We start from the raw sequence: 111,292 nt of genomic DNA, 5'->3' as shown, positions 1-111,292 counted from the left end.
TCGCAGAGAAACGCGTCTTCCCGGCCATCAACATCAACCGTTCCGGCACACGCCGCGAAGAGTTGCTGACGGCCGACGACGAGTTGCAGCGCATGTGGATCCTGCGCAAGCTGCTGCATCCTATGGATGAAGTCGCCGCCATCGAGTTCTTGATCGACAAGCTGAAACAGACCAAGACCAACGATGAGTTCTTCCTGTCGATGAAGCGCAAGTAACACCCTGCGCTGAACCGACCGTAGAAAAATGGTGTCCTTCCGGACACCATTTTTTTTGCCCTTTTCCGTAGACCTCTCCCGTAGACAAGGAGCGTCATGCACACGTTTGGCAATCGCCGTGATATCGATGGGCTGCGGGCCCTGGCCGTGGTCCCGGTGCTGTTGTTTCACTTCGGTCTTGGACTGAGCGGCGGCTTCGTCGGCGTCGATGTGTTCTTCGTCATCTCCGGGTACCTGATCACGTCCATCATTTTCCGTGAGATCAGCGCTGGGCGATTCGGCTTCGTTGATTTCTGGGCCCGTCGCGCGCGGCGTATCGTCCCCGCCGTAACCGTTGTCGTGCTGGCCACGTTGGCGTTCGGCTGGATATTGCTGACCCCCAAGGACTACGCCGAGCTGGGCCGGGAAGTGCGGTATCAGTCGATGTTCATGTCCAACCTGCTGTTCATGCGGCAGGACGGCTACTTCGATTCCGCGTCAGATTTCAAACCGCTGCTTCACACCTGGTCGCTGGCGGTGGAGGAGCAGTACTACATTTTCTTCCCGCTGCTGATGGTGCTGGCGACGCGGTACGTGCGGCACTGGCGCTGGTTGCTGCTCGGCCTGCTGGTGCTGTCGTTCGGGCTGAACATCTGGGCGATCAAGCACAAGCCCGAGGCCGCGTTCTTTCTGCTGCCGATGCGTGCATGGGAGCTGCTGTGCGGTGCGATGCTGGCCGTCGCGCCTGCGCCTAAACGCCCACTGCCGAGCGGGGTGTACCAGACGATCAGCCTGAGCGGCTTTGCGGCGGTCGTACTGGCGATGCTGAGCTTTGACAAAACCACTCAATTTCCCGGCTGGGCAGCGCTGCTGCCGGTGCTGGGCACCACGGCGATGATCTGGGCCAACGGTCATCCTGCGTCTTGGGTCGGGCGTTTGCTGAGCATCAAACCGCTGGTGGCAATCGGGCTTATCTCCTACTCGCTGTACCTCTGGCATTGGCCTATCCACGTCTACGCCAACGCGATTTCCGCCGACGGCATTTCCGACCTCGAAGCGATCGGCTGGATCCTTCTGGCCGGCGCGCTGGCCTGGCTGAGCTGGCGCTTCGTCGAGCTCCCGTTCCGTGAGCGCCGCTTACTGGCCGGCCGCAAGCCGGTGCTGATTGGCGGCCTGCTGACCCTGGCCGTGCTGGCGCTGGTAGGGCAGGCGGTGCGCTCCAGTGATGGCGTGCCGCAACGGATGTCGGGTCAGGCGCTTGCCTATGCGCAGTCTCAGGAATGGAACGCCGGTCAGATGGACTGCTTCCTGCTCGGATCAAAGCACAGCAAGGGTCTGGACAAGCTCTGTCGAGCGGGTGGCAGTGCCGACGCCGCGCCGTCCCATCTCATCTGGGGCGACAGTCATGCAGCGGCTTTGTGGCCTGGCGTCAGAATCGCGGCCGAGCGAGCGCACATGCCTGTCTGGCTGGCGAGCATGAGTGGATGCCCGCCCCTTGTTAGCACCGCAACCAGTAAGCGCTGTCAGGATTTCAATGCGCTGAACGTCGAGCGCGTTCGAATGCAGCAAATTCCCGATGTCACCTTGGCCGCGCGCTGGAGCCTGTACATCTACGGGCTGGAAGACGGCAACAAGAGCAACGTGCTGCTGAAACGGGAATCCATTGCTCAAAACGAAGCGTATTTTGCCGATGCGTTGAAAGCGCAGGTCGCCGAATTGCGTGCAGCCGGCGCTCAGGTCTGGTTGTTCAAGGAAGTGCCGCAGCAGCGCAAGGGCACCATCGAGAGATTGAGCAGCCTGGCGCGGGTCGGGCGTTCGGCGGCAGAGGTTGGGCGGCCGGCGACGGAGCTCGATGCGCGACAGGCGTTCATCAATCAGCTGTTCGCCACCCTCAGCCAAGCGGATGCGGGCGTTCACCTGATTGACCCGAAACCACTGCTGTGTGAGGGCGGCCTGTGCCGTGCCGAAGTTGACGGGCGTTCGCTGTACAAGGACGAGGATCACCTGTCGGATCTGGGCGGCGAGAAGATGCAGCCGCTGTTCGCGCCGGTATTCCGCGCAACACCGCGCATTTGAGTTGGACACAGGCTGCCGTCTGCGGTCAGAGCAGGTAGGATGTGCATCTATTTGGTGAGTGGCCGGGTTAATGAAATTCAAGGATCTACGGGATTTCGTGCAGCAGCTTGAGCAGCGCGGAGAGTTGAAACGCATTCAGGTGCCTATTTCCCCTGTACTGGAAATGACCGAAATCTGCGACCGGACCCTGCGCGCCAAGGGGCCAGCGCTGCTGTTCGAAAAGCCGACGGGTTTCGACATTCCGGTGCTCGGCAATCTGTTTGGCACGCCTGAGCGGGTGGCCATGGGCATGGGCGCCGAATCGGTGTCCGAGCTGCGGGAAATTGGCAAGCTGCTGGCCTTTCTCAAGGAGCCCGAGCCGCCCAAGGGCCTGAAAGACGCCTGGTCCAAGCTGCCCATCTTCAGAAAAGTCATCGCCATGGCGCCGAAAGTCGTCAAGGACGCCCCGTGTCAGGAGATCGTGATCGAAGGCGACGACGTCGACCTCGGCATGCTGCCGGTACAGACCTGCTGGCCCGGCGATGTGGGCCCGCTGATCACATGGGGCCTGACGGTCACTCGCGGGCCTAACAAGGAACGGCAGAATCTGGGCATCTACCGCCAGCAGGTGATCGGCCGCAACAAGGTGATCATGCGCTGGCTTAGCCACCGCGGCGGCGCGCTGGATTTCAAGGACTGGTGCGACAAACACCCGGGTCAACCATTCCCGGTCTCGGTGGCCTTGGGCGCAGATCCCGCTACCATCCTCGGCGCCGTGACGCCGGTGCCTGACAGCCTGTCCGAATACGCATTCGCCGGCCTGCTGCGTGGCAACCGTACCGAATTGATCAAGTGCCGTGGCAACGACCTCCAGGTCCCGGCCAGTGCGGAGATTGTCCTCGAAGGCGTGATTCATCCCGGCGAAATGGCCGATGAGGGTCCGTACGGCGACCACACCGGCTACTACAACGAGGTCGACAGCTTCCCCGTCTTCACGGTCGAGCGCATCACCCACCGCATCAAGCCGATTTACCACAGCACTTACACAGGTCGGCCGCCTGACGAGCCCGCCATTCTGGGCGTCGCGCTGAATGAAGTGTTCGTGCCGATTCTGCAGAAGCAGTTCCCCGAGATCGTCGACTTCTACCTGCCGCCCGAGGGTTGCTCGTACCGCATGGCGGTTGTGACGATCAAGAAACAGTATCCCGGCCATGCCAAGCGTGTGATGTTGGGTGTCTGGTCGTTTTTGCGACAGTTTATGTACACCAAGTTCGTTATCGTCACCGACGACGACATCAATGCCCGTGACTGGAATGACGTCATCTGGGCGATCACCACGCGCATGGACCCCAAGCGCGACACGGTGATGATCGACAACACGCCAATCGACTACCTCGATTTCGCCTCGCCGGTCTCCGGCCTGGGTTCGAAAATGGGGCTCGATGCCACGCATAAATGGCCGGGCGAAACCACCCGTGAATGGGGTCGCGCTATCGTCAAGGACGAAGCGGTGACCCGCCGGATCGATGAAATCTGGACTCAGCTGGGAATTGATTGATGCGTGTAACCTTGCAGCCTTCGGGCGCAGTCATCGAGACATTGCCGGGCGAGCGGATCCTCGACGCCGCTCAGCGCCTGGGCTACGAATGTCCTCAGAGCTGTCGCAACGGCAATTGCCACATCTGTTCCGCGCTGCTGGTTGAAGGCAGCGTCGAGCAGGCCGGAGAAATCCGCAACCACGGCGAAATCTATACGTGCCTGGCGGTGCCGCAGGAAGACTGCGTCGTGCTGTGGGACAGTGTGCTGGCGCTCGGCGAGTTGCCGGTGCGCACGTTCGCCTGCCAGGTCAGCGAATGTGTGGAAGTCGGCGGCGATGTCTGGCGCGTGATGCTCCGTGCGCCTGCGGGCAAACCGCCGCGTTATCACGCTGGTCAGTACCTTATGATCCATCGGGACGATGGCGAGAAATCGGCATTCTCCATGGCCTCGGCGCCGGAGAGCGGGCGAGATCTGGAATTTCACGTGCTCGCCCGCGAGGCCAGTGCGCAAAATCTGATCAAGCAGTTGCAGCGCGATGGCATGGCGCGAGTTGACCTGCCCTTTGGTGATACTCACTTGGGCGAACTGCCCGATGGCCCGCTGGTATTGATCGCGGCAGGCACCGGTATGGGGCAGATGCACAGCCTGATCGAGCATTGCCGCTCAAAAGGCTTTCCATATCCGGTGCATGTGTATTGGGGAATGCGCCGTCCGGAAGATTTCTATCAGCTCAGGCATTGGGATGAATGGCAGACGCTGCCCAACCTTTTCCTGCACAGGGTCGTCAGTGATCTGTGCGGTTGGGAAGGGCGCTGCGGCATGCTGCACGAGGCGGTCTGCGAGGACTTCAGCGATCTGAAGTCGCTTTATGTGTACGCCAGCGGTTCACCGGCGATGGTCTATTCGACCCTTGATGCGCTGGTGCTGGCTGGCATGGATGCGCATCAGATGCGTGCCGATGTTTTCGCTTACGCGCCGAGGCCCTGAAGCGCAGCCACTCGCCGAGCTGGATGTGGACAGCGTATTGCATGACTGTTTGTCAGATATCGGTTTTTCCGGCGTGACCCATGCGCCGGTGGCCGAGTCACAACGTCACACTGCCTGCGATGCCGTCTGATTGTTCATTCGTTGTTGCCAGACCCGTTTCATGAGTGTTCAGCGTTGCACCGGCGTCAGCCTTGCCGGTGGGGGGAACCAGATGGGGAATCAAATTAATATCCTGGCGGGAGCTGTCCATGACGGCCTGGGGTTGTCCTACCCGCCGGTCATCGATCTTGGGCCGAAGCTCACCCGAGAACAGCTGCTTGCCTCCATCCACGCCACGATGAGCCGTCACCAGGGCGGCCCGATCTGGTTGTTCGCGTACGGATCATTGATCTGGCGGCCCGAGTGCAGCGCCGTCGAGCGTCAGCGCGGTCGGGTCCACGGTTATCATCGCGGCCTCTATCTCTGGTCCCATGAACATCGCGGCACCCCCGAGCAGCCGGGGCTGGTCTTCGGTTTGGATCGAGGCGGCTCCTGCAGCGGATTCGCCTACCGATTGCCCGAAGACAATATTGACGAATCGCTGCTGGCGTTGTGGCAGAGAGAAATGCCGTTCCCGTCCTACCGCCCACACTGGCTCAACTGCCGACTTGAAGACGGCACCAAGGTGCAGGCTTTGGGATTTGTGCTGGAGCGGCATTTGCCCAGTTACGCCGGCAACCTGCCCGACAGCGTGCTTACCCAAGTGCTGGCCAATGCCAGCGGGCGATACGGGACCACGTGGGAATACGTCGAACAAACCATCCACGCACTGCGCACCCACGCCATGCCGGACCTGAGCCTGGAGGCGCGGTTCAAGCGGTGTAAGCCGGTGTTGTTGGCGATATAGCATCTGGTCACGATCTTTCGATCAGGTTTACGCGCGAGACGGCTAGACTGCATCGAAACCGATTGAGGAGTTAATCATGAGTGCTCGGCTTTCTCCGCTTGTGTCGGAGTTCGACTCAGAAGAGCAGGCTGCGCGCTACGACGCTTGGCTCCGTGCCAAGGTGCAGGCTTCGGTAGATGACCCACGACCTAACGTCCCGCATGATGAAGTCATGGCAAAACTGAAGGCGAGACTGGCCGCCAAGCGCGACAAGCGTAGCGATGATCGTTGATTGGCGCCCGGAGGCAGTCGCCGATCTGTGGGAGATACTTGAGTATATTGATGAGCGAAATCCACAAGCGGCGGAAGAGCTTTATGCTGAAATTGAGAGAGCTACTTCAGCACTGCCCGAGCATCCTTACCTCTACCGCTTAGGTCGCGTGCTCAATACCCGCGAAATCATTGTCCATCCGAATTACCTGGTATTTACCGACTAACGGATCGTATCGAGATCCTGAGCGTCCTTCACGCTCGCCAGCAATTCCCTTGAACAGACGTGGCTTGATCAGCGCACTGACCAAGCCTTTTCCGTTTGAGACTTAAGCCATTTCTTCTCGCGACTGGCTCGCCACCCGCGTATGGCGCAGCGTCGGCACAAGGAACGCTATCGCGAGGATGCAAGCGGACACCAGCAGCACGAAGCCGCCGTCCCAGCCGAAGTGGTCGACTGTGTAGCCCATCAGGGCGCTGGCGGCGACCGAACCACCGAGATACCCGAACAGGCCAGTGAATCCCGCTGCCGTGCCGGCTGCTTTCTTCGGTGCCAGCTCAAGGGCCTGCAAGCCGACCAGCATGACCGGGCCGTAGATCAGGAAGCCGATCGACACCAGCGCAATCATGTCGACGGTGGGGTTGCCGGGCGGGTTGAGCCAGTAGACCAGCGTCGCAACGGTCACCATCGCCATGAACACAATCCCGGTCAGGCCACGGTTGCCACGGAAGATCTTGTCGGACATCCAGCCGCACAGCAGCGTGCCCGGAATACCTGCCCATTCATAGAAGAAGTAGGCCCACGACGTTTTGTCGACGTCGAAGTGCTTGGCTTCTTTCAAGTAAGTTGGCGCCCAGTCCAGCACGCCGTAACGCAGCAGGTAAACGAACACGTTGGCCAGCGCGATGTACCAGAGCATTTTGTTGCGCAGGACGTATTTGACGAAGATCTCTTTGGCGGTGAATTCCTCTTCGTGGCTCGCGTCGTAGCCTTCCGGGTAGTCGTTCTTGTATTCTTCGACCGGCGGCAAGCCCACGGACTGCGGGGTATCACGCATGGTGACGAAGGCGAAGAGAGCGACAAACAGGGCAACCGCCGCAGGCACATAAAATGCGGCGTGCCAGTCGTTGGTCCAGCCGAGTCCGAGCAGGAAAAGCGGGCCGATCAAGCCGCCGCCGACGTTGTGCGCCACGTTCCACACCGACACGACGCCGCCACGTTCCTTCTGCGACCACCAGTGCACCATCGTGCGTCCGCTCGGCGGCCAGCCCATGCCCTGGGCCCATCCGTTGATGAACAGCAGAATGAACATGATCGTCACGCTGGACGTCGCCCAGGGCGCGAATCCGAACACGAACATTACCAGCGCGGAAATCACCAATCCGAAAGGCAGGAAGTAACGCGGGTTAGAGCGATCCGACACCAGCCCCATGAGGAACTTCGAAAGGCCGTACGCAATGGCGATCGCCGAGATCGCCAGCCCCAGTTGACCGCGGGTATATCCCTCATCGATCAGGTAGGGCATGGCCAGCGAGAAGTTCTTGCGCAGCAAATAGTAGCCGGCGTAGCCGAAGAAGATGCCGGCGAAAATCTGCCAGCGAAGGCGGCGGTAGGTGGAGTCGACACGCTCCGCAGGCAGCGGAGCCTGATGCGCGGCAGGACGGAAAAAGGCAAACATCGGGACACTCCATTTATTTTTTTGTTATGCGAATCCGAATATTACATTTTCGTTACAGAAAATAGGAAGGCTTCTCATCGGATAAAAAGGGCGTAAATGCGGGGCGGGAGGGAATTCCTTTGCGAACATCGCGTTTGTGCAGTGCTGCGCGCAGGTGGGTTTCAATGCGTGGGACAGGTAAAGTGCGCGCTCATGGGCTCACGATTGGCAAACCGACATGCAGTCACCCCCGCTTGGGATTCGGAATCAAAAGATCATCATTCTGTGCCGCGATGTCGGCGGATACCTTGGCCGGCTCAGCCACTTTCTCGGCAAGTCGAACGACGTGGTGTTCATTGACCTGACCCAAGGCGGGAAGGAGCTGTCCTGGCTTCCGGGAAAGATGCGGCGATGGCTAAAGAAGTACCTGATCATTCGGCGTGTCAACGCTACGATCCGGGCAGCAGGGGATGTCGACGCATTGCTGGTGGTGAACCCGAGTCAGCTGGATCAGGGGCTGGTCTTGCGGGCACAGTCCGCCGCGCAGCTGACCATTGCGTATCTGTCAGACGGAATCGCACGGCTGTCCATGCCGCTCGATCAACTGGCGACCTTTGACAAGGTCTACACCTTTGACAGTGCTGATGCCCGCGAGTATCAGCTGCGCAAGCTCTACAACTACATCTACGAAGAGCACGCCGATTTCAAAACGACGTCCGACTTCAAGGCGTTCGTCGTGATGGGCGGCAAGCACCGCGTTGATGTGCTTGGCCGAGTGGCTCAAGCGTTTGAACAGCTGGGCTACACCAGCACCTGCAAATTTCTGGTGCAGAGCAAACCAGTGCCCGGAGCCAGTCCATTACTGACCTTCTTTCGCCAGCGCATGGACATTGATGAAACGGCCGAATACGTCAGGCGTTCGGAAATCCTGATCGACATCGTCCGGCCTGGCCACGCGGGTTTGAGCTTCCGTTTTTTTGAGGCGCTGCTCTACCGCAAGAAAATGATCACCAACAATCCATCGGTGGCGGATTACGACTTCTACGATCCGCGCAACATCCTGATCATCGACAGCGAGCACCCCGTGATCCCTGACGCGTTCATTAACGGGGAATACGTGGACCCGCCCGAAGAAGTCGTGCAGCGGTACAGCATGGCCAGTTGGGCGAACGAGGTGTTCAGTCCGCCCCCGGCTAGGCAGCGTCAGTTAACCGTTACCGAGCCTTAAGCATTCGGCAGGGTTGCTTTGGCGCTCGGCGATGCCTTGCGCAGGAACGGGTGCTCGATGCACCAGTACGTTGCGACGCTGATGCTGCTGGTGAGCAGGATGATCAACGGTAAGTACAGCGCGTAGCTGAGCGGGTCCGGCATGGCGAAGTCGTACGCGCCCAGCAGGCTGAACACGCTGTAGATGACGATGCCGTGCAGCAGGTAAATGCTGAAGCTCGCTTCGCCCAGAATCTTCAACCCTCGAATCTCCAGCACCCCGTGCAAGCTGTTGCCGAGTACGAACAGCGCAAATGGAATGCCGAGGATCAGCATTTGCAGCGTTGAGTACGATTTGAGCTTCAAGCAGATCAGCAGTATCGCGACCGCTACCAACGTGCAGCGCACGCCCGAGAAGTCGATTTTCCACCGGCGCATCCGGTCTTCAAAGACCGCCACCGCGATGCCGACAGCAAACAGTTTGATGAACCGGTTGTGAAAATGATGGTGGTACTCGCCCCACAGGCACGCCAGCGCAATCAGCGCGACCACGACGGCCATGCCGGGGAGCTTGCGTCGAAGCAGGCAATACAGCACCGGCAGCGACAGGTAGAAGACCGCTTCATAGAGCAGCGTCCACTGCACCGAGGCGTTGATACGCACGGTGTCCGGAAAACCACTGAGGGGGCTGCCGATGAAAATCACCCATCGCCCGAGCGCCTTGATCGTGTCCATGACCGGCACACTGATGCCTGCGGACTGGTACAGCGCGATGGCCGTAATCAGCGCGACGCTGAAGAGGTACATCGGGAAGATTCGTCGTACCCGTGACGACAGAATCTGACGCCATTTTGGCTCGCTGCGGTAGATCTTCGCGGTAAACAAATAGCCCGTGATCATGAAGAACAACGACACCGGTACCGTGCCCATGTTGTTCAGCACGCGGCTGTCCGTGGTTTCCCAAACGCCGTTGACGTGCCAGTAATAACTGACCATGAAGTGGTGAACAATGACTGCGGTTGCGAGCACGCCTCGCAGCCCGTCCAGCGACGAAACGCGATGGAGCGCGTCTCTGGAGAGGATCGGCAGTCGCCGGGTGGCGAAGCAAAATATCGCGATCGACAGCGCGTACAACGTGATCAAAAGCAGAGTGACGGTCATCAACACGGGTCCGCAGTTCGTATGGGAGTCGATACCGAATGACTCGTGTTCGGTATGTATCGGCCGTGAAATATACGGAACACATCAGGCGCCGTCGCGGGTTGTTTAGCGGCGTGTTGATTTTGGGACCGATCCTACGCAGCCCTGGGAAGTCATTAGCTATTGCCGCCGGAGACAAGCGCACAAAATGCGCGCCAGCCTTTTGCACCCGCGCAGGAGGCAGACTGGAAGAAGCGCGCAGGTGATGGCAGTGATGAGCAAGTGGGTTTTATGGCTGATGTTCGCTGTATGTATCGGCGCCCGTGCAGATGAGCAGAGTGTGGAGTTTGATTACCGCAGGGCGCCTGCCTGGCCGTATTCGCTTTCAAAATCGGGAATATCCGGGTGGGTCGTCTACGACCTAGTGGCGCACCATGATGGACGGGTTTCCGAGCCTGAGGTGCTGGACAGCTCGCATCCTCTGTTTTCCCTCGCCGTCGTAAAGGTGGTGCCAACGTGGTGCGTAAAACCCTGGGTCGTCAGTGAGCAGCGTCCGGCAGTCATTTCGCTGCGTCAGGAGCATTACTTCGTCCACCCGCGTGAAGGAAATGCCGCCGTGCCTTGGCTGCATCGGAGTCTGCGCCACCTGTCCTGCGCGAAATTCAACAAACGCTTCGAAGACTTCCAGCAGAACTCGTCTGATCTTGAACAGGTGGAGATGAGCGTGTTCCGGCACACCTACAGCGTGCTCGCGAGGGTGGCGACTTACAGAAAGCTGTCCGACGAGGACAGGTTCGCGCTGGGGGATGCGCTGGCAGATGCAGTTCCGGAGGTCATTCAGCGCTGCCGGGCGACTCCGGAACTGCGTTACAAGGACGTGTTGCCTGATCAAGTGAGGAGGATGCTGTGAGCCGTGCAGAGAACTGCGCAAAGTGAGCTCCGTTTCTTCAGAACAGGTGGATCCCGATACGCGCTACCTGACGCTAACCACCACCTTGCCCACCGCTTTCCTCTGCGCCAGCGATTCAATCGCTTCCCCGGCCCGCTCCAGCGGGTAAATCTTCGACACCAGCGGCTTCAACTTGCCTTCGCTGAACCAGGTGAACAGTTGCTGGAAATTCGCCGCATTGTCTTGCGGCTGGCGTTGGGCAAATGAGCCCCAAAACACGCCTACAACCGAGGCACCTTTCAACAGCGCGAGATTGACCGGCAGTTCGGGAATACGACCACTGGCGAAGCCGACGACCAGCAATCGGCCGTTCCAGGCGATGCCGCGAACGGCTTGATCAAAAAGGTCACCGCCCACAGGGTCATAGATCACATCGACGCCATTGCCGTTGGTGAGGCGTTTGATTTCATCCTTCAGATTGCTTTCGCTGTAATTGATCAACTCGTCGGCGCCGGCGGTTTTGGCGACCTCAAGCTTGTCTGCGCTGCTGGCGGCGGCGATCACGCGAGCGCCCATGGCTTTGCCGATCTCAACCGCGGCGAGGCCGACGCCCCCCGATGCGCCGAGGACGAGGAGCGTTTCGCCTGCCTGCAGATTGGCGCGCTGTTTAAGGGCGTGCATGGAGGTGCCGTACGTCATGCTGAAAGCAGCAGCGGTGGTGAAGTCCATCGTTTCGGGGATGGGCAGGACGTTGTAACCGGCCACGGCGATCTGTTCGGCGAAGCTGCCCCAGCCGGTCAGCGCCATCACTCGGTCACCGACACGAACATGGCTGACCTTTTCGCCGACAGCCGTCACGACGCCCGACGCTTCACCTCCGGGCGAAAACGGAAAAGGCGGCTTGAACTGGTATTTGCCTTCGATAATCAGCGTGTCCGGGAAGTTGACCCCGGCAGTGTGCACGTCCAGAAGAATCTCGTTTTTCTTCGGCTCCGGGCTGGGGATTTCCTCCAACACCAGATCTGCAGCGGGACCGAAGGCTTTACACAGCACGGCTTTCATCGAGGGCTATTCCTTTTTCGGGGATGGCCGATAAGTACAGGTAGCGAGGTTGTGGGGTCAATGAGCATGGCCCGGCCTGATAGGCGTGCATAAGCTGAAGTAAGCTATGCGGCAAAACGGATTGAGGAGCGGACTGTGAAAGCGTGGATTGTTATGTTGATGGCATTGTCGATGCCTGTTGTAGCGCTGGCCGAAGAGGGTGGCGAGAAAGAAGATCCGAACAAGGTTTCCTACGTGGCGTTGACGCCACCCTTCGTGGGCAACTACGCGCTGGACGGTAGCCCGAAGCTGCACGTCTACAAGGCCGACGTCGCCTTGCGCGTGACCGGCGCCGAAGCGCAGAAACTGGTGAAGCAGAACGAGCCGCTGATTCGCAACCAGTTGGTGGCGTTGTTCACTCAGCAAACGGTCGACAGCATGGGCAACGTCGATGCCAAGGAAAAACTGCGTCAGGAAGCGCTGAAGCAGACCCAGCAGGTACTGACCCAGGAAACCGGCAAGCCCGTCGTTGATGACCTGCTGTTCAACAACTTCATTGCCCAATAACGCCGCGTTCTGAACTCAGCGCAGGCCCAGTACGGCGGCCCATTGTTCGTCCGTCACTGGCATGACGGACAAGCGGCTGCCTTTCTGCACCAGTGGCAATTGCTCAAGGGCAGCTTGCTGCTTCAGAAATCCCAGTCCCAGCACCTTCGGAAACTCCTCGACGAAAGCCACATCAAGGGCGCTCCAGGGATTTTTCTCCTCGGTGGCTTTGGCATCGAAGTAGTGGCTTTTCTCGTCCATCGCGGTGGGATCGGGGTACGCGGACTTAACGATTTCTCCAATGCCGGCGATCCCGGGCTCGGGGCAGCTGGAATGGTAGAAAAAGAACTGATCACCCACGGCCATCGCGCGTAGAAAGTTCCGCGCCTGATAGTTGCGGACACCGTCCCAGCGTGTCTGACCGAGCTTTTTAAGCCCGCTGATCGAGAGCTCGTCGGGCTCGGATTTCATCAGCCAATAGGCCATTTACAAGGCTCCTGAACAGGTGTTGGGAAAGTTGTCCTACGTTTTGATGACAACCCGACAGTCGGCTGGCGTCAGTATTTGCGTGTTGCGTCACGTTGCCGCAGAATGCCGGCATTTTAAGGGCTGCACGATCTGGCAGCCTGTTTAAACGTTATCGATTTTAGATTCTGATTCGTTACAAAGGGGACGATGAATGCGACGCAAGCCGGATGTACTGTGGGTTTTGGCAATTTTGTTCGGCTTGGGAATCGTCACCACCGGTTACGCGCAAAGTCTGTGGGCCGCCAAGGCAGACGCGCCGGTTGAAATCACTCAGCAACAGCAGCCACTGTCCCGCCGCTAAACCGCTTTCGCAGCGCGCTTTCCTCTCAGGAGCGCGCCTTGCTGACAATTCACCCCGCCACATACCAGCGCTTATCCGTCACCGTTCCTGCCAACGGAACATCCCAACTGGCGACCGCCAGCTTCGCGACTTTCTGACACTCATGGGCCAGTCCCAGCAGCACCGGTTTGCGCCAGGTTTTACGACGCGCGCGATAAGCCAGGCTGCGGTCATAAAAGCCGCCACCCATGCCAAGACGTCCGCCTTGCGGATCGAATCCCACGAGTGGCATCAACACCAGGTCCAGTGTCCAGATCTTGCGCTGCCGCTTGGCATTGATGCGCGGCTCCGGGATACGGAACCGGTTCGGCTTGAACTTCTCCCCTGGATGCAAGCGCTGGAACACCATTTTCGTTCGCGGCCAGGCGCTCAGCACTGGCAGGTAGGTGGCCTTGCCGCGTTTTTGAGCGGCACGAAGCAGCAGGCGCGGGTCGATCTCACCGTCCATCGGAAGATAGAGAGAAACGTGCCGGGCGCGGCGAAACAGAGGGTTTTGCGCAAGTTGACGGTACACACCCTGCGCCGCCTGTCGCTGTTCTGCCGGGCTGAGCGCGCGACGATTATGGCGAAGCAGCCGACGCAACTGTGGGCGAGTGAGGCTTGAAGGATCTGGGAGGGGAGCGGCGCCGGATGAGGTCATGCTGGCGGGTCCGTAAGGCTTTGGAAGGTGATGTCGTGTAATCAGGCAGATTCACGATGCCCACCGCCAGACGGGACGCCTGGCGATGGGTAGAAGGTTCGAGACTCCCCGACGAACCGCTGTCGGTGTAGCCCTTGAACCCGAAAGTTCAAGGTGGAGATTGCAGGAGGTTTTAAGGCTTTCCGTCGAGCGGACATGCACACCAACCCCAACGTGCAACCCCCGTGGTTGTGCGTATCGGCTCAGGGACATGACCGACTGGCAAGCACTCCAGGGAGCGGTCGCAAGTATACCGAATCATGTCCGAACAATCAGCCTTGTGCTTTATCCGAATCCGTGGCAAGGACCAGGTCTACTCGGTCCAGCAAATCGCGAACCTGCTCGCTATTGGCACCATTTGTCTGGGCCTTTGCGGGTGGCAGTTCCTGTTTGTGCAGAAGGTCATGGGTAATGTTCAGTGCGGCCATCACCGCAATACGGTCGGCGCCGATGACTTTGCCGCTGCTGCGGATCTCGCGCATTTTGCCGTCCAGATAACGCGCGGCGCTGACCAGATTGGTGCGCTCCTCCTGCGGGCAGATGATCGAATATTCTTTGTCGAGGATTTGCACGGTGATGCTGTTGCCATTACTCATGAGTCTTGCTCCAGGGCCTTGAGGCGCGAAATCATGGACTCGACCTTTTGCCGGGCGATTTCGTTTTTTTCAATGAGTTGAGCGCGTTCCTCGCGCCAGGATTTTTCCTGAGCTAATAGGAGTCCGTTTTGACTTTTTAGTTGCTCGACACGATTGATCAATAACTCCAGTCGAGCCATCAGCGCTTGCAGGTCGTTGTCTTCCATTGTTTTCCACTGATTACTTTCAGATGAGTGGTGCAGGCGCTGGCGTCTGGATTCGCCCCGGACATCGCCTGATAGCTTGGGCGCGTCTGCCGGTGCTACGATACAAGGCCTTCATTCTAGACATTGCGCCGCCTGGCGCCTAGTTGCCCATGCCTATTCAGAATTCCCCGTACAACGGCTTCGCCACCCTGCTTACCAGCAGTGGTCATCACGTATCGCCTGCCGAATTGCACGGCCTTTTGCTCGGTCGCAGTTGCGCCGGCGCAGGCTTTGATGCTGAGGAGTGGCTGACCGACGCTCACCTGCTGCTGGAAACAGAGCCTGACGACAAAGTGCGCCAGGCCCTGATCGGCCTGCAGGCAATGGTCAAAAGCGAACTGACCGGCGACGACATGACCGTCGTGTTGCTGTTGCCCGGCGATGATGAGCCTCTGGCTACGCGCACCGCCGCCATGGCCCAGTGGTGCCAGGGTTTCCTCAGCGGCTTTGCCCGGGTCGGTGGTCAGTCGCTGAGCGATGATGCCAGGGACGTGCTGCAAGATCTGGCTGCCATCGCTCAGGTCCACGATGCGCTCGACGAGTCCGAAGACGGCGAGAGCGACTACATGGAAGTGATGGAATACCTGCGCGTTGCGCCGTTGCTGCTGTTCACCGAGTTCAACCAGAAAACCGACGACGAAGACGAAGCCAAGCCGTCTTTGCACTGACAGCGCGTCATCGCTGCTTCGGCCATGCCGCCCTGCGCGGCGGTGGCCGAAGCGCACCTCCCGGAGTACCGCACTTGCCCATGATTCATATCCCGAAAGCCGAATATGCCCGCCGCCGCAAGGCGTTGATGGAGCAGATGGAGCCCAACAGCATCGCCATTCTGCCAGCGGCGGCTGTGGCCATTCGGAACCGGGACGTTGAACATGTGTACCGCCAGGACAGCGACTTTCAGTACCTGAGCGGCTTCCCCGAGCCCGAAGCGGTGATCGTGCTGATCCCCGGCCGCGAGTACGGTGAGTACGTCCTGTTCTGTCGCGAGCGCAATCCCGAGCGCGAGCTGTGGGACGGCCTGCGCGCGGGTCAGGACGGCGCGATGCGCGAGTATGGCGCCGACGATGCCTTCCCGATTACCGACATCGACGACATCCTTCCCGGCCTCATCGAAGGTCGCGATCGGGTGTATTCGTCCATGGGCAGCAATCCTGAATTCGACCGACATGTGATGGAGTGGATCAATGTCATCCGTTCCAAGGCGCATCTGGGTGCGCAGCCGCCGAAAGAATTCGTTGCGCTGGATCACCTGCTGCACGACATGCGCCTGTATAAATCGGCGGCCGAAGTGAAGGTCATGCGCGAGGCTGCGCAAATCTCGGCCCGGGCCCACGTGCGGGCGATGCAAGCCAGTCGCGCCGGGCTCTACGAGTTCAGCCTGGAAGCGGAGCTTGATTATGAATTTCGCAAGGGCGGCGCGAAGATGCCGGCCTATGGATCCATCGTCGCGTCGGGGCGCAACGCCTGCATCCTGCACTATCAGGAGAACGACGCGCCGCTTAAAGACGGCGACCTGGTGCTGATCGATGCCGGTTGCGAGATCGACTGCTACGCCAGTGACATCACCCGTACCTTCCCGGTCAGCGGCAAATTCTCCGCCGAACAGAAAGCGATTTACGAGGTGGTGCTCAAATCCCAAGAAGCGGCGTTTGCGGCGATCAAACCCGGCAATCACTGGAATCAGGCCCACGAGGCGACGGTTCGGGTTATCACCGAAGGCTTGGTTGAACTCGGGCTGCTGCGAGGCGCGGTGGATGAACTGATTGCCGCCGAAGCGTACAAAGCTTTCTACATGCATCGTGCCGGACACTGGCTGGGCATGGACGTGCACGACGTCGGCGAATACAAGGTCGGCGGCGAGTGGCGTGTGCTGGAGGCCGGGATGGCACTGACGGTCGAGCCCGGCATTTATGTGTCCCCGGACAATCAGACCGTTGCCAAGAAGTGGCGCGGGATTGGCGTGCGAATCGAGGATGACGTCGTGGTGACCAAAAAAGGCTGTGAAATCCTGACGGGCGACGTGCCAAAAACCGTTGCCGACATTGAGGCCCTGATGGCCGCTGCGCGAACCCAAGCCGCATGAGCCGCTTTAATCTGGCCATCGTCGGCGGCGGGCTGGTCGGCGCAAGCCTCGCTCTCGCCCTGCAAGCCGGGGCAAAGGCGCGGGGCTGGAAAATTGTCCTGATCGAGCCGTTTGCGCCTGGCGACACGTACCAGCCCAGCTACGACGCGCGCTCTTCGGCGCTGTCTTTCGGCGCGCGGCAGATCTACGAGCGCCTGGGCCTGTGGCAGCAGATCAGCCGCCGCGCCGAACCGATTCTCAAAATTCACGTTTCCGACAAAGGCCGGTTCGGCGCTGCGCACCTGTCTTCGATGGAGGAAGGCGTTCCGGCGCTGGGCTATGTGGTTGAGAACGCCTGGCTGGGCCAATGCCTGTGGCAGGCGCTGGACAAGGACGTGATCAGCTGGCGGGTGCCGGCTGAGGTCACGCACATGCAGGCGCTGCCCGATGGCTACCAACTGACCCTGAACGACGAAACTCAGCTCACTTGCGATCTGGCGGTGCTGGCCGACGGCGGCCGCTCCAGCCTGCGCGAGCAGTTGGGCATTGCCGTGCGGAACACGCCGTACGATCAGAGCGCCCTCATTGCCAACATCACGCCGGGAGATCCACACGGTGGTGAGGCCTTCGAGCGGTTTACCGAAAATGGCCCCATGGCGTTGTTGCCGCTTCCGGACAACCGCTGCGCACTGGTCTGGACGCGCACCGGCAATGACGTTCAACGGCTGATGGCGCTGGACGACCGACGCTTTCTGGAAGAACTGCAGGGCGTCTTTGGCTACCGTTTGGGTGCGCTGAAACAAGTGGGTGCGCGGCATAGCTATCCGCTGGCGTTGATCGAGGCCGAAGAGCAGATCCGCTCCCATCTGGTGGTGCTCGGCAACGCGGCCCACAGTCTTCATCCAATTGCGGGGCAGGGCTTCAACCTGTCGCTGCGTGATGCGGCCTCCCTGGCCGAATCACTGCTCGCCAGCGAAGCACCGCTGGGCGAGCTGTCGACGCTGCAGGCCTACCGCGAGCGCCAGCGCGTTGATCAAAAACTGACCGTCGGCTTTTCGGATCAAGTCACCCGGCTGTTCAGCAGTCAGCAATCCCTCGTCACGGCAGGCCGCAACCTGGGCCTCCTGGGCCTGGATCTGCTGCCGTCCGCCAAGAGCTGGTTCGCCCGTCAGGCCATGGGCCTGGGAACGCGAAGCGATGTCTGAACACTCCATTCATCCGTGGCCTTCGCCACAACCGAGAACGATTTAAAGCATGGAAACGCGCGCAGATCTGCTGATTGTCGGGGCCGGAATGGTGGGGAGCGCGCTTGCACTGGCGCTGCGCGACAGTGGGCTGAACATCCTCGTGGTGGATGGTGGTCCTCTGACGGTCAAGCCGTTCGTGGCCGACGCGCCATTCGAGGCGCGGGTCAGCGCGCTGTCCATCGCCAGTCAGCGCATTCTCGAGCGGCTAGGCGTCTGGGACGGCATCGTTGCGCGGCGAGTCAGCCCCTACAGCGACATGCACGTGTGGGATGGCAGCGGCACGGGCAAGGTGCATTTTTCTGCCTCCAGCGTTCACGCCGAAGTGCTTGGGCATATCGTTGAAAACCGCGTGGTGCAGGATGCGCTGGTCGAACGCTTGCATGACAGCAACATCGGTTTGTTGGCCGATGCGCGTCTGGAGCAGATGCGTCACTCCGGCGATGACTGGCTGCTGACCCTGTCCGACGGCCGCACATTGCGCGCGCCGCTGGTAGTCGCGGCCGATGGCGCCAACTCGACCGTGCGGCGCATGACGGGCACCGCGACGCGGGAATGGGACTACCTGCATCACGCCATTGTGACGAGCGTGCGCACGGCGGACTCCCACCGCAAAACCGCCTGGCAGCGCTTTACTGACGACGGCCCGCTGGCCTTTTTGCCGCTGGACCGAGAGGGTGAGCATTGGTGCTCCATCGTCTGGTCGGTGACACCGGAGCAATCCGAGCGGTTGATGAAGCTCGATGACGAACGCTTCTGCCGTGAGCTGGAGAATGCGTTCGAAGGCTGTCTCGGGCAGGTGATCTCGGCTGATTCGCGGGTTTGCGTCCCGCTGCGGCAACGCCATGCCAAGCGCTATGTGGCGCCGGGCCTTGCGCTGATCGGCGACGCCGCACACACCATCCATCCATTGGCGGGGCAGGGCGTCAACCTGGGCTTTCTCGACGCGGCGGTGCTCGCCGAAGTGCTGCGCGGTGCGGTCGGGCGCGGAGAGCGTCTGGCCGATGAGCGTGTGTTGAGCCGTTACGAGCGTCGGCGCATGCCGCATAACCTGGCGTTGATGGCGGCGATGGAAGGCTTCGAGCGGCTGTTCCAGGCCGATGCGCTGCCGGTTCGTTTGCTGCGCAATGCCGGGCTGAAGATGGTCGATCATTCGGCAGAAGCCAAAGCATTGTTCGTGCGTCAGGCGTTGGGGCTGACCGGGGACCTCCCCAAGTTGGCGAAGCTCTGACGGCACAGCACTTTCTGTCCGCGCGCTCCACTGTGGGACCGGCTTTAGCCGGGAAAGCGCCGTTCGTTACGCCGGGAATCTGATGGCGTTCAAGCTGGCCTCTTCCCGGCTGAAGCCGGTCCCACTGAAACCGCGCGCGTTCAGAGGGTTCACCGCCGGCACTCCGCAACATCCGGTAACGGCTCAATCCTGACTTCGGTTGAGATGGTAGATGCGATTCACTACCATTTCGCCTCGTTTTTCCCCTCTCTCGAATCAGGAGAACCTGCATGCAGGCGAGCAAGCGTCTTTTGGCTGCCCTGGCATTAACCGTGCTCGGCAGCACCGCCCAGGCCGCAGATGAAGTGGTGGTGTATTCCTCCCGAATCGATGAGCTGATCAAACCGGTGTTCGATGCCTACACCGCCAAGACCGGTGTGAAGGTCAAGTTCATCACCGACAAGGAAGCCCCGCTGATGCAGCGCATCAAGGCCGAGGGCCAGAACGCAACGGCTGACCTGCTGCTCACTGTCGACGCAGGCAACCTCTGGCAAGCGGAACAGATGGGTATCCTGCAGCCGTTCACTTCGCCGGTCATCGACGCGAATATTCCCCCGCAATACCGCTCTTCCACCCACAGCTGGACCGGCCTGAGCCTGCGCGCGCGGACCATCGCCTACTCCACCGATCGCGTCAAACCGGAAGAACTCACCACCTACGAAGCGCTGGCCGACAAACAGTGGGAAGGGCGTCTTTGCCTGCGCACCGCCAAGAAGGTCTACAACCAGTCGCTGACCGCCACGCTGATCGAAACCCACGGCGCCGAGGCGTCTGAAAAGATTCTCAAGGGCTGGGTGAACAACCTCTCGACCGACGTGTTTTCCGATGACATCGCGGTGCTGGAAGCCATCAATGCCGGCCAATGCGACGTCGGCATCGTCAATACTTACTACTACGGTCGCTTGCACAAGGACAATCCGGACCTTGCCGTGCGCCTGTTCTGGCCCAATCAGTCGGATCGCGGCGTGCACGTCAATCTTTCCGGCATTGGCCTGACCAAGTACGCGCCCCATGCCGACGCCGCCAAGGCGTTGGTGGAATGGATGACGGGCCCCGAAGCCCAGACGATATTCGCCGGCACCAACCAGGAGTTCCCGGCCAACCCGAAAGTCGCACCGTCCGAAGAAGTGGCGAGCTGGGGCGCATTCAAGGCGGACACAATCCCGGTTGAAGTGGCCGGTCGGCGGCAGGCCGAAGCGATTCGCATGATGGACCGTGCTGGCTGGAACTGATCTCTCGCAAAAGAAGCCCGGATTAACGCCGGTTTTGCATTTTGGTGAAGATCCTGTGGGAGTGAGCTTGCTCACGAAGACGGCATTTCAATCGCTGGAGATCTAGCGGATGTGCCGGCCTCTTCGCGAGCAAGGTGGAGCGCCACCCCGGTCGCTCCCCCCGAGGGCTTCGGCAACCCGCAACCCTCCATGAGTAACCCCTTTGGCCCATTCCCGCCAGCGTCGCTGGTACCCCCTGGTTTTCACCATCGCCGCGCTGGTGCTGCTGCCGTTGAGCGTGCTGATGTTCTCCTGGCAAACCGTCGATCAGCAGATCTGGTCCCACCTCTGGGAAACCCAGATGCCACGGTTGCTTGGCAACACCCTGACGCTGGTGCTCGGCGTCGGGCTGGGCGTTACGGTCTTGGGCGTGAGTCTCGCGTGGCTGACGGCGCTGTGTGAGTTCCCGGGGCGGCGCTGGCTCGACTGGGCGCTGATGCTGCCGTTTGCCATCCCGGCGTATGTGCTGGCGTTTGTCTTTGTGGGATTGCTGGATTTCGCAGGGCCGGTGCAGACGCTGTTGCGCGAGTGGTTCGGTTCCGGTCTGCGTCTGCCGCGAGTGCGGTCAACCGGTGGCGTGATCATCGTGCTGGTGCTGGTGTTTTATCCCTACGTGTACCTGTTGGCGCGTACGGCATTTCTCGCCCAGGGCAAAGGCCTGATGGAGGCCGCCCGCATTTTGGGGCAGTCGCCGTGGCAAGCGTTCTGGCGCGTGGCACTGCCCATGGCGAGGCCGGCAATCGGTGCCGGTGTCGCGTTGGCGTTGATGGAAACCCTGGCTGATTTCGGCGCGGTGTCGGTGTTCAACTTCGACACCTTCACCACCGCGATCTACAAAACCTGGTACGGCTTCTTTAGCCTGTCGAGCGCCGCGCAACTGGCGAGCCTGCTGCTGCTGGCCGTCATGGTCCTGTTGTACGGCGAGCATCGCGCACGGGGGGCGAGCCGGCCGAGCAACGAGCGTCCGAGGGTCAAGGCGCTGTATCACCTGCACGGCATCAAAGCCGCCGCCGCCAGCACATGGTGTGGACTGGTGTTCGCCTGCGCGTTCGTGGTGCCGCTGTTGCAGTTGATTGTCTGGGTCTGGCAGCGCGGGCGTTTCGACCTCGACGAGCGCTACGCGGGGTTGATCCTGCATACGCTTTACTTGGGCGGCATCGCTGCGCTGGTCACGGTGTGCGTCGCGATGATCCTCGTGTTTGCCCGGCGTCTCGCCCCCACCCGCGCCATCCGCTCGGGCGTCAGCCTCGCCAACATCGGCTACGCGCTGCCCGGCTCTGTGCTGGCGGTGTCGATCATGTTGGCGTTCAGTTATCTCGACCGGGAACTGGTCGTGCCCTTATCCACCTGGATGGGCGGTGCTGGCCGGCCGCTTTTGCTGGGCAGCCTGGGCGCGCTCGTGCTTGCGTACCTGGTGCGCTTCATTGCGGTCGCCTACGGGCCGCTCGAGAACAGCCTGTCGCGCATTCGCCCTTCATTGCCCGAAGCCGCTCGCAGTCTGGGGGTCAGCGGGCCACGATTGTTTTTCAGGATTTATCTGCCGCTGCTCATACCCGGCACGTTGAGCGCTGCGCTGCTGGTCTTCGTCGACGTCCTCAAGGAAATGCCCGCCACGCTGCTCATGCGCCCGTTTGGCTGGGACACGCTGGCCGTGCGCATCTTCGAAATGACCAGTGAAGGCGAGTGGGCGCGTGCGGCTCTGCCTGCACTGACGTTGGTACTGGTCGGGCTGCTCCCGGTCATCGGTTTGATCAGACGTTCGGCTAAGCCGATTGGTTAGGTGCGGGGTCCCAACCTTGCGGCTACAATGCGCCGCAATCGACTCGGTCTGTCAGACAATTCCACAAATTAGCAACGGCTCCAAACCCCAATTCACGGGGGATTTGCGGGATTGCCAGTGACCGCGTCTTCGCCACGCCCGGAAGGAGAAACCCATGGGACAGCGTACGCCCCTCTTTGACCTGCACCTCGCGCTCGGCGCGAAGCTGGTCGATTTTGGTGGTTGGGACATGCCCTTGCACTACGGATCGCAGGTCGAGGAGCACCATCAGGTGCGCCGGGATTGCGGGATTTTCGACGTGTCGCACATGCATGTGCTCGATGTATCCGGCAGCCAGGCCAAGCCTTGGCTGCAACATCTGCTGGCCAACGACGTCGGCAGGTTGCAACAGACCGGGCAGGCGCTTTACAGCGCGATGCTCGACACCCACGGCGGTATCGTCGACGACATGATCGTCTACCTGACCGACGAGGGTTATCGACTGGTGGTCAACGCCGCCACCGGCGACAAGGATCTGGCCTGGATGAACGCCAACCTTGCCGGCTACGACGTGCGCGTCAGGCATCGCTCGGAGCTGGCCATGCTCGCCATTCAGGGGCCAAACGCCCGGCAGAAGATCGGCGAACTGGTCAATCAGGAACGCACCGCGCTCATCCACACCCTCAGACCCTTCGAAGGCCAGCAGGAAGGCGGCTGGTTCATTGCCCGCACAGGTTATACCGGTGAAGACGGCCTGGAGATCATCCTGCCCGCCACCGAAGCCTGCAGTTTTTTCAACGACATGGTCGGTGCCGGCATCTCGCCTATCGGTCTGGGCGCCCGCGATACGCTGCGGCTGGAAGCGGGCATGAATCTGTACGGTCAGGAAATCGACGAGCAGGTTTCGCCGCTGGTTTCCAACATGGCCTGGACGGTGGCGTGGACGCCTGAAGACCGAACGTTCATCGGGCGTGCAGCACTCGAAGCAGAGCGCGCGCGAGGCATCTCCTCAAGACTTGTAGGGCTGGTCCTCGAAGAGCGGGGCGTTTTACGCGCTCATCAGGTCGTCCGAATAGCGGAAGTTGGCGAAGGAGAGATCACCAGTGGTAGTTTCTCTCCTACGCTAAGCAAGTCGATCGCGCTGGCGCGAGTGCCGATGGCCACCGCTGACCGTGCCGAGGTGGAAATCCGGGGCAAGTGGTACCCGGTTCGAGTGGTTCGACCCGCATTCGTGCGTCACGGCAAGGCCCTGATATAACCCTGATTTGAAAGCCATCCCTGGCGGGTTTTTCCGCTGACCTGATGAAGTAGAGAGGATAAGAACATGAGCACTATTCCCGCCGAACTGCGTTTTGCCGAGAGCCACGAGTGGGCGAAGCAAGAGGGTGATCTGATCGTTGTCGGTATTTCCGATCATGCGCAGGAAGCGCTGGGTGACGTGGTGTTCGTCGAGCTGCCTGAGGTGGGTAAGGTTTTCGCGGCGCCAGGTGATCAGGCCGGTGTCGTCGAGTCGGTAAAGGCTGCGTCTGACATCTACTCGCCCGTGGCGGGCGAAGTGGTCGAGGTCAACGAGGCGCTGGCTGATGGCCCAGAGGCATTGAACGAAGCGCCATACGCGTCGTGGATCTTCAAGGTCAAGCCAGCCAATACCGCGGACCTGGGCAAGCTGCTTGATGCAGCCGGCTACAAGGCACTGATCGGCGAATAAGCCCATCGGTCAGGCACAAAAAAGCCGCTCAAGTGAGCGGCTTTTTATTGGGAGCTAGATTGGCGTTATGCCGCCAACCCGTCTCGACAGGTCTGACTTATTGCTCGGCAACCAGGTTCTTCGCCAGGATGGCGTTCGCCAGGTCCATGTCCGATGCCTTGAGGGCCGGGTTGTCCTTGCGCACCTGATCCATGGCGGCTTCCAGGTATGGGCCACGGATTTCGCCGTTGCTGGCGACGAAGCTGCCAGCGTCATCTTGTGCAGCGACGATCAGCTTGTGGTGCCGGAAGGTGAGGTAGGTGGAACCGGTTGTGGCACCAGACGAAAGCACGTCCCGCAGAAAACCGTCGGCCATTGCTGAACCGACCGGCAGGGAAAGCAAAGCTAACGTGGCTACAGCAAGTTTAAGACGCATGACGGGTACTCCGATGTTGGTTTGTTCTGAAACGATTTGATACGCCATCTCCCGTTCTAGTTCCCCATGCGCAGGGCTTCATAGCGCAACGACCTGCCAAGTCGTCTCGTCCGGGCGTTGATCAACGTTCGGAGGGTCATGGTTGATGACGGTGGGAAGTTGATCGGGCAGAGTACGGTGACTGCAATCTGCGCGGCTTCTGTGTTTGATCGGAACAACAGCTGGCGCAGCCCATCGAGATTCAAGCCGCAAAAACAATAGGAGGGCGTCATGGCTGTTCTGGAAAGTTTTCGTCTCGACGGCAGGGTGGCGCTGATCACCGGCTCCAGCGCAGGCATCGGTCTGGCGATTGCCCGGGGTCTGGCCGAAGCAGGCGCCACGGTCGTGCTCAACGGCCGCAACGCCGAGACGCTGCAATCGTCCGCTCAAGCCCTGATCGCGGAGGGGCATGCAGTTCACACTCAGAGTTTTGATGTGACGGACAGCAAGGCGGTCGCCGTTGCGGTTCAGGAAATCGAAGAACGCGTCGGGCCGCTGGAAATCCTGGTCAACAACGCCGGCATCCAACGGCGCGGGCCGCTGGCGGAGTTCGCCGAGGCGGACTGGCACGAGCTGATGCGTACCAACCTGGACAGCGCCTTCTTCGTGGGTCAGGCCGTCGCGCGCTGCATGATCCCCCGTGGGCGCGGGCGCATCATCAACATCTGTTCGGTGCAGAGCGAGCTGGGCCGGCCGGGTATTGCGCCGTATACCGCGAGCAAGGGCGCGCTGAAGATGCTGACCAAAGGCATGGCGATCGACTGGGGCCCGTTCGGTCTCAACATCAACGGGATCGGGCCGGGCTACTTCAAGACCGAGCTCAACGCTGCGCTGGTGGCCAACACCGAATTCAGCGACTGGCTGGTGCAACGCACGCCGAGCCGTCGTTGGGGCGAAGTGTCGGAGCTGGCGGGCGCGGCGGTGTTTCTCGCCTCGGACGCGGCCAGCTTCGTCAACGGCCACATCCTTTACGTCGACGGTGCCATCACGGCATCGCTGTAATCCGGAGAATGACCATGCAAGCGATTGTCTGCCATGCCGCGAAAGACCTGCGTGTCGAGCCCGGTAACGAAGCGTTGTCGTTGTCTGCCGGCCAGTTGCGCGTTCGCGTTGCTCGCGGCGGTATCTGCGGCTCGGATCTTCACTACTACCAGCACGGCGGATTCGGTGCCGTTCGGCTGAAAGAGCCGATGGTCCTCGGCCATGAAATTTCGGCAGTCATCGAGGAAGTCGGCGACGCCCAGAGCGCTTTCAGCGTCGGGCAACGGATTTCCGTGTCGCCGTCACGGCCGTGCGGAGACTGCAAATACTGTCACGAAGGCCTGCTCAACCATTGCCTGAACATGCGTTTTTACGGCAGCGCGATGCCGTTTCCGCACATTCAGGGCGCCTTCCGGGAGCACTTGGTGATCGAATCGAACCAGGCCCATGTGCTGGCGCCGACCACGACGCTGGCTGAAGGCGCCATGGCCGAGCCCGTGTCGGTCGGGCTTCACGCGATCCAGCGCGCCGGCGGCGTGTTCGGCAAGCGCGTCCTGGTGACCGGCTGCGGCCCGATAGGCAACTTGCTAATCGGCAGCCTGCGCGCGGCGGGTGCGTTGCAGATTATTGCCGCAGATCTGAGCGACAGCGCGTTGGCCTGCGCGCGCCGCATGGGTGCCAGCGAAACCCACAATCTGCGCGACGAGCCCGAAGCACTGGCGCGCTATACCGCCGACAAGGGTTATTTCGACGTGATGTTCGAGGCCTCCGGCAGTGCGCAAGCCCTGCGCGATGGCCTGACCTGCATGCGACCGCGTGGGGTTGTGGTGACAGTCGGGCTCGGTGGCGATGTGGCAATTCCGCTGAACCTAGTGGTGGGCAAGGAAATCGACCTGCGCGGTACCTTTCGCTTCCATCCCGAATTCGCCCAGGCGGTGGACTTGCTCAATCGCAAGGTGATCGACGTGACCCCGGTGATCTCTCACACCCTCGCGTTTCAGGACGCGGTCCAGGCGTTCGAGCTGGCCGGGGACAAGCAGCAAGCGATGAAAGTCGTGCTGGATTTCGGGGTGCCGGACCAGTAACTAACGCTGCTCGCTTTGCGGTGTCACGCGTAGCACCTCTTCAACCGTCGTCAGCCCCGCTGCGACCTTTTGCGCGCCGGACAACCGCAGGCTGCGCATGCCGTCCTTGAAGCCCTGGCGACGCAACGCCGTCAGGTCCAGGTCCGCCGTGATCAGCGACTTCACGGCGTCGGACATCAGCATGATCTCGTACACCCCCGCACGCCCGCGATAACCCGTGTCACGGCATTCCGCGCAACCCACTGCCCGGTGCGCGCCGCTTGGCACGGGCGCCTGCCAAGGCCGCGTCAGGGTTTGCCAGTCGACCTCATCCATTTCGATCGGCGCCTTGCAGTGCGGGCACAGCGTCCGTACCAGACGTTGCGCCATCACGCCGAGGATCGTCGCCTTGAGCAGGTAATGCGGGACGCCCAGCTCCAGCAGACGGCTGATGGCGCTGGGCGCGTCGTTGGTGTGCAGCGTCGACAGCACCAAGTGACCGGTCAACGCCGCCTGAATCGCCATTTCTGCGGTTTCCAGGTCGCGAATCTCGCCGATCATGATGATGTCCGGGTCTTGCCGCATCAGCGCGCGTACGCCGCTGGCAAAGGTCAGGTCGATGTTGTGCTGCACCTGCATCTGGTTGAACGCCGGCTCCACCATCTCGATCGGGTCCTCGATGGTGCAGAGGTTCACTTCCGAAGTCGCCAGCATCTTCAGGGTCGTGTACAGCGTGGTGGTCTTGCCGGAACCGGTCGGGCCGGTCACCAGAATGATGCCGTTGGGCTGGCGGGTCATGCCCTCCCAGCGACGCAGGTCATCGCCGGAGAATCCGAGCTGGTCGAAGTCCTTGAGCAGCACCTCCGGGTCAAAAATCCGCATGACCATTTTTTCGCCGAAGGCCGTGGGCAGCGTCGACAGCCGCAGCTCCACTTCGCCACCGTCAGGCGTCTTGGTCTTCACCCGGCCGTCCTGTGGCTTGCGCTTCTCGGCCACGTTCATCCGGCCAAGGCTTTTCAGACGGCTGGTGACAGCCATCGCCACTTGCGGCGGGAATTGATACACGTTGTGCAGCACGCCGTCGATGCGGAAACGGACGGTACCGGCTTCACGGCGGGGCTCGATGTGAATATCGCTCGCCCGCTGCTGGTACGCGTACTGGAACAGCCAGTCGACGATATTGACGATGTGCGCGTCGTTGGCGTCCGGCTCCTGATCGCTGGCGCCGAGCTTGAGCAACTGTTCGAAGTTGCCCATGTTGCTGATTTTCTGATCGCTGGCGCTTGCGCCGCTGACCGATTTCGCCAGCCGATAAAACTCGACGGCCAGTTTCTGCACGTCGACAGGATTGGCGACGACGCGCTTGATCGGCATCTTCAGTACGTGGGTCAGGTCGGCTTCCCACGCACTCACGTAAGGCTGCGCGCTGGCGATGGTCACCGCATCGCGATCGACGTCCACCGCGAGAATCTTGTGGCGCTGGGCGAAGGCATAGGACATCAGCGGGGTCACGGCGGCGACGTTGATCTTCAGAGGGTCGATGCGCAGGTACGGCTGGCCGGCTTGCTCAGCCAGCCAGGCGGTCAGGGTTTCGAGGTCGAGTTTCTTGCCGGGCCGCTTGTGGTTGTCGAACTGCTGGGTGGCGATGAGTTCGAGCGGGTGGGCGTGGAGATTCTGCGCGGCTCGGCGCAGCGTGAGCGCATATTCGGCGTTGTCCTGATCGAGGTATCCCTGGGCGACGAGGTCACGCAGTACTTCGTTCAGATCCAGCCAGCGGTCCTGAGATGATGAGGCGAGGACGGACATGCGGGCTCCTTGGTACGAGACGGCTTACTTCGGTGTTGAGCAAGAGTAGTCCCAAGCGTGCCAGTTGTTGCGCCCTGCCGGTAGCGAAGCGTTGCCAATATTTTCGGAGCACTCAACTGGCGGCGAGTGAGACGGCCTCGGTTACGACGTGCAAATCGCCCATGGGTTCAAGTTCGACCGAGCAAACGCTGACGAGGTTGCGCATTTTTTCACCAATCACCTGAGCGCGGTGCCACGTCATGCCACCCACCTCGACGCTCACCATCAGCATGCCTTCCTGCTGCAGCACGCTGACCTGTTGGGGAATCAGGTACTGCATCGCGAACAGGTTGAGCAGCCGGCAGAGTACGTCAGCTTCCGCTTCGGCAAGGATTTGGTATCGCGACAGGCAGTGAGCGTTGCTGACCGACCAGACGTCGTGGCGAAACGGAGCAGGGCTGACGGTTTCGAAATGTGGCATGGGATACCTCCTTACAATCTCGTCGTTGCAATGGCGTTGAATGGCAGAAAGTTTTACACGCCGAAAAAGAAATTACTGGTCGAAGACGGGCTGTATTAGTCTTATCGAGACTTGTCTATGTTCAGTGGCCTTATTTCGGGAATTGATTATGCGGATTGAGCTGGATGCCTACGATCGGAAGATTCTGGCGCTCCTGCAGGAGGATGCGTCGCTGTCCAGCGCGCAGATCGCCGAGCAGGTCGGCCTGTCGCAGTCGCCTTGCTGGCGGCGCATTCAGAGGCTAAAGGATGAAGGCGTGATTCGGCGGCAGGTGACACTGCTGGATCGCAAGAAAATCGGCCTGAACACGCAGATATTTGCCGAGGTAAAACTCAACGCCCACGGTCGCTCCAATTTCACCGAATTCACCGAAGCGATCCGAGGCTTTCCCGAAGTGCTGGAGTGTTATGTGCTGATGGGGTCGGTAGACTTTTTGCTGCGCATCGTCACGCCGGACATCGAAGCGTACGAGCGATTCTTCTTCGAAAAGCTCTCGCTGGTGCCCGGGATTCAGGAAGTGAATTCGACAGTGGCGCTGTCGGAAATCAAATCGACGACGAGCTTGCCGATCAACAGATAGGGTGCCAATCCCGCGCTGCGTGCATTTAGTGGGACCGGCTTCAGCCGGGAATGCGTCGGTGGACACACTGCAAAATTGAGAGTGATGCCACTGGACGCTTCCCGGCTGAAGCCGGTCCTACTGACACACGCGCGCCTTTCGTAGGACTGGCTTTAGCCGGGAAAGCGTCGGTAGGCACACTGCGAAATTGAGGGTGCTATTACTGACCTCTTCCCGGCTGAAGCCGGTCCTACCAAAACAGCGTCAGCCGGTCCTACTGCCAGCGTCTTACAACTTCAACAATGTCTTCCACGCCCGGCTTTGCAGGACGGTGATGGTTTGCTGGACGCGGGCATCGAGGATTTCATCGGTGATGTCCAGATGCGCCAGTTGTTCGAGCTTGTTCAGCTCGCCGTACAAGCGATCCAGCTCAGGCAGGTCGAGGGCCTGGCGGGCGTAATGCAGCCACACCTGAATGCGCTCGATGCGTGGCAACTGCTCCGCCAGGTCTTCCGGCTGCTGCTGGTAGCGCGGCAGGTTCAGCGCGGTCGCCTCATCACCGAGGAAACGCGGTACCCAACTGCTGAGCATTGCGTGGCCCTGACGATTGCCACGGTTGTTGCGCTCGACCGTCCAGCTGCGCGCCATCAACCAGCGCGACGTGGTCAGCGAGAACAGGCCCCAACGGGTGTCCTGCAGCTCTTCGATGAACTGCTCATGGGCAGCGGCGCGTACATCGCCATCTTCCTGGCCGGCGAGCACCAGCGTGCGCCAGTCTTCCAGCAAGGCGTCCAGCGCGGCACGCAGGTCATGGGTCGTGGCACGCGGAGCGGCTTGACCGAGGCTGCCGGCCAGAGCGCGCAGTTCAGCGAGCACTTCGACCCACTCCTGCAACAGGCTCCAGTGACCGTTGAAACGGTATTGCTCGGCCAGACGCTGGCTGCTGCCGAGCAGGAACCAGGCGATGGCGCTGAACGCGTCGTCTACCGAGAGTTCGCCATGCAGCTCGGGCGTTGGCAATTTGATGGAGTAGCTGCTGGCGTCGAACAGACGATAGCCACGTTCGGCCTTGCTGATATCGCAGGGCATCAGCGGCAGTTTCTCGGCCAGTTCTGCGGCCAGTTCCAGCAACGCGGCAGGATCGCCTTCGCGCAATTCCAGTTCCAGCTCGCAGATTTCTTCCTGCTGCTTGCCGGCCACCACTTTGCCCAGGTCCAGCGCTGCCTCGATCACCACCTTGGACTTGCCACGGCCCCAAGCGATTTCCGCTTTTTCGCGGACGAAATCAGTGGTGAACACCGGTTTGATGGTTTTCTTGTCCAGATCCGCCAGTTGCTCGGGCCAGCATTCGCCGTCGAGCTTCTTCAGGTCCAGCTTGGCTTTGGGCACATCCCAGTTGTATTCGTTACGCTCGGACAGGCCTGCGACACTCTGGCCGCGAGTCTTGAGGGTCTGAATGATGGCGTCGCCGTCGCGGCGCAGGCGCAGCGCAACTTTGGCATGGGCCAGCTCACGCTCGGGGGTGTCGAAGTACTGATTGAACAGCTCCAACCGCTCCCAGCCACCCTTGTTGCGTTTCTTCAGCAACGGGTGCTCGCGCAGGGCTATGAGGGTTTCGCGGCTGACGCGGAGTTTGATTTCGGTTTCTTTCTGCATGGCCGGAGAATCCAAACGCTCTATCGCTGATAACAGGGGTCGCAGCCGGAATCGACACAGCTGCGTGGGCCGTGCAGTGTACAGGACATCAACCGTGACAGTTTATTCATGCGGGGCAATCGACCTATGATGGTCCGCGTGTCGCACCCCATCACCGGAGTCGCCTATGCCGTTGCCGTCCATGAAAGACCAGTTCGCTGCCCTGATCGCCGCGCCGTCTGTGAGCTGTACGCAGCCTGCGCTCGACCAGTCCAATCGCGCCGTCATTGATCTGCTGGCAAGCTGGTTGGGCGACCTGGGTTTTGCCTGCGACATCCAGCAGGTGAGCCCCGGCAAGTTCAATCTGCTGGCCACTTTCGGCACCGGCCCCGGCGGGTTGGTGCTGGCGGGCCACAGCGATACGGTTCCTTACGACGATGCTTTGTGGAAGACCGATCCACTGAAGCTGACCGAAGTTGACGGCAACTGGGTAGGACTGGGCAGCTGCGACATGAAGGGCTTCTTCGCCTTGGCCATCGAAGCGCTGCAGCCACTGCTCGATCAGCCGTTCAAGCAGCCGCTGATCATCCTCGCGACCTGCGACGAAGAAAGCTCAATGGCCGGAGCCAAGGCATTGGCGGCGGCGGGCGGTGTGCTGGGACGCGCAGCAGTTATTGGCGAGCCGACCCGTCTCAAGCCGGTCCGCCTGCACAAAGGCGTGATGATGGAGCGCATAGAGATTCTCGGCCGCAGCGGTCACTCCTCGGACCCGAGCCTGGGGCGCAGCGCCCTTGAAGCCATGTACGACGCCATTGGTGAACTTAAAGGCCTGCGCCGACAGTGGCAGGAGCAATACCGCAATCCGCAGTTCAGCGTTCCGCAACCGACCCTGAACTTCGGCTGCATCCATGGCGGCGACAACCCGAACCGGATCTGCGGGCAGTGCTCGCTGGAGTTCGACCTGCGCCCGCTGCCGGGCATGGACCCTGAAGTGCTGCGTGCCGCGATTCGGCAGAAGCTGCAGCCCGTCGCCGAGCTGCATCAGGTGCAGATCGACTATGCGCCGCTGTTTTCGGAAGTGTCCCCCTTTGAACAAAGCGCCGATGCGGAACTGGTGCGAATCGCAGAGCGTCTGACCGGTCATACGGCCGAAGCGGTGGCATTTGGCACCGAAGCGCCTTATCTTCAGCGCCTTGGTTGCGAAACCATCGTGATGGGGCCCGGGGACATTGCCTGTGCGCACCAGCCCGGTGAATATCTTGAAATGTCACGTTTGCAGCCTACAGTGCGTCTGTTACGTCAATTGATCGAACATTACTGCCTGGCTACCCCTTGAGTGCGCCCACGTGCTGCTGGAGTCAGGCCCTGTCTAAGAATGATCCGAAAAGGAGAGTACGCGTGTTGCGATGCCTGTTCCGACGATAAAGCTCATGCCGTCTTGAGTGTTTCTACCCTTCGTCCATCCACTACAGGCTCCTTTCGGATATGCCCGATTACGTCAATTGGCTCCGCCACGCGTCTCCTTACATCAATGCCCACCGGGATTGCACCTTCGTCGTCATGCTTCCGGGCGATGGCGTCGAGCACCCGAACTTCGGCAACATCGTCCACGACCTTGTGTTGCTGCACAGCCTTGGCGTGCGCCTCGTACTGGTTTACGGCTCCCGCCCGCAGATCGAGAGCCGCCTGCAAGCGCGCGGCCTGACGCCGCATTTCCATCACGACATGCGCGTGACCGATTTCGCCACGCTCGAATGCGTGATCGACGCCGTTGGCGCCCTGCGCATTGCCATCGAAGCGCGTCTGTCGATGGACATGGCTGCTTCGCCGATGCAGGGCTCGCGGTTGCGTGTGACGGGCGGCAACTTTGTCACGGCGCGTCCGATCGGCGTCCTTGAAGGCGTCGATTTCCAGCACACCGGCGAAGTACGCCGCATCGACCGCAAGGGCATCAGCCGGCTGCTCGACGAACGCTCTATCGTGCTGCTGTCGCCGTTGGGGTATTCGCCCACTGGCGAGATCTTCAACCTGGCCTGTGAAGACGTTGCGACGCGCGCGGCCATTGATCTGGGTGCGGAAAAGCTGCTGCTGTTTGGCGCCGAGTCAGGCTTGCTGGACGAACAGGGCCGATTGGTCCGTGAGTTGCGTCCGCAACAGGTTCCCGCGCACCTTCAGCGCCTGGGCAGCAACTACCAGGCGGAGCTGCTGGATGCGGCGGCTCAGGCCTGTCGCGGCGGTGTGGCGCGCAGTCACATTGTCAGCTACGCCGAAGACGGCGCGCTGCTCTCCGAGCTATTTACACGCACGGGCGGCGGCACACTGGTGGCGCAGGAGCAATTCGAACTGGTGCGCGAAGCGTCGATTGGCGACGTTGGCGGGCTGATGGACCTCATCACGCCGCTGGAAGAGCAGGGGATTCTCGTGCGTCGTTCGCGGGAAGTGCTGGAGCGTGAAATCGAGCAGTTCAGCGTGGTCGAGCGCGAGGGCCTGATCATCGCCTGCGCAGCGCTGTATCCGATTGCCGATTCCGAAGCGGGTGAGCTGGCGTGTCTGGCAGTGAACCCCGAGTATCGCCACGGTGGGCGCGGCGATGAGCTGCTTGAGCGCATTGAAGAACGCGCCCGGGCGCTGGGGCTGAAAACCCTGTTCGTTCTTACGACGCGTACTGCGCACTGGTTCCAGGAGCGCGGTTTCGAGGCCAGCAGCGTTGACCGCCTGCCGAGCGCCCGTGCGTCGCTGTACAACTATCAGCGTAATTCGAAGATTTTCGAGAAGGCTATCTAAGCGAAGCGCGTCAGGACTTCGAGCCTGCCGCGTATTTTCGGTTCGATAGAACCCCTGTGGGAGCGAGCTTGCTCGCGAAGGGGCCAGGTCAGGCGATACATCTCTCTCGCCTGAGCCACCGCTTTCGCGAGCAAGGTGGAGCTCCACCCCGGTCGTCCCACCATTTCGTGCGCTGGCAGACACATCTGCGGTGTTGTTTGATGAGAGCGAGCTCCCGCCGTTTACAACGGGCCTGGCGTCAGTTGCTGATCGCCAGAATGCTCGCCTGATACGCACCCACAAACGTATCGAAATCCACTTTCTCTTCGGTTTGTTCCAGCTCCGCCTGCTGAGCCAGGGACTCGCGCGCCTTGCTTTCGAAGTGCGTCTGGTCCTCGGCACTCAGCGGATTGCTGCGGAAATGATCAGCGTGAACCTGCGACTGGCGCAGCGAGAAAGCCGTGAAGCCTTCCTTGTGCTCGGTCATCGCCGCCAGCACTTGTGCCGAAGGCGTCAGAGAGGCGTCCGCCACTTTTGCCCGCTGGACGTCCAGCGACTTGACGTGCTCATCCGTGCCCTGGCTGGCATCGAGCAGCTCACAGATCGGCCTGATCGTGTCCAGCATCTCGTTGGCCCAGACTTTCAGGTCGATCGTCGTGTCGTTGCGGTTCAGTTGCAGGCCGGGACGACGACCTTCCTTGACCACGGTCAGGAAGTTCGTGCTGGCGTTGCCGCATTCATTGCTCGCCAGCTGCGGGCTGTCGTGCAGCGCACAATACAGAATGAACGCATCAATGAAGCGCGATTGCTGAAGGTCGATGCCCACCGGCAGGAACGGGTTGATGTCCAGGCAGCGGACTTCCACGTACTGCACGCCGCGCGCGACCAGCGCCTGAATCGGGCGCTCACCGGAGTAGGTGACGCGTTTCGGGCGGATCGTCGAGTAATACTCGTTCTCGATCTGCAGCACGTTGGTGTTCAGCTGAATCCACTCACCATCCTTGTGCGTGCCGATTTCGACGTAAGGCGCGTAGGGCGTTGCCACCGCACGACGCAGGCTGTCGGTGTAGGTCAGCAGATCGTTGTAGCAAGGCGTCAGGTCCGCCTGGGCATTGCTCTGATAACCCAGATCGCTCATCCGCAGGCTGGTAGCGTAAGGCAGGTACAGCGTTTCGGCGTCGAACTGCTCAAGCTGATGCGAACGGCCGCGCAGGAAGCTGGCGTCCAGTGCCGGCGAAGCGCCGAACAGGTACATCAGCAGCCAGCTGTAACGGCGGAAGTTGCGGATCAGGCCGATGTAGCTCTCGGATTGGAAATCACGGTCATCGCCTTCGAATTTCGCGTCCTGCTTAAGCACGGGCCAGATGGCTTCAGGCAGCGAGAAGTTGTAATGAATGCCGGCGATGCACTGCATGGTCTTGCCGTAACGCAAGGCAAGGCCCTGACGGTACACGTACTTGAGCTTGCCGATGTTGGACGTGCCGTAATAGGCGATCGGGATATCTGCCTCAGCCGGCAGCGGGCACGGCATCGAAGGGCTCCAGATGTACTCGCTGCCCAGTTTGCTGTACGCGAAGCGGTGAATCTTGTCCAGGCTTTCCAGCGTATCAGCCGGGTTGGCCAGGGCCGGAGTGATGAACTCCAGCAGCGACTCGGAGTAATCGGTGGTGATTTGCTCGTTGGTCAGCGCCGCGCCCAGTGCTTCCGGGTGCGGAGTTTGCGCCAGACGGCCTTCGCCCGTAACGCGCAGGCATTCACGCTCGATGCCGTGCAAGCACTTCTCCAGAAGGGAGAGGTTGGAGTGCTCGCCAAGCAGAGTCAGGCGGCGGTTGAGAAGTTCGCTCAAGTTGGAATCCTTCACGCGTCAGTCGGCCCTATATGGGGGCGATATGGCGGTCTACAAGGGTGAAGAAAGGAACTGGCGTTTTCGCCTCGTCGATGGCCCTAACGCCGATGCCCGTCGCTGATCGTTCCTACACGGAAATCAGAAAATTTCGACACTGCTGAACAGTGCCGAAATTAACTCATAACGCTATCGGACAGCTAGACGATCGCGAACGTGCCCTGCGCTTTGGCAACCAGCTTGTCGTTCTGGCGAACGTCGGCTTCGACCACCAGCGTTCGGCGTCCGGCATGCAGCACCGTGCTGGTGCAGATGACTTCGCCCTCGGCCACGGCGCGCATGTAATTGATTTTGCATTCCACGGTAACGCTTTGCTTGTCGAAGCCGTGGGCGCTGGAGCAGGCCAGGCCCATGGTGATGTCGACCAGGCTGAACAGCGCGCCGCCATGCATGACGTTGCCGCGATTGCGCAGGTGTGGCTCCAGCGGCAACGCCACCACGGCAACGCCTTCGTCCAGTTTCACTACCCGGCAGCCGAGCGTCTTGAAATAGGCGCTCTGAGTCAGTTCGTCAGGGATATCCATCAGCGCTTCTTCAGTTGCTTGGCGTTGGCGAACAGCGACGCCATCGGGTTATTGCTCGGCGCCGGGGTCGAGGCTTCCTTGCGAGGGGTATTGCTTTGCTGCTGACGCGGCGCTGCTCCCGGACGGGCACCGCGAGCGCCATCGACTTTCTCGCCCGGCGTGTCGCTCATGCGCATCGACAGACCGACGCGCTTGCGCGGGATGTCCACTTCCATCACCTTGACCTTCACCACGTCGCCGGCTTTGACCGCCTCGCGAGGGTCCTTGATGAACTTCTCCGAAAGCGCGGAGATGTGCACCAAACCGTCCTGATGCACGCCGATGTCAACGAACGCGCCGAAATTGGTGACGTTGGTGACCACGCCTTCCAGGATCATGCCCGGCTGAAGATCCTTCAAGTCTTCAACGCCGTCCTGGAACTCAGCGGTCTTGAACCCCGGACGTGGATCGCGGCCCGGTTTTTCCAGCTCTTGAAGGATGTCGGTGACGGTCGGCAGGCCGAAGGTTTCGTCGGTGAATGTCTTCGGGTCGAGACGCTTCAGGAAGGCAGCGTCGCCGATCAGCGAACGGATGTCGCGATCGGTCTGGGCGGCGATGCGCTGCACCAACGGATACGCCTCAGGGTGAACGGCTGACGAATCCAGCGGGTTGTCACCGTTCATAACCCGCAGAAAGCCTGCGGCCTGTTCGAAGGTCTTCTCGCCCAGACGCGGGACTTTCTTCAATGCCGCACGGGTCTTGAACGCGCCGTTCTGGTCGCGATGGGCAACGATGTTCTGCGCCAGGGTGGTGTTCAAGCCGGAAATCCGCGCCAGCAGGGCGACGGATGCGGTGTTCACGTCCACACCCACGGCGTTCACACAGTCTTCCACCACCGCGTCGAGACCGCGGGCCAGCTTGAGCTGCGACACGTCATGCTGGTATTGGCCGACGCCGATGGACTTCGGGTCGATTTTCACCAGTTCGGCGAGGGGGTCCTGCAAGCGGCGTGCGATGGACACGGCGCCACGGATCGAAACGTCGAGGTCCGGGAATTCCTTGGCGGCGAGCTCCGAGGCCGAGTACACCGAGGCGCCGGCTTCAGAGACCATGACTTTGGTCATCTTCAAGCCTGGATACTTTTTGATCAGATCGCCGGCCAGCTTGTCAGTTTCGCGGCTGGCGGTACCGTTGCCGATCGCGATCAGGTCAACCGAATGCTTGGCGCACAGGGCCGCGAGCACGGCGATGGTCTGATCCCACTGGTTTTTCGGTACATGGGGGTAGACCGTGGCGTAGTCCAGCAGCTTGCCGGTGCTGTCGACCACGGCGACCTTGCAACCCGTGCGCAGGCCCGGATCGAGGCCCAGCGTGGCGCGTGGTCCCGCCGGTGCGGCCAGCAACAGGTCGTGCAGGTTGTGAGCGAATACGTTGATCGCTTCGGTTTCGGCACCTTCGCGCAGCTCGCCGAGCAGGTCGGTTTCGAGACTGGAGTACAGCTTGACCTTCCAGGTCCAGCGCACGACTTCCGCCAGCCACTTGTCCGCAGGACGGTTCTGATTCTGCAGGCCGAAGCGCTCGCTGATCATCATTTCGCACGGGTGCAGGGTGCCGGGCAGCTCTTCGCCGACTTTCAGCGCCGAGCTCAGTACGCCCTCGTTGCGACCCCGGAAGATCGCCAGCGCACGGTGCGACGGCATGCTCTTGAGCGGCTCGTCGTGTTCGAAGTAATCGCGGAACTTGGCGCCTTCGTCTTCCTTACCCGGCACTACACGGGCACTGATCACGGCTTCGTGCTTGAGGAAGCTGCGCAGCTTCTCCAGCAGCGTCGCGTCTTCGGCGAAGCGCTCCATCAGAATGTATTTGGCGCCTTCGAGCACGGCCTTGACGTCGGCGAAGCCTTTTTCGGCATCGACGAAGCGCGAAGCTTCGGTTTCCGGGGTCAGGGTTGGATCATTGAAGATGCCGTCGGCCAGCTCACCCAGGCCGGCTTCCAGTGCGATCTGGCCTTTGGTGCGGCGCTTCTGCTTGTACGGCAGGTACAAGTCTTCAAGGCGGGTCTTGGTGTCGGCGAGCTTGATCTCGCGCGCCAGTTCAGGGGTCAGCTTGCCTTGCTCTTCGATGCTGGCAAGGATGCTGATGCGGCGCTCGTCGAGTTCGCGCAGGTAGCGCAGGCGCTCTTCCAGATGACGCAGTTGCGTGTCATCGAGGCTGCCAGTGACTTCCTTGCGGTAACGAGCGATGAAAGGCACCGTTGAGCCTTCATCCAGTAGCGCGACGGCCGCTTCGACCTGTTGCGGGCGGACGCCGAGTTCCTCGGCGATGCGGCTGTTGATACTGTCCATAAAACCACCTGGCAAATGTGTGTGCATTAAATCAGCGGCTGGCGAACCGCCTTGAACGAGCGTTGCCTGACCTTGAAGGCGGCGCATTATACCCAGTGAGCCCTGAATAGGGGATCGGCCCGTCGATACGCCGGTTTCAGCCCGCGCAGCCGCGGCGAATCGCCCTCAAGTGACTGAGCGAGAGCACCCATGTGGATTCAGGAAAAATCTGCTAACAATGCACACGGTGCGCATAACTGCAGCTACGCCATAATGCGCGCCGAGATCAAAGGAGCTTCCAATGAGCAGCACTGCACAAACGGCTGAAGGCGAGAAAATCCTCATCGTTGACGATGACCCGGGCTTAAGCAGCCTGCTAGAACGCTTTTTCAACAGCAAGGGCTACCGCGCCCGGGCTGTGCCCAACGTGGAGCAAATGGATCGGCTGCTGGCGCGCGAAGTGTTCCACCTCGTGGTGCTGGACCTGATGCTGCCGGGCGAAGACGGCCTGTCCGCCTGCCGCCGTCTGCGCGCCGCGAACAATCAAGTCCCCATCATCATGCTGACCGCCAAGGGCGACGAGCTCAGCCGCATCAAGGGCCTCGAGCTCGGCGCCGATGATTACCTCGCAAAACCTTTCAATCCTGACGAACTGATGGCCCGCGTCCGCGCGGTGCTACGTCGTCAATCCGCACCCGTACCCGGCGCACCCGCCACGGAAGACGAAACCGTCACTTTCGGCGACTACGCTCTGTCGCTCGCCACCCGCGAGCTCAAGCGGGGCGACGAAGTGCACATGCTCACCACCGGTGAATTCGCCGTGCTGAAGGCACTCGTCATGCATGCGCGTGAGCCGCTGACGCGGGACAAACTGATGAATCTGGCCCGTGGCCGCGAGTGGGACGCGCTGGAGCGTTCCATCGACGTCCAGATCTCCCGCCTGCGTCGTCTGATTGAAGTGGACGCTGCCAAGCCGCGTTACATTCAGACGGTCTGGGGAGTGGGTTATGTTTTCGTGCCAGACGGTGCCAACAAGCAGTAGCAGCAAGTTCGACGGTAACCTGCCGGGCCTGTCTCACGCCCGCCTACGTTAGCCAGTCACCTCGATGTTCGCGAAAGCGGCCATTGGCGTGGCTGGTTTTTGCTGTGTCATGTGTTCCGCAAATTCGCGAGCCCGGCTCGCTTCCGCAAAGTGTGTAGCTGCTGTTATGAAGACACCGCTCTGGTTCCCGCAAAGCTTTTTCTCCCGCACCCTGTGGCTGGTGCTCATTGTCGTGCTGTTTTCGAAGGCGCTGACCCTCGTCTATCTGCTGATGAACGAGGATGTTCTGGTCGATCGCCAATACAGCCACGGCGTTGCACTCACTTTGCGGGCTTACTGGGCGGCTGACGAGAGCGACCGGCAGACCATCGCCGACGCTGCCGGGCTGATCCGCGTGGTGGGTGGCGGCGTGCCGGAAGGCGAGCAGCACTGGCCGTACTCCGAAATCTATCAGAGGCAAATGCAGGATGAACTGGGCGCGGACACCGAAGTGCGCCTGCGTGTCCACGCGCCCCCCGCGCTGTGGGTGAGGGCGCCGAGTCTCGGCGATGGCTGGCTGAAAGTGCCGCTGTACCCGCATCCGTTGCGCGGGCAGAAAATCTGGAGCGTGTTGGGCTGGTTTCTGGCGATCGGCTTGCTCTCGACGGCTTCGGCGTGGATCTTCGTCAGCCAGCTCAATCAGCCGCTCAAGCGCCTGGTTTTTGCCGCCCGCCAGCTGGGGCAGGGCCGCAGTGTGCGGTTGCCGGTGGGCGACACGCCCAGCGAGATGACCGAGGTGTATCGCGCGTTCAACCAGATGGCCGAAGACGTGGAGCAGGCCGGGCAGGAGCGCGAGCTGATGCTGGCCGGGGTGTCCCACGATTTGCGAACGCCGCTGACGCGTTTGCGCCTGTCGCTGGAACTGATGCCGACTAACAACGAATTCATGGAAGGCATGGTTCGCGACATCGAAGACATGGACGCCATCCTCGACCAATTCCTGGCATTTATTCGGGACGGGCGCGATGAAGAGGTCGAAGAAGTCGATCTGGTCGAGCTGGTCCACGAAGTGGTGGCGCCGTACAACAACCCGGTCGAGCAGGTCCGGCTGTGCCTTGAGTCGATTCCGCCGTTCCCGCTGCGACGGGTTTCCATGAAGCGGCTGCTCAACAACCTCATTGGCAATGCCATGCACCATGCCGGTGACGGAGTTGAAGTGGCGGCCTATGTTTCCGGCGACAGCGGTGCGCCCTATGTGGTGCTGAGCGTGCTGGATCGGGGTATGGGGATTGATCCGTCGGAGCTGGAGGGTATTTTCAATCCCTTCATCCGTGGTGACCGCGCCCGAAGTGGCAAGGGGACGGGGCTTGGCCTTGCGATCGTCAAGCGCATTGCAGCGATGCACGGCGGCAATGTCGAGTTGCGTAATCGTTCGGGAGGCGGGCTGGAGGCCAGGGTTCGGTTGCCGTTGGGGCTGTTGCTGCCGCGGGATGCCGATTGACTCGTTACTGATTCTGCCTGGGGGCCATGGGCGAGTGACGTGCTCGCGACCAAAGCCTCCGTGCAGAAACGGGCTTAAGCGTTAGCCCTTGCCCTTGGTGCGGGTCATGTGCGGCCCGCCGTTTTTCTCGATGTACTCGATGATTATCCCCGCGACATCCTTGCCGGTAGTGGTTTCAATGCCTTCAAGACCTGGCGACGAGTTCACTTCCATCACCAATGGCCCGTGATTGGAGCGCAGGATGTCGACACCCGCGACACTCAGGCCCATGACCTTGGCGGCCCGAATGGCCGTCATGCGTTCTTCGGGGGTGATCTTGATCAGGCTGGCGGTGCCGCCTCGATGCAGGTTGGAGCGGAATTCCCCGGGCTTCGCCTGACGCTTCATCGACGCAATGACCTTGTCACCCACCACGAAGCAGCGGATGTCCGCGCCACCGGCTTCCTTGATGTACTCCTGCACCATGATGTCCTGCTTCAGACCCATGAAGGCCTCGATCACGGACTCGGCCGCCGTTGCGGTTTCGCACAGTACCACGCCGATACCTTGCGTCCCTTCGAGCACCTTGATCACCAGGGGCGCGCCGTTGACCATCTGGATCAGGTCAGGGATGTCGTCCGGTGAGTGAGCAAAGCCGGTGACGGGCAAGCCAATGCCGCGTCGCGACAACAGCTGCAGCGAGCGCAACTTGTCACGGGACCGCGCGATGGCGACGGATTCGTTGAGCGGGAACACGCCCATCATTTCAAACTGACGCAGCACGGCGCAGCCGTAGAAGGTCACGGAAGCGCCGATGCGCGGTATCACCGCATCAAAGCCTTCCAGGGGTTTTCCTCGGTAGTGAATCTGCGGCTTATGACTGGCGATGTTCATATAGGCGCGCAGGGTATCGACCACCACGACCTCGTGGCCGCGCTGAATGCCCGCTTCGACCAGACGACGAGTTGAATACAGACGCGGGTTTCGCGAAAGCACAGCGATCTTCATGCAGCACCTGTGGCAGAGAGATTTGAAGCCGGGAAGACCGGCTTGTCCTGAATATAAGTAACACCCGGATTGACCACCAACTGGCCGTCAATCAGGGCTTTGGAACCGAGCAGCAACCGGTAGCGCATGGCCTTGCGGCAGGCCAGCGTGAACTCAACCGGCCAGACCCTATCCCCCAGCGCCAGTGTCGTGCGAATGACGTAGCGAACCTGAGCGTGGCCGTTGGAGCTTTTGATGGTTTTCATCGCCACCAGTTGTGCCTCGCAGCGACGATGACGCAGCTGCACCACCGTCCCCAGATGCGCGTTGAAGCGCACCCATTTTTCGCCGTCCCGTTCGAACGGCTCGATTTCAGTCGCGTGCAGGCTGGAGGTGCTGGCCCCGGTGTCGATTTTCGCGCGCAGCCCGGCAACGCCCAGATGGGGCAGCGCCACCCATTCGCGGAGGCCGATGACGGTCAGATGATCAAATGTTTTCAAAGCGTTTCCGTTCGTTTACACGTTTTGCCAGGCACCGGCGTCGATGTGCGCCAGCGCCTGGAATGCAGGTTTGGCGAACCAGTAGCCCTGCATGAGATAAATGCCGCAGTCGGCAAGGAAGTCTCGTTCGCCTGCATGTTCGATGCCTTCGGCGATCACTGTAACGTTCAGGTCCGTACACATTGTGACAATGCCGCGCACGATGGCCTGCCGTGCGGGATCCAGATGGACGTTGCGCACCAGCGCCATATCGAGCTTGATCAGGTCAGGCTGAAAGTCGGCAAGCAGGGTCAGTCCCGAATGCCCGGCACCGAAGTCGTCGATAGCGGTTTTGAAGCCAAACTGGCGGTACTCGCGAAGGATGTTAGTGAGGTGGCTGTTGTCACACACATGCTCGGTTTCGACGGTCTCGAAGATCAGCCGGCCAAGCGGAAAATTGTGGGCGCGAGCCGCTTCAAGGGTGCTGCGAATGCACAGTTCAGGGCGATACACCGCGTTGGGCAGGAAGTTGATCGACAGGTATTCGTCCACTCCCAGCCGGGCGGCAGTTGAAATCGCGCGGGTTCGGCACAATTGATCGAAACGGTAACGGTTGGTGTGGTCCACCCGATTCAGTACAGACAGGGCACCTTCGCCGTTGACGCCACGTACCAACGCCTCGTGAGCGAACACCGAGCGGTTGCGGACGTCCACGATTGGCTGATAGGCGAATTCAAATTCGAAATCCAGCGCGGCGCTTTCTCTGCAGCCCTGGCACCCACCGGTCAATGACGTAGGGAAGTCTGTCACGTGTTTCTCCTGAAGCCGGTGCTTTAGTCTTGGGGGGCAGTGTAAACGAGGGTGGCGGTTACTGCGTCCCCGGCGTGACGTAGTACGGTTCTGACCATTACGCGATTGAGGAATTCAGATGACACAGAAGTCAGACGAGGACGACAAAGTCCGTCTGGACAAATGGCTTTGGGCGGCGCGCTTCTTCAAGACGCGTGCGCTGGCAAAAGCCGCCATTGAAAGCGGCAAGGTTCATTGCCGGGGCGAGCGTTGCAAGCCGGGAAAAGAGCCGCGCGTAGGTGACGAGTTCCAGATCAGAGCGGGCTTCGATGAGCGGACCGTGGTGGTTCAGGCGTTGTCGATTGTCCGCCGTGGCGCCCCGGAGGCTCAGCTGCTGTACAGCGAAACGCCGGAGAGCCTCGCCAAACGCGAACAAGCCGCCGAGATGCGCAAGGCCGGAAGCCTGGGCGTGACCACCGACGGCAGGCCGACCAAAAAGCAGCGTCGGCAATTGTTTCATTTTCGTTCGGGTGACGACTGACGATCTCGCCGCTTTCCGGGATCGTGGGTTAATCGACCCCGGGCTGCTCGGTAGCAACGGGCAGCTTACAAATGAGAGCCCTGCTTCATGATGCTCAGGCATTTGATCAGCGGCAGGCGGCCCAACACATTGAAGACCGGCGCGGTCAGTCGAAACACGAAGGCGGTAGCAGTGGCCGCGAACGGGGTGTAGCAACTCCAGCCCAGCGCGAGCAACGCGATCATCACGCCGCCGATGTAGTCGTCCTGACCCCAATGCGCGCCGGCGACCAGGCGCGGCATCATGAACAGGAACGCCAGCGCCCAGATGACGACACGTTGGCCGACGGTGCGGCTGTAGACGCTCATGAACATCGCCCAGATCAGCAGCACCGAAGCGTGGTCACCCGGGAAGCTCTGGCTGGAACGGTCCTTGAGCTGCCACTTGTCTTCAAGCCCCGGGAATATGTCGCTGAGCTTGATGGCATCAGGGATCATCATCGAGGCGCTGTCGTGTTGCAGCGCGCTGTGGTCGATGATCTTGGAAAACACCGTGCGGATGATCAGCAGCAGAATCAGCGTCAGCACGAAGCCGATCAGCGCGGCACGGGTTTGCAGGGATTTGAACACCCAGTCGCCCTTTATGAGCAGCGTCAGAAGAATCAGGCCGACGACGATATCGAAGGGTCGCATGCTGGCAACCGTCCAGGTCCACAACCATGCCTTGTTTTGCTCAAGCGGGCGGTTCAGTACGTGAAACAGGCCTTCATCGAAATGCGTGAATGCCGCGTGGCCCGTGGGCCAGATCCACAGCAGCAGCAATGCCAGCGCCACCAGATTGCACAGCAAGAATTTTTTGACGTTCCACTTGGGTTGGAACAACGCGGGATAGTCCATAAAATGCCCCCATCGGCATGACAGTGCACCAAGCGGTGCTAAACCGCGCTTTATAGGCGCTTGTCATCATTTTGTCATCCATTCAGATACCTTCTCCTATGCCAGACTTTCCGGATACCGATTACACCCAGCGCTTCATCTTCGACGAGAGCGACGTTCGCGGCGAGCTCGTGGCCCTTGAGCGTAGCTACGCCGAAGTACTTGCCAAACACCCGTATCCCGAGCCAGTCGCTCAGTTACTCGGCGAAATGCTCGCCGCCGCTGCGTTGTTGGTGGGCACGCTGAAGTTCGACGGTCTGCTGGTTCTGCAGGCGCGGTCGCTTGGGCCGGTTTCCCTGCTGATGGTCGAGTGCTCCAGCGAGCGTGAGTTGCGCGGCATTGCGCGCTACGACGAAAGCCTGGTCAAGCCGGACGCCACGCTGCTCGACCTGATGCCCAACGGCGACCTGACCATGACCATAGACCCGCGTCAGGGCAAACGCTACCAGGGCATCGTGGGCCTGGACGGCGTCGACTTGTCGGCGTGTCTGTCCGAGTATTTTGTGATGTCGGAGCAACTGCCTACGCGCTTCTGGATCAAGGCCGACGGCAAGCGCGCACGTGGGCTGCTGCTGCAACAGTTACCGGCCGAGAAGCTGAAAGATCAGGATGAGCGCGAAGCCAGCTGGCAGCACGTCAATGTGCTGGTCGACACCCTGACCGCCGAAGAATTGCTCAGCCTGACCAACGAAACCGTGTTGAAACGGCTGTTCCACGAAGAGGTCGTGCGCATGTTCGACGTCCAGCCGCTGGTGTTCCGTTGCAGCTGCTCGCGCGAACGTTCTGGCAATGCGTTGGTCAGTCTTGGTCTGGAAGATGCACAGCAGTTGGTGATCGAGCATCACGGTGCGGTGGAGATCGACTGCCAGTTCTGCAATCAGCGCTATCTGTTCGATGCAACCGATGTAGCGCAGCTGTTTGCAGGGGGTGGGGTAGATACCCCTTCCGATACCCGCCATTAATGTAGTGCGGGTCCTGCGCTGAAAGCTTTCCGCCCGGCCCGCTTGACTCTTCTTCATGTAGTTCTGACAGGAGGGCCCTACCTTTTTTGGGCTTTTCTGGCATAATCCGGCCACTTTTTAGCTGTAGTAGTGTTGGTTTTTCTACTACAAAACGTTTGGAGCACTCGGCCATCGAGCCGACGGGGAATCTCATGACGCAAGCCAATAACGCCGTTCACACCGATCTCAGTGTCGACGATCTGGTTAAAGAAGCCCTCAAACGCGAAGAAGGCGTGCTGTCCGATACTGGCGCACTCGTCGTGGAAACAGGCCACCGCACAGGCCGCTCGCCTGTCGACCGCTTCATCGTAGACGAACCCTCCACTCAGGCTGCGATCGCCTGGGGCCCGATCAACCGCAAGTTCCCGGCCGACAAGTTCGACGCCCTGTGGGCGCGTGTCGAGGCGTTCAACAACGCCCAGGAACACTTCGTTTCCCACGTGCACGTAGGCGCAGCCGAAGACCACTACCTGGCGGTCAAGATGACCACCCAGACGGCCTGGCAGAACCTGTTCGGTCGCTGCCTGTTCATCAATCCGGCCCAGTACAACCCGGCCGGTCGTGAAGAATGGCAAGTGCTCAACGTGGCCAACTTCGAGTGCGTGCCCGAGCGTGACGGCACCAACTCCGACGGTTGCGTCATCATCAACTTCGCCCAGAAGAAGGTTCTCATTGCCGGTATGCGCTACGCCGGTGAAATGAAGAAAGCCATGTTCTCGGTGCAGAACTTCCTGTTGCCGGCCTCCGACGTGCTGCCAATGCACTGCGCGGCCAACATCGGTGAAGACGGCGACGTGACGCTGTTCTTCGGTCTGTCCGGCACCGGTAAAACCACGCTGTCCGCCGACGAGACCCGTTACCTGATCGGTGACGACGAACACGGCTGGGGCGAAGGCGTTGTCTTCAATATCGAAGGCGGTTGCTATGCCAAGTGCATCGACCTCTCCGAGAAGAACGAGCCGGTTATCTGGAAGGCCATCAAGCACGGCGCCGTCCTGGAAAACGTGGTGCTGGACGCAGCCGGCCATGCCGACTATGCCGACAGCAGCCTGACTCAGAACAGCCGCGCCGCTTACCCGCTCGAGCACGTTGAAAAGCGCTCCGAGAAGAACCTGGGCGGCGAGCCAAACGCGGTGATCTTCCTGACCTGCGACCTGACCGGCGTGCTGCCACCCGTGTCGATCCTCAGCGAAGAACAAGCGGCCTACCACTTCCTGTCGGGTTACACCGCACTGGTCGGCTCCACTGAAATGGGTTCGGGCGCTGGCATCAAGTCGACGTTCTCCACCTGCTTCGGCGCACCGTTCTTCCCGCGTCCTGCTGGCGAATACGCAGAGCTGCTGATCAAGCGTATCCGCGGTTTCGGCTCCAAGGTCTATCTGGTCAACACCGGCTGGACCGGCGGCGGCTACGGTGTCGGCAAGCGCTTCAACATTCCGACCACCCGTGGCGTCATCGCGGCCATCCAGAGCGGCGCGTTGATCGGTGCAGAAACCGAGCACCTCGACACTGTTAACCTGGATGTCCCGACTTCCGTGCCGGGCGTCGAAACCGGCCTGCTCAACCCGCGCAACACCTGGGCTGACAAAGCGGCGTACGACGAAGCAGCCAAAGCACTGGCCGGCCTGTTCATCGAGAACTTCAAGAAGTTCGACGTGAGCGACGCGATCAAGGCAGCGGGCCCGAAGCTGTAAGATCGGCGCCTGCTAAAAAGAAACCGCCCTTCGGGGCGGTTTTTTTATGCCTGCGCGATAGCTAGCCGTCCGCCTTCGTCGTCGCTGGAAAGTCCTGGGTAATGTCGAAGCTGCCCTTCGCCACCACGCTCTTCGCGTTACACAGCCTGGCGTCGAACCCCGGGTGGCGCTCGCCATGCTCGGCGGCGTACGCAGAGGCTTCCCGGGTGCATTCGTCGGTGGGCTGCTCAGGGGAAAGCGCGGCATTGAATTGAAACGTACCGATCAACCGATAGCGGTCGAGCAGTTTGTTGGGGGAGGTGAGTTTCTCGATTTTGCTGAAGACGAGCTGGACGTTGCTGTTGTTGCCACCCTTGTCCGTATCGAAATACTGATAGTACGAACCGGTGTCGTAGGACGCGCTGTTTTCATCGTGGGCAACTTCGACGCGGCCTCCTTGAAACATGATCGCCTTCTTTTCCTGATCGGGGTTATCGAAGGAGAACCCGAGAATCGGCCCGATGCTCACCTCATTGCGGTCGCCTTCGGCTTCCTGATCCGCGCTCAGCGTCAGCCAGTTGGAGCCGGGCAGTTTGCCGGGCAAGAAGCCTACGGCTACTTGATCACCTCTTGCTTCGTAGTGCAGGTTCAGCGCCCCGCTCACATCGACACTCATAACCTTCTGCAGGGGCGATGCACTCGCGGTTGCCGCGTTGGTCGTCTTGGCATCGTCGCCACAGCCCGAAAGAAGAGCGGCTGCAGTGGCGAGAAACAGCGGAAACAGGCTGGTATGTGTTCGCGGGGCTGCTTGAGGCATGGTGTTCCGTCCGTAATCGCTGCGGGTTTCTTTGACCTTAGCTCCCTATGACCGCATAAAACGCTTGCGGGTCAATGCAGCGATGACAAAAAGCGGGACGAAGAAGCCGCCCTTATGGGCGGCTTCCGCAGGGATTCTGTTTTTCACCAACGTAGCGCTCAGCAGGAGGCCATTGGTGATGGACGGGAAAGCCATGTAAATGCGCTAGTCGCCCTTGTCATGAATTGCAGGTTTTGTCAGCAGATGTCCTTGTAGGCGCTATGCCCTTTTGCGAGGCTTGCCGCCAAGCCTTCCGCGGGCTTAAACGGCGTACCTGCGGCCATGCTGAAGCCAGTTGCTTTATTCGCGTAACTGACATGACGTTCAGTTTTATAGTCTTCAAACAAAACGGTGTACGAGTTTCTGCGCATTTTGATGAACTCGGCTTCGTGCATCACGATACTTTGATGCAGCTTGCCAATCTCGATAGCCGACAAGTTGAGTTTTCGCTGGAGCTTAGTTCCCCATCGGGTCAGGCACACTTCGGCGTAATGTCGCACCAGCTTGCCAGGCTCTGTCAGGTCGCCTGGCCCACTTGCGCCCGTGAGCGACGCGTTACCCACCAGCGTAGCGTGACGTCCGGCCATGGGATATATGCTGACTTTAGTCTTGGGGTCTGTTTTCGGAATGATGCAAGAGAACCCTTTGGAGCGTTCATCGCGGGCATAGAAACCTACATATTCTTTAACGTTGCTACCGAGAGAAACTTTTTCAGGCTGATAATTCAGTGGGCCGGGCACTGGGTCGACCGCAAAGATATTGACCGGGATTTGACGTGTGACCGGATTGGCCATCAGCGCATTGGCGAGCATGTGGCAACTGACGCCGCCCCGACTCCACCCCACCAGATTGATTTGTTTTGGAATCAAGCCGCCTTTTCTCAGGTTCTTGATCAGTTGTTGCTGGAGTTCCTGCGGGCTGATGCGATTACCGTAGTCGTATTGCCGCCAGAACCAGGAGCCATGCGCCTGAGCGTCGGGGATAGGCACGTCGGCTTTTTTGAGACGCAGGTAGTCAGCTTCTGAAAGTTTGGTTCTTTGCCAATCGAATTTGCCATGAACGATGTTGACGGCATGCTGCACATTCTCATGCCAGCCTTTGCCGAATGCGGTGCCAGACCAGCCAAACCCTTTGGATTCGGTGAACAGTTCATCGGCCTGCATGTTGCCGCTACCCGGCCCGTCGATGACAATCCACTCGGCGAACTCGTGACCGTCGATGTTGTTCGCCAATGTAGCGACCAACTCACCGTTCCAGTAGTTCTTGTTCAAGTTGTCGTATTTGGTAGAGCCGGTACCGCAAAAGAAAATTGTAAATGTTGTCATGTTTCTAGCCTCGTTGGTTGATAGGTCTGACGAGGTTAGAAGACGGTTTGAGAACATGTCGGCTGCTGTTGTTACTGCGTGTTAGTTAATAAGCACTGATGGGTTTCTCGGCACGTCAGTTGATCACCTATCAGGCGGAATATTCCCGGGCCGCCGTGCAGTATTGCTCTTGCGCCAGTTTGTTTTTGTCGCTCTTGTCTTTGGCGACGCGTTTGCTCCAATCGCTGCACATGTCTTTGAAGTAGGGCGCGGCGGCATTCACGGTGTTCGACACTGTCGGCCAAGAAGTTCATGCAGACACTGTTGGTTTCAATGTGGTTGTTGGAAATGCGATAGCGGGCTTCGTAGCGGTTGCGGCCGTCAATTTCGCGGATGAACACGCCCGCTACTTCGTAGCGTCGCGCGGGCTCCGTTTTGGGTTTGGCGGCGGCAGCCTTGTAGTTCGCCATGTAACGATCTGAAACCATGCCTTGGGGTCGAGTGACTTGGGAGTCGTTGGCCTGAGCTTCACCGAAGCGGCAATTGATGACGTCCCGGTCGATGACATTGCCGTCTTTCAGGCAGGCGTCGAGCGGCCGTGCCGTGGCGGGCTGGAAAACTTCGACCTTGGGGGCGATATAAACCACTTGTTCGACGTTGCGTACCTGAGCGACGGGCTCTGGGTCAGGCTCGCTGACCACCTCAGCGATGGGCGGCGCAGGGATGACCGTTGCTGCCGGCTTGGGCGTGCGAAACATCTGCGCGATCAGAATGAGGATTGCGATCAGCAGTGCCAGGCAGATCAAAAGGCTGCTCAACGGCCAATTGCTTTTGCCTGATGCAACACTGCTTCGGGTGGGATGAGAACCGAGCACGACGTCGAACTGACCGGGTGCCAGCCGCTGCATGGTGAGTCCGTCATCCTCGGGCTGCGGTGTGGTGGGTTGCATTGCCTCTCCTTGGCGAATCTTCTGACGTAGACGGGGTTACCGCCGAACGGGCTGTCTGATGTGCAGCGATGGGTTGCGTCGCGCGAGATTAATCGTCGGAATGCCGTTTTGCCAGCACCGCGTACGGTCCTTGTATCCGGGATGTATCCTGTCCGATATTTCTGTAATGGTTTAGGTGTATTGCGCCCGGACCCACCGCGCTATGGTTCACGCCCTTGCGACGGTCAAAGGAGTGGCACACATGCATCAAACCCTTGAGCAGGTTTTCGGTTATCGGCAGTTTCGCGCCGGACAAGAGGCCGCCATCAGTGCGGTGTTGGCAGGACGCTCCGCTGCGGCGATATTTCCCACAGGTTCCGGTAAATCCCTCTGCTATCAGCTGCCTGCGTTGCTGCTGCCGCATCTGACCTTGGTGGTGTCACCGCTGCTGGCGCTGATCCAGGACCAGTTGGCTTTCCTTCAACGGCACGGCATTGCGGCGGCGAGCATCGACTCCGCGCAAAGCCGCGATGACGTCGCCGAGGTCATGGCCAGGGCCCGCTCCGGTGAGTTGAAAATCCTGATGATTTCCGTCGAGCGCCTGAAGAACGAGCGCTTCCGGCATTTCATCACTCAGGTGCCGATCTCCCTTCTGGTCGTGGACGAAGCGCACTGCATTTCCGAGTGGGGCCACAACTTCCGGCCCGATTACCTGAAACTCCCTGACTACCAGCGCGAGTTCAACATCCCCCAGGCGCTGCTCCTGACAGCGACCGCGACGCCCCAAGTCATTAATGACATGCAAAGCAAGTTCGGCATCGCGCCGGACGATGTGGTGACGACCGGCTTCTACCGACCCAACCTCACGCTGCGGGTTGAACCGGTTGCGGGCCGGGACAAGCGCCGGCGTCTGGTGGAGTGGCTCGGCGAACGGGCCGGGCGGCCGAGCATTGTCTACGTCACGCTGCAAAAGACTGCCGAGTTCGTGGCAGCTCATCTGTCGCAGAACGGCATCCCGGCGTACGCCTACCACGCGGGCCTGCCTCACGATAAGCGCGAATCGATCCAGCGCCAGTTCATGGACGGGCGTCTGAACTGCATCGTTGCCACGATCGCGTTCGGGATGGGGATCGACAAGAGCGACATCCGCAACGTCGTGCATTTCGATCTGCCCAAATCCATCGAGAACTACAGCCAGGAAATCGGCCGTGCGGGGCGCGACGGGGCGACGTCGGAGTGTCTGGTCTTGGCCAATCGCGATAGCCTGAACGTGCTGGAAAACTTTGTGTACGGCGACACGCCGGAGCAGGAGGGCATCCGGCGGGTGCTGGAAGATCTGCAAGGCGCGCGCAACGACAGTCAGTGGGAGTTTCTGCTGGCGCCTTTGTCGGACCTCAGCAACATCCGCCAACTGCCCCTCAAAACGCTGCTGGTGCAGCTGGAACTGCGCGGGATCATTGCGCCGCGTTATTCGTATTTCGCGGAGTATCGCTTCAAGTACCTGATAGAGCCGCAGGTGCTGGTGCAACGCTTTCAGGGCGAACGACGCCAATTCGTGCAGGCGCTGACCGAGACGTCAAGCCGGGCGCGCACCTGGGCAACCGTGAATTTCGACGCGATGTATCAGCAGTATCAGGCCGAGCGCGGGCGAGTGGTGACGGCGCTGGATTTCTTTCAGGAAAAGGGCTGGATCGAACTCGAAAGCAAGCAGATGACGGAGGTCTACAGCCTGATCGCCGCCGACTTCGACGCGCAGGCGCTGAGCGAGGAGTTGCATGACTATTTCGTCGATCACGAAAAGACCGAAGTCGCGCGCATCCACGCGATGCTCGAACTGTTTGCCAGCGAGCAGTGCCTCAGCCATCGTCTGGCCCGATACTTCGGCGACGACCTTGCGCCCGAGCAGTGCGGCCATTGTTCGGTGTGCGAGGGCCATGTGGCTGTGCTCCCCGAGCCGCCAGCCCTGACGCCGTTGACCGAGCAGAACTTCGCGGACCTGTGCAGCGAGTTCGTCGGCAAGCACCTTGAGGTCCGAGGGCATGAGCCGGGTGCGGAGTGCCTGACGCGGTTTCTCTGCGGGATCAGCGTGCCGATGTTTACCCGGCTCAAGGCCCGCAATATCGGCGGGTTTGCGGCGCTGGAGGCGTATCCGTATGCCGAGGTGCGGAAGTGGATTCAGAGCCAGATTCAATAGCCTTTACCGACCTCATGAACGAAGAAGCACAACAGACAAACCGGAGTGAGCCACATGAACGACACCCCGCAGCGCGCCGACTACCGCCACTTTCAGCCGATCGTCACGCGCTGGCACGACAATGATGTGTACGGCCATATCAACAACGTCACGTATTACAGCTTTTTCGACAGCGCGGTGAATACCTACCTGATCGAGCAGGGCGGGCTGGATATCCACGACGGTGAAGCGGTGGGATTTGTGGTGAGTTCGTCGTGCGATTACTTTGCGTCGATTGCCTATCCGGAGTTGATCGAGGTCGGGCTGCGGGTTGGCAAGCTGGGCAACAGCTCGGTGCAATATGAGCTGGCGGTGTTCAAGGCGGGGGAAGACGAAGCGCGGGCGGCAGGCCGCTTCGTGCATGTGTTCGTGGATCGGGCGTCCAATCAGCCGGTGCCGATCCCGACGGGGTTGCGGCAGGCGCTTGAGCGATTGGTGGTTTGAAAATGAAACCGGCCGCGTCAAGGGCGGCCGGTGTTCATCGGGTCAGGTGCGCGAGTCGGACTCGACGGCGTTAGTCACGATGATGCTTGCGATGACCGTACGCGTGGCCGCGACCGTGTTTGTAGTCGCGGCGATCGCCACGGTAGCCACGGCCTCGGTCGTCGTCACGGCGGCTTTCGTCGCCCATGTAGTTGCCGAGTGCGCCGCCCGCGCCGCCGCCCGCCGCTGCGCCGATCAGACTGCCCGTGCTGCCGCCGACACTGCGGCCAATCACGTTGCCGCCCGCGGCACCCAGGCCGCCGCCGATTGCGGCTTCGGTACGGTTTCTGCGGTTGGCGCCCACTGCGCCGCCGGCCGCGCCGCCAAGGCCGGCACCGATTGCCGAACCTGTGCTGCCGCCGACCTGCTGGCCAACGACGGAGCCGAGTACCCCACCCAATGCGCCGCCCACGCCGGCCGTCAGGTTATCGCCTGCTGAGGCAAAACCGCTGACCAGTGAGAACGACAACAACAGAATCGAGGAATACTTCATGTAGGAATGCTCGTAGGGATGACGCCGCGATCCTGCAAGTATGAAGAAAATGTCACAATCGAATTCCGACGAGTAACACGACCTGTATACAAAACGCTAACTTATTGTTTTGGCTTGGGAACCTAAGTCAGGTTGTTGAGTCATACGCTACTGGACAAAGGCCCGAATCTCGCGATTCGGGCCTTTTTTTGTGGCTGCTGCGCAGGTGAGCTTGATCGCGACGTGACCAGTACATTCGGTGAACATCCAGCGGCTGAAAGCTCCCCTTCGCGAGCAAGCTCGCTCCCACAAGGACGTGAGTCAGCGAGCTATCTCGATCAGTGCGATGAACCTGTGCTTTGCTACGCAGATTAAATAATCCGCGCGGTCTCCACATGCCGTTCCAGCTTGATCGCGACGAACTTGGACGTTGGCGTGCTGCTGCCGTCACCGACGCTTTCCAGGGGCACCAGCGGGTTCACTTCCGGGTAGTACGCAGCGGCCTGGCCGGCCGGGATGTCGAACGGCAGGAGGGTGAAGCCCTTCACGCGACGCGTGATGTCATCGCCCCAGATCGACACGATGTCGACTTTCTGGCCCGGTACGAAGCCCAGACGAATGATGTCGGCCTCGTTCACGAACATCACGTCACGCTGACCTTTCACGCCGCGATAACGGTCGTCTAGGCCATAGATGGTGGTGTTGTACTGATCGTGCGAACGCATGGACTGCATGATCAGGTCCGGCACGATGCCTGTCCCGCGCACGCTTTCATGCACCAGATCGCTCGGCAGTACGTTCGGCTTGAAGTTGGCCCGCGCACTTGGCGTGTTCCAGCGACGGGAGCCTGCGGCGTTGCCCAGATAGAAGCCGCCCGGGTTCTTGATCTTCTCGTTGAAGTTCTGGAACGAGGGAATAGTGTCGGCGATCAGGTCGCGAATGCGGCTGTAGTCCGCCACCAGCCACAGCCAGTCCACCGGCTGCTTGCCCAGAGTCGCGTTGGCGATGCCCGCCAGAATCGCAGGCTCGGAACGCATCTGCGCCGACAGCGGCTTGAGCTGACCGTTGGACGCATGAACCATGCTGAACGAGTCTTCAACCGTCACCGCTTGCGGGCCTTCGGCCTGGATGTCGATGTCGGTACGGCCGAAGCACGGCAGGATCAGTGCTTCTTTGCCATGGGCGAGGTGACTGCGGTTGAGCTTGGTGCTGATCTGTACGGTCAGGTCGCAGTTGCTCAGGGCTTCGAAGGTGCGCGGGCTGTCCGGAGTGGCCTGGGCGAAGTTGCCGCCCAGCCCGATGAAGACCTTCGCGCGGCCTTCCAGCATCGCGTGAATCGCTTCGACGACGTTATGGCCGTTTTCACGCGGCACTTTGAACTGGAAACGTTTCTCCAGCGCATCGAGGAAGAACGCCGGCGGACGCTCGTTGATGCCCATGGTGCGGTCGCCCTGCACGTTGCTGTGACCGCGCACCGGACACAGGCCAGCGCCGGGCCGGCCGATGTTGCCGCGCAGCAGCATCAGGTTGGAAACTTCCTGGATGGTCGGCACCGAATGGCGATGCTGAGTGATGCCCATCGCCCAGCACATGATCACGTTCTTGCCTTTGGCGTACATGCGCGCGGCGAGTTCGATGTCGGTCAATGGCAGACCCGATTGCTCGACGATGAATTCCCACGAGGTATCGTCGATGGCGGCCAGGTATTCCAGCACGCCATTGGTGTGTTCGTTGAGGAACGTGTGATCGAACACCGATGGCTCGTTCTTCGCCTGAGCTTCACGTTCCCACTGCAGCAGGAACTTGGCCATGCCGCGCAGCAGGGCCATGTCGCCGCCCAATGCCGGACGGAAATACGCCGTGTTGGTCGGCTCGGAGCCGTTGCTGAGCATTTCCAGCGGGTGCTGCGGGTGCTGGAAACGCTCGAGACCACGCTCTTTCAGCGGGTTGACGCACACCACCTGGGCGCCACGTTTGACCGCTTCACGCAGCGGCTCCAGCATGCGCGGGTGGTTGGTGCCCGGGTTCTGGCCGAGGACGAAAATCGCGTCCGCGTGCTCGAAGTCCTCGAAGGTCACCGTGCCTTTGCCGACGCCCACGCTTTGCGACAACGCAACGCCGCTGGCTTCGTGGCACATGTTCGAGCAGTCAGGGAAGTTGTTGGTGCCATAGGCACGGACGAACAGCTGATACAGATACGCCGCTTCGTTGCTGGCACGGCCCGAAGTGTAGAACTCGGCCATGTTCGGGCTTGGCAGGTTGTTCAGGTGCTTGGCGATCAGGGCGAAGGCGTCGTCCCAGGCGATCGGCTTATAGCGATCGGTCTGAGCGTCGTAGACCATTGGCTCGGTCAGACGGCCCTGATATTCCAGCCAGTAATCACTTTGCTCAAGCAGCGCGCTCACGCTGTAGCGGGCGAAGAAAGACGGGTCGACGCGGCGCTTGGTCGCTTCCCAGTTCACGGCCTTGGCGCCGTTCTCGCAGAACTTGACCATGCCGCTTTCCGGCGAATCGCCCCACGCGCAACCTGGGCAGTCGAAACCGCCGTTCTGGTTGGTTTTGAGCATCGTGCGAATGTTCTTCAGGGCGTTGTCGCTGGTCAGCCAGAAGTGGGCGACGCTGATCAATGCGCCCCATCCGCCGGCCGGGCCTTTGTAGGGCTTGTAGCGGGGGGTCGATACCTTGTCGGCTTCTTTATGCATGCTCACGCTTGATTCTCCAACGCAGGACTGTAAACCCGCGGCGCACTGTGTTTAGGCAGATGAATGAGGTTGAGGTTGTGGCGGCGAGCCCATTGCAGCGCCAGGCCGGTCGGCGACGACAGGCTGACAAGGGTCTGAATGCCGGCACGTAATACTTTTTGAATCAGTTCGAGACTGCAGCGGCTGGTGACGATAGCCAGCCCGCCCGTGGTCGGGATGTTCTGGCGAATCAGCGCGCCGATCAGCTTGTCCAGAGCGTTATGTCGGCCGATGTCTTCACGACCTAAAAGAATTTCGCCGCGAGCGTCCATGAACATCGCTGCATGGACGGCGCCGCAGTGTTCACCCAGTGGCTGAAACTCACCCATGCGCGCGCGCAGGCCTTTCAGCCATTCGGCGGGGGGAAGAGGGGCGCCGGGCAGCACGTTGAGCTCGGGCAAGGCCTGCTCGACGGCTTCAACGCCGCACAGGCCGCAGCCGCTGGTGCCGGCCATTTGCCGACGCTGGGTTTTCAGGTTCCAGAAGGCGCGGCTGGCGATTTCAACTTCTGCGGTCTGCGCAGAGCCACAACCACCGAGCTTGATGTCGTAGATCTCGTCCGGTGATTCGATGAGCCCGCTGCCGATGCTGAAGCCGACGATGAAGTCTTCCAGATCGCTGGGCGTGACCAGCATGACCGCCTGGCTGATGCCGTTGTAGGCGATCGCCAACGCGACTTCCTCGGCCAGCACATTGGGCTCGCTGACGTCGTGTTCGAGGTTCGAATAGCTGTAGGACTGGCTTGCGGCGGGCGCGGGCAGTTGTTGTGCGGGCGCCGTGATATCCATGTGCTTGGCGTGCATTGGGAGTAACCGGCAGAATGATTAGGCTTAAGCCTAGGCCTCCGGTCGGATTACGTCTAATCGCTAGTACTGATGCACCGATAGATGACGTCGATCAACTTTCTTGCATCATCGTGTGATAGAGCGCCAGACAGGCTTCAGCCAATGCCGAGCGCGGCGCTGAGCGACGCATGATCAAGCCTAGTCGAGCCAGAGTCTGTGCGTCTTCGATGGGTTGCAAGCGCAGATGCTCGGTGAGGGATTCCAGCCCGCCGTCCAACGGCATGATTGCGCAGCAGAAGCCGCCATGAACCGCTTGCAGCAGCTGATGGACCGCATCGGTCTGAATGATCGGCTGCGGATGGAGGCCGCGGCTGTGGAAGTTGTGATCGATGGACTGCCGAAAGTGCATGCCGCTGGTGAGCAGGCCCAAGGGCAGTTTGGTCAGGCTTTCCCAGCTCGACGTCTCTTCGGCAAAGCTGAAATAGCGCTGGTCATACATCACACCCATCCGCGTCTCGGCCAGTTGCAATGAGTCGAAACGCTCGGAGTCCAGTCGGTCCAGATACGAAACCCCGAGGTCCAGGCGGTTGCTGGCGAGTTGATCGAGAATCTGCTCGGAGCTCAGGGATGAAAGCTCGAAGCGCATGTTCGGGTGCAGGGAATGCAGGCGTTGCAGCAAGGGCAGCGGATCGAAGTTCGAGAGTGGCACCACGCCCAGCCGTAATGTGCCGACCAGATGCCCGCGACAGGCGGCGGCTTCAGCCTGCAAGCCGTCATACGCTGCCAGCACCGTGCGCGCCCATGCCAGAACGCGTTCGCCCGGCGCGGTGAAGCCTTCGAAGCGTTGGCCGCGATTGACCAGCGGCAGATCCAGCTCTTCTTCAAGGCTGCGCAGACGCATCGACAGGGTCGGTTGCGTGATATGGCAGCGCGCAGCGGCCTGCCCGAAGTGACGGGTTTCGTCGAGGGCGATCAGAAATTTCAGCTGCTTGATGTCCATCGTCTCTCCTTGAGGCACAGGCCGGCCCGGCGAAGTCTATCGCGACCGACCGTCAAATGGCTTGAAACCTTGAGACGCGGCCACAGGTCGGAGACTTGTCGGGCAATGTCAGCGGAACAGATGTTGCGCGGGAAACCACAACGACACTACGACGACACCAAGGAGAAACCCATGAGTCTGTTCAGTTTTGTGAAGGAAGCCGGTGAGAAGCTTATCGACCTGCTCACCCCAGGAAACGCCAACGCCAGCGATGAGCTGAAAAAGCACATCGAGTCTGTCGGGTTGGGCAATCCCAACGTTCATGCGACGGTCGAAGGCGACAAGATTACCTTGACGGGCGAAGTCGCCAGTCAGGAAGAGAAAGAGAAGATCGTACTGGCGGCCGGTAACATCGCCGGTGTTGGCAGCGTTGATGATCAGCTGACCATCGCCGCCGGCGCACCTGCTGTGGTTGCTGCGACGTTCGTCACTGTTCAGAAGGGCGATACCCTCAGCGCCATCTCGCTGCGCGTGTATCACGATGCCAACAAGTACCAGAAAATCTTCGACGCCAACAAGCCGATGCTGAAGGACGTAAACAAGATCTACCCAGGTCAGGTTCTGCGTATTCCTGAGTAAGCGGTAAGTTGTACTGGCCGTACGGAAACCAGCGTTAGCGCTGACCGTACGGCAACCCTTGCTGCATGATTCTTACAAGCCCTGTATCAACGCCCGATAATCCTCAACAGCCTCGAACTCTTCGGTGTCTTTCGGGCCTTTTCGGCTGTCCGGCTCACGCACTGCCAACAAATGGCCGATGCCGTATCGCCCGGCGCTGCGCAAGATCGGCAAGGTGTCGTCGATGAACAGACTGCGCGCCGGATCGAACTTGATATCGTCCTGCAGCGCGTCCCAGAACTGCGGGTTTTCCTTGGGATAACCGTAGTCATGGGAGCTGATCAAACGCTCGAAGTAGGGCGCCAGTTCCAGTCTTTCCATCTTCAGCGACAGCGAGTCGCGGTGAGCGTTGGTGATCATGATCACCCGTTTGCCAGCCTGCTTGAGGGCGGTCAGAAACGTCTCGGCGTCGGGGCGCAATGCGATGAGGTGGGCGATCTCGACTTTCAGGTCCTTCACCGGCAGGTTCAGCTCCGTGCTCCAGAAATCGGTGCAGTACCAGTTGAGGGTGCCGGCGTTTTTTTCGAAGAGCGGCATCAGCTCCAGTTGCGCCATGGCCAGACTGACCCCGTGCACTTCGGCATAGCGCTTGGGCAGATGCTCCAGCCAGAAGTGATTGTCGAAATGCAGGTCGAGCAGCGTGCCGTCCATATCCAGCAGAACGGTGTCGATATCGCGCCAGGGCAAAGAAGGCATACAAGTCTCTCGGCGTTGAAGGGGTCGCGTGGGTTTGCGGCGAAGACATCCGCAAAAGCCACGGTATAGTAACCCGTCTACGCCAAGGAGCTCGTCATGCAGCAGAAACCTACCGTCCTCTCTCGCGAAATCGTCGCGAGCAGCCGTCTGTTCCGCGTTGAAGAAGTGCAGCTGCGCTTTTCCAACGGCGTCGAGCGTACCTACGAGCGGCTGGTCGGCAGCGGCAGTGGCTACGGCGCGGTGATGATCGTGGCCATGCTCGATGCCGACCACGCCGTGCTGATCGAGGAGTATTGCGGCGGCACGGATCAGTACGAGCTGTCGCTGCCCAAAGGCTTGATCGAGCCGGGCGAGGACGTGCTGGCCGCCGCCAATCGCGAGCTCAAGGAAGAGGCCGGTTATGGCGCGCGCACCTTGGTGCACCTGACCGAGCTGTCGCTTTCGCCCGGCTACATGAGCCAGAAAATCCAGGTCGTGCTGGCCACCGATTTGTATGAGGAAACACTGCCCGGCGACGAGCCTGAGCCGATGCGCGTGGACAAGGTCAATCTGCGCGAGCTTTCCAGTCTGGTTCAGAATCCGCAGTTCACTGAAGGGCGCGCGCTGGCGGCGCTGTACCTCGCCCGGGATCTGCTGGCCGAGCGTGGGGATTTTCTGCCATGAACCCGACATTCGCCCAATTGCCGCATCCGCTGCTTGCGCCCGTCATAGAACTTTGCCGGCAGGCGGGCGAAGTCACTCTGCCGTTCTGGCGCGCCGGCGTGGAAGTCGAGGTCAAATCGGATGACTCGCCTGTCACGGCCGCTGACCTGGCCGCCCATGAGCTGTTGGTGGCGGGCCTCAAGGCGCTGGATCCGAGTATTCATATCCTGTCCGAAGAGGACGCCAACATCCCGTTGAGCGAACGCAGCCAGTGGCAACGCTGGTGGCTGGTGGACCCGCTGGACGGTACCAAGGAATTCATTGCCGGCAGCGAAGAGTTCACCGTCAACGTGGCACTGATCGAGAACGGTCGTGTGGTGTTTGGCGTGGTGTCGATGCCGACCAATAACCGCTGCTATTTCGGTGGCGCCGGGCTGGGTGCGTGGCGCAGTGACGACCCGCAGCATCTGGCGCCGATCAGCGTGCGCAATGAGCCGGGCGCGGGAGAAGCGTTCACCGTGGTCGCCAGCCGTCGTCACTCCAGCCCCGAGCAACAGAAGTTGCTGGCCGGTTTGTCGGAAGTGGTGGGTGAGCTAGAGCTGACCAATATCGGCAGCTCGCTGAAGTTTTGCCTGCTGGCCGAAGGGGCCGCCGATTGCTACCCGCGTCTGGCGCCGACGTCTCAGTGGGATACCGCTGCTGCACAAGGTGTGGTGGAAGGCGCGGGCGGCGTAGTGCTGAACCTGGACGGCACGACCTTCGAGTACCCGGCGCGGGAGACGCTGCTGAATTCGTATTTTCTGGCGTTGCCGGCTGAGGCGACATGGCGCGGCGCGTTGCTGGCGTTGGCGAGGGCTTGAGCGCACATCAGCTCTGAGGACGCCGTAGGGGATCAATTGTGGGAGCGAGCTTGCTCGCGAATAGGTCGGTACATCCACGCCATTTTCAGCGGCTGGAATGCCGCTTTCGTGAGCAAGCTCACTCCCACAGGGGCTGTGTCTGCTGCGAGAAAGCGCGGTGTCAGAAGACGCTGCAGATGTCTCTGCTGAATACGGATTGTGGGAGCGAGCTTGCTCGCGAATAGGTCGGTATATCCACGCCATTGTCAGCGGCTGTAATGCCGCTTTCGTGAGCAAGCTCACTCCTACAGGGGCTGTGTCTGCTGCGAGAGAGCGCGGTGCCAGAAGACGCTGCAGATGTCTCTGCTGAATACGGATTGTGGGAGCGAGCTTGCTCGCGAATAGGCCGGTACATCCACGCAATGTTCAGCGGCTGGAATGCCGCTTTCGTGAGCAAGCTCACTCCCACAGGGGCTGTGTCTGCTGCGAGAGAGCGCGGTGCCAGAAGACGCTGCAGATGTCTCTGCTGAATACGGATTGTGGGAGCGGTTTGCTCGCGAATAGGCCGGTACATCCACGCCATTTTCAGCGGCTGTAATGCCGCTTTCGTGAGCAAGCTCACTCCCACAGGGGCTGTGTTTGCTGCGAGAAAGCGCGGTGTCAGAAGACGCTGCAGATGTCTCTGCTGAATACGGATTGTGGGAGCGAGCTTGCTCGCGAATAGGTCGGTATATCCACGCCATTTTCAGCGGCTGGAATGCCGCTTTCGTGAGCAAGCTCACTCCCACAGGGGCTGTGTCTGCTGCGAGAAAGCGCGGTGCCAGAAGACGCTGCAGATGTCTCTGCTGAATACGGATTGTGGGAGCGAGCTTGCTCGCGAATAGGTCGGTATATCCACGCCATTTTCAGCGGCTGTAATGCCGCTTTCGTGAGCAAGCTCACTCCCACAAGGGCTGTGTCTGCTGCGAGAAAGCGCGGTGTCAGAAGACGCCGCAGATGTCTCTGCTGAATACGGATTGTGGGCGCGAGCTTGCTCGCGAATAGGTCGGTATATCCACGCCATTTTCAGCGGCTGGAATGCCGTCTTCGCGAGCAAGCTCACTCCTACAGGGGCTGTGTCTGCTGCGAGAAAGCGCGGTGTCAGAAGACGCTGCAGATGTCTCTGCTGAATACGGATTGTGGGAGCGAGCTTGCTCGCGAATAGGTCGGTATATCCACGCAATTTTCAGCGGCTGGAATGCCGTCTTCGTGAGCAAGGTGGAGCGCCACCCCGGTCACTCCCACATAGGCAAGGCGTGTCGGGCAGCTTTGTTCAGCGATGCAGCACGAACTGCCCGACGAATTCCACTGCCGTTTCTTCTGATCCATCAGCCACGATCCGGGTGTGCAGCGTCAGGCGCGCACGGCCGCGTCGGTGGTAGAGCTTCACGAATCTCTCCCAGCTCGCTTCATCCGGAGCGTCGCAAATGGCGATGCCATCGCGGGTGACCGGCAGGGGATAACTGATCTGGCCGTCCTGAATCACGATGTGCCCGTCGTCGATCCCGGCTTCCTTGAGCCGCAAGTACAGCCAACCCCAGCCCGCCAGTACCGCGCCGCAATACAGGCTGCCGCCGAACAAGGTGTTCTTGTGATTGACGTTGGGCGCCAACGGCAGGTGCAGACGAAGTTGATGGTCTCGCCAGCCCAGCACCTTGACACCCATTTCCCGGGTGAGGGGAATGTCCCGGTGCAGCACCGCTTCCAGATCTTCAGCAGACAAACGTTGCCGGTCAGTCATTGTCGTCGGACCCCGCGCCGTTGAAGGTCAGCCCGTGCTTGCGCAGTTTGTCGTGCAGGGTTTTGCGTGGCAGGCCCAAGGCTTCGGCGAGGCTGCGGACCGAGCTGTGCGGACGGGTCAGTTCGGCGGCAATCAACGCTCGCTCGAACGCCTCGACCTGCTCGCTCAGCCCGCCGTTGGATGCCACCAGATCCGGCTGCGCCTCGCCTTCCAGTTCCAGCTCAAGGCCCAAGGCGAAACGCTCGGCGGCGTTCTGCAGTTCACGCACGTTGCCCGGCCAGGTGTGACGCAGCAGCAGCGCCCGATGCCCCGGCTGCAATTCATGCCGTGGCAGGCCGTGGCGCAAACTGGCGGTATCGGCGAAATGCTGGAACAGCACCAACGCGTCTTCGCCACGCTCGCGCAGCGGAGGAATGCGCAACGGCGCGACATTAAGGCGGTAATACAAGTCGGGCCTGAAACGCCCTTGGTCCGCCGCCTGGCGCAGGTCTTCTTTGGTCGCCGCGATCACCCGGATGTCCAACGGGATCTGCTGATTCCCGCCCAGCCGCTCAACCACGCGCTCTTGCAGCAAACGCAGCAGCTTGACCTGCACGTCCATGCTCATGCTTTCGATTTCATCCAGAAACAACGTGCCGCCGTTGGCGAATTCGAACTTGCCGATGCGGCGCTTCTGCGCCCCCGTGAAGGCGCCCGACTCGTGGCCGAACAGCTCGCTTTCCACCACCGACTCGGCCAGCGCCCCGGCGTTGATCGCCACGAACGGACCATTACGGCGGTTGGACAAATCGTGCAGTGCGCGGGCGACCACTTCTTTGCCGGCGCCGGTTTCGCCAAGAATCAACACGTCAGCCTTGGTCGCCGCCAGCGCGCCGATCTGATCGCGCAGGCGCTGGATGGGGGCGGATAACCCCACCAGTCGCGTGCTCAGTTGCTGACGGTCGCTCAGCTCAAGCCGCAAGCTCCGGTTGTCCAGCACCAGCCTGCGCAGCGCCAGGGCGCGCCGAACGCTGTCGAGCAGTGCGTCGCTGGCAAAGGGTTTTTCCAGAAAATCGTAGGCGCCGGCGCGCATGGCCTGCACCGCCAGCGGCACGTCGCCGTGTCCGGTGATCAGCAGCACCGGCAACTCCGGATCCTGGGCGTGCAGCTGGTGGAGCAACTCGAGGCCGTCGATGCCCGGCATGCGAATGTCACTGACGATCACTCCCGGCCAGTCACGCTCGATGCGCGCCTGCAGGCCTTTGGCGTCGCTCAGCGGCAGGATTTTCAGGCCGGCGAGATCGAGCGTCTGGCTCAGGGCCTGACGCAGGTGCGGGTCGTCGTCGATCAGCACCACCTGAATCCGGCTGTCGATGGCGTCGGTGCTCATGCAGATAAGTCCTCAGACGGTTGAAGGTTGACGCCCGAGGCGCCGGTGCGCATCCGCAACGTCAGCAGCGCACCGCCTTCCGGGTGATTGGCGAACAGCAGCTCGCCGCCCAGTGCGCGCATCAGCGTATCGCAGATCGCGAGGCCCAGGCCGAGCCCCTGGGTGCGCGTCTTGGTGGTGAAAAACGGCTCGCGGGCGTGCTCCAGCGCTTCTCTGGAAAACCCCGGGCCGTTGTCGCGGATGTACAGATTGACGCCCTCGGCGTTGTACTCGGCACTGATCCACAATTTGCGCGGCGGGCCTTTCTCGGTCAGCGCATCCAGCGCATTCGCCAGTAGATTGCCCAGCACCTGACGCAGCCGCGTCTCGCCGGCCTGCACCCACAAGGTCGCGGCGGGTAAATCGCGGATCAATTCCACTTCCATCGCGCGCCGACGCTTGGCGAGCAGGGCCAGCGCATCGTCCAGCGCTGGCTGCAGCGCCACGCTTTCAGGCGCATGCCGGTCACGCCGGGCGAAGGCGCGCAGGTGCGCAATAATCGACGCCATGCGCCCGGTGAGTTCGCTGATCAGCTTGAGGTTGCCGCGGGCGTCTTCGGTGCGCTGATGATCGAGCAGCACTTCGGCGTTCTCGGCGTAACTGCGAATGGCCGCCAGCGGTTGGTTGAGTTCATGGCTGATGCTCGCCGACATCGTGCCCAGCGCTGACAGCTTGCCGGCCTGAACCAGTTCGTCCTGGGCGCGAAACAGTTCCTGCTGCGCCTGCTCGCGTTCGAGAACTTCCTGGCGCAATCGCTGATTGACGCCTTCCAGATCGCAGGTCCGCTCGGCGACTCGCACTTCCAGCTCCCGGCGCGCCTTGGCCTCGAAGTTGATGCGATCCAGATAATGGCGGCGGCGCTGCATCATCAGCCCCAATAGAAGCATCAGCACCAGCAACGCACCACCGCCAATGGCAACCACCGTCCGCACCGGCCTCGACACCAGCATCTGGGGGGCGAGGATGTTCACGCTCCAGCCGGTCTCGTCGATCTGCTGGGTTTGCTTGAGCCAGCCGTTTTCATCCAGCTGCAGCGGGCGCGGATCGCGGGTCGGGTAGGGCTGGATGGCGACGATCGCCTGCTTTTCTTCCTCACTCAGCGGGCGCGTGGCGCGGAAACGCCAGGCCGGATTAGAGGTCAGGATCACCACGCCGTTGTGGTCGGTGACGAGCAACTGTTCCGGCGTTTTGCCCCACAAGGTTTCAGTGAGGTCCAGGTCGACCTTGACCACCAGCACACCGATCACAGTGTCGCCGTCGCGCACGGCGGCCGCGAAGAAGTAGCCGCGTTTGGCTGACGTTGTGCCCAGGCCGAAAAAGCGGCCGAGATTGCCAGCCATGGCATTGCTGAAATACGGGCGGAAGGCGAAGTTGCGGCCAACGAAGCTGTCGCGTTTGTCCCAGTTCGACGCGGCGAGGGTGTCGCCATTGGGCGCCATCAGGTAGATCACCTCGGCGCCGGTCTGCCGGGCGGTGTTCATCAGCAGCACGTTCGCCTGGGCTTGCGCCTGTTTGTCTTGGGGGTTCGCCAACATGGCGCGCAGCCCGGGCAGGTCGCCGAGAATCTGTGGCAGAACTTCATAGCGGTGCAACGTGCCCAGCAGGTTGGCGACGTACAGATCGAGGGTCTGGCGATTCTGGCTCAGCAGCTCATTGCGGTAATAGTGTTCGGCCAGGCGTTCGAGCGGCCACAGCAACGGGGCGAGGATCAGCGCCAGTAAGGCAAGGCTGCGCCAGCGAGGGCGGCGGGGAAGGGCGTTAGTGCTGATCATGAAATCGCCGGTGGGTTCGTTGCGGTGTAGAGCGGCTGCGGATGAATCATTATTCCGCAGCCGCTCAACATCGAGTCGGCCCATTATGCCTACCGCTGCTGCGCTAAGCACTCCAGCAACGCTTCGTGCCAGTCCGGCTGGCTGACGCCCCACTCGCGCTGCAATCGGCTGCAATCCAGACGCGAATTGAGCGGGCGTGCAGCCGGCGTCGGGTAAGCGCTGGAAGCAATCGGCTCAAGGGTCGCGCAGGGTTTGCCGCTGTTGATCAACTGCTGACCAATGGCTTCAGCGAACCCGAACCACGACGTTTCGCCGCTGGCCGTCAGGTGATAAACACCCCAGGCGCCTGGTGCCCCGTCACGCCAGCGTTTGATCAGCGCACCGGTGCTGGCGGCGATGGTGCCGGCCCAGGTGGGCGCGCCGATCTGGTCCGCAACGATCGACAGCTTCTCGCGCTCTTGCAGCAAGCGCTGCATGGTCAGCAGAAAGTTGCGCCCGGTCAGGGAGTACACCCAGCTCGTGCGCAAAATCAGGTGCTGCCCGCCCGCTGCGGCGATGGCCCGCTCGCCCGCGAGCTTGCTGCTGCCGTAAACGCCCAGCGGATTCGGCGCGTCGGACTCAACCCACGCACCAGCCTTGCTGCCGTCGAACACATAATCGGTGGAGTAGTGAATCAGCGGAATGCCCAGTGCCGCAGCTTCTTCAGCGAATACACCGGGGGACGTCGCGTTAATGGCGAAGGCCAGGTCCGGCTCGCTTTCGGCCTGATCCACTGCCGTGTGCGCGGCAGCGTTGATGATCAGGTCCGGCTTGATATTGCGAACCACCGGGCGGATGGATTCCGGCTGACTCAAATCCAGCTGATCACGGCCCAGCACGATCAGCTCGCCCATGTTCTGCAGGCGTTGCTGCAGCGCATGGGAGACCTGGCCGTGTTGCCCGCTGATCAAAATGCGCAGCGGCGCACTCACGGGAACAGGTCCGCGTCTTTCAGGAGCTTGCCGACCTGATCCTTGGCCGACAATTGAGGTGCTTCGCTCAAGCCCCAGTCGATGCCCAGCTCAGGATCGTCCCAGCGAATGCAGCGCTCGGCCGACGGCGTGTAGTAGTCGGTGGTCTTGTAGAGGAACTCGGCGTAGTCGCTCAACACCACGAAGCCGTGGGCGAAACCCTTGGGAATCCACAGCTGACGCGCGTTTTCGGCAGACAGCTCCAGACCGAACCATTGGCCGAACTGTGGCGAGCTGCGACGGATGTCGACAGCGATGTCCAGCACGCGGCCGACGGTCACGCGCACCAGTTTGCCCTGTGGGTTTTCGATCTGGTAATGCAACCCGCGCAGGACACCTTTCTGCGAGCGCGAGTGATTGTCCTGCACAAACTGATCGGCGACGCCGGTGGCCTCGGCAAAGGCTCGGGCGTTGAAACTTTCGTAGAAGAAACCACGCTCATCGCCGAACACCTTGGGTTCGATGATGAGGACTTCAGGCAACTTGCTGGCAACCACTTTCACTGACTTTCCCCTGCGATCTTGAACAGGTACTGACCGTAGCCGGTCTTGCCGAAATAGTCAGCCCTGTTCAACAGGTGGGCGCGGTCGATCCAGCCGTTCTGATAGGCGATTTCTTCCAGGCACGCGACCTTCAGGCCCTGACGGTGCTCGATGGTTTGCACGTATTGCGACGCGTCCAGCAGGCTGTCGTGCGTACCCGTATCGAGCCAGGCGAAGCCGCGGCCAAAGCGCTCGACGCGCAGGTCGCCGCGCTTGAGATAGGCGTTGTTGACGTCGGTAATCTCCAGCTCGCCGCGCGGGGACGGCTTGACATCCTTGGCGATCTGAATGACTTCGTTGTCGTAGAAATACAGACCGGTCACGGCGTAGCTGGACTTCGGCGCCTTGGGCTTCTCTTCGATGGACAGCGCGTGGCCGTGCTCATCAAAGTCGATCACGCCGAAACGCTCCGGATCCTTGACCCAGTAGCCAAACACGGTCGCGCCGGAGGTGTTGTCCGCCGCACGCTTGAGCTGCTCGCTGAAGTGCTGACCGTGGAAGATGTTGTCGCCGAGAATCAGGCACACCGAGTCATCGCCGATGAACTCTTCGCCAATCAGGAATGCCTGCGCGAGGCCGTCCGGCTTGGGCTGCTCCTCGTAATGAAAGCGCACGCCGAACTGACTGCCGTCGCCCAGCAGCGCCCGGTATTGCGGCAGGTCCAGCGGCGTCGAGATGACCAGGATGTCCTTGATCCCGGCCAGCATCAGCACCGAGATCGGGTAATAGATCATCGGTTTGTCATAGATCGGCAACAGCTGTTTTGAGACCCCGAGGGTGATCGGGTGCAGGCGTGTGCCCGAGCCGCCGGCCAGTACAATTCCTTTAGTCATGCGATCAGTTCCTTCACGTTGGTGCCCAGGCGTTCGCCCTTATAGCTGCCGTCTTGCACGTTGCGGCACCATTCAAGATTGTCGAGATACCACTGCACGGTTTTGCGCAGGCCGGATTCGAATGTCTCTTCCGGTGTCCAGCCCAGTTCGCGCTCGATCTTGCTGGCGTCGATGGCGTAACGCATGTCATGGCCCGGGCGGTCGGTCACGTAGGTGATCAGGTCCGCGTAGTGGTCCACGCCTTTGCGCTGTTCCGGCGCCAGCTCTTCGAGCAGCGCGCAGATGCCGCGCACGACGTCGATGTTCTTTTGTTCGTTATGGCCGCCGATGTTGTAGGTCTCGCCGACCTTGCCCTCAGTTACCACCTTAAGCAATGCGCGGGCGTGGTCTTCGACGAACAGCCAGTCACGCACCTGCAAGCCGTTGCCGTACACCGGCAGCGGCTTCCCGGCCAGGGCATTGAGAATCACCAGCGGGATGAGCTTCTCGGGGAAGTGGAACGGGCCGTAGTTGTTCGAGCAGTTGGTGACGACCACCGGCAGCCCGTAGGTGCGCTGCCAGGCGCGAACCAGATGGTCTGACGCCGCTTTGCTGGCCGAATACGGCGAGCTTGGCGCGTAGGGCGTGGTTTCGGTGAACAGGTCGTCCACGCCATGCAGGTCGCCATACACTTCGTCAGTGGAGATGTGGTGGAAGCGAAAGGCGGCGCGCTCGGCCTCCGGCAAGGTCAGCCAGTAGCTGCGGGTCGCTTCCAGCAGGCTGTAAGTGCCGACGATGTTGGTCTGAATGAACTCCGACGGGCCGTCAATCGAACGGTCGACGTGGGACTCAGCCGCCAAGTGCATGATCGCGTCCGGCTTGAAGCGCGCGAGGACTTTGCTCACCGCAGCCTGATCAACGATGTCTTCTTGCACGAACTCATACCGAGTGTTGTTCGCAATGCCCTGCAGCGACTCAAGATTCCCGGCGTAGGTCAGCTTGTCGAAATTGAGGACGTCGTGATCGGTGTTGTTGATCAGATGACGGATCAGCGCAGAGCCGATGAAGCCGGCGCCACCGGTAACAAGTATTCGCATGGATAAACCTTCTTCCCTGGAAAGACGTAAGACGATAAAGGCGTAGGACGATGGAGCATAGCTTGTGGGGCCTTGCTGACTGACGCAAGGAGCAATCCGCCAACAAGCGATGAAATTAATTGATGGCCCATGGCAATCAGCGCCATTAAACCGCCGCGGGTGTTTCACGGGCTTAACGCTTGGCCTATCTATCGGTCCGTTAACGCATTTCTTTATTGGCAAATGGCGCGGGGTTGATTAACGGTCGCGCAACTGGCGATATTGTTCGCGCCTTTCTCTCTCAGGACTCCTTTCATGTCGCTCGACACCTTGATTCGTCGTTCCAGCCTGCCATGCCCGGACGTCGACGCCGTGCATGCCGGTGAATGGCTGGCGACGTATTACGGGCTGTCGGGAACATTAAAGGAGTTGGGCAGCCATCAAGACCGAAACTTCCTGCTGGACTGCGGGGACGGACGCCGTTTCGTCCTGAAGATCTGCCATGGCGCTTACTCAACCACCGAGCTTGCGGCCCAGCATGCAGCGTTGCGGCATCTGGGTGCTGAGCCGCAGGTGCGCGTTCCGGCCGTGATGCCAGGGCTGAACGGTGAAGACTTGTTGTCTGTCGATCACAACGGCAACGCCGTGCACCTGCGCGTTCTCGAGTTTATCGACGGACAATCACTGGCCCACGTCGCCCATCTGAACCGGCACATCGTGACCGGATTGGCGCAGCTCTGCGCCCGTGTTGATGTCGCGCTGGCCGGTTTCGAGCACCCAGGTCTGGACCGTGTGTTGCAGTGGGACCCGCGGCACGCGTTTGCGTTGATTGAGCATCTGCTCCCGGTCATTGCCGATGCCGACAAGCGCGCCTGTATCGCCGAGGCCGCCGAGCAGGCCCAGGCCTATTTGCTGCCGCTGGTGGCCTCATTGCCGGTACAGGCCATTCACATGGACATCACCGAATACAACGTGGTCTGGGCCCGGGACGCCCATCGCCAGTGGCAGCTTCAAGGGCTGATCGACTTTGGCGATCTCGTCCGCACGTGGCGCATCGCCGACCTCTCGGTGACCTGCGCCGCGCTGTTGCACCATGCCGACTGCGATCCGTTTTTCATCCTGCCCGCCATTCAGGCTTACCACCAAATCAACCCGCTTCAGAGCGAGGAGCTGCTGGCGCTGTGGCCGTTGATCGTCGCGCGCTCGGCTGTTCTGGTCTTGAGCAGCGAGCAACAGGCGAGCATCGAGCCAGACAACGGTTACATCCAGGCCAATCTGGCCAGCGAGTGGAACATCTTCGACGTCGCCACCTCCGTGCCGATTGCGCTGATGGAAGCGGCGATTCTCGACGCGGTGGGTGAATGGGAAGCGGACGAAGAAGCCGAGGCGTTTTCGCCGCTGTTGCCGAGCTTGAGCGGGCAAGGTTTTACCCTTATCGATCTGGGTGTGCTCAGCGAGCATTTCGTGGCGGGCAACTGGGAACACAGTGGCATCGACGAACAACTGCTGAAAGACGCGGCTCAACACCACGGCCTGGCGGCCAGCCGCTATGGCGAATACCGGCTGTCCCGCACGCTGTCGGACAGCGCGAAAGAGCCGGACACCTTCGCGCTGCACACCGAATTGCAGATCCCCCACGGCACCGCTGTCCATGCGCCATTTGCCGGGAGCCTGCGTCACACCGCCGACGGCGCGTTGCAGTTGGTGGGCGCGGAAGTGAGTCTGCGCCTGTGGGGCGTGCGTTCTGATTTCGACTCCGGCGTCGAGTTCGACGCGGGCGACGTGATCGGGCAGGGCGGCGGCGCGTTGATCGTGCAGCTGTGTTCGGAGCCGGACGTGAGCCCGCCGCTGTTCACCACGCCTTCGCGGGCAGCCGCCTGGCGTGCGTTGTGTCCGTCCCCCAAAGTGCTGCTGGGTTTTGATTGCGATGCGCCCGCACTGGCAGATGCCGCCGCGTTGCTCGCCCGTCGCGACGCCAGTTTTGCCCGTTCGCAAAAGCATTATTACCAAGCCCCGCCGCAGATCGAGCGCGGCTGGCGCAACCACCTGATCGACATGCAGGGCCGTTCTTATCTGGACATGCTCAATAACGTCGCGGTGCTCGGTCACGGCCATCCACGCATGGCTGAGGTTGCGGCGCGGCAGTGGTCGCTGCTCAACACCAACTCACGCTTTCATTACGCGGCAATCGCCGAGTTTTCCGAGCGGCTGCTGAAGCTGGCGCCCGCCGGCATGGACCGGGTGTTTCTGGTGAACAGCGGCACCGAGGCGAATGATCTGGCGATTCGTCTGGCCTGGGCGTACAGCGGCGGGCGCGATGTCTTGAGCGTGCTGGAGGCCTATCACGGCTGGTCGGTGGCGACCGATGCCATCTCGACATCCGTCGCCGACAATCCGCAAGCGCTGAGCACGCGTCCCGACTGGGTCCATCCTGTGGTCGCGCCCAATACCTATCGTGGCGAGTTTCGTGGCGCGGACAGCACGCCGTTCTACCTGCGCAGCGTAGACGCGCACTTGACCGCGCTAAAGGAGCAAGGTCGGCAAGTGGCGGGCTTCATCTGCGAACCGGTATACGGCAACGCCGGCGGGATTTCGTTGCCGCCGGGTTATCTGCAGCAGGTGTACGACAAAGTCCGCGCCCAAGGCGGGGTGTGCATCGCCGATGAAGTGCAGGTGGGTTACGGCCGTCTCGGTCATTACTTCTGGGGCTTCGAAGAGCAGGGCGTGACGCCGGACATCATCACAATGGCCAAAGGCATGGGCAACGGTCATCCCCTCGGCGCCGTCATCACCCGTCGCGAGATCGCCGAAGCGCTGGAAGCCGAGGGCTATTTCTTTTCGTCGTCCGGCGGCAGCCCGGTGAGTTGCCGCATCGGCATGGCAGTGCTCGACGTCATGGAGGAAGAAAAGCTGTGGGAAAACGCCCGCGTGGTGGGCGGCTATTTCAAGGAGCGCCTGCTGGCGCTGATCGACAAACATCCGCTGGCCGGGGCTGTTCACGGCTCGGGGTTCTATCTGGGGTTGGAACTGGTACGCGACCGCGAGACGCTGGAGCCTGCAACTGAGGAAACGACCTACTTGTGCGACCGTCTCCGTGAACTGGGGATTTTCATGCAGCCCACGGGGGATTATCTGAACATTCTCAAGATCAAACCGCCGATGGTGACCAGCCGCCGGAGCGTGGACTTCTTTGTCGAGAGCGTGTCGAAGGTGCTGAGTGAACTGGAGAGTTGAGTGGGCTGTCCCAGCCTTGTATTGGCCGATATTTATCGGTGTAAATTGCCACGGCAAGCGCAGGAAGCTTGATTAATGTTTTTAAATCCGATTTTTATCGTCTATAACGTCTCTCTTATTTTGCTGTAGACGCCCTCGTCGTCTCATGGAGTTCTGATTACTGTGACCACTCTCAACAGCACCCCCCGCGCCGATGGCTTCTACATGCCTGCCGAGTGGGCGCCGCAGACGCAAACCTGGATGATCTGGCCCGAGCGCCCTGACAACTGGCGTCTGGGCGGCAAGCCCGTGCAGAACGATCACGTCGCAGTGGCCAAGGCCATCGCCCGTTTCGAGCCCGTCACCGTTGGCGTCTCGGCCGCACAGTACGACAACGCCCGCGCGCGGCTGGACGTGCCCAACATTCGCGTGGTCGAGCTCAGCAGCAACGACGCCTGGGTACGCGACAGCGGCCCAACCTTCGTCATCAACGACGCGGGGGAGGTTCGCGGCGTCAATTGGGGCTTCAATGCCTGGGGCGGTTTCGACGGCGGGCTGTACGCACCGTGGAACCTGGATGAACAGGTCGCCAGCAAAGTGTTGGAAATCGAGCGCTGCCCGCGCTATGTCACCGAAGGTTTCGTGCTGGAAGGCGGTTCGATCCACGTCGATGGCGAGGGCACGCTGATCACCACCGAAGAGTGCCTGCTCAATCGCAACCGCAACCCGCACCTGTCTCGCGAAGACATTGAAGCGGTGCTGCGCGATCACCTGTCGGTCGAAAAAATCATCTGGCTGCCGGATGGTTTGTATAACGACGAGACCGACGGGCATGTGGATAACTTCTGCTGCTACGTACGCCCCGGTGAAGTGTTACTCGCCTGGACAGATGATCCGAAAGACCCCAATTTCCCGCGCTGCCAGGCAGCCATGAAGGTGCTGGAAAATGCCCGCGACGCCAAGGGACGTCCGTTTGTCGTACACAAGATGCCGATCCCGGGTCCGCTGTATGCCACCGAAGAAGAGTGCGCCGGGGTTGATCAGGTGCACGGCAGTCAGGAGCGCAACCCATCGGTGCGTCTGGCCGGCTCGTACGTGAATTTTCTGATCGTCAACGGCGGGATCATTGCCCCGTGTTTCGACGATCCGATGGATGACACGGCCCGCCAGATCCTCCAGCAGCTGTTCCCGGAACACGAGGTGGTCATGGTCCCTGGCCGCGAAATGCTACTGGGCGGAGGCAACATTCACTGCCTTACGCAGCAGCAACCGGCCCCCCACCGGGGCTGAGTTGGTTCGCTTCTTGCTGTCATCAAGCCCATCAGACGATGGGCTTTTTTATGGGCGGACGGTTTCCGGTCAGCCGTAGGAAGATGGGATCCCAGCGGTGCGTAAATGCCCCCGCAAGGTCGTCCGTCTGTAACAAAAGCTCCGTAGATTTCGCAGTCCACGACATAAGAGGTTGTCCTTATGAACGCAGGTCATGAGTTGCGAGTGACTCGAGGTTTTTCTGCGAGCAGTGAAGCACGGCAGATGATGGCGGACTGGTTACGGACGACCCGGATCCCGATGGTGCCCATGCACGACGAACAGGCGCTGAAACAACGGGGCGATTTTCGCAAGATGCTAACGAAGCGGTACCCCAGCGGGCTGATCAACGACGCCGAGATCGAAGCGTTGCTGGGCGTGCTCCACAGCTGACGAAGTTAGAGCAACAGGCATTACAGGGCCTCCGTTTGACTCCCATCAAATTGACACCCTCGGCAGACGGGGGATAGCATTCGCGCCTCCACCGCCTGTGGCCTAGCGCCATGTACGTGCATCAGTAGTCCACTGCGATGATTTCGTGCGGGCTTCCGGAACGGTTCCAGTCCCGGAAGACGCAACTGCCCACCCGGGGCATTTGCCACAGCGCGCGATTAATCCGCTCACAAGGACAACAAGATGAAACAGCGTATCGGTCTGCTCGCTCTGGGCATCCTCGCCGCCACTCACGCCATGGCGGACGGTCAGGCAGATTCCAAAGGATTTGTTGAAGACAGCAGCCTGAAGATCAACCTGCGCAACGCCTACATCAATCGCGATTACAAAAACGGACCGCAGGACCGCTCGGAATGGGGTCAGGCGTTCATGGCCGGCTACACATCCGGTTTCACCCAAGGCCTGGTGGGCGTTGGCGTTGACGCTTTCGGTCTGTACGCCGCGCGTCTGGACGGTGGCAAGGGCAAGAGCGGCGCGGGCGGTATCGACTTCTTCAAGCAGGGCGACAGCGGCAACGCGGCGGACGACCTGTCGCGCTTTGGCGGCGCGGTCAAATTCCGGGTGTCCAATACCGAACTGAAGTACGGCGACATGATGCCGGAGCTGCCGGTGCTCAATTACGACAACTCTCGCCTGCTGCCTGAGTCGTACACCGGCACTATGATCACCTCCAAAGAGATCAAGGGCCTCACGCTGGTGGCCGGCCGCTTTACCGCCGAAACCCGCAAGAGCGCCGAAGGCCGCGACAGCGGTGATCTGAAAAGCATCAACGTCTACGGCGGCAGCTACAAATTCACCGAGGCCCTCAGCGCCGCGTTTTACGCCTCCGACGACGAAGACGTGCTGAAGAAGCAGTACGTGAACCTGAACTACGTCTGGGCGATGCCGAAAGATCAGTCGCTGACCTTCGATTTCAACGGCTACAAGACCAAGCTGGACAAAGACTTCGCCGTCGACGACGCCCGCGACAACAAGATCTGGAGCCTGGCGGCGACCTGGGCGGTGGGCATCCACTCGTTCACGATCGCGCATCAGCGCAGCACCGGCGAGACCGGTTACACCTACGGCGGCTACCGCAACGCAGGCGGCACCGGCGATGGCGGCAATACCATCTACCTGGCGAACTCCTACTGGTCGGACTTCAACGGCAAGGACGAGCGTTCGTGGCAGGTGGGCTATGGCGTGAACCTGGGCACCGTTGTGACTCCAGGCCTGAGCTACCGCGTGGCCTACGTGCGCGGCGACAACATCGACGACGGCAGCGACCGTGGGCGTGGCGAAGAGCGCGAATTGTTCAGCCAGTTGACCTACGTGGTCCAGAGCGGCCCGGTCAAAGACCTGTCGGTGCGCCTGCGTAACTCGTTCTTGCGCGTCTCCAACGATGTGGATCAATACAACGTTGGCGGTAACGAAACCCGGATCTTCGTCGATTACCCGATCAACGTGTTCTGATGTGTGAAGTCTTCTGACCGACGTGAATCTGTAGGAGATTCATGTGGTCCAGACGTCGCGCTTTCGCAAGGCAAACACCGTCCCTGTGGGAGTGAGCTTGCTCGCGAAGACTGCATTACAGCCGCTGGAGATCTAGCGGCTGCACCCGTTTCTTCGCGAGCGAGGTGGATCGCCAGCCCGCTCGCTACCGCAGACTCAGCCGGTCCTCTGCAGCGGTAGCAAGGTGTTCACTGCACTGGCGATCCCTCCCGCTCTCCCGCTACCATCGCTGCATCCCACTCCAGCCGGTTTCATCATGGCAATCGCCGCGCCGCCCGACCTCTCCAACACCGCCGTCCCCGTGCAGCCTTTGTCGCGGACGTATCCGCGGGGCTTGTACATCGAGCCCCATGAGCATGAGTGGGGGCAGGTGCTGTACGCGATGTCTGGCGTGATGTGGGTCGAGACGCCCAACGAAGCGCTGGTCGTGCCGCCGCAGCGCGCGGTCTGGTTGCCGCCCGGCGTGCCCCATGGCATCCGCGTGGTGTCGGATCTGGAAATGCGCAACATCTACCTGCGCCCGGCGCTCGCCCGAACCCTCGACACCACGGTTCAGGTCCTGGAAGTCGGTCGCTTGTTGCGCGAGCTGATCGTCGGTCTGGTGGCCGAGCAGGACAAGGAATCGGACTACTACGACGCCGTGGTGAACCTGGCGTTGCTCGAACTCAAGCGCGCCCGGCGTTCGCTGCTGAAAGTGCCGATGCCCGATGACAGCGACCGCAGACTGATGAGCGTCTGTCAGGCGGTGATGATCGAGCCGTCCATCGACGTGTCGTTCGAGCAGCACGCGGAAAACGCCGGCGCCAGTGTGCGAACGTTGTCGCGGCTTTTCCAAGCAGTGCTCGGCATGGGCTTCGCCGAATGGCGGCGGCAGGTGCAACTGGCGACCTCGGTGGCGGAGATCATTCAGGGCGTGCCGGTCAACGCCATCGCCCGCTCCATGGGTTACTCGCCGAGCAGCTTCAGCGACATGTTCCGCCGCGAACTGGGCATGGCGCCTTCTCAGTACCCGGTCATTGATCCATCCCACTAGCGCCTGCGCCGACTCTGTCCGAAATTCAGAAGCACTTGGCCGGTAGCGTTCGCCGGCCCTGCTTACACTCTGGTCATCGCTTAACGCAGTCGCGCCGCCATCGAGCTGCGCGTCCCACGCACCGGAGTTTGTCATGAGCTACGTCATTTCCCTCGCAATCGGTATCGCCGTCGGCTTGCTGTATGGCCTGCTGGACTTCCGCTCACCGGCACCGCCTCTGGTCGCACTGGTTGGCTTGCTCGGCATGCAGGCTGGTGAATGGCTGTGGCCGGTGGGCAAGCAGTTCTTTTCCAACCTGGCGTCCTGAATCGACGACCTCCCTTTCCTACTCTGGATGAACCCATCATGAAAGCACTGCAATTCTCCCGCACCGGCGACCTGGCTGCGCTGGAAGTCGTCGATCTGCCCACGCCTGTCCCCGCGGCCGGCGAAGTTCTGGTGCAGATCAAAGCAGCGGGCCTGAACCCCAGCGACGTAAAAAACGTCCTGGGCCGCTTTCCCTACACCACGATGCCACGCATTCCGGGCCGTGACTTCGCGGGCGTTGTCGTCGAAGGCCCGCAAGAACTGATCGGCAAAGAAGTGTGGGGCACCGGCAAGGAGATCGGCTTTGTCCGCGACGGCTCCCACGCCGGCTACATCACGCTGTCGGCCAAGGGCGTGGCGATCAAGCCGGCGTCGCTGAGCTTCACTCAGGCCGCCAGTCTGGGCGTCCCGTACACCACGGCGTGGGACGCACTTGAGCGCAGCCTCGTGCAGGCCGGCACTCGGCTGCTGGTCATCGGTGCCAATGGCGCAGTGGGAAGCGCCGCCATCGCACTGGCGAAAGTGCGCGGCGCCCAGGTGCTGGCGGCGGTGCGTAAAACGGACCAACTGAAAGCGCTGCAAGAGCAAGGCTTCAACGCGATCCAGCTCGACAAGCCAGAAGACCTGGGTGCTCAAGTGAATGCCGTGTTTTCAGGCGGCGCTGATGTGATCTTCGACACCACCGGCTTCTGGCTGCCGGCGGCTGTGCCTGCATTGGCGCAATTCGGTCGCATCGCAATCATCGCCGCGCCGGTAGACGGCCACGTGCAATTGCCGGCGCTGGCGCTGTACCGCAAGGGCGGTTCGGTGGTTGGGATCAACTCGCTGCTGTACGGCGTTGAAGCCTGCGCGCGAATGCTTGAGCAATTCGGCAAACAGTTCGACGACGGCACCTTGCCGCTGCCTACCGGGCTGATTGAATCAACGCTGGAAGAAGGCCTGGCGCGTTACGCGGAAGTCAATCAGGGCGGCGCCGACAAGGTGATTCTGGTGCCATGACAGAGACACCTGCCTGCAGACAAGATTGCCCGGTTTACAAGCCGGGCAACCCTTTCAGATAGTCATGCTGAACGCGTTTGATCGACCCGTCTGCCTGAAGCGTGTCGATCGCTGCCTTCAGCTTCTCGACCATCTGGGGGTCGCAGTCCTTCGAGCACGCCAGATACAGATCGGCGGTCATCAACGCTCGGCTCATCATCAGCGGGCGATCGCTGATCTGCTTCCAGATGTAGAGCGTTTCCGGCACGCCGTTAAACCACGCATCTACCCGGCCCTTGAGCAGCATCAGTGCCGGGTTCTCGCCGATCTTCAGCGGATAAATCTGAGCCGCTGAAAAACCCTCCTCACGTAGACGCGTCTCCTGCGCCGAGCCACTGCCGACGGCGATCATCTTGAAGGTCTTGCGCGCCTCCTCAAAACTCTCGACGTGACGATCAAGGCTGAAAAACGCCCTGTCCATCGTCATCAGGGGAGCGATCCAGGTGAAGCTGTCTTCCCGGCTTTGAGTGCGGGTCAGCGGCGCAATGAGCTTGTTCGCCCCAAGCGCCACATCGCGTTGCGCGCGCGGCCACGGCGGCGACAGCAAGTGGGCGGAATACCCCGCCATCGCCATGGCCTGAAGGCTGATGTCGCCCGCGATCCCGTGCCGGTCGCCTTGACTGGCCATCGTCAGCGGCGGCGCTTCGGCCACGAACAGGTCGACGGTCGGCAGCGCAAACGCTGCTGACGAGCACGCCAACAGCGCGCTGGCCGCGCAATGGATACAGCGGGAAATCCATTTCATGGCAGTCATGCTCAAAGGGAATAGGGCGCCGGGACAGTCCTTGTGCCAGGTGTGTTATCCAGTCTGGCATCGGTTTGTCATCTCTGCCGGGCGCAGTGCGCATCCAGCGTCGATTCCGGGGGAATATTTGAGCGAAGGCGAATCAGGTCTTGTTGTGCTCATTGGTGTAGCGCCCGCTCAGCACCCAGCCACACTCCAGCAACGTCTCGATCCAGTCCTCATACGAGTCATCGACATCCAGCAAATTCATGAACTGGTCCTCGATATGGCAGCGGAAGGTCTGCTCCTCGACGTTCCACTCGACATCCCGAATCCGCCAGACGCGCTGCATCGGCAACTGAATGTTCAAGCCATGGAAGGGGACGAACGGCAGCTCCACTTCGTAGAGCAGCTTGGACCATTCGGACGAAATCTCCGGGGTCTGGTGGGTCCAGACGTACTTGATCAATCGGACTTTGTGCACGGTTGGGCCTTCTATCGTGTTTCTGATGGCGGGTCGCTGTCCTGACGCAGACGCGAGGGCCCGTTGGATGGGTATACGTTACTCGATGGGGGCGGGATGGGGGAGGGGGAATCTGGCAGACGCCACATGAACATGGCGCCTTGACCGGCGATGAGTGGTTGTATGCCAGTAGCCGGGCTCAAAGCGCTGCTGGCAGCTTTGGTGTTCCTGTGGCTAGACCTGAACCCGAGTGCCATGCCAGGCGGGAAGGTTTTTGCGTGCATGCGATATCAAGATGTGGCGAACCTTATTGCTTAACTTCAGAAGGTTCCTACGTCACTGCGGGAGGGTCGGCCTATGGTGGGCGCACTGGGTCATGAAATACTCGGTTCCAAATTTCGTGCACCCTCTCAGCCATGATAAAAAGCGGGCGGTGCCCAAAGCTGGGAGTTGTCAGGGAGACGTTGAATGTTCTTTTGGCATATCGTGCCCTCGTGGCATCAGATCGAAGATCAGGTAAGGCAGGAAATGGGCTACCAAGGTGGTGCTCGATTTAGAAACCATTGGGGCGAGCCTGCGGCATCCCTCAGCCTGAATATCCGCCGTGTCGAAAGCGTCAGGTCTGCGTTTTATCAAGCTGAATGGCAGGCAGCAGACTTACTGCGCCGACGTTTTGCCGACCTCGAAATTTCCATCATCATCGACGACTTGATTGATGTGGTGACCCAGATGGCAATGATCGTCGCAGGTAGTACCTTGACTGGAGCTGCCATCGGCGCGGGAGTGGGCGCATTTTTCGGCGGTGTGGGTGCTGCCCCGATGGGTGCCGCCGGGGCTGCAATAGGTTTGCAGGTCAGCAGTTGGATATTGACAATACTTGGCCTGCATTCCGTTGCGGAATTTTTCGTCGAAGGCCTACCTCGCGTCGGCGAGTATTACCTGACCGGGATTCAAACTGCATGGGAGGGCCCACGCGGCGAAGAAGGATTGGCCCCCTTCAGCCAAGATGACCCTTATGCTGTGAGCAGCGCTGCCCATAACATCGCACTCGGCCATGTAGAGGTAGTCGTTCTGCTGCTAGGTGCCATTGTTGAATACCTGACGCGTGGTCGGGGAAACGCAGGCAGGCTAGCTCAGGAGATGGGAGCCAGTCCGAAAGGCGCAAACATTGGGCAGTGGATGCTTAAGCATGAGGATGCGTTGAAGAGTAGGCCTGATCTGCAAAAGGCTGAGCCGCACAAAGGTGCGATGGGGCCACAACATCCGCAAGAATCTTCTTCCTCGCCTAGCTCTGATGCTAAATCCCCAAGGGAGCTGAAACCTAGGCTAACTTATGAAAATCCTAGCAACCTAATACCGACTCAGACCAAATCGGAAATGTCTGGATCACAGATTAAGCGTCTCGCAAAAAGTATGGAGAAGAATGGTTTTGACCCCAGCTATCCAGTTGACGCTTGGAGGAACCCGAGTACAGGGCGACTTGAAATTCAGGATGGGCACCATAGGGCTCAAGCCGCAATAAAGGCGGGTATAGAGAAAATTCCGGTAGAAGTTTGGGAGTGATGTGATGAAGAAAAAATATATGGCTGCTTTCTTGATTCCTATCGGGGTGGATAAAGTGTTAGGTGAGGATGGTTGGGAGTTTGAGAGCTCTCAGCGACTATCTAAAGATATTGCAGAGCACTTGATTGCGGCATTGAAGTTCGACTTTGTTGAGATGTATTCGGGGATCAAAAAATACGTAAGCGACGATATTGGTATGTCCATATTTTTCGATGACGATAACGAGGTGGAGAATTTTTACTTTCAGGTTTCAGAGGATTCACTAAAAGCGCTTGCAGAGGTATGCCAAGGCCCTGAGGTTTCTTCTGAAGCAGAATTATTCGTTCCTCAACAAGGCTAAAGACTGTATAGGAATGTCGGTTTAATAAAAATTTAAGAAATTGATTTGGTATCAGGGACGGAGGCGGCGTTTTTCGGACACGGTATTCCCTGCTCAGTGGGCATATATCGTGGGCGAACTGATGATAAATTACGAGTATGCTTTTGATCTTGCTAGAAAGTATATTGGAAATCTGCGATACCCTTAGAGATAGTCGGGGGAGGGGATTTTCAAGGTGGATGGTTGTCTTGCTTTCAGTTAGTTGAGTATTTAAGAACCGTAAATCGGTGTGATCAGTTAGCAGGAAATAGCCCGTTTCGGACCGAACGGAACTCTGGTGAGTTGATTGAGTTGGGCGCGGCTAAGCCCGTTGCGGAATATCTAGACGTTTATCTGTCTGTCATGAAGCACAAATCACACTCGAAGTCCGGCCCTGCCTTAAGTTTTTACACAAAGGTAGAGCTCCGCTAAGCTTGACCTTCTGGCGATCCCGATGCATCAAGCTCTAGTGAAGGTATCCCAAAGTGTCTGGCGGATGCCGTCGAGTTTTAAGTTGGCCGCAATACGTTGCTCGACGGTGTCGCGGTCGATGTAAGCGTCCGAAAACCCAGATTTAGATCCGGCCATTGTTCTGTATATCGAACCCGCTTGCTCCCATGCAGAGTTATTGGGCAGAGCGCCTTGGGAAAGCATACTTAATACACCATCAATGCCTCTGTCAAAATCTCTACATCCTTCATCGTGATAGATCTTTTTAAGCTCTACAAGCTGGGCCATCAGCTCCGGGATATTCATGGTTGCGTTTTGCCTGGCGAGGGATCGAATTCTCGGTGCACGACAACATCAAGTCCTTCCTCCTTGTCGGGAGCCCTGAAGTAGCTAGTGATCAACTCAAACTCAGCGTCAGTCGCTGCAAATTCATGCTCACCGCGCTTGTTCCTAAGGTGCAGCCGGGCCCGGCAAGTTTCGTCGTCGACGTTGAGGACGTGCAGGCTGTGCGGGGCTTGGGCGCGATCAGCCAGACTGCGCAACCACTGGCGGTCTGCGGGAGTGTTCGCTGGAAAATCGAGAACTACATTGACGCCCGCCGTCAGCATATCGATGACCAAGGGGCCAATGACATCTCGAAGCTGTCGTGAGAGTTTTACATAGTCATCGACCGAGTGAATTTGGCTTGCGTAGAGCCTTGAGAGCCAATGATCTTCAGTCAGCAAGAGCGCCGCATGTTTTGTTTTTAGAGCGTTCGCTAGCGTTGATTTCCCGGATGCGATCTTGCCGCACAGGAGGTGGAGCATGGGCTTGGCTATAGTGCCGTGTCCTTATGTCGAGCCACGATGATGCCCGTGGATTGAGGCCGGGACAATGAGGGGCTGTGTTGAGTCAACTGCGGGCTTTCAGTAGGTGAATGCGTCACGGAACTCCCATTTTGAAGTCCAACAAAAAAGGCCCACCTTTCGGTGAGCCTTTTTGCTAAATCTGGTGCCGGCACCAGGAGTCGAACCCGGGACCTACTGATTACAAGTCCAAAAAGACCGCCCGGGCCCCTCAGCGCGCGCTCAACTCACTCCATTTCTGCCGAACATACGGGCAATAGAGAGCGCATATGGAGGAGTAGTGTGGACGTTTTGTGGACGCTTGCTCCAAGGCCTGGTTCTCTGAGCCGCAAATCTGGGGAGACGGGTTTGAACCAAAACCTTAAACAAAACCGCTTCCAAATAGCTGGTCATTCAGGCACGAAGGCCACATCTTTTCCAACTTCAATCAGCTGTACTCGTCCGACCTTTGCGGATACCACACAGCCGATAGCGTATTTGGAGTTTACGTTTCCAAGCAGGTAGCAAGCCTCCCCCTTGTATTGCTCCCCTATAACTTTAGGAAGCCTGTTCTCGCTGCTAGTGATCGATTTGGCCCAGACTTGTCCTAAATAAGTGGGGGTGATATACAAAGAAATAGTTGCTCCGATAACAAAGCATGCGGCACTTTTTTTGCTCAGTCGCTTATTTTTGGTCGTCGCAACTACAGAGTATGCAATCAAAACGCCTGAAATCAAATAAAGGCCATGAGAAATGAATCTTGAGAATTTATAACTGCTCACCCAGTTTGAACTCCACTCCCCTGACGGGATGAGCTTTGCGTAAGTTAGAGCTGCAGTGATGAGTAAGAAGGTTACGATTTTTGCAATTGTCCAATTTCTTGATAGCAAGATGTAAGCGCTAGCAGCACCGGTAACCCCAACCATCGCCAATGGCTCAAGCCCTGCCCGTATGATGTCTTGCGTTATAACGAAATCAAGTAGCCAGCCTGCATTCGCAGCGTTGTACATTGCAATCAATTTTACATAGCCGGCGATATAAGCGAATGCAGAAAGCCCAACGATAGCGCTGCCCAACTTGCTCAACCCTTCAAGAAGACTGCTTGAAGCTGGTGGGGCGCTTATCCTGTCCATGAAAGCTCCAAAAAAAGAGCGCTGGCGGATCTCGCTCAGCGCAGCTTGTTTAGTTGTTGCCGATCCATTCGACACCATAAACTTTGAATCGTTTCAGCTCCCCGCGGCCTGTCAAAATCCTCGATGCATTTAAAGCGATTTTTCCATCCAGCCCTCTATTTCGATCATGGCTCGATCGGGTTAGAAGTTGTTTCTGATCGTCAGAAATGTTCGAATCTAGATCAAAAGGCACGGTACGGTCTAGCTCATCCACAAACAACCGACCGTAACCGCTTATTATATTGTATTTTGTAACATTGCCAATAATTCCTTCTTCTGCCTCGCCTTCATCGCGTATAGAAACGTATGCCATGGTCGTATGGTCTAGTCTGATAATTTCTCCAACTCTTGGGCGGGAAATAGATATCTCCATGTTGGCCGCATGTTGGATGGGGCGATGCAGTTCAGCCATCGGCGACTCAAGTGCGACACCTATCTCCCCTATGAGCGGTTCGACTCGATCTTCAAGACGCCTTACAAAAGGCGTCTCGGGCTGATGCTGCCCGCCCACAGCTTCCGACCATGTCCACTTTAGAAAGTCCCAAAATGCAGGAACTATCACAGCGGTTCCAATCGCCTGAACAACGGGGTCGGTAAAGACAATCGTTACCAGTTCTTCAAAACTTCCATTTTTTGGTGGATGCAAGTAAACCCTTGCGCCCACCACTCGCTCGGCACGTTTTCGGATCTTTCCATCATTCAAGAAGGCATGTGTTGTCACTGAAAGCGCTCTTGCTAGCCCAAGAGTCGATACACCTGCGTCATAAATATCAAGAAGTCCTTGGTCCGCGCTTGCGCCGCTGTACGAAATCTTAAAATTCAGCTCTTTCATCTTACCAGCCATCCTTGAGTTCTGACGCCGCGCAAGCAACCGCTTTACGCCGGCGTGCCACTGTAGCGTCAAAAGGCCAGTCTGCATAAGCTACTTTCGTGCTTTTCCGTCCGTTTGACCAAGGCTCGAATCAATCAAGCATTGAGAGAGTGTTTGAAATCAGGTGGATCTCTTTGCTGCAGAGACGGTGGGGCTTTCCTCCCTGTTCCCTGAGCGCCTGAGATTGTGTAAGCGCCTCCCGCAAGAGCGTTTCAGCGACCGAAAATACGGACAAAATAAGCGCTTTCTATGCTACGCCCCTTTCAAACCAAGGCTTCCACTTAATCCTTAGATCGTCCGCCTTCCTCGCGAATCCGGCGTCATCAATGCACCGCTTTACAAAACCTTGCACTTGGTGAAATTACCATTACCGTCACGGTATCCACAGCCGGCTTGGGCCCATCCATGGATTCACCACAGAACTCTGTTGCACAAAAATCCTAAGCAAACGCCGCCAGCGGGAGGGGGATAAGTGATTTTTCCGGATGTTTTTTATTCCAGGTGCGGTTTTACTGGGCGTCGTCGTTCTGAGGTACAGGTTCGATCAGCTCAGGCCCGTGATTTCGCACGTTGCCTACTGCCTTGCTCACCGTATGCCAGGTGAAGTCCTCGATCGGCCGGCAATCGCTTGTACCGGCCGGGGTTCAAATACAGCAAGGCCGAGGTCCTGCTGATGGATCTTCGTCAGCCAGGGGAGTTTACTGACGACCTGTTCGCGGCTGCACAGCCGGTCGCAGCGCACAAAGTAATGGACGGACTTGATGAGATAAATGGCCGGTGGGGGCGCGGGACGTTGCGAGCAGCAAGCGTTCCTATAGAGCCTAGCTGGGCGATGAGACGGGAGATGATTAGCCAGAGTTATACCACTCGCCTAGATCAACTTTGGTCTGTAGGATCGTTGGAAAACGTCTTGGAAATACAGCACATGGCCGTGAGTAATAGTGAAAGTTTCTTCGTAAGCACATACGACACGGATTACTCTCTAGAGAGGTCCGATCTGGTTTCCCATTTTTCTGACTACAAAGAATCGTGGCGCTGGTTGAGGGCTCTTAAAGTACAAGCAGCGCAAGAGTATTTTCATCGCTACATCGACCCTGCGCTCGAGAGCATTACCCGCGCTCGAGATGAGGTTGGAAACAATCAACTGATTAGCGTTAAACATCTAGTGGCGCCTGATGGTGAATTAGGTCGTTTCGTAGCATCCACCCGGGTTGTGCATAGCGATTTAGTCGCTTTTTTTGTTCTTTTAATCGCGACTCATGACTCACGAGATGACGATAATTCCAGCCACATCAAGTCCGACGCCCTGAAAAAGAACACGACATACGATTATAATTTGGCGCAGTACCTATATTTTCAATTTATAGGTGCGGCCAACTACATAGTGGATAATACTTCTGACCGGTTCACCGAAGTATTTTCTAATTTTCAAGATAAGGCTACAATTTCGATGAAAGAGGTCGAAAGCTCGCGTGCAAGGATTAATTCACTCACTAAAAACCTCGCTAATAGGCAGAATCAGGTTGATATCAGGCAGAAGCATGTGCAGCGCAAAAGACTGCGACGATATCGTAAAGTTTTTGATGGCGTGAGACAGGAAGCTGCAGCGACAAGAAATGAGGCAGTGGCAGCAAGAAATGAGGCAACGGCGGATTTGAAAGCGGCCTATGACACCTACCACGCGCAAGTGGACTTAAACTCCTCGATAGTTTACTGGGATGACAAGGTCAACAAACACGGAAGTTCCAGACGGAAATGGTTAATCGCCGTGGTCGCGTCTATGATAATCACCTTCATTGCGCCGGCTGCCTATTATGCTCTGGGCGGTGTTTCTGCACTTGCCGCATGGAGACACAGTGATTTGCAGCAAGCCATCAAAGTTGTTGCGAGCACGCCTTCGAATCAAGCGGTAGTGCCTCAGGCCGAAAAACTAGATACACCGACCAAAGACAAGATCAACCCTTCCATCACTGTTGAGGCGGTGGCGGTTGCTAGTGGCATCGCGGATCTAACAGGTGCGGCTCTGCTCGTTGCGCTACTCTCCGTTTTAGTAAGGCTTAGTCTTCGTCAGTACAATACAGCTGTATATCTCGCTCATGATGCGGAGGAGAGGGTAACTATGCTTAAAACCTATCTCGCGCTCTCAAATGAGGGCAAGCTGACTGCTGATGGAGATATGAAGTTGGTACTGGAAACTCTTTTTAGAGCTTCTCAAACGGGAGGAGTGGCGGACACATCGCCAACAACGCCGATCGAGTTAATCATCAAGGCGATAACCGAAAGGAAGCCCTGATTAGCCAGTAATTAGCTTGAGTGATGACGAAAGCTTTTGTGCATGAGCTGAGTCTGCAAGAAAAGCAGCTGCGGTCGTCGGCACTGGACTCGGCCCATGCACCTGCGCCGCGATCTAGCCGGTGAAGCGCTCAACCAGGTCCAGCGTGTCGCAAAGGACCTGCAGCACGTTCACACTCTCAGGCCCCACCCACGTCTTGATCGCCACACTCCGACGCTCGCCGAGCACGCGCTCTTGCAGCTCGCTCAGCGTCGCGCTGAGCTTCTGAGCCACCACCAGGTTCATGTCCCGCGCGGTCGCGACGTTCATGTCCCCAACGCACGCGAAATTCATCCCGCCCCCTGACAACAGGTGAATCGAGCCGACGGCCGCGACCGACTTCACACCGCCGATCGTCTCGCTCGAATGATCTGCCACTGCCTGCGAATGGCTGCCGAACTGTTCGCTGTTCTCCAAGGAGCTAACCTCGCGATCCATCGAGCTGTCGGTGATCTTCGCGTGCGTCAGCCGCGATCAGCTGCCTTCCACGTCCACCCTCTGCTGACTGGTCGCGCTGTGTTGCCAGATCGAGTCCCCTTTCGGGACGTTGGGCAGGCTGATGCCGTGGGGCAGGATCGCGGAGATAAAGGGCTTGTTGGGCAGGCCATAGCCGAAGCACAGCACCACCTTCGTGCCTTCACCATGGTAAAGCATAAAAGCCCATCAACAGACCAAGCCAACCAAAAAGGAGAGGGCTGTATGAGTAAGTTTTTTTATGTACATGACGCTGGCGGGACAACGCGCCTGCTCAATTCGGACCGGGTGAGTTATCTGCTTGCTAATAACGGAGATTGGGAGAAGGGGGCAAAGTTAAAGTTGTTACCGGGAGGCAGTGGACAGCCTGAATCCATTACGCTTTCTCCCGAAGTACTAAAGCAGTCCGTGGCTGGCTTGAGGGGATATAACTGCGTGTGGAGGTTTTGTGGACGATGTTCCTCGGAATGAGGCATCAAGATTGACGCTCCAAAACGACAAAGCCCCGCATAGCGGGGCTTTGATGTTTGGTGCCGGCACCAGGAGTCGAACCCGGGACCTACTGATTACAAGTCAGTTGCTCTACCAACTGAGCTATACCGGCGTTGTGGGCGCTGATTATAGGGATTTGATCTGGCGAGTAAAGCCCTAATTTCAGTTTTTTCGCGGCCCTTATGCCGGAAGGTGATTACCGTTATTCACAATCAGCACAAGCCGAAGGCGACGATCGGTCGAATTCAGGAACCATTCTCAATCGTTCGCAAGCTACTGTTTTAGCGCCAATTTTATGCTGGCCAAAAAATGAACAAATGGTTACATCCCCTCCAGCGCAGGATTTCCGGGCGTTGGCTGAAATTTCATCAACAGACTTATCCACAGGTTCGGGCGTCAAAAAATGCTCAAGGCCGTTCTGCAAGAATGAGCAGATTCCGCGGAGTGACTTTGCTGTCGCAGAAGGTGCCGATCTGCACGTCGTACCCGCACTCAGTCAGATAAAGCGCGCGGTCGAGGATGAGCCACATTTCCAGCGGTCGGCGGAAGAGGTTGCGCAGCAATTCGAGGTTGCGCACTTCGGCCAGGCGCGCCCATCCCGCTGCTTCAAGGGCGGTCCAGTCCTGACTGCCAGGGGAGGGCAGTTGCTTGAGCTCGGCGAGGTCGCGGCAGTAGTCGGCGAAGGGTTTGTCGAGCCAGGCGCTGGGCAGCGATGGCGTTGGTAGGTAGTCGTCGACGCCTCGCAGCTCTCGCTGCAGCAGGTCGAAGCCGAGGCGTCGGGCCATGGAGGTGTCGCGTTGGCGGCGCACGCGGGCTCCGGCGGTGACGGTTTCGCTAAGGGGCAGGCCGAGGTCATCGATGGAGAGCGTAAGCGCGGACGCTTTGCCCAGCTGGGAGATCGGCACGTATTGCTCGCCTTCGATGCGGTTGTAGCAGCAGGGCGCAATGGCCAGTTGTTGGCAGCGCGCGTCGCTGGCTAGGTGCATGAGGCGCACATGAAGGTCGCCGCAGGCGTGGAGGGCGACGGGCGTGTGATGGGCTTCCAGGCGCGAGCCGGCATCGTTGGCCATGACGTCTTGATGCAGATGGTCCGCGGTGATGCCCAGTTTGTCGCTGAGTTGCCGTCCTGCTTCAACCAGGTGCGCGTCGTATTCCAGGCAGGTCAGGGCTTGGCCACCATGGGCGAGGCGCCGACCTAGATGGCCTTTGCCCGAGCACCAGTCCAGCCAGTGGGTTGGCTGCCGCTGGAAGCTCAAGCTGCTGGCGAAGGCTTCGATTTGCTGCCATTTGCGGCCGGGCACGTCGACGCTCATGCGCGATGGCACAGGCTCCAGGCTAACGGGGGGCAACGCGTCGATCTCGCTTAACGCCTTCGACAGCGAGGCCAACTGAGCAAAGGGCTGCGGCGCATCGAGCTGTTCGGGATGGTTGTGCGCAGTTTCTGCCTCTTCGAGCGAACGTTGTCGCAGCCAGCGTGATAGCTCCGGGTGCTGCGCTTCCCACGGCAGGTGGCGATGGGTGAAGGGGCGCGGGCGCCACAGGGCCTGATGCTCTAGGAGGAAGGCATCGAGCGCGGTGAATTGGGATTGGAGTTGGGCGGGTGTGAGTGGCATTGGGTTATGGCAGTTGAGCGGTGATGTGCAGCATACGGTGATTCAGGGGCAGGGCGGCGCTCATCAGGCATGGAAATCTATGGCGGCTGAGCTGCCGCCTTCGTGAGCAAGCTCACTCCCACATGGACCGTGTTTAATGCGCGAAACCCCGGCGTCTGAACGACGGGGGATCTCCGCTAGGATGCGCCTCGATCCTCACCGCCCTTGGCTGGCATCCACCCGCAAATACCGCTCCAGCAGTTTGAAGCCTTGCACCAGCACGAACGACATCACCAGATAGATCAACCCGGCGATGAGGAAGGTCTGTTCCGGCATGTAGGTCCGCGCGTTGATGGTGCGGGCCATGCCGGTGATGTCGAGCAGGGTCACGGTGCTTGCCAGCGCGCTGGCCTTGAGCATCAGAATGACTTCGTTGCTGTACGCGGGCAGGCCGATGCGTGCGGCGCGGGGCAGGATGATGTACAGCAGCGCTTTGCCTTTGGACATGCCCAGTGCGCGAGCCGCTTCGATTTCGCCGGGCGGCACGGCCTGAATGGCGCCGCGCAGGATCTCCGCGATGTAGGCGGTGGTGTGCAGCGTCATGGTCAGCGCCGCGCAGAAGAATGGGTCGCGCAGGTAAGGCCACAGCGGCCCCTTGGTGACGACGTCGAACTGCGCCAGGCCGTAATAGACCAAAAACAGCTGCACCAGCAGGGGCGTGCCACGGAAAAAGAAGATGTAGGTGTAGGGCAGCGCCCGCACGTAGGCGTTACGCGAAGCGCGGGCGATGCCCAGCGGAATGGCAAGGATGAGGCCGGCAATCACCGCGACGGCGACCAGCTCCAGCGTGACGGTGGCGCCGTGCAGCAGTTTCGGCAGCCATTTGAGGACGAATTCCCAGCTCATGACGCGCTCCTCGCAAAGCCCACCGACGCGCGTTTTTCCAGCCACGCCAGGCCGATCATCGACAGCGCGGTCATGCACAGGTACATCAGCGCCGCGACCATATAGAAGGTGAAAGGCTGCTTGGTGGACGTGACGGCGATCTGCGCGTGACGCATGACTTCCTCCAGCCCGATGACCGAGACCAGCGCGGTGTCCTTCATCAGGATCATGAACAGATTGCCCAGCCCCGGCAGTGCAATGCGCCACATCTGCGGCATCACCAGTTTGAAGAAGATCCGCGAGCGCGACATGCCCAGCGCCAGGCCCGCCTCGCGGTGGCCTTTCGGGATCGACAGCATGGCGCCGCGAAACACCTCGGTGGCGTAAGCGCCGAAGCACAGACCGAGCGCGATAACGCCAGCCGCGAAAGCGCTCAGCGACAGGTTGGGAATATCGAACAGCTTGCCGATCGCTCGCATCGAGCTGACCGTGCCGAAGTAGATCAGCAACACCCACAGCAATTCGGGGATGCCGCGTACCAGCGTGGAATAGGTGCCGCCCAGCCACTGCAAGGCACGATTCGGCGAAGTCTTCGCCAGCGCCCCGAGCAGGCCGAGGACAAGACCCAGGCAGAGGGCCGACAGCGCAAGTTGGAGAGTCATCAGCATGCCGGCGACCAGGGCCGGGCCGAATCCATAGAGATCGAAGTTCATGGCGTTGTTTGTCTAGAGGACAGACGCCGCCGTCTGCACGAGCAAACGGCGGCGATGGTCAGGCAGGTCAGAGGATGCTGAACGGGAAATACTTGTCGTTGATCTTCTTGTAGGTGCCGTCGGCGATAATTTCTTTCAACGCTTCGTTGAGCTTGTCGCGCAGCGGGTCGTCTTTACGCACCGCGATGCCGATCTTGTCGTCAACCGGCAGCGCGTCACCCTTGAACTCGAAGCTCTGGCCTTCCTTGCCTTTCAGCCACTCGTAGCTCGCGTATTTGTCGCCGAGCAGTGCGTCGAGGCGGCCCGAAGCCAGGTCGAGAAAGGCGTTTTCCTGGGAGTCGTACAGCTTGACGGTCACGTCGTCGCCCCAGTTGTCTTCCAGCCACGTGCCGGACAGGGTCGCGCGTTGGGCACCGATGGTCTTGCCCGTCAACGTCTCCTTGATCGCGGCCAGGTCGCCACTGAGGTTGGTAGTTTTGGGCGCAACAAATTGCAGCTTGTTGGAGTAGTACGGAATGGTGAAATCGACCGCCTGCTTGCGTTCTTCAGTGATCGACATCGAAGAAATCAGGAAGTCGAACTTCTGCGCGTTCAGTGCGGGAATGATGCCGTCCCAATCGGAGGTGACGGTTTCACAGGTCACTTTCATCTTCGCGCACAGCGCGTTGCCGATCTCCACGTCGAAGCCCACGACCTGACCGCTGGCGTCCTTGTTGTTGAACGGCGGATAGGCGCCCTCGATGCCCATTTTCAGGGTGTCGGCAGCAAAGGCGCTCGAAGCCATGGCCAGGGTGGCGGCAGCGGCCAACAGAATGTTTCTCAGGGTCTGCATCGATGTTGCTCCGTTAGCGATTGCTGGACATGAATTGTTTGCAGCGCGCCGACCGTGGGTCATCGAAGACCTGGTCTGGCGAACCTTGTTCTTCTACCAGCCCTTGGTGCAGGAAAACCACTTCGCTGGACACCTGCCGGGCGAAATTCATTTCGTGGGTCACCATCAACATGGTCCGGCCTTCTTCGGCCAGGCCACGAATAACACTAAGCACTTCCTGCACCATCTCGGGATCGAGGGCAGACGTGGGCTCATCGAACAGAATGACCTTGGGCTGCATCGCCAGCGTGCGTGCAATGGCGGCACGTTGTTGCTGGCCGCCCGACAACTGTGCCGGATAGGCATGACGCTTGTCGGCAATACCCACTTTGGCCAGCAGCGCTTCGGCAACTTCAGTGGCCTCGGCTTTGGTCTGCCCCAGCACGCGACGCGGCGCCTCGGTGATGTTATCGAGGACGGTCATGTGGGGCCAGAGATTGAAATTCTGAAAGACGAAGCCGATCTCGCTGCGCAGGCGGTTGATCTGACGGTTGTCGGCGGCGATCAGTTCACCCTTGCGGGTGGCTTTGAGCTTGAGCTCTTCGCCAGCAATGAGAATCTGCCCCTGATGGGGATTCTCCAGCAAATTGATGCAGCGCAGCAGCGTCGACTTGCCTGAGCCAGAGGAACCCAGAATCGAGATCACGTCGCCATCGCGCGCACTCAGCGAGATGCCCTTGAGCACGTCGAGTTCGCCATAGCGCTTGTGCAGATTGCGGATTTCCAGGGCGGGCGTGGCCTCGGCCATGTTCAGTCCTCGTGTGTTCGGTGGGCTCATCGGGTTGGCCAGTTGGACGCCACTTGGCGGTAGCGACAGTCGAACTGCGCGAAGGCTTATGAAGATGAGCTTGATGGGCGCCGGCTCAGAATGCCTCTGCGCAAAAAGGGCGCGATGGTGCCAGCTTTAACCGCCGTGGGGAAGGGTGTTTCGGCCACGGGCGCGATCGGCGGCTGGTCTTGTGCGCTTATTTGGTGCCATTTCGTTTTAAATGTGTATTTTCGGTGCGGCCAATCGTCTCCCTCCTGTTGCGCTCGGTAACGTTTCCTACACGACTGGCGAATTGCTATTGCATTCATGGACTTGCGGAAATCGTCTGCAACGGCCGTATCCCGCTGCGACGTCGTATCTGAAACATCCTGGCGTAATTCTTGCGTAAAAAATAAATAACAGAGCTGTTGTGTTCTCTTTACGAAGAGCCGCCGCACGTCCTGATCCGTACAAAAATCCTTCTAAGGTTGGTTCCATGAGCAGCACACCCAACGCTTCAAACCTTGAACAAGGGCTCAAACCGCGGCACATCACCATGCTGTCGATCGCTGGCGTTATCGGCGCTGGCCTCTTCGTCGGCTCCGGGCACGCGATTGCCGAAGCCGGGCCGGCCGTACTTCTGGCCTACGGCGCCGCAGGTACGCTGGTGGTGCTGGTGATGCGCATGCTGGCGGAAATGGCCGTCGCTTCGCCGGACACCGGTTCTTTTTCGACTTACGCCGACCGCGCGATCGGGCACTGGGCCGGCTTCACCATCGGCTGGTTGTACTGGTGGTTCTGGGTATTGGTCATTCCGCTGGAAGCCAACGCCGCCGCGACGATTCTCCACGCGTGGTTCCCGAACGTGGCGATCTGGGCGTTCACGCTGGTGATCACTCTGCTGCTGACCGCGACCAACCTGTTCAGCGTGAAGAACTACGGGGAGTTCGAGTTCTGGTTTGCGCTGATCAAGGTCATCGCGATCATTGGCTTCGTGCTGCTGGGCATTGCGGCGGTGTTTGGTCTGCTGCCGAACAGCCAGGTCAGCGGCGTGAGCCACTTGTACGACACGCAGGGCTTCCTGCCTAACGGCATGGGTGCGGTGCTGGCGGCGATGCTAACCACCATGTTTTCGTTCATGGGGACCGAGATTGTCACCATCGCGGCGGCAGAATCGAAGAATCCCGGTCAGCAAATCACCAAGGCCACCAACTCGGTGATCTGGCGGATCTGCCTGTTCTACCTGCTCTCGATCCTCCTCGTCGTCTCGCTGGTGCCGTGGAACGACAGCCGTCTGGCTGAAGTGGGTTCGTACCAGACCGTGCTTGATCTGATGGGCATTCCGAACGCCAAGCTGATTGTCGACATCGTCGTGCTGGTCGCCGTGACCAGTTGCCTGAACTCGGCGCTGTACACGGCTTCGCGCATGCTGTTTTCCCTCGGCAAACGTGGCGACGCGCCTGCTGTTTCCCAGCGTACCACCAAAGCCGGCACGCCTTACTGGGCAGTGCTGCTGTCGACCGGTGCCGCGTTTGCCGCCGTGTTCGCCAACTACGTCGCACCCGCAGCGGTGTTCGACTTCCTGCTGGCAAGCTCGGGCGCGATCGCGCTGCTGGTGTATCTGGTCATCGCCGTCTCCCAGCTGCGTATGCGCCGCAAGCGTGAAGCAGCAGGCCAGGCCATCGACTTCCGCATGTGGCTGTTCCCGGGCCTGACCTGGGCGGTGATCGTGTTCATCGTCGCCGTACTGACCATCATGCTGTTCCAGGAAGGCCACCGCATGGAAATCATCGCCACCGGGCTGCTGAGCATCCTGGTCGTGGCGGCCGGTTTGATCGTGTCGAACCGTCGCAAGGCGGGGAAGGCAGGGAAGGTTGTGCTGAATTGATGGGGGAGTGAGTCGGTTGTGACCGACCGCTGTTGAGAAGCCGCTATCAGGGATGATGGCGGTTTTTTTTGTCTCGACGGTTGGGTCACGGTGGGAGGTTCAGCGTCTTAGCTCATCCTGCCCAGCACCGATCTGCCCCGCACCTGATGCAGCACCACCGCCGCCAGATGCAGCGCCACCAACCCTGCCAAGACGGCACACAGAACGTGATGCACCTGATGGAGCTCCAGCAGCGCAATCTTTGAGTGGATGAGCTGCGGCAGCGGCACCAGCGCCAGCAGCATGACTGGGTGGCTTATCATCAGAACCCCGGTAATCAGCACGCCCGCCACCGCCCCATAGATCGCCTTGTGCGCAGCGCTCGCCAGTCGCGCCTGAGCGTTTTTGGCGGAGTGCCGCGCAGGGGCTTTGATCGCCAGCCACAACCGCCAGACGAAAAACGGAATAAACAGGCTGGTCAACTGCGGATTGAACGACTCGACCCATTGCCGAAAAGGGTCGTTCTGATCCAGCAATGCCACGCCGAAGCCGCTGAAGGTCGCCCACAGGATGACGGCCGCAGACAGCCAATGCAGGAAGATTCGGGTTCGGGAGTAAGGGCTCGTTCCGTCTGAAGCCGGTTCAGGCGAAGGAGTGATTGGGAGTGTCAAAACGGCCAGCCTTTAGTTGAGAAGGAGTTGCATTCTCGTAATGGCGCAAAGCTACCGTTTTGACCGGGGTCATGTAAATCAAAAAACGTTTTAAGAGCGCCCGCCTGCACCCTGCGCGTTCTTTTTCTGCAGGATCACCGACGCTTCGTTGTAGGCGGTCTGGAAGGCGTCGCTGCCGATCCATTCAACGGCCGAGTCTTCGTCTTCCTCATGGAAGAGCCCGCGGTAGGTGATCAGCAGGCCCATCATGAAGTCGGTCGCCGGCTCTTCATCTTCTTCAGCGATCACCAGCTCAAGCACCGGGTATTGCAGGAAGACTATGCACAGCGCCAGCAAACTTATCGATTCAGCCTGCTTCATCGCTTCGAACAGGTCGTCGAAATCCGCCGGGTCGAAGCCGTTCTCTTCGATGTCTTTGAAATCGAACGTGCTCAGGTCGATCTCGACGTCATCAAAGGGCTCGTTGACGAAGGCATGATTGAGCACCGGGTGAATGACGCTCGGCCGGGCCTTGCCGGAACGGTTCTGCTTGGCCTTGGCCTTTGCCCGTTGGGCGCGTTTTTGCTGTTTGTCGGGGGAGGCCATGACGGCGGTTCCTTGTGCGGTGCAGCCATTCGCATGGCCCAGGATCATCGGGCGCGTATTGTATTCAGTCTTGTGCCGGTTCGTCGTACTTGTTGCGGTCGATCCCCAGCATCTCCATTGTGGATTCCATCTCGATCTCGTCGAGAACGGCGCGGAAGGCTTCATAGAAATCGTCGTCGTGAATGCGCGCCCTGACGGTCGCCTCATCCAGTCCGTGGGCCCACATCATGTAGGCGCCCAGCGTGTTCACCAGGACGTCGAGGTAGTTGTCGAAGTCGATGTCGTAGAAAGCGTGGGCCGCTATCGGACCTCTGGCGAAGGCATCGAGTAAATCGAGGAAACCTTGCTGCTCGGCACGCTTGAGCACTTCGTAATGGGCGAGGCGTTGTTCCTGAGACGGCTCTGGCGCAGGGGACTGATAGACCTCCGTCAACAGCATTTCGTCCTCAGTGATCGACATCCCGATGTCCTCGCCCCTGATCACCGCCGCCATCGCCTCCCGCTCTTCCTCGTCCATAGTTTCGAGGATGTCGGGCTCTACGAAATTCTTGAGCAGGGTATCGTCGTCGAGCAGCGATGTTTCGTCGTCCGAGAAGAAATCAGGCATGAAGTAATCCGGGACGATCGGGTCATGAGTTTGCGGGTGCTGACGAGCGACTCGCTGCTCTTTGGCTTTGGTCTTGGCGCGCTTGGCTCGTTTCTGTTGCTTGCTGACAGATGCCATCACGAAGTCCTCTAGTCGGCTCAAGCCTGCAATGTTAATAAATCACGCCCAATAAAAAACCCCTGAATATTTCGATGCAGGGGTTTTTCGGTATTTATGGTGCCCGGAGACGGAGTCGCAAGGGGTAGGTCTGATGCGGGGTTACATTTTCAATTGCTCAAACTTCCCCGGCGCTGAAAATTTCCAGGACACCTTGAATGCTGCACCGCCGGATATCAGTTCTGCCTGCCGGATGATGGCAGGCCACCATCGGACAAGATTTTCGGCCTTACTCCAGTAGGTCGTTTGACCCCATTGCCTCGCGAGACAGAAAACCGGTAGTCCGCATTCTCTGAAGGCCTGCCGCTCGGCGTTTCCCTTGGAGAACTTGTCTTGCGACACCACGGCCCATCCGCCTTCGGCAGTGAGGTCGGTAATCCAGTGGATGTCACTTGTGTCCGCTGGGAACCTGTCCCTGAGCGAGACGACGACATGGCCTTCGCCGCTGCAAAGCTCGTGCAAGGCTCTGGCAATGGACGGTGGAAGATTGTTATCGATCAGAAAATTCAAGCAGCAATCCTGTGCTCATAGGTCACCGCAGCGTCCACTGCCGCGGTGGGAATTTCGAAAATCACAGACACACGTTTTGCGTCCTGGCCTTCCGCCAGATAAGCCTGATAAATCGACGCCGTATCGACACCAGCGGAGGAGAGCACCGGTTTTCCAAAGTTACGGTTGGGGTCGAGCACAATTGCCTTGCTGCGCTTGACCGGATACCAACGCTGCGCCTTTCCCTCACCCGTATAGTCAATGCCCTCATACAGCGAAGGCGCGATTACCTGCCTGAATGCGTACTGACGTTTCGCCAGATCCAGGATCGCCTCGTCGCCAGTCTCGTCAAACACAGTGGCGAATATGCTCCTGCCGTCAGTCTGGAATCTTCTGCAGGTGAACGGATAGTGCTGGTGAAAAATTTCCTTGGCCTGTCTGGATGCTGCGCGAATAGCTTGAAGGCTTACGCCGTGCTTTCGGAAGGCATGGACAAATCTGATCTCGAGCAGGTCGTGGAAGCCAAGCAGCTTCTCATCGTTGACGCCCAGCTCAGGTAGCCACAGACCGGAATGCTCCACGCCATCCGCTTTATAGCCGAAGAGCCATCTGCGAATATCCTTGGCGGGAATGCCCGTGTAGAGGGCTGCTTCTGATGGCGTGTATACGCCGACTCCAATGAGGCGGCTCGACGTTTCGATAGTCTTCATGCACACCTCCCGTGTCCGTGGTTGCTCAAGAAGTGCATTCTGAGGTTGATCAGGGTCTCGTTCAACTGATCTTGGGCGAGGGCTTAGGGGAAAATTGTAAAAAGCCGGTGCGTGGCGAATAGGAATTCCTTGTGGCTGTCCATCCCGGCGCCTGCCACCCGCCAGCAGTTCTACCCTATCAAGATTTATCCACGGCAGCCGATGTGTGGGTATGAGCATCCGGCTGGACATACTCTGAGTTGAATCCCCCTTGCCCAGTCCAGCACCGTCGTTTTAGTCCTGCTCGATGCTTCTCCGAGAGGCTACTTCACCCACTTGAGATTGAATTCATGCGAATAACTCTACCGGTACTACTTTTAGGAATGCTTGGCGCTCAATGCGCGCTGGCGGCTGGGGATGGAACATCCGCAGTGGGCGGAGGCATAGGCGGTGCGCTTGGGAATGTCATTGGACAGCAAATGGGTGGAAGCACCGGCGCGGCGGTTGGTGCTGGTGTCGGCGGGGCCGCTGGCGGGGCTCTAGGCGCCAAAAGAGGAAGCAAGACCGAAGCGGCTATCGGCGGCGGGCTGGGATCAGCGGGTGGGTCTGTCATTGGTAACCAGTTGGGTGGCTCAACAGGGTCAACCATAGGTGCCGGCTTGGGCGGCGCTGCCGGAGGCGCAGTGGGTAGCAACTTGGCAGATGACGGCGGCGACAATCGATCTCACGGCAAGCGACATGGGCACAAGAAAAACAAGCATGATCGATAGTCCGGCGATCTGCTCCCATACCTCCAATCGCGCGATTTGAGCGACGACACAGCGCGATTGTCGGAGACGTCGGCCAGCACCTGGGCGTCTTCACGCAGATCCGGCTCTGAGCTCACGAATCCATTCACATCTATCCGGGATTACATGGAAACGGTGGGGAACAGTGAAAAGCAAAAAGCCCGCACGAGGCGGGCTTCTTGTGTGTTTTCAGGTGTGCTTGGCATCACCTGAAAACGGAAGGTGGTGCCCAGAGACGGAATCGAACCGCCGACACGGGGATTTTCAATCCCCTGCTCTACCGACTGAGCTATCTGGGCAACGGGGCGCATTAAACGTGTTTTTCAGGAGGTCGTCAAGCATGGTGTCAAAAAAAATCTGAATTATTTCCTCCGCTTACGACGACCACTGTCTGCAAAGGCTTATTCGGCAGGGGGAACGTAGCCGTCGGCCTTGGCGTATTCCTCGCCGGACAGATATTTGTCCATCTCGGTCTGCAGGAATTTGCGATCTTCGGCGTTCATCATGTTCAGGCGGCGCTCGTTGATCAGCAGGGTCTGGTGTTTCTGCCAGTCGCCCCAGGCTTTCTGCGAGACATGGTTATAGATGTCTTCACCTTTGGCGCCCGGATACGGCGGACGGTCCAGGCCAGGCAATTCTTCTTTGTATTTGCGGCACATCACGGTGCGGGTCATGAGGACTCTCCTGCATTCAATACGTCGGCTGCGTGTTTCAGCAGTTTCTTCACCGGGGCGGCAAGGCCCAGGCGCGGCGGGGTGGCGAGGTTATACCAGAGCCAGTCGTCCTCGGCCACGTGATGGGCGGACTCACGGACCCGGACCAGCCAGGGTTCGATGCTCAGCTGAAAGTGGCTGAACGTGTGGATCAGGCCCGGCAAGGCTTGATGCTCGCCCAGCTCAAGGGCGTGCTGATTGGCCAGATGCTGCATGTCGTTGAAGTCGTCCAGTTCCGGCAGGCTCCATAGTCCGCCCCACAGCCCTGTCGAAGGGCGGCGATAAAGCAGAATCGCGCCTTCCTGGTTGGCGAAGATGGGCATCAAGGTGCGTTTTTGCGGCACGACCTTACGCGGTTTCGGTATTGGATAGCGGGTTTCCTGGCCGAGCATGTGCGCCTCGCAACCGCGCTCAAGGGGGCAGAGCAGGCAGCTGGGTTTGGTCCGGGTGCAGAGCGTGGCGCCCAGGTCCATCATCGCCTGGGTGTAGTGATTGACCCGGCTGTGCGGCGTGTAGCGCTCGGCCGTGGCCCACATCTGCTTCGCCACCTTGGGCTCGCCGGGATAGCCTTCCTGGGCGGTGAAGCGGGCGAGTACGCGCTTGACGTTGCCATCGAGGATCGGCGCGCGCAGGCCCATGCTGATACTGGCAATCGCGCCTGCCGTCGAGAGGCCGATACCGGGCAGCTCGACGAGCTTTTCCACGTCGCGGGGGAATTCACCGCCGTGCTCGGCCACCACGATTTTCGCGGCTTTCTGCAGGTTGCGCGCGCGGGTGTAGTAACCCAGCCCGGTCCACAGATGCAGGACCTCATCTTCCGGCGCTTCGGCCAGAGCGTGCACCGTGGGCAGCGCTTCCATGAATGTGTCGAAATAGCCAAGCACCGTGCTGACCTGGGTTTGCTGCAGCATGATTTCCGACACCCACACGCGGTACGGGGTGATGTCGTGTTGCCAGGGAAGATCGTGACGGCCGTGGCGGTCGTACCAGTCGAGAACGGCGGAGGAAAACTGCTCGGGTTGCATCAAGGCTTCCGGTGATCAAAAGATGTTGGGTTGCTATATACGTCGCCAGACGCCGCGCTTTGGAGGTCAGCCAAAATGAATTGTGGGAGTGAGCTCACTCCCACAACTGAACGGCGCGGCGCGTGTTAGTCAGGGTTAACGCTTGAACAATCCCTTGATCGCATCCTTGAGCTCGGGACTGACCTTGTCCCCCAGCTTTTCATCGATCTTGTCGCCAATCCGGTCGCCTGCCAGTTTCGCGGCGACCTTGCCCAGGCCGTCGTTATCCAGACGACAGGCCTTGGCGCCCATTTCGAGCGGGCCACGGCAGAGCACCGGCCATTCGATGCCGACAAAACGCGGGTTCACTTCGCAGGCCGGGTCCGGCATGTCGCTCTTGTCGCCTTCGATGATCACGCCGACGCGGTAATTCATGCCCATAACACGCAAGTCGATGTCGCCATCGCCGTTGACGGTCAAGCCCGGTGTGCGGACTTTCAGGTCCGGGTTGCTAGCCACGCCGTTGCGGAACACCAGATTGCCATTCAACTGCTGGAACGGCGTGTCCTTGCCGCGCGGTTCGCCACTCAAGCTCTTGCGATTAAGCGTCGAAATGCCACGGCACAGCTGCTGCTCGAGGTTAGCGTTGACCAGTACGCCGTCGTTCAGCGCAAAACTGGCGGTGCCGTTAAGGCTCTCGACCAGCGCCTTCTCGCTATTGCCTTTGGCGGTCACATCGCTGGTGAGGTTGAGCAGGCCGCGCAGAGGCGGCGTGGTGCCCTGGCTCTGAATGAAGTGCTCCACCGGCACCTTGGCGATATGCGTCTGCACGCTGGCCAAGGGCACTTCGGGACGCGCGTCGAGATTGCCTTTGACCTCGAAATTGCCGTTGTACAAATCGCCGCGCAGGCTGTCGACCGTGATCACGCCATCGAGCGCCGAAGTCTTCAGCGCCGCATTCTGGATCGGCAGTTTCTCCAGGGTCAGCTTGCCGAAGCTCAGGTCGGCGTCGACATCCAGTTTGCGCAGGCGCTCGAGGGGCAGCAGCTTCGCGTCGCTCCAGGCACCTTGGGTCGGCTGGTTTGGCAGCGGCGAAGTGCCCGAGGCCACCATGGCTTCGGCCTCGGCACCTTGAACTTCTGCTCTGCGCGCGGCGCCGGCGCTCTTCGCCTGTTCACCCTCTGGCACACGGTAGCGGTCGGCGTTGAACGTATCGGCTTTGAGTTGAAGGCGCAGGGACTGTTTGGCGAAGTCTTCCACAGCGACATGGCCGGTGATGGTGCTGTCGTCGAGTTTAACCGTGAGGTCATCCAGCGAGACGCTGTTGGGCGTTGCCGCGATGCGGGTGACCAGTTCCAGTTTGTTCAGGCTGCCGTCACCAAGGGCTGGCGCAGGCTGGCCGATGTTGTCGAGGAAGTCGCGCAGGTTGAACTGGGCAATCGAAATGCCGCCTGTGAGCTGCGGCGTCTTGTCCAGGTCACGAACGTGCAGCTCGCCAAGGGCGCGCAGTTGATTGGCGGACAGCTTCAGATTGGTCCATTCCGCGACGTTGGCGGACATGTCTGCCAGCAACTGGCCCTGGGCCGAGAACGTCAGCGTCTTGCCCTGCAGCGGATCGCCTGTCACATCACCCGAGAAACGCATGTCGTCGAACTGGTAACGCTTGAGCACGCGATCAAAACGCAGCTTGCCGGTCAGTTCGGTTTTGGTGCGCACGACGGGTTGGTTGGTGCTGAGGAATGCGGTGAGTTTCAGCGGGATGTCAGTCGCGTTGTGGATCGGCCCCGTGCTCAACTGGATGCTCTCGGCGCTGAATTGCCGGGCCTTGGGAATATCGTTGAAATCGATCCGCGCGTTGTTCACGGTCAGGCTGTCGATGTCCAGCTTGAGCGGCTGCCACTGCTTGTCGGGCTTGGCCGACGCGGTATCAGCTGGCGCATCCGGCGTGGCGGGGGGCTGGGCTGGATTGCCCGCGGTGGCAGGCACTTTGCCGATGTCTTCCCAGTTGCCGTGGCCGTTTTCGTCGCGGGTCAGCGTCAGGTTCAGGCCCTCGACGCGCACGTCGCTCATCTGCACTTCCTTGCGCAGCAGCGGCAGCACACGCACGGACAGCCCGAGCATCTGCAAGTCGGCGAAAGGTTTGGTCGGCTCGCTCAAGGTGGCGACGCTGGCGTCGTGCAGCTCCAGGCCCAACCACGGAAACAGGCTCCAGCCAATATCGCCATTGAGCGTCAGCTCGACGTGAGCGCGATCGCGAACCAGTTTTCGAATCTCGTCTTTGTAGTCGTTGGGATCAAAAAAGTGGGTCAAGGCAAAGCCGAGAGCCACGATGATCAGCAACAGCCCGAGAAGGGTGAGCCCCAGGATTTTGCCGAACGCTTTCATGGGCGAGTCCTTGTGTCGAGTCGTTCAAAATTTAGCCCGCGAGTATAGCGTTCTCAGGCAAGCACCGGGTTTTGGATCGCCACCGACGCCGTCGTTCGAATTGGCAGCGCCCAGAACGGTGACAAACGGCGCGAAAAAGGTAGTAGCAGATTGCTTTCTTTTACGCTGCAAATGGTAATCTCGCGCCATTCGCCAGCCTTGCTGCGTCGAATTGTCACGTAAAGAGATGTCCTGCCGATAAACCACCGAGGCCTGCGTGCTTTAAGAGTGGTGGCGGAACTATGTCGCTGTTCTTGCGGGATACAACTATAAATTGGGGGCAACAATCAAATGACCACGAGCACTGTTCTGGGCGGTACTGCCGCTCAGCCTGCGTTCTTGTCCAAAGAGCGCATTATCGCCAAACGCGGTTTCAACCGTTGGCTGGTTCCGCCAGCTGCATTGGCAATCCACCTGTGTATCGGCATGGCCTACGGCTTCTCGGTGTTCTGGCTGCCGCTGTCCAAGGCAATCGGCATCAAGACCGCTGTTGCCTGCCCGGCTGACATGGGTTTCTTCGAGCAAGTCATTTCGTCCAGCTGTGATTGGCCGATTTCCATGCTCGGCTGGATCTACACCCTGTTCTTCATTTTCCTGGGTTGCTCCGCAGCCATCTGGGGCGGCTGGCTGGAACACGCAGGCCCGCGCAAGGCCGGTGTCGTCTCGGCACTGTGCTGGTGTGGTGGTCTGCTGATCTCGGCCCTGGGCGTTTATACGCACCAGATCTGGCTGATGTGGATCGGCTCGGGCGTGATCGGCGGTATCGGTCTGGGCCTGGGTTATATCTCGCCGGTCTCGACACTGATCAAGTGGTTCCCGGACAAGCGCGGCATGGCGACCGGCATGGCGATCATGGGTTTCGGCGGTGGCGCGATGGTTGGCGCTCCGTTGGCAACCGCACTGATGAGCCACTTCGCTACGCCTGACAGCGTTGGCGTCTGGCAGAGCTTCGTGGTCATGGCGGTGATTTACTTCATCTTCATGATCGGCGGCGCACTGTCCTATCGCGTTCCGCCGACCGGCTGGAAACCTGAAGGCTGGACCGCTCCGGCGAAGAAAGCCAACAGCGCGATGATCACCAACCGCCATGTGCACGTCAGTGTTGCGTGGAAAACGCCTCAGTTCCGTCTGGTTTGGCTGGTGCTGTGCCTGAACGTTTCGGCAGGCATCGGCATCCTCGGCATGGCTTCGCCCCTGCTGCAGGAAGTGTTCGGCGGCAAGCTGCTAGGCACCGATCAGCCGTTCGGCCAACTGGATGCCTCGCAACTGGCGGCCATCGCGGCGATCGCGGCCGGCTTCACCGGTCTGCTGAGCCTGTTCAACATCGGCGGTCGTTTCTTCTGGGCTTCGTTCTCGGACTACATCGGCCGTAAAGCCACCTACTTCGTGTTCTTCGCGCTGGGCTTTTTGCTCTACGCGTCGGTGCCGACCCTGGGTCACCTGGGCAGCGTTGCGCTGTTCGTGGCGGCGTTCTGCGTCGTGCTGTCGATGTACGGCGGCGGTTTCGCGACCGTTCCGGCTTATCTGGCTGACCTGTTCGGTACGCAAATGGTCGGTGCGATCCACGGTCGTCTGCTGACCGCATGGGCGGCCGCTGGCGTGCTCGGCCCTGTGCTGGTGAACTACCTGCGTGAGTATCAGTTGAGCCACGGCGTTGCACGGGCCGATGCTTACGACATCACCTTGTACATCCTCGCGGGTCTGCTGGTGCTGGGCTTTATCTGCAACCTGCTGGTGCGTCCTGTGGCCGACAAATACTTCATGACCGACGAGCAATTGAAGGCTGAGCAAGCCATCGGTCACGATGCCGGCGCTGACCACAGCACTTCGCTGGAATGGAAAGCGGACCCGAGCACCAAGCCGTTGGCGATTCTGGCCTGGCTGGCAGTGGGCATTCCGTTGGCGTGGGGCGTGTGGATCACTCTGCAGAAAACTGCGGTGCTGTTTCACTAAAACCATGGCGGGATCGGTCTGAAGATTTCAGGCTGAACCCGTTGGTGTGAGGGTGGGAGCGAGCTTGGTCGCGAAGGCGGTCAGACAGTCGACAGATATGTCGAATGTAAGGACCTCGTCGCGAGCAACCTCGCTCCCACTTTTTTTCCGAAATGTCTTCGCTTGTACACACATGTCTATCCCATGCGGCCCGCATTTCCCTCGGTCCGGCATTGCTCGCTTCATGTTTCTGTTTCCCTGCCACACGCCTATAATGGCCGCCTTTTCGCCCAATGATTTTGCGGAGCTGGTGATGGCCGAACGTATGGTGTTCGTCGAGCGCGACACTCTGGAAACCCAGATCAAAGCCTCGATCAACCTGGATGGCACAGGAAAGTCCCGATTCGATATCGGCGTTCCTTTTCTTGAACACATGCTCGACCAGATTGCCCGTCACGGGCTGATCGATCTGGACATCGAATGCAAAGGCGACCTGCATATCGACGATCACCACACCGTGGAAGATGTCGGCATCACGCTGGGTCAGGCGTTCAGCAAAGCCATCGGCGACAAAAAAGGCATCCGTCGCTACGGCCACGCCTACGTCCCCCTGGATGAAGCGCTGTCGCGCGTGGTCATCGACTTCTCCGGTCGGCCTGGCCTGCAAATGCACGTGCCGTACACCCGCGCCACCGTTGGCGGCTTCGATGTAGACCTGTTCCAGGAGTTCTTCCAGGGCTTCGTCAACCACGCCAACGTCACGCTGCACATCGACAACCTACGCGGCCACAACACCCACCACCAGATCGAAACCGTCTTCAAGGCGTTCGGCCGTGCGTTGCGCATGGCGGTGGAGCTTGACGACCGCATGGCTGGCCAGATGCCGTCGACCAAAGGCGTGCTGTAATGCAGACCGTTGCCGTTATCGACTATGGCATGGGCAATCTGCACTCGGTGGCCAAGGCGCTGGAGCACGTCGGCGCCGGTCGCGTGCTGATCACCAGCGATGCCGACGTCATTCGTGAAGCTGATCGTGTCGTGTTTCCCGGTGTTGGTGCGATTCGCGACTGCATGGCGGAAATTCGTCGCCTGGGCTTCGATGCTCTGGTGCGTGAAGTCAGCCAGGACCGTCCGTTTCTCGGGATCTGCGTCGGCATGCAGGCGCTGATGGAGCGCAGCGAAGAGAGCGGCGGCGTTGACTGCATCGGCACTTTCCCCGGTCAGGTCCGTTTCTTCGGCAAGGACCTCCACGAAGACGGCCAGCATCTGAAAGTCCCGCACATGGGCTGGAATGAAGTGGCGCAGGCCGTGGATCACCCGCTGTGGGCCAACATTCCGGACATGGCGCGGTTCTACTTCGTGCACAGCTACTACATCGAATCGCCGAACCCCCAGCAGATCGTTGGTCGTGGCCATTACGGTCACGACTTCGCCGCTGCATTGGCCGATGGCTCGCGCTTCGCCGTGCAATTCCATCCCGAGAAGAGCCATACCCATGGCCTGCAGTTGCTGCAGAACTTCGCGGCGTGGGACGGCCGCCGGTAATGAGCAAGAAGACCAAACCGCCGATTCTGACCCTCACTCCCGAACAGGAGAGCGAGGCGTGCCACACGATCAAGCGGTTCATGGAAGACCGTTTCGAACTAGACCTGGGTTCGTTCGAAGCGGCTGAAATTCTGGAATTGTTCACCCGCGAGATCGCACCGCATTACTACAACCGGGCGATCTTCGATGTTCAGACGCACCTCAAGGAGCGTTTCGAAAGCATCGAAAGCGACCTGTGGGCGTTGGAGAAAAGCAGCTAGAAGCGGCAAGTTTCAAGCTGCAAGAATGGTTAGATGCGCAGACTTGCAGCTTATAGCTCGCGGCTCGCAGCTCTTTTGACGAAGGAAAAAGAATGCTCATTATTCCCGCGATCGACCTTAAAGATGGCGCCTGTGTACGTCTGCGCCAGGGCCGGATGGAGGATTCCACGGTGTTCTCCGATGATCCGGTGAGCATGGCTGCCAAGTGGGTTGAAGGCGGTTGCCGTCGCTTGCACCTGGTGGACCTGAACGGTGCGTTCGAAGGCCAACCAGTCAATGGCGAGGTCGTGACGGCGATTGCGCGTCGTTACCCGAATCTGCCGATCCAGATCGGCGGCGGTATCCGCTCGCTGGACACCATCGAGCACTACGTCAAAGCCGGCGTGAGTTACGTGATCATCGGCACCAAGGCGGTCAAGGATCCTGACTTCGTCGCCGAAGCCTGCCGCGCGTTCCCGGGCAAAGTGATCGTGGGCCTGGACGCCAAAGACGGCTTTGTCGCCACCGACGGCTGGGCAGAAGTCAGCACGGTGCAGGTGATCGATTTGGCCAAGCGCTTCGAAGCCGACGGCGTCTCGGCCATCGTTTATACCGACATCGCCAAAGACGGCATGATGCAGGGCTGCAACGTCCCGTTCACCGCCGCGCTGGCCGCTGCGACCCGCATTCCGGTAATCGCCTCGGGCGGCATCCACAACCTGGGCGACATCAAAGCGCTGCTCGACGCAAAAGCACCGGGCATCATCGGCGCAATCACCGGCCGTGCGATCTATGAAGGCACGCTGGATGTGGCTGAAGCACAGGCGTTTTGTGATTCGTACAAAGGCTGACTGCCACGCCCCGTGTAGGAGTGAGCTTGCTCGCGATAGCAGTGTGTCAGACGTATGTTTGCTGACTGACCCGGCGCATCGCGAGCAAGCTCACTCCTACAGGGACGTGCTTCAAATCAGAATGTTGTGATGTTGGGCAGATTCCCAACCGTTTTCGGAGAACCGGCCCATGGCCCTCGCCAAACGCATCATCCCTTGCCTGGACGTCGACAACGGCCGTGTGGTCAAGGGCGTGAAGTTCGAGAACATCCGCGACGCCGGTGATCCGGTCGAGATCGCCCGGCGTTATGACGAGCAGGGTGCCGACGAGATTACCTTCCTTGACATCACCGCCAGCGTTGATGGCCGCGACACCACGTTGCATACCGTCGAGCGCATGGCCAGTCAGGTGTTCATCCCGCTGACCGTGGGTGGCGGCGTGCGCACGGTGCAGGACATCCGCAACCTGCTCAACGCCGGTGCGGACAAGGTGTCGATCAATACCGCCGCGGTATTCAACCCCGAGTTCGTCGGTGAAGCCGCTGCGCGGTTTGGTTCGCAATGTATCGTCGTGGCCATCGACGCCAAGAAGGTCTCGCTGCCCGGCGAAACCCCACGCTGGGAAATCTTCACCCACGGCGGTCGCAAGCCGACTGGGCTGGACGCGGTGATGTGGGCGAAGAAGATGGAAGACCTGGGCGCTGGGGAAATCCTGCTGACCAGCATGGATCAGGACGGCATGAAGAACGGTTTCGACCTGGGCGTGACCCGGGCGATCAGCGATGCCCTTGGCATCCCGGTCATCGCATCGGGTGGCGTAGGCAATCTTGAGCATCTGGCCGCCGGCGTGCTGGAAGGCCACGCCAGTGCCGTGCTGGCAGCGAGTATTTTCCACTTCGGCGAATACACTGTGCCAGAAGCAAAGGCGTACATGGCGGCGCAAGGGATCGTGGTTCGCTGAGGCGCCTCCGGCCGTTCAGCCGCTGAATATCGGCGGCCGTCTAGCACTATTCGCGGGCAAGCTCGCTCCCACATTGGGGGCGTGCGCCCCGGTGGGGTCATGACCGACCTGCTCTGAAAACGACCATGCCTACCGCCGAACTGGACTTTGCAGATCGTTAACGGCACTCTCTTGCCGTCGTCAGGATCAGGTGCCAGGGATATGTTCAAAGGTGTTTTTCTTGCACTGATCAGCGTCGCGACGTTGCTGTCAGGAGCCGCCCGGGCCGACGATGCACCGGCCTATTCGATGGTCCTTCTGACCGAAAACTTCCCCCCTTACAACATGGCCACCGACGGCAAGAATTTCGCCCAGGAAGCCAACATCAAGGGCATCGCCGTCGAAGTGGTGCGCGAGACCTTCAAGCGCGCCGGTATCGGCTACAACATGACCCTGCGCTTCCCTTGGGATCGCATCTACAAACTGGCGATGGAAAATCCCGGCTATGGCGTCTTTGTGACTGCGCGATTGCCCGAGCGCGAAACGCTCTTCAAGTGGGTCGGCCCCATTGGCCCCGACGACTGGATTCTGCTGGCGCGGGCTGACAGCCCAATCCAGCTGAGCACGCTTGAGGCCGCGCGGTCTTACCGAATCGGGGCCTACAAGGGCGACGCCATCGCAGTGGAGCTTGCGCGTCAGGGCATGAAGCCGATCACCGTGCTCAGCGACAAAGACAACGCCAGGAAGCTGGTCGATGGTCAGCTCGATCTGTGGGCCACCGGCGATCCGGCGGGGCGGTACCTGGCGCGGCAGGAGGGCATTACGGGATTGAAGACCGTGCTGCGCTTCAACAGCGCCGAACTGTTTTTGGCGCTGAACAAAGACACCCCCGATGCCGTAGTCACCCGCTTGCAAAACGCGCTGGATCAGCTCCGCAAGGAAGGCGTGGCCGATTCGATTTTCGCCAAATACCTCTGATCACTTATCGGACCTCTGGCGAAGCGCCTTCGGCCTAGCGATAACGCCCGTTCTTGCCATGGCCGGCCATCGCCTCATTTCCGCGCTCAGTGACCATGTGGCGGATCTCGATCAGCTCTATACCTTGGGATTTAAGCTTGGGCAGCTCGCGCTCAAGCACGTCGAGCGTCACCGGATAGGGATGGCCGATCATTACGGCCGAGCCTTGCTTGTGAGCGAGCTTGATCGCCGTCTGAAGCTGGCCGCTAATGGCCTCTGCGGTGCGCTCGTCGTCGAGGAAGACATCCCTGGACACGCTGGCCAGCCCAATCTTCTGGGCTTCAGCCGCCGCAACGGTTTTGGCGCTGGTGCGGCTGTCGACCAGAAACAGATGACGTCGCTGCAGCTCACCTACCAGCCAGCCCATGGCCACCGGCTCAGCGGTCATGCGGCTGCCCATGTGGTTATTGATGCCAGCGGCGTAGGGGACTTTCAGCAGCGCAGCGTTCAGGCGCGATTCGAGCTCGGGCAGGGGCAGTTCGGGATGCCAGGCGTAGGGCCCGGTCGCCGGATCCATGGGCATGTGCAGCATGACCGTCTTGCCAGCCTTGTGCGCCTGGCGGGCGAAGTCGGTGGCGTGGGGGGTGTCGGGCATGATCGCCAGCGTCACGGGGCCGGGAAGGGCCAGCGCGCGGCTGTCCCGTTCAGGGTTTTGCCCGAGATCGTCGATGATCAAACTGAGATAGGCGACCTTCGGCGCTTTGCCGGCGGTCGCTGGGGATTCGACGGGCGCTGCGTGTGCAGCACCCGTTGTCACGACAAGGGCGCCAATGAGCCCGGTCAACCAGACGCGCACCTCAATTGCCGCGCGTGACACTCAAACCCTTAAGCAAGCTGAGGGCCTGGTTCATCTGGTAGTCATCGTCCTGCGGACGCGCCTTGCCAGCCTTGGCCTTGGTGGTCGGTTTGTCCGCGCCGCCGTTGCCGTTGCCCAAGTGACCGAGCAGATCGGCCTCTTTGTAGTTGTCGCCATCGGCTTCGGCGGTGAGCTTGGCGCGTTTGACTTCGATGTCCGGGTTGATGCCCTGAGCCTGAATCGAGCGGCCGTTCGGCGTGTAATACAGCGCCGTGGTGATCTTCAGCGCGCGGTCGTTGGCCAGCGGCAGAACGGTTTGCACCGAGCCTTTACCGAACGTATCGGTGCCCATCAGGATGCCGCGCTTCTGGTCTTGCAAGGCACCGGCGACGATCTCCGACGCCGAGGCGCTGCCGCCGTTGATCAGCACAACCAGAGGCACGCCTTCGCTGGCGTCGGCCGGGTCTGCCGAGAAACGCAGTTCGGAGTTGGCGATGCGGCCCTTGGTGTAAACGATCAGGCCCTTGGTCAGAAAGTGGTCAGCCACTTCGACTGCCGCCTGCAACACGCCACCCGGGTTGTTGCGCAGGTCGAGGATCAGGCCGCTCATCTTCTTGCCGTTGTCTTTGCGCAGTTTGGCCAGCGCCTTGCCGACTTCCTCACCGGTCTTGACCTGGAACTGGGTGATGCGGATGTAGCCGTAACCCGGCTCCAGCATCTGCGCCTTCACGCTCTTCACCTGAATGGTGGCGCGCGCCAGCGTCACGTCGAACGGGGTGCCGCCGTCACGTACCAGCGTGAGGGTGATTTTCTCGCCGAGCTTGCCGCGCATCTTGTCCACGGCTTCCTGCATGGTCTGGCCCTGGGTCGGCGTGCCGTTGATCTTGACGATCAAGTCGCCTGCCTCAATGCCGGCCTTGGACGCAGGGGTGTCATCGATGGGAGAGACCACCTTTACAAAGCCGTCTTCGACGCCCACTTCGATACCCAACCCGCCGAACTCGCCGCTGGTGCTTTCCTGCAGCTCCTGGAAATCTTCCGGGCCCAGGTAAGCGGAGTGCGGATCGAGGTTACTGAGCATGCCCTTGATGGCGTTTTCCAGCAGGGTCTTGTCATCTACG

107 protein-coding genes, 2 tRNA genes, 1 other RNA gene and 2 pseudogenes (2 of these 112 running past the window's edge) are annotated in these 111,292 nt (G+C 59.9%); 53 read left to right on the top strand and 59 right to left on the bottom strand.

What is annotated here, in order from left to right:
• From rho to ABEH28_RS07125, 7 genes and pseudogenes are all read left to right on the top strand, one after another.
• Window positions 1-215: the 3' portion of a transcription termination factor Rho gene (rho, locus tag ABEH28_RS07155; protein ID WP_037016529.1), read on the top strand. 1,045 nt of this gene lie to the left of the window's left edge; 215 of the gene's 1,260 nt are visible here — the last part of the coding sequence; its start codon lies off the left edge, out of view; the stop codon is at window positions 213-215.
• A 96-nt stretch (window positions 216-311) separates the two neighbouring features.
• The gene (locus ABEH28_RS07150) at window positions 312-2,270 is read left to right on the top strand and encodes an acyltransferase family protein (RefSeq protein WP_346629497.1); all 1,959 of its coding nucleotides are present in this window, start codon (window positions 312-314) and stop codon (window positions 2,268-2,270) included.
• 70 nt (window positions 2,271-2,340) lie between these two features.
• Window positions 2,341-3,807 (top strand): 4-hydroxy-3-polyprenylbenzoate decarboxylase, encoded by a 1,467-nt coding sequence (gene ubiD / locus ABEH28_RS07145; protein WP_122534102.1) that lies wholly within the window; start codon window positions 2,341-2,343, stop codon window positions 3,805-3,807.
• Window positions 3,807-4,775 carry a CDP-6-deoxy-delta-3,4-glucoseen reductase gene (locus ABEH28_RS07140; protein WP_346628103.1) on the top strand — a complete coding sequence of 323 codons (969 nt, stop codon included), beginning with the start codon at window positions 3,807-3,809 and terminating at the stop codon, window positions 4,773-4,775. The genes ubiD and ABEH28_RS07140 overlap by 1 nt, the downstream gene beginning before the upstream one ends.
• A 211-nt stretch (window positions 4,776-4,986) precedes the next feature.
• Window positions 4,987-5,661 (top strand): gamma-glutamylcyclotransferase, encoded by a 675-nt coding sequence (locus tag ABEH28_RS07135; protein WP_192171483.1) that lies wholly within the window; start codon window positions 4,987-4,989, stop codon window positions 5,659-5,661.
• A 76-nt stretch (window positions 5,662-5,737) separates the two neighbouring features.
• Complete coding sequence (locus ABEH28_RS07130) at window positions 5,738-5,932, top strand: antitoxin (RefSeq protein WP_346629496.1); 195 nt, start codon at window positions 5,738-5,740, stop codon at window positions 5,930-5,932.
• Window positions 5,922-6,190 (top strand): annotated as a pseudogene (locus ABEH28_RS07125) (type II toxin-antitoxin system RelE/ParE family toxin). Before ABEH28_RS07130 ends, ABEH28_RS07125 begins: the two are co-directional and overlap by 11 nt.
• Window positions 6,191-6,239: 49 nt before the next feature.
• Here the strand turns inward: ABEH28_RS07125 and glpT are convergent.
• Window positions 6,240-7,589 carry a glycerol-3-phosphate transporter gene (gene glpT / locus ABEH28_RS07120; RefSeq protein WP_282365818.1) on the bottom strand — a complete coding sequence of 450 codons (1,350 nt, stop codon included), beginning with the start codon at window positions 7,587-7,589 and terminating at the stop codon, window positions 6,240-6,242.
• Window positions 7,590-7,806: 217 nt separating this feature from the next.
• Between glpT and ABEH28_RS07115 the strand changes: the two genes are divergently transcribed.
• Window positions 7,807-8,796, top strand: a complete 990-nt coding sequence (locus ABEH28_RS07115; protein WP_346629495.1) for a hypothetical protein — start codon at window positions 7,807-7,809, stop codon at window positions 8,794-8,796.
• Here the strand turns inward: ABEH28_RS07115 and ABEH28_RS07110 are convergent.
• The gene (locus ABEH28_RS07110; RefSeq protein WP_346629494.1) at window positions 8,793-9,935 is read right to left on the bottom strand and encodes an acyltransferase; all 1,143 of its coding nucleotides are present in this window, start codon (window positions 9,933-9,935) and stop codon (window positions 8,793-8,795) included. The genes ABEH28_RS07115 and ABEH28_RS07110 overlap by 4 nt on opposite strands.
• Window positions 9,936-10,188: 253 nt before the next feature.
• On the opposite strand from ABEH28_RS07110, the gene ABEH28_RS07105 reads away from it, so the two are divergent.
• The gene (locus ABEH28_RS07105; protein ID WP_346629493.1) at window positions 10,189-10,824 is read left to right on the top strand and encodes a hypothetical protein; all 636 of its coding nucleotides are present in this window, start codon (window positions 10,189-10,191) and stop codon (window positions 10,822-10,824) included.
• A 63-nt stretch (window positions 10,825-10,887) separates the two neighbouring features.
• Here ABEH28_RS07105 and ABEH28_RS07100 read toward each other — a convergent pair whose 3' ends face one another.
• Window positions 10,888-11,865, bottom strand: coding sequence for an NADPH:quinone oxidoreductase family protein (locus ABEH28_RS07100; RefSeq protein ID WP_346629492.1), 978 nt, complete (start codon window positions 11,863-11,865; stop codon window positions 10,888-10,890).
• A 135-nt stretch (window positions 11,866-12,000) separates the two neighbouring features.
• Here ABEH28_RS07100 and ABEH28_RS07095 point away from each other — a divergent pair, with 135 nt between their 5' ends.
• Window positions 12,001-12,411 carry a flagellar basal body-associated protein FliL gene (locus ABEH28_RS07095; RefSeq protein ID WP_192171367.1) on the top strand — a complete coding sequence of 137 codons (411 nt, stop codon included), beginning with the start codon at window positions 12,001-12,003 and terminating at the stop codon, window positions 12,409-12,411.
• A 15-nt stretch (window positions 12,412-12,426) separates the two neighbouring features.
• On the opposite strand, the gene ABEH28_RS07090 is transcribed toward ABEH28_RS07095, so the two are convergent.
• Window positions 12,427-12,876 (bottom strand): EVE domain-containing protein, encoded by a 450-nt coding sequence (locus ABEH28_RS07090; RefSeq protein WP_346629491.1) that lies wholly within the window; start codon window positions 12,874-12,876, stop codon window positions 12,427-12,429.
• Between the two features lie 193 nt (window positions 12,877-13,069).
• Between ABEH28_RS07090 and ABEH28_RS07085 the strand changes: the two genes are divergently transcribed.
• Window positions 13,070-13,219: a hypothetical protein gene (locus ABEH28_RS07085; RefSeq protein WP_346628097.1), complete on the top strand. Its 150-nt coding sequence runs from the start codon at window positions 13,070-13,072 to the stop codon at window positions 13,217-13,219.
• A 49-nt stretch (window positions 13,220-13,268) separates the two neighbouring features.
• Here the strand turns inward: ABEH28_RS07085 and ABEH28_RS07080 are convergent, their stop codons facing one another.
• The 4 genes from ABEH28_RS07080 to ABEH28_RS07065 form a co-directional block, all read right to left on the bottom strand.
• A complete protein-coding gene (locus ABEH28_RS07080) occupies window positions 13,269-13,898 on the bottom strand; it encodes a 5-formyltetrahydrofolate cyclo-ligase (protein WP_346629490.1) in 630 nt (209 codons plus the stop codon).
• 101 nt (window positions 13,899-13,999) lie between these two features.
• Window positions 14,000-14,178, bottom strand: a non-coding RNA gene (gene ssrS, locus ABEH28_RS07075) — 6S RNA.
• A 31-nt stretch (window positions 14,179-14,209) separates the two neighbouring features.
• Window positions 14,210-14,533: a cell division protein ZapA gene (locus tag ABEH28_RS07070; RefSeq protein ID WP_282365809.1), complete on the bottom strand. Its 324-nt coding sequence runs from the start codon at window positions 14,531-14,533 to the stop codon at window positions 14,210-14,212.
• Window positions 14,530-14,739 carry a TIGR02449 family protein gene (locus tag ABEH28_RS07065; RefSeq protein WP_037016503.1) on the bottom strand — a complete coding sequence of 70 codons (210 nt, stop codon included), beginning with the start codon at window positions 14,737-14,739 and terminating at the stop codon, window positions 14,530-14,532. The genes ABEH28_RS07070 and ABEH28_RS07065 overlap by 4 nt, the downstream gene beginning before the upstream one ends.
• Window positions 14,740-14,888: 149 nt before the next feature.
• Between ABEH28_RS07065 and ABEH28_RS07060 the strand changes: the two genes are divergently transcribed.
• The 8 genes from ABEH28_RS07060 (at window position 14,889) to gcvH (ending at window position 24,092) form a co-directional block, all read left to right on the top strand.
• Window positions 14,889-15,446 carry a YecA family protein gene (locus tag ABEH28_RS07060; RefSeq protein ID WP_346629489.1) on the top strand — a complete coding sequence of 186 codons (558 nt, stop codon included), beginning with the start codon at window positions 14,889-14,891 and terminating at the stop codon, window positions 15,444-15,446.
• Window positions 15,447-15,526: 80 nt separating this feature from the next.
• Window positions 15,527-16,861, top strand: a complete 1,335-nt coding sequence (gene pepP / locus ABEH28_RS07055; protein WP_074892586.1) for a Xaa-Pro aminopeptidase — start codon at window positions 15,527-15,529, stop codon at window positions 16,859-16,861.
• Window positions 16,858-18,045 (top strand): 2-octaprenyl-6-methoxyphenyl hydroxylase, encoded by a 1,188-nt coding sequence (ubiH, locus tag ABEH28_RS07050; RefSeq protein ID WP_282365801.1) that lies wholly within the window; start codon window positions 16,858-16,860, stop codon window positions 18,043-18,045. The genes pepP and ubiH overlap by 4 nt, the downstream gene beginning before the upstream one ends.
• A 49-nt stretch (window positions 18,046-18,094) precedes the next feature.
• Window positions 18,095-19,315: a 2-octaprenyl-3-methyl-6-methoxy-1,4-benzoquinol hydroxylase gene (locus tag ABEH28_RS07045; protein ID WP_346629488.1), complete on the top strand. Its 1,221-nt coding sequence runs from the start codon at window positions 18,095-18,097 to the stop codon at window positions 19,313-19,315.
• 269 nt (window positions 19,316-19,584) lie between these two features.
• The gene (locus ABEH28_RS07040) at window positions 19,585-20,586 is read left to right on the top strand and encodes an extracellular solute-binding protein (RefSeq protein ID WP_346629487.1); all 1,002 of its coding nucleotides are present in this window, start codon (window positions 19,585-19,587) and stop codon (window positions 20,584-20,586) included.
• Window positions 20,587-20,788: 202 nt separating this feature from the next.
• Window positions 20,789-22,405: an iron ABC transporter permease gene (locus ABEH28_RS07035; RefSeq protein ID WP_346629486.1), complete on the top strand. Its 1,617-nt coding sequence runs from the start codon at window positions 20,789-20,791 to the stop codon at window positions 22,403-22,405.
• A 154-nt stretch (window positions 22,406-22,559) separates the two neighbouring features.
• Window positions 22,560-23,642 carry a glycine cleavage system aminomethyltransferase GcvT gene (gcvT, locus tag ABEH28_RS07030; protein WP_192171357.1) on the top strand — a complete coding sequence of 361 codons (1,083 nt, stop codon included), beginning with the start codon at window positions 22,560-22,562 and terminating at the stop codon, window positions 23,640-23,642.
• Window positions 23,643-23,708: 66 nt separating this feature from the next.
• On the top strand, window positions 23,709-24,092 hold the full coding sequence (gcvH, locus tag ABEH28_RS07025) for a glycine cleavage system protein GcvH (RefSeq protein WP_282365791.1): 384 nt from the start codon (window positions 23,709-23,711) through the stop codon (window positions 24,090-24,092).
• A 97-nt stretch (window positions 24,093-24,189) separates the two neighbouring features.
• Here the strand turns inward: gcvH and ABEH28_RS07020 are convergent, their stop codons facing one another.
• Window positions 24,190-24,507: a DUF2388 domain-containing protein gene (locus tag ABEH28_RS07020; RefSeq protein ID WP_065987516.1), complete on the bottom strand. Its 318-nt coding sequence runs from the start codon at window positions 24,505-24,507 to the stop codon at window positions 24,190-24,192.
• A gap of 270 nt (window positions 24,508-24,777) precedes the next feature.
• Here ABEH28_RS07020 and ABEH28_RS07015 point away from each other — a divergent pair, with 270 nt between their 5' ends.
• Both ABEH28_RS07015 and ABEH28_RS07010 read left to right on the top strand, forming a co-directional pair.
• Window positions 24,778-25,548, top strand: coding sequence for a glucose 1-dehydrogenase (locus tag ABEH28_RS07015; protein WP_346629485.1), 771 nt, complete (start codon window positions 24,778-24,780; stop codon window positions 25,546-25,548).
• A gap of 14 nt (window positions 25,549-25,562) precedes the next feature.
• Entirely contained in the window at window positions 25,563-26,612 is a 1,050-nt protein-coding gene (locus tag ABEH28_RS07010) for an L-idonate 5-dehydrogenase (RefSeq protein WP_346629484.1), read from the top strand.
• Here the strand turns inward: ABEH28_RS07010 and ABEH28_RS07005 are convergent, their stop codons facing one another.
• Both ABEH28_RS07005 and ABEH28_RS07000 read right to left on the bottom strand, forming a co-directional pair.
• A complete protein-coding gene (locus tag ABEH28_RS07005) occupies window positions 26,613-28,397 on the bottom strand; it encodes a GspE/PulE family protein (RefSeq protein ID WP_192171353.1) in 1,785 nt (594 codons plus the stop codon). It lies immediately after the preceding gene.
• 112 nt (window positions 28,398-28,509) lie between these two features.
• Entirely contained in the window at window positions 28,510-28,857 is a 348-nt protein-coding gene (locus ABEH28_RS07000) for a hypothetical protein (protein WP_346629483.1), read from the bottom strand.
• Window positions 28,858-29,005: 148 nt separating this feature from the next.
• Between ABEH28_RS07000 and ABEH28_RS06995 the strand changes: the two genes are divergently transcribed.
• Window positions 29,006-29,476 carry an Lrp/AsnC family transcriptional regulator gene (locus tag ABEH28_RS06995; RefSeq protein ID WP_192171351.1) on the top strand — a complete coding sequence of 157 codons (471 nt, stop codon included), beginning with the start codon at window positions 29,006-29,008 and terminating at the stop codon, window positions 29,474-29,476.
• 267 nt (window positions 29,477-29,743) lie between these two features.
• On the opposite strand, the gene ABEH28_RS06990 is transcribed toward ABEH28_RS06995, so the two are convergent.
• On the bottom strand, window positions 29,744-31,111 hold the full coding sequence (locus tag ABEH28_RS06990; protein WP_282365777.1) for a CYTH domain-containing protein: 1,368 nt from the start codon (window positions 31,109-31,111) through the stop codon (window positions 29,744-29,746).
• A 166-nt stretch (window positions 31,112-31,277) separates the two neighbouring features.
• Here ABEH28_RS06990 and argE point away from each other — a divergent pair, with 166 nt between their 5' ends.
• Together argE and argA are read left to right on the top strand one after the other, a co-directional pair.
• Window positions 31,278-32,426 carry an acetylornithine deacetylase gene (argE, locus tag ABEH28_RS06985; protein ID WP_346629482.1) on the top strand — a complete coding sequence of 383 codons (1,149 nt, stop codon included), beginning with the start codon at window positions 31,278-31,280 and terminating at the stop codon, window positions 32,424-32,426.
• Between the two features lie 149 nt (window positions 32,427-32,575).
• On the top strand, window positions 32,576-33,874 hold the full coding sequence (argA, locus tag ABEH28_RS06980; protein ID WP_192171348.1) for an amino-acid N-acetyltransferase: 1,299 nt from the start codon (window positions 32,576-32,578) through the stop codon (window positions 33,872-33,874).
• 238 nt (window positions 33,875-34,112) lie between these two features.
• Here argA and gshA read toward each other — a convergent pair whose 3' ends face one another.
• The 3 genes from gshA to ABEH28_RS06965 all read right to left on the bottom strand — a co-directional run bounded on the left by gshA (window position 34,113) and on the right by ABEH28_RS06965 (window position 38,604).
• Window positions 34,113-35,699: a glutamate--cysteine ligase gene (gene gshA, locus ABEH28_RS06975; RefSeq protein WP_346628088.1), complete on the bottom strand. Its 1,587-nt coding sequence runs from the start codon at window positions 35,697-35,699 to the stop codon at window positions 34,113-34,115.
• A gap of 197 nt (window positions 35,700-35,896) precedes the next feature.
• On the bottom strand, window positions 35,897-36,280 hold the full coding sequence (locus ABEH28_RS06970) for a PaaI family thioesterase (RefSeq protein WP_192171346.1): 384 nt from the start codon (window positions 36,278-36,280) through the stop codon (window positions 35,897-35,899).
• Entirely contained in the window at window positions 36,280-38,604 is a 2,325-nt protein-coding gene (locus ABEH28_RS06965) for a Tex family protein (RefSeq protein WP_346629481.1), read from the bottom strand. Before ABEH28_RS06965 ends, ABEH28_RS06970 begins: the two co-directional genes overlap by 1 nt.
• 280 nt (window positions 38,605-38,884) lie before the next feature.
• Between ABEH28_RS06965 and ompR the strand changes: the two genes are divergently transcribed.
• Together ompR and ABEH28_RS06955 are read left to right on the top strand one after the other, a co-directional pair.
• Complete coding sequence (gene ompR, locus ABEH28_RS06960; protein ID WP_065987440.1) at window positions 38,885-39,625, top strand: two-component system response regulator OmpR; 741 nt, start codon at window positions 38,885-38,887, stop codon at window positions 39,623-39,625.
• Window positions 39,626-39,791: 166 nt separating this feature from the next.
• Window positions 39,792-41,105, top strand: coding sequence for an ATP-binding protein (locus ABEH28_RS06955; protein ID WP_192171344.1), 1,314 nt, complete (start codon window positions 39,792-39,794; stop codon window positions 41,103-41,105).
• Window positions 41,106-41,186: 81 nt separating this feature from the next.
• On the opposite strand, the gene rimK is transcribed toward ABEH28_RS06955, so the two are convergent.
• From rimK to ABEH28_RS06940, 3 genes are read right to left on the bottom strand one after another with little or no spacing between them, the layout of a single operon-like run.
• Window positions 41,187-42,092: a 30S ribosomal protein S6--L-glutamate ligase gene (rimK, locus tag ABEH28_RS06950; RefSeq protein ID WP_065987438.1), complete on the bottom strand. Its 906-nt coding sequence runs from the start codon at window positions 42,090-42,092 to the stop codon at window positions 41,187-41,189.
• Window positions 42,089-42,553, bottom strand: a complete 465-nt coding sequence (locus tag ABEH28_RS06945) for an ATP-dependent zinc protease (RefSeq protein WP_172613008.1) — start codon at window positions 42,551-42,553, stop codon at window positions 42,089-42,091. Before ABEH28_RS06945 ends, rimK begins: the two co-directional genes overlap by 4 nt.
• Before the next feature lie 33 nt (window positions 42,554-42,586).
• Window positions 42,587-43,360: an EAL domain-containing protein gene (locus ABEH28_RS06940; protein ID WP_346629480.1), complete on the bottom strand. Its 774-nt coding sequence runs from the start codon at window positions 43,358-43,360 to the stop codon at window positions 42,587-42,589.
• Between the two features lie 118 nt (window positions 43,361-43,478).
• Between ABEH28_RS06940 and ABEH28_RS06935 the strand changes: the two genes are divergently transcribed.
• Window positions 43,479-43,880: a S4 domain-containing protein gene (locus tag ABEH28_RS06935; protein ID WP_065987435.1), complete on the top strand. Its 402-nt coding sequence runs from the start codon at window positions 43,479-43,481 to the stop codon at window positions 43,878-43,880.
• A 65-nt stretch (window positions 43,881-43,945) separates the two neighbouring features.
• Here the strand turns inward: ABEH28_RS06935 and ABEH28_RS06930 are convergent, their stop codons facing one another.
• Entirely contained in the window at window positions 43,946-44,755 is an 810-nt protein-coding gene (locus ABEH28_RS06930; RefSeq protein WP_282365757.1) for a phosphatase PAP2 family protein, read from the bottom strand.
• Between the two features lie 98 nt (window positions 44,756-44,853).
• On the opposite strand from ABEH28_RS06930, the gene hslO reads away from it, so the two are divergent.
• The gene (gene hslO, locus ABEH28_RS06925) at window positions 44,854-45,756 is read left to right on the top strand and encodes an Hsp33 family molecular chaperone HslO (RefSeq protein ID WP_346629479.1); all 903 of its coding nucleotides are present in this window, start codon (window positions 44,854-44,856) and stop codon (window positions 45,754-45,756) included.
• A 191-nt stretch (window positions 45,757-45,947) separates the two neighbouring features.
• On the top strand, window positions 45,948-47,489 hold the full coding sequence (locus ABEH28_RS06920) for a phosphoenolpyruvate carboxykinase (RefSeq protein ID WP_282365755.1): 1,542 nt from the start codon (window positions 45,948-45,950) through the stop codon (window positions 47,487-47,489).
• 61 nt (window positions 47,490-47,550) lie between these two features.
• Here the strand turns inward: ABEH28_RS06920 and ABEH28_RS06915 are convergent, their stop codons facing one another.
• The 3 genes from ABEH28_RS06915 to ABEH28_RS06905 form a co-directional block, all read right to left on the bottom strand.
• Window positions 47,551-48,285 carry a hypothetical protein gene (locus ABEH28_RS06915; protein WP_346629478.1) on the bottom strand — a complete coding sequence of 245 codons (735 nt, stop codon included), beginning with the start codon at window positions 48,283-48,285 and terminating at the stop codon, window positions 47,551-47,553.
• Window positions 48,286-48,521: 236 nt separating this feature from the next.
• Window positions 48,522-49,649: a hypothetical protein gene (locus tag ABEH28_RS06910; protein ID WP_346629477.1), complete on the bottom strand. Its 1,128-nt coding sequence runs from the start codon at window positions 49,647-49,649 to the stop codon at window positions 48,522-48,524.
• Between the two features lie 71 nt (window positions 49,650-49,720).
• Entirely contained in the window at window positions 49,721-50,578 is an 858-nt protein-coding gene (locus ABEH28_RS06905) for a hypothetical protein (protein ID WP_346629476.1), read from the bottom strand.
• Window positions 50,579-50,819: 241 nt separating this feature from the next.
• Here ABEH28_RS06905 and ABEH28_RS06900 point away from each other — a divergent pair, with 241 nt between their 5' ends.
• Both ABEH28_RS06900 and ABEH28_RS06895 read left to right on the top strand, forming a co-directional pair.
• Window positions 50,820-52,751, top strand: coding sequence for a RecQ family ATP-dependent DNA helicase (locus ABEH28_RS06900; protein WP_346629475.1), 1,932 nt, complete (start codon window positions 50,820-50,822; stop codon window positions 52,749-52,751).
• Between the two features lie 54 nt (window positions 52,752-52,805).
• Complete coding sequence (locus ABEH28_RS06895; RefSeq protein WP_192171334.1) at window positions 52,806-53,234, top strand: thioesterase family protein; 429 nt, start codon at window positions 52,806-52,808, stop codon at window positions 53,232-53,234.
• A gap of 70 nt (window positions 53,235-53,304) precedes the next feature.
• Here ABEH28_RS06895 and ABEH28_RS06890 read toward each other — a convergent pair whose 3' ends face one another.
• The 4 genes from ABEH28_RS06890 to ABEH28_RS06875 form a co-directional block, all read right to left on the bottom strand.
• Window positions 53,305-53,766, bottom strand: a complete 462-nt coding sequence (locus ABEH28_RS06890; protein WP_346629474.1) for a glycine zipper domain-containing protein — start codon at window positions 53,764-53,766, stop codon at window positions 53,305-53,307.
• A 350-nt stretch (window positions 53,767-54,116) separates the two neighbouring features.
• Window positions 54,117-56,447 carry an FdhF/YdeP family oxidoreductase gene (locus ABEH28_RS06885; RefSeq protein ID WP_346629548.1) on the bottom strand — a complete coding sequence of 777 codons (2,331 nt, stop codon included), beginning with the start codon at window positions 56,445-56,447 and terminating at the stop codon, window positions 54,117-54,119.
• A gap of 2 nt (window positions 56,448-56,449) precedes the next feature.
• Window positions 56,450-57,289, bottom strand: coding sequence for a formate dehydrogenase accessory sulfurtransferase FdhD (gene fdhD, locus ABEH28_RS06880; protein WP_192171333.1), 840 nt, complete (start codon window positions 57,287-57,289; stop codon window positions 56,450-56,452).
• Window positions 57,290-57,383: 94 nt separating this feature from the next.
• Window positions 57,384-58,271 (bottom strand): LysR family transcriptional regulator, encoded by an 888-nt coding sequence (locus ABEH28_RS06875; RefSeq protein WP_192171332.1) that lies wholly within the window; start codon window positions 58,269-58,271, stop codon window positions 57,384-57,386.
• Window positions 58,272-58,442: 171 nt separating this feature from the next.
• Here ABEH28_RS06875 and lysM point away from each other — a divergent pair, with 171 nt between their 5' ends.
• A complete protein-coding gene (lysM, locus tag ABEH28_RS06870) occupies window positions 58,443-58,889 on the top strand; it encodes a peptidoglycan-binding protein LysM (RefSeq protein WP_192171331.1) in 447 nt (148 codons plus the stop codon).
• Between the two features lie 72 nt (window positions 58,890-58,961).
• On the opposite strand, the gene yrfG is transcribed toward lysM, so the two are convergent.
• Window positions 58,962-59,624 carry a GMP/IMP nucleotidase gene (gene yrfG / locus ABEH28_RS06865; protein WP_346629473.1) on the bottom strand — a complete coding sequence of 221 codons (663 nt, stop codon included), beginning with the start codon at window positions 59,622-59,624 and terminating at the stop codon, window positions 58,962-58,964.
• A 96-nt stretch (window positions 59,625-59,720) separates the two neighbouring features.
• Between yrfG and nudE the strand changes: the two genes are divergently transcribed.
• Window positions 59,721-60,287 (top strand): ADP compounds hydrolase NudE, encoded by a 567-nt coding sequence (gene nudE, locus ABEH28_RS06860; protein ID WP_122534054.1) that lies wholly within the window; start codon window positions 59,721-59,723, stop codon window positions 60,285-60,287.
• Window positions 60,284-61,126 carry a 3'(2'),5'-bisphosphate nucleotidase CysQ gene (cysQ, locus tag ABEH28_RS06855; protein WP_346629472.1) on the top strand — a complete coding sequence of 281 codons (843 nt, stop codon included), beginning with the start codon at window positions 60,284-60,286 and terminating at the stop codon, window positions 61,124-61,126. Before nudE ends, cysQ begins: the two co-directional genes overlap by 4 nt.
• Window positions 61,127-62,417: 1,291 nt before the next feature.
• Here the strand turns inward: cysQ and ABEH28_RS06850 are convergent.
• The 7 genes from ABEH28_RS06850 to rfbB form a co-directional block, all read right to left on the bottom strand.
• Window positions 62,418-62,885: a YiiD C-terminal domain-containing protein gene (locus ABEH28_RS06850; RefSeq protein ID WP_192171328.1), complete on the bottom strand. Its 468-nt coding sequence runs from the start codon at window positions 62,883-62,885 to the stop codon at window positions 62,418-62,420.
• Window positions 62,878-64,254, bottom strand: coding sequence for a sigma-54 dependent transcriptional regulator (locus ABEH28_RS06845; protein ID WP_192171327.1), 1,377 nt, complete (start codon window positions 64,252-64,254; stop codon window positions 62,878-62,880). Before ABEH28_RS06845 ends, ABEH28_RS06850 begins: the two co-directional genes overlap by 8 nt.
• A complete protein-coding gene (locus ABEH28_RS06840) occupies window positions 64,251-66,065 on the bottom strand; it encodes an ATP-binding protein (protein WP_192171326.1) in 1,815 nt (604 codons plus the stop codon). Before ABEH28_RS06840 ends, ABEH28_RS06845 begins: the two co-directional genes overlap by 4 nt.
• An 89-nt stretch (window positions 66,066-66,154) precedes the next feature.
• On the bottom strand, window positions 66,155-67,036 hold the full coding sequence (gene rfbD / locus ABEH28_RS06835; RefSeq protein WP_192171325.1) for a dTDP-4-dehydrorhamnose reductase: 882 nt from the start codon (window positions 67,034-67,036) through the stop codon (window positions 66,155-66,157).
• Window positions 67,033-67,578, bottom strand: coding sequence for a dTDP-4-dehydrorhamnose 3,5-epimerase (rfbC, locus tag ABEH28_RS06830; protein ID WP_192171324.1), 546 nt, complete (start codon window positions 67,576-67,578; stop codon window positions 67,033-67,035). The genes rfbD and rfbC overlap by 4 nt, the downstream gene beginning before the upstream one ends.
• Window positions 67,575-68,450 carry a glucose-1-phosphate thymidylyltransferase RfbA gene (gene rfbA, locus ABEH28_RS06825; protein WP_192171323.1) on the bottom strand — a complete coding sequence of 292 codons (876 nt, stop codon included), beginning with the start codon at window positions 68,448-68,450 and terminating at the stop codon, window positions 67,575-67,577. Before rfbA ends, rfbC begins: the two co-directional genes overlap by 4 nt.
• Complete coding sequence (gene rfbB, locus ABEH28_RS06820; protein ID WP_192171322.1) at window positions 68,447-69,526, bottom strand: dTDP-glucose 4,6-dehydratase; 1,080 nt, start codon at window positions 69,524-69,526, stop codon at window positions 68,447-68,449. Before rfbB ends, rfbA begins: the two co-directional genes overlap by 4 nt.
• A 294-nt stretch (window positions 69,527-69,820) precedes the next feature.
• On the opposite strand from rfbB, the gene ABEH28_RS06815 reads away from it, so the two are divergent.
• The 7 genes from ABEH28_RS06815 (at window position 69,821) to ABEH28_RS06785 (ending at window position 78,308) form a co-directional block, all read left to right on the top strand.
• Window positions 69,821-72,739 carry an aminotransferase gene (locus ABEH28_RS06815; protein WP_346629471.1) on the top strand — a complete coding sequence of 973 codons (2,919 nt, stop codon included), beginning with the start codon at window positions 69,821-69,823 and terminating at the stop codon, window positions 72,737-72,739.
• Window positions 72,740-72,901: 162 nt separating this feature from the next.
• Window positions 72,902-74,008, top strand: a complete 1,107-nt coding sequence (gene aguA / locus ABEH28_RS06810) for an agmatine deiminase (protein WP_346629470.1) — start codon at window positions 72,902-72,904, stop codon at window positions 74,006-74,008.
• A gap of 288 nt (window positions 74,009-74,296) precedes the next feature.
• Window positions 74,297-74,419, top strand: a complete 123-nt coding sequence (locus tag ABEH28_RS06805; protein WP_274598082.1) for a hypothetical protein — start codon at window positions 74,297-74,299, stop codon at window positions 74,417-74,419.
• 243 nt (window positions 74,420-74,662) lie between these two features.
• Window positions 74,663-75,931: an OprD family porin gene (locus ABEH28_RS06800; RefSeq protein ID WP_192171318.1), complete on the top strand. Its 1,269-nt coding sequence runs from the start codon at window positions 74,663-74,665 to the stop codon at window positions 75,929-75,931.
• 295 nt (window positions 75,932-76,226) lie between these two features.
• Window positions 76,227-77,003: a helix-turn-helix transcriptional regulator gene (locus ABEH28_RS06795; protein WP_346629469.1), complete on the top strand. Its 777-nt coding sequence runs from the start codon at window positions 76,227-76,229 to the stop codon at window positions 77,001-77,003.
• A 133-nt stretch (window positions 77,004-77,136) separates the two neighbouring features.
• Window positions 77,137-77,310 carry a DUF1427 family protein gene (locus ABEH28_RS06790; protein WP_133773621.1) on the top strand — a complete coding sequence of 58 codons (174 nt, stop codon included), beginning with the start codon at window positions 77,137-77,139 and terminating at the stop codon, window positions 77,308-77,310.
• A 38-nt stretch (window positions 77,311-77,348) separates the two neighbouring features.
• Complete coding sequence (locus ABEH28_RS06785; RefSeq protein ID WP_346629468.1) at window positions 77,349-78,308, top strand: zinc-binding alcohol dehydrogenase family protein; 960 nt, start codon at window positions 77,349-77,351, stop codon at window positions 78,306-78,308.
• A 34-nt stretch (window positions 78,309-78,342) separates the two neighbouring features.
• On the opposite strand, the gene ABEH28_RS06780 is transcribed toward ABEH28_RS06785, so the two are convergent.
• Together ABEH28_RS06780 and ABEH28_RS06775 are read right to left on the bottom strand one after the other, a co-directional pair.
• Window positions 78,343-79,092 (bottom strand): ABC transporter substrate-binding protein, encoded by a 750-nt coding sequence (locus ABEH28_RS06780; RefSeq protein WP_346629467.1) that lies wholly within the window; start codon window positions 79,090-79,092, stop codon window positions 78,343-78,345.
• A gap of 142 nt (window positions 79,093-79,234) precedes the next feature.
• Window positions 79,235-79,555, bottom strand: coding sequence for a hypothetical protein (locus ABEH28_RS06775; RefSeq protein ID WP_037016364.1), 321 nt, complete (start codon window positions 79,553-79,555; stop codon window positions 79,235-79,237).
• A gap of 447 nt (window positions 79,556-80,002) precedes the next feature.
• Between ABEH28_RS06775 and ABEH28_RS06770 the strand changes: the two genes are divergently transcribed.
• Window positions 80,003-81,097 carry a ParB/RepB/Spo0J family partition protein gene (locus tag ABEH28_RS06770; protein ID WP_346629466.1) on the top strand — a complete coding sequence of 365 codons (1,095 nt, stop codon included), beginning with the start codon at window positions 80,003-80,005 and terminating at the stop codon, window positions 81,095-81,097.
• Window positions 81,098-81,101: 4 nt separating this feature from the next.
• A complete protein-coding gene (locus ABEH28_RS06765; protein ID WP_346629465.1) occupies window positions 81,102-81,437 on the top strand; it encodes a hypothetical protein in 336 nt (111 codons plus the stop codon).
• A gap of 477 nt (window positions 81,438-81,914) precedes the next feature.
• Here ABEH28_RS06765 and ABEH28_RS06760 read toward each other — a convergent pair whose 3' ends face one another.
• The 4 genes from ABEH28_RS06760 to ABEH28_RS06745 form a co-directional block, all read right to left on the bottom strand.
• Window positions 81,915-82,211, bottom strand: a complete 297-nt coding sequence (locus ABEH28_RS06760) for a hypothetical protein (RefSeq protein WP_346629464.1) — start codon at window positions 82,209-82,211, stop codon at window positions 81,915-81,917.
• Window positions 82,208-82,723, bottom strand: a complete 516-nt coding sequence (locus tag ABEH28_RS06755) for an ATP-binding protein (RefSeq protein WP_346629547.1) — start codon at window positions 82,721-82,723, stop codon at window positions 82,208-82,210. The genes ABEH28_RS06760 and ABEH28_RS06755 overlap by 4 nt, the downstream gene beginning before the upstream one ends.
• Window positions 82,724-83,139: 416 nt before the next feature.
• On the bottom strand, window positions 83,140-83,862 hold the full coding sequence (locus tag ABEH28_RS06750; RefSeq protein WP_346629463.1) for a hypothetical protein: 723 nt from the start codon (window positions 83,860-83,862) through the stop codon (window positions 83,140-83,142).
• Between the two features lie 49 nt (window positions 83,863-83,911).
• A complete protein-coding gene (locus ABEH28_RS06745) occupies window positions 83,912-84,733 on the bottom strand; it encodes a hypothetical protein (protein ID WP_346629462.1) in 822 nt (273 codons plus the stop codon).
• A gap of 661 nt (window positions 84,734-85,394) precedes the next feature.
• Here ABEH28_RS06745 and ABEH28_RS06740 point away from each other — a divergent pair.
• Window positions 85,395-85,673 (top strand): annotated as a pseudogene (locus tag ABEH28_RS06740) (DUF4113 domain-containing protein); the annotation flags it as partial.
• A 1,506-nt stretch (window positions 85,674-87,179) separates the two neighbouring features.
• On the opposite strand, the gene ABEH28_RS06735 reads toward ABEH28_RS06740, so the two are convergent.
• The 8 genes from ABEH28_RS06735 to ABEH28_RS06700 form a co-directional block, all read right to left on the bottom strand.
• Window positions 87,180-87,521, bottom strand: a complete 342-nt coding sequence (locus tag ABEH28_RS06735) for a hypothetical protein (protein WP_346629461.1) — start codon at window positions 87,519-87,521, stop codon at window positions 87,180-87,182.
• A gap of 57 nt (window positions 87,522-87,578) precedes the next feature.
• Window positions 87,579-87,758, bottom strand: coding sequence for a hypothetical protein (locus ABEH28_RS06730; RefSeq protein ID WP_346629460.1), 180 nt, complete (start codon window positions 87,756-87,758; stop codon window positions 87,579-87,581).
• Between the two features lie 348 nt (window positions 87,759-88,106).
• Window positions 88,107-88,182, bottom strand: a tRNA-Thr gene (locus ABEH28_RS06725).
• Between the two features lie 295 nt (window positions 88,183-88,477).
• The gene (locus ABEH28_RS06720) at window positions 88,478-89,683 is read right to left on the bottom strand and encodes a methyltransferase (protein WP_346629459.1); all 1,206 of its coding nucleotides are present in this window, start codon (window positions 89,681-89,683) and stop codon (window positions 88,478-88,480) included.
• 195 nt (window positions 89,684-89,878) lie between these two features.
• Complete coding sequence (locus ABEH28_RS06715; protein ID WP_346628021.1) at window positions 89,879-90,568, bottom strand: ABC transporter permease; 690 nt, start codon at window positions 90,566-90,568, stop codon at window positions 89,879-89,881.
• On the bottom strand, window positions 90,565-91,260 hold the full coding sequence (locus ABEH28_RS06710) for an ABC transporter permease (RefSeq protein WP_346629458.1): 696 nt from the start codon (window positions 91,258-91,260) through the stop codon (window positions 90,565-90,567). Before ABEH28_RS06710 ends, ABEH28_RS06715 begins: the two co-directional genes overlap by 4 nt.
• 67 nt (window positions 91,261-91,327) lie before the next feature.
• On the bottom strand, window positions 91,328-92,092 hold the full coding sequence (locus ABEH28_RS06705) for an ABC transporter substrate-binding protein (RefSeq protein ID WP_346629457.1): 765 nt from the start codon (window positions 92,090-92,092) through the stop codon (window positions 91,328-91,330).
• 13 nt (window positions 92,093-92,105) lie between these two features.
• Window positions 92,106-92,879 carry an ABC transporter ATP-binding protein gene (locus ABEH28_RS06700; protein ID WP_192171304.1) on the bottom strand — a complete coding sequence of 258 codons (774 nt, stop codon included), beginning with the start codon at window positions 92,877-92,879 and terminating at the stop codon, window positions 92,106-92,108.
• Between the two features lie 496 nt (window positions 92,880-93,375).
• On the opposite strand from ABEH28_RS06700, the gene gabP reads away from it, so the two are divergent.
• Entirely contained in the window at window positions 93,376-94,767 is a 1,392-nt protein-coding gene (gene gabP / locus ABEH28_RS06695) for a GABA permease (protein WP_282365668.1), read from the top strand.
• Between the two features lie 107 nt (window positions 94,768-94,874).
• On the opposite strand, the gene ABEH28_RS06690 is transcribed toward gabP, so the two are convergent.
• From ABEH28_RS06690 to ABEH28_RS06670, 5 genes are all read right to left on the bottom strand, one after another.
• On the bottom strand, window positions 94,875-95,417 hold the full coding sequence (locus tag ABEH28_RS06690; protein WP_346629456.1) for a cytochrome b/b6 domain-containing protein: 543 nt from the start codon (window positions 95,415-95,417) through the stop codon (window positions 94,875-94,877).
• A 90-nt stretch (window positions 95,418-95,507) separates the two neighbouring features.
• Window positions 95,508-96,002: a hypothetical protein gene (locus ABEH28_RS06685; protein WP_346629455.1), complete on the bottom strand. Its 495-nt coding sequence runs from the start codon at window positions 96,000-96,002 to the stop codon at window positions 95,508-95,510.
• Between the two features lie 64 nt (window positions 96,003-96,066).
• On the bottom strand, window positions 96,067-96,726 hold the full coding sequence (locus tag ABEH28_RS06680; RefSeq protein WP_346629454.1) for a hypothetical protein: 660 nt from the start codon (window positions 96,724-96,726) through the stop codon (window positions 96,067-96,069).
• Between the two features lie 141 nt (window positions 96,727-96,867).
• Window positions 96,868-97,275 (bottom strand): hypothetical protein, encoded by a 408-nt coding sequence (locus ABEH28_RS06675; protein WP_192171299.1) that lies wholly within the window; start codon window positions 97,273-97,275, stop codon window positions 96,868-96,870.
• Window positions 97,272-97,964 (bottom strand): MerR family transcriptional regulator, encoded by a 693-nt coding sequence (locus ABEH28_RS06670; protein WP_205485148.1) that lies wholly within the window; start codon window positions 97,962-97,964, stop codon window positions 97,272-97,274. The genes ABEH28_RS06675 and ABEH28_RS06670 overlap by 4 nt, the downstream gene beginning before the upstream one ends.
• Before the next feature lie 329 nt (window positions 97,965-98,293).
• Between ABEH28_RS06670 and ABEH28_RS06665 the strand changes: the two genes are divergently transcribed.
• Window positions 98,294-98,713 (top strand): glycine zipper domain-containing protein, encoded by a 420-nt coding sequence (locus tag ABEH28_RS06665; protein WP_346629453.1) that lies wholly within the window; start codon window positions 98,294-98,296, stop codon window positions 98,711-98,713.
• Between the two features lie 241 nt (window positions 98,714-98,954).
• Here ABEH28_RS06665 and ABEH28_RS06660 read toward each other — a convergent pair.
• The 4 genes from ABEH28_RS06660 to ABEH28_RS06645 form a co-directional block, all read right to left on the bottom strand.
• Window positions 98,955-99,030, bottom strand: a tRNA-Phe gene (locus ABEH28_RS06660).
• Between the two features lie 102 nt (window positions 99,031-99,132).
• Entirely contained in the window at window positions 99,133-99,405 is a 273-nt protein-coding gene (locus ABEH28_RS06655; RefSeq protein ID WP_192130801.1) for an oxidative damage protection protein, read from the bottom strand.
• The gene (gene mutY, locus ABEH28_RS06650) at window positions 99,402-100,469 is read right to left on the bottom strand and encodes an A/G-specific adenine glycosylase (RefSeq protein WP_346628013.1); all 1,068 of its coding nucleotides are present in this window, start codon (window positions 100,467-100,469) and stop codon (window positions 99,402-99,404) included. The genes ABEH28_RS06655 and mutY overlap by 4 nt, the downstream gene beginning before the upstream one ends.
• A gap of 135 nt (window positions 100,470-100,604) precedes the next feature.
• Window positions 100,605-102,833 (bottom strand): AsmA family protein, encoded by a 2,229-nt coding sequence (locus tag ABEH28_RS06645; protein WP_346629452.1) that lies wholly within the window; start codon window positions 102,831-102,833, stop codon window positions 100,605-100,607.
• A gap of 330 nt (window positions 102,834-103,163) precedes the next feature.
• Between ABEH28_RS06645 and ABEH28_RS06640 the strand changes: the two genes are divergently transcribed.
• The 7 genes from ABEH28_RS06640 to ABEH28_RS06610 all read left to right on the top strand — a co-directional run bounded on the left by ABEH28_RS06640 (window position 103,164) and on the right by ABEH28_RS06610 (window position 109,336).
• Entirely contained in the window at window positions 103,164-104,825 is a 1,662-nt protein-coding gene (locus tag ABEH28_RS06640) for an OFA family MFS transporter (RefSeq protein WP_346629451.1), read from the top strand.
• Window positions 104,826-105,117: 292 nt separating this feature from the next.
• The gene (gene hisB, locus ABEH28_RS06635) at window positions 105,118-105,711 is read left to right on the top strand and encodes an imidazoleglycerol-phosphate dehydratase HisB (RefSeq protein WP_065987388.1); all 594 of its coding nucleotides are present in this window, start codon (window positions 105,118-105,120) and stop codon (window positions 105,709-105,711) included.
• The gene (gene hisH / locus ABEH28_RS06630) at window positions 105,711-106,349 is read left to right on the top strand and encodes an imidazole glycerol phosphate synthase subunit HisH (protein ID WP_122534019.1); all 639 of its coding nucleotides are present in this window, start codon (window positions 105,711-105,713) and stop codon (window positions 106,347-106,349) included. Before hisB ends, hisH begins: the two co-directional genes overlap by 1 nt.
• Window positions 106,349-106,609, top strand: coding sequence for a DUF2164 domain-containing protein (locus tag ABEH28_RS06625; protein ID WP_037016295.1), 261 nt, complete (start codon window positions 106,349-106,351; stop codon window positions 106,607-106,609). Before hisH ends, ABEH28_RS06625 begins: the two co-directional genes overlap by 1 nt.
• Window positions 106,610-106,701: 92 nt before the next feature.
• A complete protein-coding gene (gene hisA, locus ABEH28_RS06620) occupies window positions 106,702-107,439 on the top strand; it encodes a 1-(5-phosphoribosyl)-5-[(5-phosphoribosylamino)methylideneamino]imidazole-4-carboxamide isomerase (RefSeq protein WP_282365563.1) in 738 nt (245 codons plus the stop codon).
• 169 nt (window positions 107,440-107,608) lie between these two features.
• The gene (gene hisF, locus ABEH28_RS06615; protein WP_346629450.1) at window positions 107,609-108,379 is read left to right on the top strand and encodes an imidazole glycerol phosphate synthase subunit HisF; all 771 of its coding nucleotides are present in this window, start codon (window positions 107,609-107,611) and stop codon (window positions 108,377-108,379) included.
• 201 nt (window positions 108,380-108,580) lie between these two features.
• Complete coding sequence (locus ABEH28_RS06610; RefSeq protein ID WP_346629449.1) at window positions 108,581-109,336, top strand: ABC transporter substrate-binding protein; 756 nt, start codon at window positions 108,581-108,583, stop codon at window positions 109,334-109,336.
• Between the two features lie 34 nt (window positions 109,337-109,370).
• Here ABEH28_RS06610 and ABEH28_RS06605 read toward each other — a convergent pair whose 3' ends face one another.
• Both ABEH28_RS06605 and ABEH28_RS06600 read right to left on the bottom strand, forming a co-directional pair.
• Window positions 109,371-110,171, bottom strand: coding sequence for a divergent polysaccharide deacetylase family protein (locus ABEH28_RS06605; protein WP_346629448.1), 801 nt, complete (start codon window positions 110,169-110,171; stop codon window positions 109,371-109,373).
• Between the two features lies 1 nt (window position 110,172).
• Window positions 110,173-111,292: the 3' portion of a S41 family peptidase gene (locus tag ABEH28_RS06600; RefSeq protein ID WP_192171289.1), read on the bottom strand. The gene runs 212 nt beyond the window's last position; only the last 1,120 of its 1,332 coding nucleotides appear in the window; its start codon lies beyond the right edge, outside the window — the gene reads right to left on this strand; its stop codon occupies window positions 110,173-110,175.

The organism is Pseudomonas sp. Ps21-P2 (genome assembly GCF_039672565.1).
GTDB lineage: Bacteria > Pseudomonadota > Gammaproteobacteria > Pseudomonadales > Pseudomonadaceae > Aquipseudomonas.
This window is presented reverse-complemented; position numbering and strand designations above follow the sequence as displayed.

What these genes read in the sequence shown, in the direction of transcription:
- ABEH28_RS06770 (WP_346629466.1), top strand. Translation starts at nt 80,003, where the DNA reads ATGTTCTTTTGGCATATCGTGCCCTCGTGGCATCAGATCGAAGATCAG.
- ABEH28_RS07100 (WP_346629492.1), bottom strand. Translation starts at nt 11,865, where the DNA reads ATGAAAGCCGTGCTGTGTAAAGCCTTCGGTCCCGCTGCAGATCTGGTG.
- gabP (WP_282365668.1), top strand. Translation starts at nt 93,376, where the DNA reads ATGAGCAGCACACCCAACGCTTCAAACCTTGAACAAGGGCTCAAACCG.
- nudE (WP_122534054.1), top strand. Translation starts at nt 59,721, where the DNA reads ATGCAGCAGAAACCTACCGTCCTCTCTCGCGAAATCGTCGCGAGCAGC.
- hisH (WP_122534019.1), top strand. Translation starts at nt 105,711, where the DNA reads ATGCAGACCGTTGCCGTTATCGACTATGGCATGGGCAATCTGCACTCG.
- ABEH28_RS06905 (WP_346629476.1), bottom strand. Translation starts at nt 50,578, where the DNA reads ATGCAACCCACCACACCGCAGCCCGAGGATGACGGACTCACCATGCAG.
- ABEH28_RS06750 (WP_346629463.1), bottom strand. Translation starts at nt 83,862, where the DNA reads ATGGACAGGATAAGCGCCCCACCAGCTTCAAGCAGTCTTCTTGAAGGG.
- ABEH28_RS06780 (WP_346629467.1), bottom strand. Translation starts at nt 79,092, where the DNA reads ATGAAATGGATTTCCCGCTGTATCCATTGCGCGGCCAGCGCGCTGTTG.
- ABEH28_RS07150 (WP_346629497.1), top strand. Translation starts at nt 312, where the DNA reads ATGCACACGTTTGGCAATCGCCGTGATATCGATGGGCTGCGGGCCCTG.
- gcvH (WP_282365791.1), top strand. Translation starts at nt 23,709, where the DNA reads ATGAGCACTATTCCCGCCGAACTGCGTTTTGCCGAGAGCCACGAGTGG.
- ABEH28_RS06800 (WP_192171318.1), top strand. Translation starts at nt 74,663, where the DNA reads ATGAAACAGCGTATCGGTCTGCTCGCTCTGGGCATCCTCGCCGCCACT.
- rfbA (WP_192171323.1), bottom strand. Translation starts at nt 68,450, where the DNA reads ATGACTAAAGGAATTGTACTGGCCGGCGGCTCGGGCACACGCCTGCAC.
- ABEH28_RS06935 (WP_065987435.1), top strand. Translation starts at nt 43,479, where the DNA reads ATGACACAGAAGTCAGACGAGGACGACAAAGTCCGTCTGGACAAATGG.
- hslO (WP_346629479.1), top strand. Translation starts at nt 44,854, where the DNA reads ATGCCAGACTTTCCGGATACCGATTACACCCAGCGCTTCATCTTCGAC.
- glpT (WP_282365818.1), bottom strand. Translation starts at nt 7,589, where the DNA reads ATGTTTGCCTTTTTCCGTCCTGCCGCGCATCAGGCTCCGCTGCCTGCG.
- fdhD (WP_192171333.1), bottom strand. Translation starts at nt 57,289, where the DNA reads ATGCACGCCAAGCACATGGATATCACGGCGCCCGCACAACAACTGCCC.
- ABEH28_RS06970 (WP_192171346.1), bottom strand. Translation starts at nt 36,280, where the DNA reads ATGGATATCCCTGACGAACTGACTCAGAGCGCCTATTTCAAGACGCTC.
- yrfG (WP_346629473.1), bottom strand. Translation starts at nt 59,624, where the DNA reads ATGCCTTCTTTGCCCTGGCGCGATATCGACACCGTTCTGCTGGATATG.
- ABEH28_RS06680 (WP_346629454.1), bottom strand. Translation starts at nt 96,726, where the DNA reads ATGGCATCTGTCAGCAAGCAACAGAAACGAGCCAAGCGCGCCAAGACC.
- ABEH28_RS06885 (WP_346629548.1), bottom strand. Translation starts at nt 56,447, where the DNA reads ATGCATAAAGAAGCCGACAAGGTATCGACCCCCCGCTACAAGCCCTAC.
- ABEH28_RS06655 (WP_192130801.1), bottom strand. Translation starts at nt 99,405, where the DNA reads ATGACCCGCACCGTGATGTGCCGCAAATACAAAGAAGAATTGCCTGGC.
- ABEH28_RS06805 (WP_274598082.1), top strand. Translation starts at nt 74,297, where the DNA reads ATGCACGACGAACAGGCGCTGAAACAACGGGGCGATTTTCGCAAGATG.
- ABEH28_RS06900 (WP_346629475.1), top strand. Translation starts at nt 50,820, where the DNA reads ATGCATCAAACCCTTGAGCAGGTTTTCGGTTATCGGCAGTTTCGCGCC.
- ABEH28_RS06910 (WP_346629477.1), bottom strand. Translation starts at nt 49,649, where the DNA reads ATGACAACATTTACAATTTTCTTTTGCGGTACCGGCTCTACCAAATAC.
- ABEH28_RS07115 (WP_346629495.1), top strand. Translation starts at nt 7,807, where the DNA reads ATGCAGTCACCCCCGCTTGGGATTCGGAATCAAAAGATCATCATTCTG.
- ABEH28_RS06710 (WP_346629458.1), bottom strand. Translation starts at nt 91,260, where the DNA reads ATGAACTTCGATCTCTATGGATTCGGCCCGGCCCTGGTCGCCGGCATG.
- ABEH28_RS07130 (WP_346629496.1), top strand. Translation starts at nt 5,738, where the DNA reads ATGAGTGCTCGGCTTTCTCCGCTTGTGTCGGAGTTCGACTCAGAAGAG.
- cysQ (WP_346629472.1), top strand. Translation starts at nt 60,284, where the DNA reads ATGAACCCGACATTCGCCCAATTGCCGCATCCGCTGCTTGCGCCCGTC.
- ABEH28_RS06640 (WP_346629451.1), top strand. Translation starts at nt 103,164, where the DNA reads ATGACCACGAGCACTGTTCTGGGCGGTACTGCCGCTCAGCCTGCGTTC.
- ABEH28_RS06745 (WP_346629462.1), bottom strand. Translation starts at nt 84,733, where the DNA reads ATGAAAGAGCTGAATTTTAAGATTTCGTACAGCGGCGCAAGCGCGGAC.
- ABEH28_RS07110 (WP_346629494.1), bottom strand. Translation starts at nt 9,935, where the DNA reads ATGACCGTCACTCTGCTTTTGATCACGTTGTACGCGCTGTCGATCGCG.
- ABEH28_RS07040 (WP_346629487.1), top strand. Translation starts at nt 19,585, where the DNA reads ATGCAGGCGAGCAAGCGTCTTTTGGCTGCCCTGGCATTAACCGTGCTC.
- ABEH28_RS07070 (WP_282365809.1), bottom strand. Translation starts at nt 14,533, where the DNA reads ATGAGTAATGGCAACAGCATCACCGTGCAAATCCTCGACAAAGAATAT.
- argA (WP_192171348.1), top strand. Translation starts at nt 32,576, where the DNA reads ATGCCCGATTACGTCAATTGGCTCCGCCACGCGTCTCCTTACATCAAT.
- ABEH28_RS06610 (WP_346629449.1), top strand. Translation starts at nt 108,581, where the DNA reads ATGTTCAAAGGTGTTTTTCTTGCACTGATCAGCGTCGCGACGTTGCTG.
- ubiH (WP_282365801.1), top strand. Translation starts at nt 16,858, where the DNA reads ATGAGCCGCTTTAATCTGGCCATCGTCGGCGGCGGGCTGGTCGGCGCA.
- ABEH28_RS07060 (WP_346629489.1), top strand. Translation starts at nt 14,889, where the DNA reads ATGCCTATTCAGAATTCCCCGTACAACGGCTTCGCCACCCTGCTTACC.
- ABEH28_RS06720 (WP_346629459.1), bottom strand. Translation starts at nt 89,683, where the DNA reads ATGCCACTCACACCCGCCCAACTCCAATCCCAATTCACCGCGCTCGAT.
- mutY (WP_346628013.1), bottom strand. Translation starts at nt 100,469, where the DNA reads ATGCAACCCGAGCAGTTTTCCTCCGCCGTTCTCGACTGGTACGACCGC.
- ABEH28_RS06965 (WP_346629481.1), bottom strand. Translation starts at nt 38,604, where the DNA reads ATGGACAGTATCAACAGCCGCATCGCCGAGGAACTCGGCGTCCGCCCG.
- ABEH28_RS06995 (WP_192171351.1), top strand. Translation starts at nt 29,006, where the DNA reads ATGCGGATTGAGCTGGATGCCTACGATCGGAAGATTCTGGCGCTCCTG.
- ABEH28_RS06760 (WP_346629464.1), bottom strand. Translation starts at nt 82,211, where the DNA reads ATGAATATCCCGGAGCTGATGGCCCAGCTTGTAGAGCTTAAAAAGATC.
- hisA (WP_282365563.1), top strand. Translation starts at nt 106,702, where the DNA reads ATGCTCATTATTCCCGCGATCGACCTTAAAGATGGCGCCTGTGTACGT.
- ABEH28_RS07045 (WP_346629488.1), top strand. Translation starts at nt 18,095, where the DNA reads ATGGAAACGCGCGCAGATCTGCTGATTGTCGGGGCCGGAATGGTGGGG.
- ABEH28_RS06815 (WP_346629471.1), top strand. Translation starts at nt 69,821, where the DNA reads ATGTCGCTCGACACCTTGATTCGTCGTTCCAGCCTGCCATGCCCGGAC.
- hisF (WP_346629450.1), top strand. Translation starts at nt 107,609, where the DNA reads ATGGCCCTCGCCAAACGCATCATCCCTTGCCTGGACGTCGACAACGGC.
- ABEH28_RS07080 (WP_346629490.1), bottom strand. Translation starts at nt 13,898, where the DNA reads ATGACCTCATCCGGCGCCGCTCCCCTCCCAGATCCTTCAAGCCTCACT.
- ABEH28_RS06665 (WP_346629453.1), top strand. Translation starts at nt 98,294, where the DNA reads ATGCGAATAACTCTACCGGTACTACTTTTAGGAATGCTTGGCGCTCAA.
- ABEH28_RS07010 (WP_346629484.1), top strand. Translation starts at nt 25,563, where the DNA reads ATGCAAGCGATTGTCTGCCATGCCGCGAAAGACCTGCGTGTCGAGCCC.
- ABEH28_RS06795 (WP_346629469.1), top strand. Translation starts at nt 76,227, where the DNA reads ATGGCAATCGCCGCGCCGCCCGACCTCTCCAACACCGCCGTCCCCGTG.
- ABEH28_RS06700 (WP_192171304.1), bottom strand. Translation starts at nt 92,879, where the DNA reads ATGGCCGAGGCCACGCCCGCCCTGGAAATCCGCAATCTGCACAAGCGC.
- ABEH28_RS06930 (WP_282365757.1), bottom strand. Translation starts at nt 44,755, where the DNA reads ATGGACTATCCCGCGTTGTTCCAACCCAAGTGGAACGTCAAAAAATTC.
- ABEH28_RS06875 (WP_192171332.1), bottom strand. Translation starts at nt 58,271, where the DNA reads ATGGACATCAAGCAGCTGAAATTTCTGATCGCCCTCGACGAAACCCGT.
- ABEH28_RS07135 (WP_192171483.1), top strand. Translation starts at nt 4,987, where the DNA reads ATGGGGAATCAAATTAATATCCTGGCGGGAGCTGTCCATGACGGCCTG.
- argE (WP_346629482.1), top strand. Translation starts at nt 31,278, where the DNA reads ATGCCGTTGCCGTCCATGAAAGACCAGTTCGCTGCCCTGATCGCCGCG.
- ubiD (WP_122534102.1), top strand. Translation starts at nt 2,341, where the DNA reads ATGAAATTCAAGGATCTACGGGATTTCGTGCAGCAGCTTGAGCAGCGC.
- ABEH28_RS06765 (WP_346629465.1), top strand. Translation starts at nt 81,102, where the DNA reads ATGAAGAAAAAATATATGGCTGCTTTCTTGATTCCTATCGGGGTGGAT.
- ABEH28_RS06955 (WP_192171344.1), top strand. Translation starts at nt 39,792, where the DNA reads ATGAAGACACCGCTCTGGTTCCCGCAAAGCTTTTTCTCCCGCACCCTG.
- ABEH28_RS06685 (WP_346629455.1), bottom strand. Translation starts at nt 96,002, where the DNA reads ATGGCCTCCCCCGACAAACAGCAAAAACGCGCCCAACGGGCAAAGGCC.
- ABEH28_RS06890 (WP_346629474.1), bottom strand. Translation starts at nt 53,766, where the DNA reads ATGAAGTATTCCTCGATTCTGTTGTTGTCGTTCTCACTGGTCAGCGGT.
- hisB (WP_065987388.1), top strand. Translation starts at nt 105,118, where the DNA reads ATGGCCGAACGTATGGTGTTCGTCGAGCGCGACACTCTGGAAACCCAG.
- ABEH28_RS06785 (WP_346629468.1), top strand. Translation starts at nt 77,349, where the DNA reads ATGAAAGCACTGCAATTCTCCCGCACCGGCGACCTGGCTGCGCTGGAA.
- ABEH28_RS07065 (WP_037016503.1), bottom strand. Translation starts at nt 14,739, where the DNA reads ATGGAAGACAACGACCTGCAAGCGCTGATGGCTCGACTGGAGTTATTG.
- ABEH28_RS06915 (WP_346629478.1), bottom strand. Translation starts at nt 48,285, where the DNA reads ATGCCTCAAGCAGCCCCGCGAACACATACCAGCCTGTTTCCGCTGTTT.
- ABEH28_RS07020 (WP_065987516.1), bottom strand. Translation starts at nt 24,507, where the DNA reads ATGCGTCTTAAACTTGCTGTAGCCACGTTAGCTTTGCTTTCCCTGCCG.
- ABEH28_RS06625 (WP_037016295.1), top strand. Translation starts at nt 106,349, where the DNA reads ATGAGCAAGAAGACCAAACCGCCGATTCTGACCCTCACTCCCGAACAG.
- ABEH28_RS07105 (WP_346629493.1), top strand. Translation starts at nt 10,189, where the DNA reads ATGAGCAAGTGGGTTTTATGGCTGATGTTCGCTGTATGTATCGGCGCC.
- rimK (WP_065987438.1), bottom strand. Translation starts at nt 42,092, where the DNA reads ATGAAGATCGCTGTGCTTTCGCGAAACCCGCGTCTGTATTCAACTCGT.
- lysM (WP_192171331.1), top strand. Translation starts at nt 58,443, where the DNA reads ATGAGTCTGTTCAGTTTTGTGAAGGAAGCCGGTGAGAAGCTTATCGAC.
- ABEH28_RS06840 (WP_192171326.1), bottom strand. Translation starts at nt 66,065, where the DNA reads ATGATCAGCACTAACGCCCTTCCCCGCCGCCCTCGCTGGCGCAGCCTT.
- ABEH28_RS07015 (WP_346629485.1), top strand. Translation starts at nt 24,778, where the DNA reads ATGGCTGTTCTGGAAAGTTTTCGTCTCGACGGCAGGGTGGCGCTGATC.
- ABEH28_RS06670 (WP_205485148.1), bottom strand. Translation starts at nt 97,964, where the DNA reads ATGAAGACTATCGAAACGTCGAGCCGCCTCATTGGAGTCGGCGTATAC.
- ABEH28_RS07090 (WP_346629491.1), bottom strand. Translation starts at nt 12,876, where the DNA reads ATGGCCTATTGGCTGATGAAATCCGAGCCCGACGAGCTCTCGATCAGC.
- ABEH28_RS06715 (WP_346628021.1), bottom strand. Translation starts at nt 90,568, where the DNA reads ATGAGCTGGGAATTCGTCCTCAAATGGCTGCCGAAACTGCTGCACGGC.
- ABEH28_RS06895 (WP_192171334.1), top strand. Translation starts at nt 52,806, where the DNA reads ATGAACGACACCCCGCAGCGCGCCGACTACCGCCACTTTCAGCCGATC.
- pepP (WP_074892586.1), top strand. Translation starts at nt 15,527, where the DNA reads ATGATTCATATCCCGAAAGCCGAATATGCCCGCCGCCGCAAGGCGTTG.
- ABEH28_RS06990 (WP_282365777.1), bottom strand. Translation starts at nt 31,111, where the DNA reads ATGCAGAAAGAAACCGAAATCAAACTCCGCGTCAGCCGCGAAACCCTC.
- gcvT (WP_192171357.1), top strand. Translation starts at nt 22,560, where the DNA reads ATGGGACAGCGTACGCCCCTCTTTGACCTGCACCTCGCGCTCGGCGCG.
- ABEH28_RS07005 (WP_192171353.1), bottom strand. Translation starts at nt 28,397, where the DNA reads ATGTCCGTCCTCGCCTCATCATCTCAGGACCGCTGGCTGGATCTGAAC.
- ABEH28_RS07085 (WP_346628097.1), top strand. Translation starts at nt 13,070, where the DNA reads ATGCGACGCAAGCCGGATGTACTGTGGGTTTTGGCAATTTTGTTCGGC.
- ABEH28_RS06705 (WP_346629457.1), bottom strand. Translation starts at nt 92,092, where the DNA reads ATGCAGACCCTGAGAAACATTCTGTTGGCCGCTGCCGCCACCCTGGCC.
- ompR (WP_065987440.1), top strand. Translation starts at nt 38,885, where the DNA reads ATGAGCAGCACTGCACAAACGGCTGAAGGCGAGAAAATCCTCATCGTT.
- rfbB (WP_192171322.1), bottom strand. Translation starts at nt 69,526, where the DNA reads ATGCGAATACTTGTTACCGGTGGCGCCGGCTTCATCGGCTCTGCGCTG.
- ABEH28_RS06850 (WP_192171328.1), bottom strand. Translation starts at nt 62,885, where the DNA reads ATGACTGACCGGCAACGTTTGTCTGCTGAAGATCTGGAAGCGGTGCTG.
- ABEH28_RS06730 (WP_346629460.1), bottom strand. Translation starts at nt 87,758, where the DNA reads ATGCTTTACCATGGTGAAGGCACGAAGGTGGTGCTGTGCTTCGGCTAT.
- ABEH28_RS07000 (WP_346629483.1), bottom strand. Translation starts at nt 28,857, where the DNA reads ATGCCACATTTCGAAACCGTCAGCCCTGCTCCGTTTCGCCACGACGTC.
- ABEH28_RS07140 (WP_346628103.1), top strand. Translation starts at nt 3,807, where the DNA reads ATGCGTGTAACCTTGCAGCCTTCGGGCGCAGTCATCGAGACATTGCCG.
- ABEH28_RS06845 (WP_192171327.1), bottom strand. Translation starts at nt 64,254, where the DNA reads ATGAGCACCGACGCCATCGACAGCCGGATTCAGGTGGTGCTGATCGAC.
- ABEH28_RS06645 (WP_346629452.1), bottom strand. Translation starts at nt 102,833, where the DNA reads ATGAAAGCGTTCGGCAAAATCCTGGGGCTCACCCTTCTCGGGCTGTTG.
- ABEH28_RS06920 (WP_282365755.1), top strand. Translation starts at nt 45,948, where the DNA reads ATGACGCAAGCCAATAACGCCGTTCACACCGATCTCAGTGTCGACGAT.
- ABEH28_RS06790 (WP_133773621.1), top strand. Translation starts at nt 77,137, where the DNA reads ATGAGCTACGTCATTTCCCTCGCAATCGGTATCGCCGTCGGCTTGCTG.